We start from the raw sequence: 99,979 nt of genomic DNA, 5'->3' as shown, positions 1-99,979 counted from the left end.
TTTAGGCGGGGGAGGAAGGAGAGGATGACGCCAGGTCAGCATGTCCCTTTGATACCCTGGGCTACACACATAATACAATGGCTACTACAACGCGCAGCGACGAGGCGACTCTGAGCTAATCGTTTAAAAGTGGCCCTAGTTCGGATTGGAGTCTGCAACTCGACTCCATGAAGCTGGAATTGCTAGTAATCGCAGGTCAGCTAAACTGCGGTGAATACGTTCTCAAGTCTTGTACTCACAATAAAAGCGCGCAGCAGCTTAATTTTCTAAATGGTTTAAATCCATTCCTTCGATTCGTAATCGAAGCGTAGTAGAAAGATAGCCTTTTACCGCGAGGTAAATGGTGGAGGATCTGGAAACAAAGAGCAGCCCGACATAAAAAAGAGTCAGTTGACCTACTAGTGGGTGGTGAGGGTAGGGAAAACTCGTAGAAAAGCTCGTTTGGGATGTTTGGAAAAGAATTTTAAGTGACCTGTGGAGATCTGATGTTGTTGTCATTTCGAAAGATATGATATAATTAAACTTACGCAGCGTCAGAAGTCAGCTGAATCATAGTACCTCGACCTTATGTCAAGGGAAGGTATTCACTCTATGCAAAACATTAACCCAGATTACATTATAGGTTTAGTGGATGGCGAAGGCAGTTTTACTGTTTACGTTCGAAATCCTTCTAAAGTTTCTCATTCTCGGAGAGTTAAAATAGAACCAAAATTTTATTTGAAACTTGTTGAGAAAGATAAAAAGATTTTATATCAATTAAAAAATTTCTTTGGTTGTGGCAGTGTGTATTTTCAAAAAGATACGCGTCCCAATCATCAAAATTGTTATAGATATGAAGTTTACAATAGAAACGACCTAAAATCAGTCATAATTCCATTTTTCAAGAAACACATATTGAAATTTCCTTCAAAAAAGAAAGATTTCGATATATTTTGCAAAATGTTTTCGATGATTGATAATGGTATACATTTAAAAGAATCTGGATTAAAGAAGTTGTATTCCTTAAAACAACACATGCATTAGAGCTCGCCGAATACGGGAAATCCGTCCGTTCGGTGGGAACACAAATTCGTAGTTTAACGAAAGTATTCGCCCGTCAAGTCAAGGGAGCCGGGAGTACCCGAAGTATCCGCATAAGTGGGTCCTAAGGTAAGCTCGGTGACAGGGACTAAGTCGTAACAAGGCACGGCTAGCGGAAGCTGGTCGTGGAATAATTCAATTTGAAAAACGTCCCAGTTTTATGAAAGAAATTTTATAGAATTGAGTTTCTCGTCTCAAAACGAAAACTGACCTCGGAGAGGTTGGATATATTGAGTCGGTATTGTGTCGCTCAATTGACGACACAATAGTCTAAATATGTTGTGGACTTAAAAAGATATATTGACAGAGAGGAAAGACTCTTAAGTTATAAGAACGAAACAAAACAAACAACAGCAACAAAAAAATACCAAGGGGAACCCTTGGTATTTTTTTGTTTGTGATATAATTTATTTATGGTAGAGACTAAAAGTAAAAAAAGAGTTGGAGTGTTGCGAGGCGGTTCGGGAAAACACTATAAGTCTTCCTTGCAGAAAGGCGGGGAAATTATTTCGCATATTTATGAAAGATTGGGAAAGAAGTATAAAGTGATGGATATTTTAGTTGACAAGGATTATGTTTGGCATTTAGGCGGCTTGCCGATCAATACTAGTGATTTAATAAATAAAATTGATGTAGTGTGGAACACAACACACCCAAGCTTTTCAAACATTCTCGACAGCTTAGCCATTCCCAATGCGGGCAATAAAGATTATTTGTTAGAAAAACTAAAGCAATTCGGTGTGCAAATGCCTCGATCTGTAATTTCTCCTAAGTCTGCGCGAGAAGTTTTTGGAAAATTTGGAGCGCCGTGGATTGTAAAAAGTTCTAACGAAATTAGAATAGTAAAAACTTTTGATGAACTTTCAAAAATTATAAACGACAGTGATGACGTAATAGTGGAAGAATTTATTCTCGGGAAAATTGCGTCTCTGCATTCTGTTCCAGGATTCCGCGGACAGGAAATTTATATTTTTCCACTTGGAAACTCTTTTGGTTCCTTTTCCGATGCTGAAAAAGAAAGATTGAATGCTTTAGTGAAAGATTTGCATAAAAATATTGGCGGAGGCCACTATCTAAAAATGGATTTTGTTTTGAATTCCAAGAGCAAGATTTATCTTTTGCAAATTACCGGAATACCTGATTTAAAACCAGATTCGCATTTCTCTCAAGTTTGTGGATATGTCGGCGCCGAACCGCACACTGTCATAGAGCATATTTTAGAAAGAGCCTTAGAAAGAAAGGCATAAATCGGGCCGTAGTATACCGGTCGTACGCATCCTTCGGGAGGATGTAGACTGGGTTCGATTCCCAGCGGCCCGAACTTTGTGATACAATATATTTAAATTATTTTTATCTGTAGCGGGTGATCGCACTCACATAGGCACATATGTTGGAGGTTAGCCATCACCCGCTTCAAATGAAAATAATTTTTTTTTGTAAAAAAGAAAAATGAAAACAATTTTTATAATGCGCACATAATTTTTTGCTAAAAATTTGCTATGCTCGGCGCGTCCGCCTGCGCAATGCATTCTAAAAACTTTTTCATTTTTCTTTTTAAAAAAGTTATCCACAGTTTTGTGAAAAAAGTATTGTTTAATTTTTTATTATGCGAGATAATTAATGTAGTTCGAAGCAATAAATATTTTCGGTCGGTTTATTGCAAACTAAAATTAAAAAAATAATTTCGCGTAAGCGACAAATAATATGGCAGCAAAAAAGAAAGCAAAGAAGGCAGCAAAAAAGACTACAAAGAAGCGAGCATAGTCCCGACCAAAGTCGGGATCCCGACATAGGTCGGGATTTCTTAGAAAAATCCTCCGTTCGGAGGATTTTTCATTTTATGCTAGTATATATATATGAGTTTATATAGTAAAATATTTGGAGACGAAAGCTCTAAATTCATAAAAGATACGGAAAAAATAGTGTCCAAAATCAATGTTTTAGAGGCGGATATTTCGGTCTTAACAGATGACGCTTTTCCTAAAAAAACTCTGGAATTCAAGGATAAATTAAACAATTCTAGTAATAAAGCAGAAACTTTAAACGAAATATTACCAGAAGCTTTTGCTCTCGTGAGGGAAGCGTTGAGAAGAGTAGATAATAAACGTCTTTTTGATGTTCAGCTTGTCGGAGGTTTGGCATTACATGAAGGTAAAATTGCTGAAATGAAAACGGGAGAAGGAAAAACTTTTGTTGCGGTTCTTCCTGCATATTTAAATGCGCTTACATCCGAGGGGGTGCACATTGTCACAGTCAATGATTATCTTTCTAGGATAGGCGCGGTATTGATGGGTCAAGTTTATAATTTTTTAGGATTAAGCGTCGGAGTTATTAATTCACAAAATGTTTCTTTTCTTTATGACGCCACGCACAAAGAAGAGGATTTAGAGAGAGACTCAGTCGGAGAATTTAAAATTGTTTATGATTTTTTGAAACCTTGTTCCCGCAGAGAGGCCTATGAGGCAGATGTAACTTATGGCACAAATCATGAATATGGTTTTGACTATTTACGAGATAATTTAGCTACGAGTGTAAATGATCTCGTGCAAAGAGGACACAATTTTGCCATTGTGGACGAGGTGGATTCTATTTTAATTGATGAAGCTCGCACCCCTCTTATTATTTCTTCTGCTTCTGGAGATTCTGAAGATTTTTATATAAAATTTTTTAACATTGCAAAACAACTCAAGCGCGATCTGGATTATGAGGTAGATGAGAAGCTAAAAGCGATATCTCTCTCTGATGCTGGTATAACAAAAGCTGAACAACTTTTAGGTATTGAAAATATTTACACAGAAAAGGGTATAAAATATGTGCATCATTTGGAAACTGCCGTAAAAGCGCAAGCTATTTTTGAACGCGACAAAGATTACGTCGTGAAGGAAGGGGAAGTTATCATCGTGGATCCTTTTACCGGGCGTCTTCAGCCGGGCAGGCGTTGGAGTGAAGGTATTCATCAAGCGATAGAAGCGAAAGAGGGAGTAAAAATTGAAAAAGAGACTCGATCATCCGGTTCTATTACTTTTCAAAATTATTTTAGATTTTATAAAAAACTTTCCGGTATGACCGGAACAGCAGCCACTTCCGCAGAAGAATTTTTAAAAGTTTATGGGCTTGATGTTATTGTAATCCCGACCAATATGCCCGTCATTCGTATCGATCATAGTGATTTAATTTTTCAAACAGAAAAAGGAAAATTTCAAGCTATCGCCAGGAAAGTAAAAGAATTGAATTCAAAAGGAACTCCGGTTTTGATCGGCACCATCTCTATTGAAAAAAATGAACTTCTTTCCGTGTATCTCAAACAAGAAGGCGTGCAACATACGATATTAAATGCCAAAAATCATGAAAAAGAAGGTGAAATAATTGCGCAAGCGGGACGTCGGGGGGCAGTAACCATCGCTACAAATATGGCTGGACGCGGAATAGACATAAAACTCGGAGGCAATCCTTTGGTTCCCGGAGAATATGAATTTGTTAAAAGTGTTGGAGGACTTTTCGTTTTAGGCACAGAGAGGCATGAAGCAAGGAGAATCGATAACCAGCTACGAGGACGAGCTGGAAGGCAGGGCGATCCGGGAGAAACGCAGTTTTACGTTTCATTGGATGACGACTTGATGCGAGTGTTTGGTTCGGAAAAAATAAAAACAATGATGGGACGTTTTGGCATCTCCGAAGATCAGCCTATAGAAAATCGTTTTATCAGTAAAACCTTGGAAGGAGCTCAGGCAAAAATTGAAGGTTTTCATTTTGATGCCAGAAAAAACACCCTTGAATATGATGATGTGATGAATCATCAACGCAAAATAATTTACGAAAGAAGGCAAAAAATGTTGCGAGCGGATAGGACAGAAATTGAAGCTTTGCTTTATGATATTGCGATGACCAGGGAAAGCTTTGCTAAAGTTTTAGAGGAGAAAAGAAAAAAACTTGGTGAGGAGGCGTTTTTTGAAACTGTCAGAAGGATTGCTTTTTATGTAAATGACACGCTTTGGATGGAGCATTTGGAAGCGATGGATTATTTGCGTTCGTCGGTAAATTTGCGGGCTTACGGGCAGCGAGAGCCTATCGTGGAATATAAAAAAGACGGTCTTGCTATGTTTAAGGAAATGGAAATAGCTTTTAAGGATCAAGTTTCCTCGCTTATAAATAATATAAAAACCGATAATATTATAAATATAAAAGCTGAAGAAAGTACCCCGAAACAAACTTTAATCACGAGTCATGAAGAGCCGAGCGAAGATGCCAAAAGCGCCCAAACTGATCCAGTGAACAACATTGGTCGGAACGATCCGTGTCCTTGCGGAGCTATCAACCCGGCTACAGGTGAAGTATATAAATGGAAAAAGTGCGGAATGATCAATGCACCTCAGCACAGAAAATCGTTAGTTAATTAAAAAAATCTAAATGAATATTGGTGAATATATTAAAGAATATTCTAATGGAGAAAAGATTACTTTTTTAGAACTTCTTTTGGAAGTTCGAGAGTTAATTACGGAAATTATAAAATTTAATAAAAAAGGAATTCACGAAGAATTTGAAGACGTGTTACATTTTTTACAGCTTTGGTTATATTGGCGTTTTGGAATAAATGGAGAAATTTGGAAAATTACAAGAAATTCTGTAAAAAAATTTATGGATAGGAAATTAGTTTGGCGTGAGATTTATTTATTTGTTGGTTTACCCAAGGGCGTTTCTAATTTTTGTGGAAATTATAAAAGGGTTCAAAAAGTAGTAAGTCATTTGCAAAAATTTGGTGTTAATTTAGAAAAAGCCGAAGAAGCTCATAGAAAAATTGTATTAAAAACTTTGTTATAAAAATATGCGGTCGTCTACTTTTGTAGTATAATGAAATTATGGATAAAAAGATTGATTTTAAAAAAATTATTTTAATGACGGTTGCTACCGTAGGGGTTTTATCAATTGTGGTGTTGGCGCCCAATGCTTTACAAATTTTAAAACCATTTTTAAAACAAAAGAAAAAATATAATCTTAAATATTATTTAAATCAAAAAGCACAAAAACTTGTGAAAGATGGATTGCTTAAAATAGAAACAGAAAACGGGAAACAGTTTTTACGTTTGACTGAAAAAGGAAAACGAAAACTCCTTTATTATCAAATTAAAGAGAAAAAGAAAAATACTAAATGGGATGGCAAGTGGAGAGTAGTCATTTTTGATGTTTGGGAAAATGCCAGATCTAAAAGAAATCTTTTACGCTTAGAAATAAAAGATTTTGGTTTTATTCAACTTCAACGTAGCGTTTGGATTTATCCATATAACTGTGCAGAATTTATTGAGCTCTTAAAAACCGATTTGTCTTTTGGTAAAAATATAAGATATATGGTGGTAGAAAAGCTCGATTATGACGAAAATCTACGAAAACACTTTGGTCTAAAATAATGGTAATACTATAAAATAATGCGGTCGTCTATTTTTGTAATAAGTTGATTTTGGGGTATTATATATCTATGAAAAATTTAGAAATCGGAGGAATTTATGAACATTATAAGGGAACAAAAGTTAGGGTTCTCTTTGAGGCAGTGCACAGTGAGAATCAAGAACATTTAGTTATTTATATGCATTTAGAAGATGGAGGTATTTGGGCTCGGCCAAAGCATATGTTTTTAGAAAATATTGTATTGGACGGGAAGGAGATTGAAAGATTTAAAAAAATTGAACAAGAAATTTTAATAAAACCAAAATAAAAAATTTATTTATCCACAATTCTTATCAAAAAGTATTATGTTACAATAGAAATATGGCGAATCAATCATATAATATTCAGGTTTCTAAATATTTAATTACAAAAGATGGGTCAAATAATACATATTCACTTGAATTAGAGCAAGCTTCTGATCACAAGAGCTTGGTTTTTCATTTAAAGGCTGGAGATTATACGACAACGCTCACAAGCATTCTGCGTTTTTTTGAAGAGACTATAAAAAACGAAAATGTTACTCCTGAAATGCGAGCGTTACAGCTTGATTCTATCCGCAAAGTCATGAGCGATCTTTTATATATAAATAAATACTACAAAATTGTCCCACTGGAGAAGAAAAAAGAGAACGTATCCACTAATGCAAAACATAGTTAAAAATCTAAAATTAAAGAGGCGGGGAATTGCATTATTGGCAGGGATGCATTTTTATGGCAATCCTTCTAAAAAAATGAAGATTGCTGGGGTAACGGGGACAAATGGCAAAACGACCACAGCTACCCTTCTTTATAAAATAGCGATAGGTCTTGGCTATAAAGCAGGTCTTATTAGTACTGTAGAAAATATAATAAATGGAGACGTGGTTCTTTCCGAAGAAGGCAGACCAGTACCGGGAACGACCCCTGACCCGATAAATTTATATAAATTATTAAATAAAATGTCAGAGAAAGGGTGCGAATATGTATTTATGGAAGTGAGTTCGCATGCGCTTGATCAAAAAAGAGTAGCAGGAATAAATTTTGCCGGAGGAATTTTTACCAATCTGACTCACGATCATTTAGATTATCATAAAAATTTTGAGAATTATTTTGGAGCAAAAAAGAAATTCTTTAAGATGCTTCCACTTCACGCTTTTGCCCTTTCTAATACTGACGATGAATACGGAGAGAGGATGCTTGAAGAAATAAAAACTGGGAAAGTATCTTATGGATTCAAAGGCGGAGAAGATTTTCACGGAGAAATTTCTAAAATAGATTTTTCCGGTTCGGTTTTGAATTTTAATGGAATAGAAGTTAGTTCAAAACTTCTTGGTAAGTTTAATGCTTACAACTTACTCTCAGTGTGGAGTGCGAGTGAACTCTTGGGTTTTGATATGGATAAAGTAAAAAAGATTTTAGAAAATATTGAGCCTCCCCGTGGACGTTTTGAGCATTTTGTGTCTCCGAATGGAGTTTCAGTAATTGTGGATTATGCGCATACGCCCGATGCTTTAGAGAAAATTTTGATGGCTATAAAAGAGATAAAACCAAAAGAGGGCAAGGTAATTTCTATATTTGGATGTGGAGGCGACAGAGATTCGACAAAAAGAAGAATCATGGGTCATATCGGGGCAACGCTTTCTGATATTGCAATTTTTACTTCTGACAATCCTAGAAGCGAAGATCCAGACAAAATCATTGAACAAATGAAAGAATGCTTATCTCCCGAACTTTTAGAAAAAGTAAAAACTATAACTAATCGACATGAAGCAATAAAGGAAGCAGTTAGAATTGCGAAAGTGGGTGACATTATACTTTCCGCCGGCAAAGGACACGAGGACTATCAAGAAATAAAAGGAATAAAACATCATTTTGATGATATGGAAGAGCTTAAGAAAGCATTTCAATAAATCTTATGCTAATATGGTTTTATGGCTCCAAAAGCTAAAACTTTTAAGTTTATTGGTTATCAGATTTATTCAGAAAGGGCAGAAATAATCTTTAAATACAGCATAGAATTTTATAATTGTGAACCTATAAATTTCTCTGAAATCATAATTTTACCTAAGATTTCAAAGAATCTAAAAAAAAAAGAGATTCATAAGTTTCTTGAGCCTTTGAGTTTAATTTTAGGGATCAGTTATTATAAATTATATTGTCCACCAAAAATTTCAACCCTTTTTGAACTTTCGAAAGAAGAAGCTGAGTTTTGGAATACTGTTTATCAGAAAGGCCTTGGAGAATTTTTATATAGAAATAAACTAGATTCTCAAAAACTAGCAAAGTTTCCATATAAAAATAAAAAGACTAAAACTGTACGTATAGAAACAAATAATTCTATTTTACTTGGAATAGGTGGTGGCAAAGATTCTATTGTTGCCATGGAACTTTTAAAGAATTTTAAGACTTCTTTATTCTTAGTTGAAGCAGGGCGTCCCGATTTGATTTCTAATAGAATTATTGAAGAATCCAATAAGTCTTCGTTTATCATAAAAAGAATTCTCGACCCAAAAATTTTTAAGGAATATGAAGGATCTTATAATGGACATATTCCAGTTTCAGCAGTTTTTGCATTTTTAGGAATTTTATCGGCTTTCTTGTATGAATATGAATATGTTGTCGTAGGTAATGAATTCAGCAGTAATTTTGGCAATATAAAATACAAAGGTGAAGTGATTAATCATCAATGGAGTAAGTCCGCTGAATTTGAATCATTATTTCAGGAATATGTTAGGACATTCATTACTCCAGATATTGTTTATTTTTCTCTGCTTCGTCAGTTTCATGAAATTAGAATTGCAAAAATGTTTGCTCAACATAAAAAATATTTCCCTCTATTTTCTAGTTGTAATAGAAACTTTAGAATTTTTAAATCTCGCCCAATCTCTCTTTGGTGTGGGGAGTGCCCTAAATGTTTATTTGTTTTTTTAATGTTTACGCCTTTTGTTGAAAAAAAAAAATTGATTAAAATTTTTGGTAAGAATTTACTCGCTGATGAGAAACTTTTATCTTTATATAGAGATATTCTTGGTTTTGGAAAAATGAAACCTTTTGATTGTGTTGGAACATTTGATGAATCTCAAGTTGCTCTACATTTAGCTTCGAAAAAAGGTTTTGGGGAAGATATTGTTGTGAAAAATTTACTTCCTTTGGTAAAAGATGTTGAGAAAATTATTCCAAAAGTATTCAAAACTTATAGCGCTCCTACATTACCTACGCAATTTAAATTGCTTGGCTTAAAGAATGTGTGTATTCTCGGTTATGGCAAAGAAGGTAAAGTAACAGAAAAATATCTAAAGAAAAATTACCCTGAATTAAAAATCGGAATTCTAGATCAGAGCATTGATAAGAATTATCTTGAAAAACAAAGTGAATATGATTTTGCAATTAAAACTCCAGGTATTCCAAAAGATAAAGTAAAAATTACTTATACTACTGCTACAAATATTTTCTTTTCTAAAAATAAAAATTTTACTATTGGAATTACTGGGAGCAAAGGGAAAAGCACAACAACGAGTTTGATATATGAAATTTTTAAAAAATCTGGTAAAAAAGTTCGCCTATTGGGCAATATAGGCAACCCAATGCTTGGAGCATTACTTGACTCTCCAAAGCCTGATGAAATTTTTGTGATAGAGCTTTCAAGTTATATGCTGGAAGACATAGAATATTCACCGAATGTAGCCGTGCTCTTAAATTTATTTCCAGAACATATGAATTACCACAGAGGAGTGGAAAATTACTATCAAGCTAAAAATAATATTTTTAAATTCCAAAAGCCTGGAGACATTGCTCTCTGTCCGCCTTTTACTTCTAAAATTATATTCAAAAAGTCTGAAATATCTCTTCTCGGAAAACATAATTTAGAAAATATAAAAGTATCGGTAAAAGTCGCTAAGTTGTTTAATATTTCTGATAGTGTAATAAAAAAAACAGTTGCTAATTTTAAGGGTTTATCGCATCGTCTTGAATACGTAGGAGAATTTAAGGGGATAAAATTTTACGATGATGCTATCTCTACTACTCCGGAGTCCACCATTGCAGCTATTCAAGCTCTTCCAAATACTACTACGATTTTTCTCGGAGGAGAGGACCGCGGCTATCATTTTAATGAATTGGAAAAAGTTTTGAGAAAGAGTTATATAAAAAACATAGTATTATTTCCTGATACTGGTAAAAGAATTTTGAGGTCAAAAAAAGGTTTCAAAATTTTAGAAACACGAAGTATGGAGGAAGCAGTTAAGTTTGCTTTTAAAAATACACCCAAAGGAAAGGTTTGTCTTTTATCTACCGCGTCACCCTCTTATTCTCTTTGGAAAAATTTTGAAGAAAAAGGGGATTTGTTTAAAAATTTAGTGAAAAAATATGGAAAAATTTGATTTATCAAAAATTAAAAAAGTATTTTTTGTGGGAATCGGGGGGATCGGCATATCGGCTATTGCACGAATGATGCTTTTGGAAGGGAAAGATGTCTTTGGGTCAGACATCTCAATGAGTGGAATAACTGACGAGCTCCAAAGGCTCGGAGCTAAAATAACTTTGGGTCAAGCGATGGAATTGATTCCAAAAGATGTTGAATTGGTTATATTTTCGCTTTCAGTTGCTCAATATGACCCGAAGTTTTTTACTGAATTAAATAATTCTGGAGTTAAAAAATTAAGTTATCCAGAGGCATTAGGTATCGTGACTTCTAATAAGTACACCATTGCAGTTTCTGGTACTCATGGCAAGACCACCACTACAGCAATGATTGGCAAAATATTACTGGACGCAAAATTGGACCCTTCGGTAATTGTCGGGTCTTTACTAAAAGAAAGTAAATCAAATTTAATCATTGGAAGAAGTAAGTATTTTGTGGTGGAAGCTTGTGAATATAAAAGAGCTTTTTTAAACATTAAACCAAAAATTTTAGTGATTACGAATATTGAAGCAGATCATTTGGATTATTATAAAGATCTAGAAGACATTAAAAGCGCCTTTAAACAACTTGAAAAACAGAGTGAGAAAGTGATTTCAGATTATAGTAAATATTTAGACAAAGTTCCGAAGCTTTTAGTTCCAGGACAGCACAACAGAATGGATGCGGCAGCAGCCCTGGCGGTAGCCGACCTTTTGGGCATCAAAGAAGAAATAGCACAAAAGTCTCTTTCAGAATTTACAGGCACGTGGCGACGGTTAGAGAAAAAGGGTGTAACAAAAGAAGGAACAATCATTTATGACGATTACGCCCATCATCCTACGGAAGTAAAGGCAAGTCTAGAAGCTTTGCGAGAGCTGTATCCAAAAGGGCACCTGCCTACCGGACAGGCAGGGAAAAGAATCACAGTTCTCTTTCAACCGCATCTTTATAGCCGAACCAAAGCCCTTTTTGATGAATTTGTGACTTGTTTTGATGATGCTGACAACGTTTTGCTTTTACCAATCTATTTTGCCCGTGAAAATCCTGATCAAGAGGTTTCTAGTGAGAAATTAGCCATAGCAATGCGTACGCACCGCGGAGAAGTAACCGCTTTTAGCAGTTTTACTGAAGCAGAAGAGAGGGTAAGTAGGATGAAATTAGGTGAAAATGACGTATTTGTGACAATGGGAGCAGGAGAAGCGTATAAAGTTGCTGAGAAAGTATTTCCCGACCTTGTATCGGGACCCCGACTTTAAGGTCGGGGCAAAAAAGTTGTCCACAAGTCCTTAATTATCCTATTTTTAGTCCTTTTTGTCAATAGGTATATTCCATTATATCCTTATTTTACAAGGTATTTTTGATTTGACATATGACAAAAATGTTGCATAACTATTGACTTTTACTAAGACTAATGATATTATAAACGCGTAAGTCAAAGTTTGGCTGAAGTAGACAGTAGAGGTGTTGGCGGAGCAAATACCGCTATAATATGAAAAAAAACAATCTAATACGTTTTGCACAGTCTTTAGTGCTTTTGCCTGTTGTGATTATGCCAATCTCTATATCTGGCATTCATAATATTGAGACTTCTCAAAACGTGTTGGTCAAAAAAGTTAATATTGAATCCAAAGGAACTCTAGCTTTTAATCAGGTTATTGATCTTAAGGAAGACCCAAAAGTGGATGATAAGATCTTAGCACGACAGCAAAAGGCTGATGCTATTGATGCATATTTTGCCGAGCACGATATGCCACTTGAAGGAACTGGTATGAAAATGGTAGAAGAGGCGGAAAAGAACGACCTCGACTGGCGTTTGTTGCCGTCTATCGCGGTGCGAGAATCTACTGGAGGAAAATTCAAGTGTAAAAAAGTAGAAAATAATCCTTTTGGCTGGGGGTCATGCAAGATTGGTTTCAAATCAGTTGATGGAGCTATTGAAACCGTTGCTAAAAATTTAGGTGGAAATAACCCAAAGACTGCCAAACACTATGACGATAAAACTACTAAAGGAATCCTTCATGCTTATAATCCACCTTCTATAATTCCTAAATACGCTGATCAGGTTATATCTATAATGAAAGATATCGGAGATGAAGATCTAGCGATGGTCACCCAAAATTCAACTACATAAAAAACTGCCCCGACTTAAGTCGGGGCAGTTTTTTATCCTTTTTTATTCCAAATATATCAACGTCATTTTTTGATCTTTTGGTTCAAAGAGGGTAATTTGGAAATTGTAAGTTTTTCCAAGCTCTAATTTCTCGCGAAGTTTGGCCTCGGAAGCAAAGGTTGAGTTGTGTACAAGCCCTGCGACGCCTTCTTTTATAGATACGAGTGCGCCGTGTTTGTTGTATTTGATAACTACTCCTTTGATAATGTCTCCTTTTTTCAATTTTCCTTCAAACTCTTTCCATGGATTTTCTTTTAGAGCCTTAATTGAAAGAGAGATTTTGCCGTCCTTGATTTCAATTACTTTAGCTTTCACTTTATCTCCAACTTTGAAAATATTTCTTGGATCCTCAACTAATCCCCAATCAAGTTCGGAAATATGAACAAGCCCCTCTAACCCGTCTTCTAATTTCAGGAAGACGCCGAAATCGACAATACCCGCAACGGTGCAGTCTAAATTGTCTCCGACATTGTATTTGCTCAAAATCTCTTTTTTCTCTTCAGGATTATTGTCTTTTTCAGAAAAGATTAATTTTCCTTCTTTTGGAAGCGTGGAAATAATCATTACAGAAATATGTTCTCCGACAAGTTTCTTCAATTCTTTTAATATTTTGTCTTTATCTGAATCTAACACTCTAGGATAATGATCTGCTTTAAGCTGGGAAGCAGGCAGGAACCCTTGGATGCCTTGCCATTCCAAAATGAGGCCTCCTTTGTTCGCATCTTTTACTTCTAAATTTAAAATTGTTTTTGATTTGATAGCTTTCTCAGCTTCACTCCAAGCCAGAGCTTGTCTTGCTTCTTTTAAGGAAAGTTCGGTATAGCCGTTTTCATTTTCTGTTTCGACAATTTTTGCCTTGATAATGTCGCCAAGGTTGATCTTGTTTATGACATCCTTTGCATTAATAAATTCTCGGCCATAAATAATACCTATACCAAAGGGCGCCAAATCCACATATACTGAAGATTTTGCTATTAAAATTACCGGACCCTCTACAAGAGAATCAATTTCCGGTTTGTTGGCACTGCGATCTACGACCGAATTCAACACTAAATTTTCTTTTATTTCTTCGTTTTCCATATAATTAAAAAATCCGCCTTTAAGCGGATATAAGGTCTAGGTTTTTTGACAACTTGTCAAAAGGTTACCCTAAATCCATGCTTTTCCGCCAGTAGGCGGATCAGCCAACTGGCTGATAATATTTCCAATATAGCAAAAATTATGTTAGAATGCAAATAATGATAATCACATACAACGGACGCCAATTTTTTAAAATACAGCAAGGGGAGATGGTGCTCGCTTTTAATCCCATAAGTAAGAATTCAAAAATCAACGCACCGGCGCATTTTGGCGCAGATGTCGCTTTGGTAACTACCAATCATCCTGACTATAACGGTATAGAACAATTAAGCCATGGCGAGCGAACGCCTTTTGTTATCAACGGACCGGGAGATTATGAAATAAAAGAGATTTTTATCAAAGGTCTCTTGTCGCATTCATTGATTGCCGGAAAGAAATATATTAATACTATTTATTCTCTTTCTGTAGACAATATTAATATTACCTTTTTAGGAGCTTTGTCAGAAGGAGAACTTTCCAAAGAGTCCCGCGAGTCATTGAGCAGTCCAGATATTCTTTTCATCCCCGTGGGGGGAAAAGGGAAAGAGGGAGGCTTATTGGATGCAAAGATGGCAGCCAAACTTGCATCGTCCCTTGAGCCGAGATTAATAATTCCGATGGACTATGACGAGAATACCTTGAAAGTATTTTTAAAAGAGATAGGCGAAGAAAAAGCGCAAGTGGTGGACAAGTTGACCTTAAAGAGAAAAGATTTAGATAACAAAGAAGGGGAAGTGATAATCTTGCAACCAATATAAAGTTATGAAAAGAGTAATTCATCACATAAGGAAACAGCCTGAACACATTAAGAGACATATTTTGCACATTACGATAATTATCTGTGCAATTGTTTTATTTTTATTTTGGATTTATTCTTTAGGAACAAATTTGACGGACACAGACACTCAAACAAAAATGCTTCAAGATTTAAAACCGTTTTCAATTTTAAAAGACGATATTACCCAACCAATCCAATAATCAAATGGCAAAAAAGTCTACACCAGAATTAAACGAAGAAATAAGAGCAGATAGCATTTTGCCGGTTGATATCGTGGCAGAGATGAAAGAGTCGTATATCGCCTACGCGATGACAGTCATCACTTCGCGCGCTTTGCCGGATGTTCGAGACGGATTGAAACCAGTGCATCGCAGAATATTATTTGGCATGAATGAAATGGGTCTTACTTCTTCGGCGCGTTTTCGAAAGTCCGCGGCGATAGTCGGAGATGTGCTCGGAAAATATCATCCACATGGTGATACGGCTGTTTATGACACCATGGTTGGAATGGCTCAAGAGTTTTCCTATCGCTATCCTTTGATTTGGGGACAAGGGAACTTTGGTTCAATCGACGGAGATAATGCTGCAGCTATGCGTTATACGGAAGCAAAAATGATGAAGATCTCCAATGAGTTATTGAGAGATTTGGAAAAAGAAACAGTTGATTTTCGTCCAAACTATGACCAGACCCGTAAAGAACCGATAGTCTTGCCTTCTGCTGTTCCAGCCTTGCTTCTAAACGGCACGCTCGGTATCGCTGTCGGCATGGCGACAAATATTCCTTCGCACAACTTGGCGGAAATTCTTGATGCTACAAATTATTTAATTGAAAATAGTGAGGCAACTACCGAAGATCTGATGCAATTTGTCAAAGGACCGGATTTTCCTACTGGCGGTATCGCTTATGGATACAAAGACATGCTTCATGCATATGGATCAGGGCGAGGCGGAGTAGTGTGTAGAGGTGAAGCAGAGATTGTAGAACAAAAAGATGGGAATTTTTCTATTATTATCACCTCTCTACCTTTCAGAGTAAATAAAGCTAATTTAATAATCAGCATTGCCGAATTAGTTCAAGAGAAAAAACTTGAAGGTATAAAAGGACTTCGAGATGAATCTACCAAAGATATCCGAGTGGTGATCGATTTAAAATCGAGCGCTCATCCGGAAAAAGTTTTAAATTATATTTATAAAAATACCCAGCTTGAATCAAATTTTAATTTTAATATGGTTGCGTTGGTGGATGGCGTGCCGCAAACTTTATCTCTCAAATCCATTTTAGCCTTATTTATAGAGCATAGAAAAGAGATTGTTAAAAGGAGAACCGCATATGATTTGAAAAAAGCTCAAGAGCGCGAACACATTTTACTTGGATTGAAAAAAGCATTAGACAAGATAGATCGCGTGATTACTATTATCCGCGGATCCAAGAATTCTCAACTTGCAAAATTGAATTTAATGAAAGAATTTAAGTTTTCAGATTTGCAAGCGACTGCTATTTTGGAAATGAAATTGGCTAAATTGGCCGGACTGGAGAGAAAAGCCGTAGAAGATGAGCTTGCAGAAAAACAAAAGTTTATCGAGGCGATGAAAGATTTGCTTGCTAGTTCAAAGAAAATATTAAAAGTGATTGCCAGTGAATTGAAAGAAATCCGCGAAAAATACGCGGACGAAAGAAGGACGAGAATAGTGAAAGGCGGAGTGAAAGAAATTTCTGACGAAGATCTAGTGCCAGAAAAAGAAACGATGCTCGTACTCACAGCCGGCGGTTATGTAAAATGCACAGATCCGTCTGAATATCATGCCCAAAAAAGGGGAGGTGTGGGCGTAATTGATCTTGAAACCAAAGAAGAAGATTTTGTTACGAAGCTTGTTTCCGGCTCTACCCACAGCAATCTGCTTTTCTTTACGAACCTCGGCAAAGTTTATCAAATGAAAATGTATGATATTCCCGAGGGCAGGAGAGCGACAAAAGGAAAATCCATTATGAATTTTCTTTCTCTTTCTTCTGATGAAAAAGTGACTTCCATCTTGGCAATGCCGAAAGATTTAGCCAAGGCTTCTTCCTCGCTTATGTTGGTAACAAAAGATGGCACAGCCAAAAAAATGTCCTCGGAGAGCTTCAAAGACGTGCGCAGAAGCGGGATTATTGCTATTCGCCTTGATAAGGATGATCAGCTTGTCTCTGCTCTTTCTGTAGAAAAAGGGGATGAAGTGATGATCGCCACAGCGAATGGCCAATCGATCAGATTTAAAGAGTCCGACGTGCGCGAGATGGGCAGGACGGCCGGAGGAGTGAGTGGTATCAGACTAAGGAAGAGCGATGAGGTTATCGGTGTGGATGTCGTGAAGAAGGAAATGGAAAAAGGCCTGCCTGCCGGCAGGCAGGGAGCATTCCTCACGATGAGCGCAAATGGTTTTGGTAAAAAGACTTCTCTAAAAGAATACAAAGTTCAAAAGCGCGGGGGTTCAGGCGTGAAAACAGCCAAAGTAACTTCCAAAACCGGCAAACTCATCGTGGCAAAGGTTTTATCAGGAGAAGAACTGGAATTAATTGCCATGTCTAAGAAAGGACAAGTCATCAGGACAGCTTTAAAAGATATTTCTTCTCTGGGCCGTCAAACTCAAGGAGTGACAATAATGCGCCTTCGTGCCGGTGATGGTATTGCATCACTTGCTTGTATATAATTAACCTATGTTCACCGATCCGGTAAAAAATTTAAAAGCTTTTGGATTAAGGGAAGATAATATTGTAGCGGATTTAGGTGCGGGAACTGGATTTTATTCTATCGCACTGGGAGCCATCGTGCCGAAAGGAAAAGTGTACGCTGTCGAATTGCAAAAAGATTTTTTGGATACTATTAAAAGAAAAATACTCGAAGCTCATTTAGACAATGTCGAGATTATTTTAGGAGATGCGGAAAAGCCCGGTGGAACAAAGATCGGCGATGAAATAGCGGATGCTGTTATCGTTTCAAATATACTTTTTCAAATAGAAGATAAAGAAAAGTTTATTGAAGAAATAAAAAGAATATTAAAGCCAAAGGGGAGAGTTTTGTTGATCGACTGGTCAGAGTCTTCGATCATGAGCGGAACCTCTATTGTTCCCAAAGCTAAGGCGGAAGAAAAGTTTGAGAAAAAAGGCTTTACTTTGGATAGAGAAATTGATGCAGGAGACCACCATTATGGTATGATATTAACTAAACAATGAATCCCGTTAGAGACCGCGGTCACGAAGTAATATAATAAATAAATCAATAATTTTATGACGATCAACTATATTAACAATAATTCACAGGTAGCGAAGATCGCGACCTGTCTCTAACGGGATGAAAGGAAATTTTAAACTAATCATTTTAATCATATTTATTGCTGCAGGTATTTTGGGTATTTTGGTTTTTTCTGGCGCTATTCCAATAGGCAAAGGCGGCGCGGGCAGTCTGGGCGATGTAGTTTTATGGGGAACAGTGCCTGAGGCGACGATGTCATCCGTAATGAAGGATTTTAATAATGCTAATACTACTTTTTCTGTCACTTATGTGCAAAAATCTGCTGATACTTTTGATCAAGATTTACTCGAGGCAGCCGCTTCTGGAACAGGACCGGATATGTTTTTTTTGCCTGACAATTTGGTTTTTCATTACACAGATAAAATTTTCACCATTCCGTATCAGAGCTATTCTCTGTCTTTATTTAAAAATAATTTTGCCGGCGCAGGAGAAGTCTTTTTAACAAAGAACGGAATTTTAGCTTTTCCAATCTCTATTGATCCGCTTATGATGTATTACAACAGGAGCATGCTTGATGCGAATGGAGTCGTCTATCCTCCGGCTTACTGGGATGATGTGGCGAAAGTCGCGCCTCTCCTTACAAAAAAAGATGATTCAAATAAAATAATAAAAAGCGCTATAGCCTTTGGATATTCTTCAAACATCATTCATTTCAAAGACATCCTGGCTACTCTTTTTATGCAAGCTGGCAACCCCATCGTGAAAGAGACGGACGGAGTTTTGGGTTCGACCTTAGATTCTTCAATTGGAAATTTCAATTTGCCTTCAATGTTAAAATTCTATACGGATTTTGCAGATCCGAACAATCCTGCATATTCTTGGAATAAATCATTTCCTAATTCTGACGACGCTTTTTCTCGGGAGGATTTAGCTTTTTATTTCGGCTATGCCTCCGAGCTGCAGTCCCTAGTAAAAAGAAATCCTAATCAAAATTTCTTTGTCGCGGGGATGCCTCAGATCAGAGATGCCACTTTTAAAACCACTAGAGCAAGGGTGACCGGAATTGCTATTTCTTCTTTTTCAAAAAATATCAGCACAGCCTTCCTGGCAGCGAGCCAGATGGCGACTTCGGATTTTGCTTCAAAGTTTGCCGTGGCAACGGGCGTGCCTCCAGCGCGCCGGGACTTGCTCGCCGTCAAACCTCAAGATGCCTTTTCTCCTATTTTCTATAGCTCAGCATTGTATGGGAAAAGCTGGCTCGATCCTTCGCCGAAAGACACTGACAATATTTTCGGCGTGATGACCAATGCGGTGATTTCTAACAATTTATCAGTAGCAGATGCGGTCAAGGACGCGAATACTAAATTGCAATTATTATTATTAAAATAAATTTCCGCCACAGGCGGACAGGTATGCAAAGCAAAACAAAATTTACCATAGACCTTCTTGTTTTTTTGATTCTGATTATTCCCGTTGTCTCTTTAGCAGGAAGTACGCCTTTGGTACAATGCGATACGAATTGTGGTTTTAAAGAATTTATGGATCTTATAAATAGAGTAATTCATTTTATTCTTTTTGATATGGTTATACCTATTTCGGCTATTATGTTTGTTTATGCGGGGTTTCTCTTTGTCACTTCGGGTGGGTCATCGGGAGCGAGGACTAGAGCAAATTCTGTTTTTACTAATACAGTTCTCGGGCTGATTATCGCGGTGGCAGCTTTTTTGATTATTAAAACAGTACTATATATTCTAGGCTACAGTGGCAGTTGGATTGGTTTCAATCCTCTCTAATATGAGTTATAATGAAAACAAGATGAAAAAGAATTTTATTAAGAGAGGTTGGTATAAGATAATTTTAGCAGTTTATGTGTTAATTATTCCAATTATTTCTTTTGCTGGAGATACTGATGGTACCGCTTCTGGGGGTGGCGGTAAAATTGTTGATCCCTTAGGTGGTAAATTTCCCTTAATATCAGATTTAATTCAAGCCATATTGCAGGGTGTGATTAAAATCGGTATGCCTATCGTCGCGCTTGCTATCATTTACTGTGGCTTTCTTTTTGTAAAAGCTCAAGGCAAGCCAACTGAATTGACCAAAGCCAAAGATGCGCTTCTTTACACTTTGATTGGTGCAGCGATATTATTAGGAGCTTGGGCTATCGCTAAAATGATATCAGCGACAGTACTTGCTTTATAAGCAATTACGAATTATCAATTACGAATTACGAATTATGCAAAAAATAAAAAAGTTTAGTCTTATATTTTCTTTATTAGTTTTGTTTCCAATGATGACTTTTGCTCTTGATAGCAGATTTGTAGGTACATGCAGTGATGGTTCGGGAATGCTTCCAGATGGAACTTGTAGTGGTATTCCAATTTCTAGTACGTGTGATTCTTTGAATGGTATAGGGAAAATAATATGTCAATTTAAGGAAATTCTCAATTCTATTGTTCCGGTTTTAGTGGCTCTTGGGGTGGTCTATTTTGTCTGGGGAGTAGTGCAGTATGTAATCGCTGATGGGGAAGAAGCGAAGAAAAAAGGAAAAGATAGAATAATTTATGGAGTCATTGGTTTTGCGGTCATCATTGGTTTGTGGGGGTTGGTGAATATTATTACTACGACTTTTGGTCTTGGTGGTACTACTCCGCCATCTTTGTCTTCAGTAGGTGGTGGTACTGGCTCTACTTCCACTCTTACTAGTAATCCAAAATTTCAAGATGTATTAACCTATATTACTGGCATTATCAATAGCGCCGTAATTCCTTTGATTTTTGCCGTGGCTACCGTTATGTTTGTCTGGGGGGTAGTGCAGTTTTTTATACTTAATGCTGACGAAGAAGCAAAAAGAGCGCAAGGCAAGCAATTCATGATCTGGGGTATTATTGCTTTAGCAGTGATGTTGTCTGTTTGGGGGTTGGTGGGGATACTTGGCACTACCTTTGGTGTTGGCACTTCAGTTCTTCCACAGGTCACTCCTCCACATTAGAATTTGCTTTGATTTTTTAGAGAAGGTATAATTATTGGGGTTATGAATCCCGTTAGAAGCCGCGGTCACGGTTTATAGTCGGGAAATTATTATAAGTATAAATTTAGTGGGTCTGATTTTATAGATTTTAAAATTAATTAAGATCGCGACCTGCTTCTAACGGGATGAAAAAGAAATTAATCGTATTGACAGGTTTTGTTTCAAGTTTAGCGCCTGTTGCTGCATTTGCGGCGACTTTTGGTGGTAATTGTAATGCAGGAACAATTACAGACATAGGTTCAGTGTTGTGTAAAATAGGACAACTTCTTAACGCTGTTGTTCCAGTTTTGATCGCCTTAGCTGTAGTTTGGTTTGTATGGGGAGTTGTTTCTTATATGATCGGAAGTGACGAAGAAGCAAAGAAAAAAGGTAGAGATAGAGTGATTTACGGCATTATCGGTTTTGCGGTTATCGTAGCTTTGTGGGGTCTTGTAAATATTTTAACCAATACTTTTGGTCTTACTGGCAGCAATGATGTTAATGTTATTTTACCCACACTAAATCAATAAATTAAATAAAGTATGGATCCCGTTAGAGATCATATAGTTTATTATCTGAAATAATAGAGAAAATAATTTTATGTTAAAAGTTTTTATTAAAAGTAATATAACTACGGAAATGCTTTGCATTTCCTATCTCTAACGGGATGGATTTTTTGTCTACAAAAATAGCTTTTGCGGCTTCATCTTCCTTTGATGGTTTTATTTGGAACGTTGATACCATGATCATAAATCCACTCATAGGACTTTTGTTTGCTTTAGCTATTGTGTATTTTCTTTATGGCGTGTTTGAATTTCTTTCAAATCAAGCCAACGAAGAAAAAAAAACCACTGGCAAAAACCATATGATCTGGGGAGTTGTCGGGATAACAATCATGATGGGAGTTTGGACTATCCTCGGAATTGTGCTGAATACATTGGGGATATCTAAAGGTGAGATAGATCCAGAAGCAGGAACGGTGCATTTGAGTGAGTAATTCACCTCATCCTAGCCCTCTCCTTAATTAAGGAGAGGGGAAAATACAATAGAAATTAATAAAGGGCGAATTTCGTAAACGAAATTCGCCCTTTGTGCGTTGGCTGGGTAGAAGTTAATAGTGTAAAATAAGAGAATGAAAGATAAACAACAAATAAAAAATAAACTTATAATTTATCAAGCCAAAAATGGAGCGATAGAATTGCGTGGAGATTTTTCTCGAGAGACTATCTGGGCTACCCAAGCGCAGATAGCCGAGGTTTTTGGAGTTACGGTTCCAACTATAAACGAACACTTAGCAAATATTTTTAAAAATCAGGAATTGAATAAAAAATCAGTTATTCGGAAATTCCGAATAACTGCTAGCGATGGAAAAATTTATAGTACTCAACTTTACAATTTAGATGCGATTATTTCCGTTGGCTACAGAGTTAACAGCAAAACAGCTACATTATTTCGTCAGTGGGCGACTAAGACTTTACATGACCATCTTGTAAAAGGCTACACCATAAACAAAAAAGTAGTTCTTAAAAATTACGATCAGTTTTTGAAAAATGTTTCTGATATTCAAGCATTATTGCCAACACATGTAATTCTTGACCCAAAAACTATTTTAGATCTTGTAAAAGAATATTCTATTACTTGGGCGAAGCTTGATGCATATGATAAAGATTTACTTACAAAAGCTGGTGTGACGAAAAAGAGGATAAAACTTGCTGGCGTAGAACTTTTGAAAGCTATTTCTGAACTTAAAAATGAATTAATAAAAAAGTCTGAAGCCATGGATATTTTTGCCACGGAAAGAGAAAGGGGAAGTATCGAAGGCATTGTCGGCAACGTCATGCAGGCTTTTGGCGGGAAGGATGTTTACGAGACACTTGAGGAAAAAGCCGCGCATTTGCTTTACTTTATGGTGAAGAATCATCCGTTTATAGATGGCAACAAAAGATCTGGAGCTTTTGCGTTTATCTGGTTTTTAAGAAAAAATAGGGTAAGAGGAGCGCGCAATATCAATCCTACAGGGTTAACTGCAATTACTCTTTTAATAGCTGAAAGCGATCCAAGGCACAAAGACAAGATGGTCGCTCTTGTTGTAGAATTACTGAGGGTAAATAAAAAGTAAAAAAATTCCCCTCGGCAGGGGTGGCTCGCTCGCGAGACGGGGTGGATATTCCACTAGAAAGTAAGAAAGGGCATTCCGACTTAGGTCGTTAATGCCCTTTCGATTTTATTTGCGTGGCCAGCGCGATTTTGGCCATTTACCGCCCTCCTGGAACGGTAATTTTTTTGTATACCCACACTTTTACGTGCGGGTTTTCTTTATCTGACGAGACGAATTGTGCCTCGCCAGGCTCTACTCCCGAGGGAGACTTGGCTTCTCCCTCTGCTGGGTGCTCGACCCAGTCGTGCACCCCCTTGAACTTTATCCGGAGCGGATGTCCGTCCGTCCGGATTTTGAATCTCCCTGCAGGAATATTCCCACTACAGGGTGTGAGGCACTCATTGTCCAGAACGAGTGCCTCGACCTTCTGTCGTGAAGCTGTTTGTGTCGGTGGCTGAGTCTTGGCGATTTCCTTCGCCTTTTCCTCAGCCGCTTTTTTTGCTTCTTTTTTGGACCATTTTGTCGCGATCCAATTTGAACCCCACACCACCGCAAAGATTATGGCAGTAGCGAGGGCGATTAAAAAAATCGTTCTTTTAATCATTCCTTACCTCCTTGTCATTACCGCTTTAGTAATGGTGTCTACTGTGTTAGCGTCTAGACCAAAAGTGCTGGACGCCAGTTTTTTCTTTTCTGCCTTGTCCATATGGATCAAAGCAGCCTCATAGGCTAGCTCAACAGGAAGCCCAGGACCTTCAGGACCTTTTTCTCCCAACTTTTCAGTTCCAGAAAAGAATTTGATAAGATCAGCATGATGTCGTGCCTGCACTCTCTGTCCTTTGCGCTCAAGGTCCTCTTTTACTTTGAGCTCTTGAGCTTTAATGAAATCTTCATTTACGGGAATGACGTTTGGTACAATTATTCTTACGATGTTTATCCCCCAATTTCCTAGAGTATGTTCGATGTCATGTTCTTCAACACTGAATTTCATTTCCAGAACTTTTTCATATGGGGTGTTTCTTATTTTATAGCGAACATTTTCGTCCACTACGTCGTCCATTAACCCAGGTAGGTTTTCTGTATCTAAATTTTGATATAGATCTAAATCTATAACCTGTGATACTATGGATGGTTTTCCCAATTTTACTTCGACATTATCTTTAGTGAAGATGTGTTGTTCATCTAGGGTTGTAGTTTTCGCCCTGCAATCGATTTCTTTTTTTGTAAAAAAAGGCCACGGTACAACATGCAAACCTTCTTTCACAAAGTATTCTATCCTTCGGCCCAAATACAGGTATTGTGCTCTGTGACCAACTTTGATTTTTTTGAGACTTAACGACAAGACTATTCCCTCTAGAAGGAGGAGAATAGTTGTTGCCACCCAAGCACCTGGGAACTCAATTCTAATGCCCCAAATGCATCCGGCAATAGTGATGGATACAAACAGAACTGCCAGTATTATGTCGAGAGTACTGTTTTTCTGCTCTTTTATTTTTCTTTTCTCTTTTCTTCTTCCTTCTTTTGTCTCTTCTTCTACTACAACTTCTTCTTCATTTTCTTGATTGTCTTTCATGGCGTCTCCTTTTCTTTGTTGTGAGCGCCATTAGGGCGCAGTTTTTGTTTTTCTTTAGAAGAGGGGAGAAAAAGCCCTCTTTTCCATTTCCTTTTTTATTTTTCAACAGAGAGAAACCCTCTGTTTTTTATTTTTTATTTTGTTTTCGACGAACTTTTGTCAGCTCATATTGTATCATACTAAAGCCAAAAAGTCAATATTGACAGGTAATGTGCACACACATATGGCGGTTTCTCCTAAAATGGAGGAATGAGCATATCTATGGCTAAAACAATCAAAGAAGAGAGGTTGAGGTGGGTGCTGCCAATTGTAAAGAAGAAAGTTAAAATAGTTGATACAGTTGGGGTTTGTCCATACAGTAAACGAAGCCTAGAACGCTGGGTAGCAACCTATAAAGCGAAAGGAGAAGCAGGACTGGAACCTAAATCAACTGAACCGAAAACACAGGAAAACGAAACTCCAATTTGGATGAAAGAAAGAGTGGTTGAGGTTAGAAAGAAAACAAAAAAGTGCGCACTCAAAATACACTGGCAGTTAAAGAAGGAAGGTATTGAAATTCACGAACGAACAGTCGGTAAGATTCTAAAAAAGGAAAACTTGGTGCGAAAATATCGGGTAAAGAAAATCAAATACAAATATATTAAAGCCGAAAGACAACCAGGAGAACTACTAGAAATTGACGTGAAATATGTTCCTGGACGTATTGCAAACAAAAGATATTTTCAATATACAGCCATCGATACAGCTTCAAGATGGAGACATCTAGCTGTTTACGATGAACAAACTAATTTTCATTCGATTCTGTTTTTAAAAGAAGTGATGCAAATATTTAAATACAAAATCCAAGCGATTAAAACAGACAATGGGGTTGTTTTTACCAATTACTACCTAGGAACCAACAAAAGAAGTGATGTTAGGGTGAAAACCCTACACCCTTTGGATATTTTTTGCCGTGAGAACAATATCATCCATTACTTGATTGATCCCGGTAAGCCAGCTCAAAATGGCACTGTGGAACGCAGCCATCGGGAAGACCAAGAGAAATTCTACGAGCAAAACAAATTTAAAAGTTTCAAAGATTTGCAAAAGAAATTAAAAAGATGGAATATATATTACAACAATCTAGAACATTGCGGTTTAAATGGAAAAACGCCAAATGAATTTCTGGAAGATTATCAATTAATTAAACCGCCAAATGTCTGTGCCTAAGACAGACACAGGGTTATCTTAAGATAAACTTATACGTATGTCTACGAAAACAAGCATTATTGGTTTAAAAGATCTGCGCTTAAATGCAGAAAAATATATAAATGCCATTGCAGAGGGCAAGTCTTTTACTGTTGTTCGTCGTTCAAAACCCATTTTCAACATTATGCCTGTTGATGAGTGGGGGGATGAGGGAACTTGGAAAACTTTAATTGATTTCACTAAGTTTAAGAAAGGCGGAGTAAAAGCTGAAGAAATTTTAGCAAGCCTGAAGCGAATAAAGGCAATCGAGAAAATAATACATACTAAAATATAAAAAAAGGAAGCAAGGCTTCCTTTTTTTAGTATGGTGGCAGGATTCTTACGGGCTTTTTAACGGTGATTCGTTGTATTTTGCCCTAGCTCCGAAGATTTTTCTGACCAAGATAATGATGAGCAAGATAACTATAGCAAACAATATCCACTGAATTAAACCAGAAGGAAGGAAGCCGTTTGATCCGAAAATAGCGGTAGCTGCTAGGTTGCTGGAATTTGAGTCGGTAGTAGTTGTATTTTTTGTTTGACTTGTGTTTTGATTCGTATTTGAATAAGTATTGTCTGTATTATTATTTACTGTGTTTGTGGTAGTTCTGGTTATTGTTGTCGAATTATTATTGTTATTATTTATGGTGAATAATTCCGCATTCGAATATCCTCCACCTGGAAATCCATTAAAGACATTAATGTATATTCCATCAGTGTTGCGAGTATCATTTGAATTTAATCTAATCAAAATATGAGAGTAATCTATAAAAGTAGTCATGCGGTCAGAACCGTTGACTCTAGCAATTGAACTTGGAATGAATCCATTTCCTGTAATCGCAATAACAATTGACCCCTGATTAGGATTGCTAGAATTTGGGCTAATGGATGAAATAAAAGGCGTAGGGTTGTCAACATACCCGGGCGTTGCAAATGCTTTTGCGGGTGTGATCAACAAACTAAACATCAACACTGATAGTATTTCTAACCCAATAACTATTGATTTTGTGTCTATTTTATTCATACGGGTTTAGTATAGCACTTATGAATACAAATGTCAAGTGTGCCGGGAGGGAGACTCGGTCACAGGTATTTTTCTACTGAAAAATCCTGCGACCCCGCCTCAGCCCGTCGGCTTCCGGCTTTCGAGTCTGGCAAAAATATATCCCATATATTTGTGCCGGGAGGGAGACTCGAACTCCCAAGGGTTGCCCCACTAGTTCCTAAGACTAGCGCGTATACCAATTCCGCCATCCCGGCATGTGCGCCCTGTTGGGATCGAACCAACGACCTTATCCTTAAGAGGGATCTGCTCTACCAGCTGAGCTAAGGGCGCAAAACTTTTACGTTGGGTCTTACCTAACGTAATGTGCCTCTATTATACCAAGTTAGGACCTATTTTCAAAACAAAGTGAGGTAATCGCACGCGCGGAGCGCGTGGTGATGTGAAAGTTTTTCGTACGCTCGACGCAAAGCCCCGCCACTGCCTCGCTTCACTCGGCAACCCCAAAAAGAAAAAATGTTCCTTGCTCTTTTGATTTTCGCGGGGGGATTTTTTTCTAAAATGGAAAGGACATTTTTCTTTTTGGTGTTCTGCCTTCCAAGTATTCAGGCAGTGTGGCGGGGCTTCAATTCGGACTTCGGCAAAGCGGAAAATCTATTTTTCTGGGGGAAAGGATTTTTCCGCTTTGCCTCAGACTGTTTTTATTTTTGGCCCGCGCGCAGAAAGGGGTCTGGGGAATGAATGCGCGCGGGCTTTTGAGGCGGGGCTATTTTTTCCAATCCTCATGAATACATTCATGATATTGGATAATCCTCCGCTTACTCCGCTAGTTTTTGGGTGGGGGAAAACGAAATTCACAGCTTGACTTTGTATTTACACTTTACACCAAAATTTGCTATAATACAAATATGGTTGGAGACGTTATTATCAAAAAAATTATGAACAAAATTTCGGCACGAATCGAGAGAGAGAGAGAGAGAGAGTAACACGCGCTCTCCGTGTTTTTGTTTGTTTAACTTTTCCACTTAAATTATAACACCGTTTTTGCGGTGTTTTTTGTATTTAATTATTAACAATTAACTTATCAAAACTATGTGGGAATCATTTTACTTCTCAATATTGATCGCCGGATTCGGCGGAGGAATGGTAAGAGCTTTGTTTGGATTTTTCAAACAGTTTTCTTACAAAACGCCTAAATTTGAAACTTTGTATTTTTTCGTTATGGTTTTTATCTCCGGCATTATTGGTCTTTTGACCGCAGTTGCAACAAAAGAACTTGGATTAAACTTTTTTGGTCTTGGTGAATTTACTCCGGCATTAGCGTTTGTTGTCGGTTACGCTGGTGGCGATTTTTTGGAAAGTGTTTACAAAATTGTACTGAAGAAAACCTCAATTTTTGAAGTTTCGACGGTATTGCAAAAGAAATAATAAATTATGTTGAATAAATATTATAAAATCTTTTTTGTTTTCGTTATATTCGGAACTTGCTTTTTATTTGTTAAGTCGGCAAGTGCGACAACGTATTATATAAGTGCTACTGGGTCAGATTCAAACAATGGAACTTCAATATCGACGACCTGGGCTCATCATCCTTGGGACGGTTCTGCGACTGGATTGTCTGCCTCTACTGTATTGGTAAGTGGTGATGAAATATTATTCAATCGAGGAGATTCATTCTCAAATGTTTATATAACAGCCGATGAGGGTGGCGTAACAACTCCAATAGTTACAGGAGCATATGGTACAGGAAATAAACCAATTTTGAATGCTATAACTGATACGAATATCCACGCTGTTTTATCAAACGGTAAAAGTAATGTAACGTTCCAGGATTTAGATTTAAGAGGAGGTGATACCAATGGTGCTTTAGTTTTCATGGGTTCAATGAGTGGCGGAATCGTACAAAGATGCGATATTACTAACGATTTAGGCACGGGCATTTATATCACCACTGGTGGTGTGACTGGCACTCAGATATTAAACAATACAATTGTTACGAGTGCGGTTGGGGCAAAAGGAGTTTATGTGAACACTGGAGCATCAACAGTTGTTCGTGGTAATACAATGACCAACTCTAATGTCACAAAAACAAATGCTGGATTAGTGGGCATTTTTATTACTGGAGTTTCCAGCAATAGTACAATAGATCAAAACATAATTGGTAGCACTGCGAGCAATGGTTTCAATTATGGTATCACTGTCGATACAGCGACAACGCTTAATATAACCAGCAATTCAATAGTGACAAACGGAACAGTAAGTCAGGGAATCTCCGTGACCACCAACTCGCACACTATAACGGGAAATACTATTACAAACACAAATTCTGATAAAACAAGTGCCGCTCTTATTGGGATATATTTGAATGGTAGTAGTAATTCCAATGTCTCAACAAATATTATCGGTACAAGTACCACAAATAGTTTTCAATATGGTGTTTTTTTAAATAATGCGAACTCCAATTCTATTTTTGGTAACAATATATCATATACTTGGAATTTATTAGAATACCCCACCATGAGTGGTTCCGGAATATTTATTGCTGGATCAAGTGCTACCAATAATATCTACAGAAACAATTTATTGGAAGGTCAGATAAGCGATGGGGTAACTTCTGGTAATGGAGGTAATAATTATTACTATAACCTAGTTAGAAACGCCCATGTTAACGGTCTTAACTTTACCGGTCAATCTACGATAAATACATCCACATTTTATAACAATACGGTTATTCATAATCCATCTGCCCCTGGAGGATATGGACATGGCATGGATACACAAACAAGTGGAAAAAAAGTAATCTTTAAAAATAATCTTGTCTATACGGAGGCTTCTCTCGGAAATAATTTACAAAATGTTTCAATTTCAGGACCTTATACTTCTGTCGGTATTGATAATAACTTGTATTATGCTCCTAATGGTGCGCATTTATCTGCGTTGAATGGTACAAATTATACTGATTTTAGCTTGTGGAAAACGGCGTTAATTAGTGATAATGCTATTACAGGAAAAGATGCTAATAGCATTAATGCAAATCCTTTGTTTCTAGATTCTTCGAGCAATATTTATTCTCTTCAAAATTTGTCGCCTGGCATAGATACCGGTACCAACCTTTCCTTGACCACTGATATTTCTGGCAACCATATTTACGGCACTCCCGATATTGGTGCATACGAATATCAACCACCATATACTATTGGCACAGATTTAGTTGACCCGACTGGTTCAATCAGAATTTATTCTGACGGAAAATATAGATACACTACAGCCACATCAAGCACACAATCTGCTAATTTTTCAGTTTCTCCTGTTGGCGGCTGGCCTTCATCTGATTACAGTGAGTATATAAATGTTACTCTTGATTCTTGGCTAACATCAGGAACAAAGAACAAGCAATGGACAGCCACCTCGTCTATCGCAACAAATACCATTTATACAATTGGTAATTTAGCATCGAGTAAGTATTACCAATTTAAATTAGACGGGGTAGCCTCCACAACTGCAATTACCGGTGATACCTGCACCAACGGGTTATGCCTTTCAGATTCTTCGGGTAATTTAACATTTACCTATACTGGGGGATATTCCACACACATTTTTGCTTTGGAACAAAATACAGGCGCGCCAACTAATGTAGGCATTTCGTCTATATCTATTGATTCAACAACTCAATTAACTATTACATCTCAGACGGCTACTGATGCAGACCCGGGATTACACTCAGCTCCATATTGGTTCAACGAAACAACAGGACACTCTGGCGGATCATCTTCTTCTGACTGGCAATCATCAACTTCTTTAATTGACTCCGGACTTTCCGCTAATACTCAATATACTTATCAAGTCAAAGCACGGGATAACAATTTAAACGAATCCGCTTTTTCTGATTCATTGTCTAGATATACTTTAGCTCCGATTCCAACTAATCTTTCCGCCTCATCAAATTCAAACAGTGTAACTTTGAGCGTTGATAGTTTTCCAAATGATACAAGCGGAACATCAGGATATTATTTTTCTCGTTCCGGTGCCAATTCTGGCTGGATACAAACTAACTCCTGGACAGATACCGGATTATCTTGCGGTCATTCATACGATTACTCCGTAATATATAGAAACGGTGACGGAACAGAAACTAGTTCAATTTCAATTACAAAATCAACGAGCGGGTGTGGAGGCGGTGGTATGCCAGCAGGTTGGAGTAATTTACCAATAACGCCGACAGGCGGATTCAAAGTTTTAGTAAATTCTGGAGCAGGTACAACTACAAGCAGAATTGTTAATCTCAACTTCAACGCTGGTTCAGATGTTAAAAAAATGGCAATTTCCTTGACCGGTGATTTCAATGACGCCAGCCAAGAAAATTATTCAGCAACCAAACAAATTGATCTTTGCTCAAAATTTGATGTGATAAAAAATCCAACTTGTCCCGCCGGAACATACAAAATTTATGTTAAATTCTTCACATACTATGGCCAATCGTCAGGTATTGCCTCAAGTACAATTATTCTAAAATCCAGTAGTACCCCGACGGAAAATTTGCAACAGACAAATAATTTGTCGCTTACCAATCCATTTACTAAATACTTGCAATACAGACAAACAAACGCCGATATTAAACGCTTGCAAATTTTCCTCAATTCCGATCCAGATACAAAAGTGGCCGATTCAGGCGCTGGTTCTCCTGGCAAAGAAACCAATTTTTTCGGTCTGCTCACTAAAAAAGCAGTAATCAAATTCCAAGAAAAATATGTAAAGGATGTTCTTGTGCCATGGGGTTTTATCAAAGGAACTGGCTATGTCGGCAAAACCACTTTAGCTAAAATAAATGAGTTAATGGGAAATAAATGATTCTCATGAAAGTATTCATGAACCACTATGCCAACACAAAAATCACAAAATCATAACATCAGAAAACTTTCCAAAGTTGCCGGAGGCAACAGCTTTTCTATAACCTTGCCGATTGAATATGTTCGCAAGCTAAAGTGGAAAGAAAAACAAAAATTGGTTGTTGAACTCAAAGCAAGACATTTGATTATTAAAGATTGGAAAAAATAGCCCCGCCTCAAAAGCCCGCGCGCATTCATTCCCCAGACCCCTTTCTGCGCGCGGGCCAAAAATAAAAACAGTCTGAGGCAAAGCGGAAAAATCCTTTCCCCCAGAAAAATAGATTTTCCGCTTTGCCGAAGTCCGAATTGAAGCCCCGCCACACTGCCTGAATACTTGGAAGGCAGAACACCAAAAAGAAAAATGTCCTTTCCATTTTAGAAAAAAATCCCCCCGCGAAAATCAAAAGAGCAAGGAACATTTTTTCTTTTTGGGGTTGCCGAGTGAAGCGAGGCAGTGGCGGGGCTTTGCGTCGAGCGTACGAAAAACTTTCACATCACCACGCGCTCCGCGCGTGCGATTACCTCACTTTGTTTTGAAAATAGGTCCTAACTTGGTATAATAGAGGCACCAGAATAGAACTAGACGGTTTTTCAGAAGCCAAAATGCGGGACGCGCGAAGCGCGTCCCAAGGATTCCCGCCGAATTCCCCCAACGAATTCAGAATTTTTGGCGCGCTTGCGCGCACTAATTTTTCGCCAAGAAGCAGGTTCGAAATCAGAAGCAATTTTGACATAGTATTTGCTTTAAATACAAAAAGAATTTTTGTCTTTTTTCTAAAAGTAGTATAATGACTTTGCGCACAATTATTATTAAGTAAAGTTAGCAGAAATGGTTGTGCTAGAACAATTTTAACTTTATTGTTGGGATTGTGCGCCTAGTACAACCATTTCTGCTTTTAGAAAAATATTATGCAAAAATTCTTTTTGTATGCTCGCAAGTCAACCGATGTCGAAGACAAGCAGGTTTTATCAATTGACGCACAACTCACCGAATTGCGGGAGTTCGCCAAGAGAGAAAATCTGAACATCGCCCAAGAGTTTATCGAAAAACAATCTGCTAAAATTCCAGGTCGTCCAATTTTTAATGAAATGATGAAGCGTATTGAAAAGGGCGATGCAGATTGTATTCTCTCTTGGCATCCAGATCGTTTGGCCCGCAATTCGGTGGACGGTGGAAAGATTGTCTACTTTTTAGACATCGGATTGCTTGTGAGCCTTAAGTTCCCACAGTTTTGGTTTGAAAGTACGCCACAGGGCAAATTTACGCTCTCTATGGCCTTTGTACAAAGCAAATACTATGTCGATTCTCTTTCCGAAAATACGAAACGCGGACTTCGCCAAAAAGTCAGAATGGGTATATTCCCAAGCCAAGCGCCAGTGGGTTATCTCAACGATTCACGAACAAAAACAATCGTGGTGGAAAAGAAAAAATCTCGCATCGTGCGCTTGGCTTTTGAGAAATACACAAAAGGAAATATGCGACTGGAAGATGTGTCATCATTTTTGGCAAAGTCCGGCGTTACCACTCGAACCGGAAAGAGAATCTCCAAAACCAAAGCGTCTTTTATCCTCTCTAATCCGTTCTATATCGGTTTGTTTAAATATGGCGGAGAAATTCATGAAGGTATTCATGAGCCAATTATTTCAATGAAACTTTTTGATGAAGCACAGGAAATGTTGAAACTCCGTGGACAACCCGAACGAAAACCACAAAACGAACCTCAACCATTTTGCGGACTCATTTCCTGTGCTTCTTGTGGGATGATGATAACTGGCGAACACAAATTCAAACGGCAGAAAAATGGTAATGTCCATGAATACACATATTATCGTTGTACAAAAAAATCTAAAACTATAAAATGCTCCGAGTCTGCCGTTCGAGAAAAAGAATTGGATCGCCAGTTATCATCCGAAATACAAAAAGTTTCTTTGCCCAAAGACTGGGCGGAAGAATTGTTAAAAATGGCAGAAAAAGATTTTAACAATTCCGCCCCGTCTTTGACTGCTTGTGTGAAAGAGAACGAAACAAGACTATCGGTCATTTCACAAAAGTTAGAGCGACTTCTTACAGGATATTTAGACCAAGTAATTGATGAACAAGATTATCGAAATCAAAAAGCAAAGTTGTTATCTGAAAAGAAGTCTCTCCAAGAAGAAATAACCTCTCTTTCACACAAGCAGAATGATTGGCTCGAACCGATGAAAGAATGGATAAAAGACGCTCAATCCTTGGACAAAATTGCTTCTGATGATGACCTTTTTGCAAAAAAGGTCAAAGCCAAAGAAATCTTTGGCTCGAACCTGCTTCTTGGCGAAAAATTAGTGCGCGCAAGCGCGCCAAAAATTCTGAATTCGTTGGGGGAATTCGGCGGGAATCCTTGGGACGCGCTTCGCGCGTCCCGCATTTTGGTTTCTGAAAAACCGTCTAGTTCTATTCTGGTGCCCAAGGTGGGAATCGAACCCACACGACCTTGCGGTCACAAAATTTTAAGTCTTGCGCGGCTACCAATTACGCCACTTGGGCAATTATTTATCTTAAAATATTTTAACATATTTTAATGAGGCCTGGGGCGGAATTGAACCGCCGTATATTCCTTTTGCAGAGGAATGCCTTACCACTTGGCTACCAGGCCTTTTTTTAAAGACTATTCAAGAAGTTTAACCATTTCGAAGCAGTTCGTCAATTTTTTGCCTATTTTTTTCTCCAAGATCTATCGACACATCCAGAAAGGGAATAATTTTAATCGGCATATTTTTCTTCAAATATTCCCGCAAATCTTTAAGCTTTCGCTTTACAAAATCCAACGCAGATTTTTCTTTGGAATCGGGAAGCACGGTGATAAAGATAGTCGCTCGTTTTAAATCAGGAGAGGTGGTGGCGGAAGTGACGGTGATGAGCGAAGTTTTATTATCCTCGCGTCCTAAAAATTGCGCTGATAATTCTTTAATCTGATTCGCTACTTTTTCATTCCTTTGGTTCATAATTTTTATTTTTTCCTCTCCTTGATAAGGAGAGGGCTAGGGTGAGGTGTATTATTTTTGAGTTATTGAAAAAGATTCTAATATATCTCCGGCGACAACTTCTATTTTTGACTCAATCATCATTCCAAACTCAGAACCTTCGGAAATTTCACTCGTTTTTACTTTATTTTTTTCAAGATTAACAATCTTTGCCCGGCCAATCTCAAACCCTCGTCGCATTATTCTAATAGCACTGTTTAGTCCTATTTGCCCTTCCGTAACTTTTCCTCCTAAAATTTGGCGTTCCTTAGTGCGACTGAAGGCTCGAATAATCTTTGCTCGGCCAGTTGTTTCTATGGTTTCAATTTTTGGTCTTCTTTCTTCCATTTGGATCTCCAACCACTTTGTCATTTGGTAGATAATATTAAAGAAGGAAATCGTTATGTCTCTTTTTTGGGCTGTATCAATTGCGCTTTTGTCTGCTTTTACATTGAATCCTATGACGATCGTGTCGCCAGATGACGCATTTTTTATATCGGATTCAGAAATGGGCCCGATCCCTTTTCCGACAATCCTGAATTCTGCATTTTTATTTATTGTGGTGCTGGTATCAGAGTTTATTTTAGAAATTTCTTTTTCAATCGCCTCAATAGATCCAGAGCCGTCAGCTTTTAATATTATTGGAATTATTTTTTTATTAACCACGTTTTCTCCCCCTTGAGAAGGGGGAGTGCCCGAAGGGCGAGGGGGTCTCTTTTCTATATACGCCACGGCGTCTCCCTTTTTTTGGAAAGTTTTAAATTGCGCGCCCACTCTCGGCATTTTATCAAAACCTACAATACGAATAGGGGAGGAAAAAGTAGCTTTGCTTATTGCCTTTCCAAGAAAATTCTCTATTATGCGCGTGGAACACATAGCGTCTCTGATTACCACAGTCATTCCATTTTTGATAGTTCCATTTTTTATTATCAAGGTTGCCATTATTCCGCGTTTGGAATCTAAGTTCACTTCAATTACATATCCAGATGCATCCAGAGAGCTGTCTCCAGTAAAGTTTTCCATTTCTGCTAAAATTAAAATAAGTGAAAGTAGTTCGTCCACTCCAGTACCGACTTTGGCAGAAATATCTACGGAAGGAATTTTTCCTCCATAACTCTCCAAATAGATTTCATGTTCGGCTAATTCTTTTTTTGTTTTTTCTATATCAGCGCCCACTTTGTCTATCTTGTTTATAGCGACAATGCATGGAGTGTCGGACTCGACAATAGTTTTCCATGCTTCGATAGTCTGCGGTTTTACGCCGTCCTCCGCCGAAACGACCAAAATGGCAATGTCGGCAATCTTTGCGCCACGTTCGCGCATTTTTGAAAAAGCTTCATGTCCTGGAGTGTCTATGAAAGTTATCTTGCTGTTTTGGTGCGTGACTTCATAGGCGGAAATTCTCTGAGTTATTCCCCCAGCTTCTTTTTCAGTAACAGTTGTTTTCCTTATATAATCAAGCAGAGTAGATTTGCCATGATCGATATGACCCATGACTACCACGACAGGCGGACGATTAACTATATTTTCTTTTTGTTTATCTTTTTCCATTATTATATTTGGGCTTTTTTCAAAACTTCTTTTTCCTCAGCTGTGAGTTCGTACTCGGATTTTCCATTTTTGATGGGCTTGGCAAATACGCTCATTCGTTCGCGAGAATATAAACTTGAAATCACCAAACCGTCATTTTCTTCATTAAGCATTCCAATAGCAAAACTTTGATTACTGCCTTGATCAGGAAAAGGATTGAAACGTATTGTCTCCAGTCCGCGAATGCTTTTTTTAAGTTTAGTGTTTATTCCGGCGATATCTTTATGCATCGCGTCCTTCGTTTTATTTAATTCGGCTATATTATTTTCTAATGAAATGATGTTGTCTTCCAAATCTTTTGCTTTCTTGCCAAGGAAAAATCTTTTTAAGCGCTTTTCTGTAACGATAACCCAAACGATTCCGAGTAGAATAATAATGCCAATCAAAATAAAAAAAACAATTTGAAGCTTTGTGTTCATCCCGTACGAAATCCTACCATTTATTTTTCACGGTAGAAGTGTTAATGTGATAATCAAATCCCGTAATTTCGTACGGGATTCATGTAATTTCAATATATACTATTTTTATGCCTAAATCAAATGAAATATATCTAGATTATGCCGCCAGCGCGTCGGCAAACTCTAGTTCTGTACATAGGGCTGGGGTAGAAGCAAAAATTAAACTTCAAAATTCACGGAAAGAAGTTTCTGATATTTTGGGCGCTAGACCAGAAGAAATAATTTTTACAAGTGGTGGTACAGAAAGCAACAATCTTGCAATACAGGGAGTAGTGTGGGCTTGGTTTGAAAAAGCATACGGAGGCAATTTCTCCGTACGGAGGAATTGCCTCCGTATGCCGCATATTGTAACAACTAACATAGAGCATCCATCGGTTCTTGAGACTTGCAAGTTGTTAGCAGAAAGAAAGCTGGCAGAAATAACGATCGTACCAGTCGAAGCAAATGGAATAGTAGATCCAAAAAAAATAAAAAAAGAAATAAAAAAAAATACTGTACTTGTTTCGGTAATGTATGCGAATAATGAAATAGGGACAATACAGCCAATAAAAGAAATTGCAAAGGCAATTAAGCATTGGAAGAACCTCACCCGCTTTCAGCACCCTCTCCTTAATAAGGAGAGGGTTGGGGAGAGGTGTATTTTCCCGCTCTTCCATACGGATGCAGTACAAGCGGTAAATTATCTAGATCTAAACGTGGAGAGATTGGGTATAGATTTGCTTTCACTTTCCGGCTCAAAGATACAGGAATCTGGCAGAGTCGGAGTTCTTTATAAAAAGAAAACGATTAAGCTTGCGAAGGTGTTCGGCGGGGGAGATCAAGAAGGAGGAATTCGTCCAGGCACGGAAAATTTGCCGGAGATTTTAAAATTTTCCTGTGCATTAAAATCAGCGCAAAATATTAAAGAACAAGAAAGCAAACGCTTGGAAAAACTTCGTAATTATTTTATGGAGAGGTTGCGGACGTTGGACGTCCGAAAATCGGACGTCCAACGTCCGCAAGGTTATATAATTAATGGAGATTTGAAAAATAGATTGCCGAATAATGTAAATGTAACATTTCCAAAAATTCCGAGCGATCTATTAGTGATTGAACTTTCTGCAAAGGGGATAATGACGTCGGCCAAGAGCGCGTGCAAGAGCGGGGAAAGCGGAGGATCTTATGTAATCAAAGCAATTCGTCAAGCACAATACCAAGGGTTCCCCTTGGTAAAACTTGCCAAGGGGAACCCTTGGTATGATGATACTGGTGGAGTGCGTTTTTCTTTAGGCAGAGATACAACAAAAGAGGATATTGATTATACTATAAAAGTTTTAGTAAAAATTTTGACTAAACTAAAAAAATGGTATCATTAGGGTATGGATCCCGTTAGAAGCCGCGGTCGCAGTTTTTGACGGGAAAGTAAATGAAATTATTATTGACCGCGACCTGCTTCTAACGGGATGGATATCAAGGAATTAAATAAAACTCAACTTATTTTGCTCGCTATCTTGCTTAGTTTTGTTACTTCCATTGCGACAGGTATAACGACTGTGACCTTAATGCAACAGGCTCCGCCGTCGATCACTACTCCGATTAATCACGTGGTCCAGCAGACAATTGAGAAAATTCAACAAGTGGAGGGGAAAAAAACAGTTCAAACAGTGGTCATCAAAGAAGAAGACCTGGTAGTAGATGCTATTGCCAAAAATAAATCCGCTGTGTTTTCCATAACTAAGGAAACCCAAGACGCAGATCTGAAAACTGTCGAAGTGGGAGCAGGAAGAGGGTTTGTAGTTTCTGCTGATGGAATTATTGCAGCCGATGCGACTCTCGTTCCCGACAAAGAAGTTTATTATGTAAAAAATGATAGCGGAAAATTCAAGGCAGATTTCATTTTAGCTGACAAGTCCGGATTTTCTTTTCTGAAGATAGGCTCTACAGTTGACGTGAAAAATAAATTATCTTTTTCAGTACCAGTTTTTGGGGATTTGGATAAAATGAAAGCGGGACAGAGAGTTTTACTTTTTGGCAATAGCATATCTTCTTCTATTTTTGAAGGGAATAAGAATGTTGACATCAATGTTACTAAATCAAATGCCGGAGGCTTAGTGTTAAATTTAGACGGAGAAGCTCTCGGCATCGCTCTCTTTAATGATATGACAAATTTTGCCTCAATAAAAACTATTACTGATGCTTTGGCATCGGTAACCGCGTCTGTAAAAACAGGTTCTTCTTCATCTAACCTTCAGTAAGACTTCATACACTTGACACGTAGTGTATAATGCAAGTATAGAGTTAAGTAAAAAAAATTAAATTATATAAAAATATATGCCACCATTAAATAAATTTACAACTAAAGCCAAAGATGCCATTAAAAAAGCCCACGAGCTAGCTATTGAACGCGGGGTAAACCATGTGTCTTCCTTGCATTTGCTTGGCGCGCTCTTGCTCCAAGAAGAGTCCATGGTGAATTCTATTTTAGATAAATTGGAAATTGATACGATACTTTTGACCGACTCGGTTTTAGAATTGATTGAGTCGCCGGAATCGCGAAACACCATTTCACCTTCGTATCAGATTTATCTCAATCCTGATTTAGCGCAAGTCATAGAACAATCAGCGAAACTGGCAGAATTTATGAAAGATGATTTCGTTTCAACCGAACATCTTTTTATCGCAATTCTCGAAGTCATGAGTGAAGCTCGCGAGACTTTGGCGCGATTTAGAATTCACAAAGATCAAGTAATGAAGGTCTTAGAGGAGCTTCGCAGTCAAAACATTACGGATGTAACTGAGCCAAAAAAATTCAAATTATTGATGAAATATACCCGCAATTTGACCAAGCTGGCAAGGGAAGACAAGCTGGACCCGGTTATTGGCCGAGACAATGAAATCACTCGCATAATGCAGATTCTTTCGCGCCGAACAAAAAATAACCCTATCTTGATTGGAGAAGCGGGGACAGGAAAAACCGCTATAGCGGAAGGGTTGGCGCAATTAATCGCAAAAAATAATACGCCTGAATCCTTGAAGGACAAAGAAGTCGTTTCTCTTGACTTGGGAATGCTCGTGGCCGGTACAAAGTATCGCGGAGAGTTTGAGGAGAGATTGAAAGGTTTAATGAAAGAGATCGAGAGATCGGCTGGAAAAATAATTCTTTTTATTGATGAGATTCACACTATCGTCGGTGCAGGCGGAGCAGAAGGCACCATGGATGCTTCGAATATGTTGAAGCCGGCGCTAGCGCGCGGAGAATTGCGGGCTATCGGCGCAACAACTTTGCGTGAATATCAAAAACACATAGAAAAAGATCCCGCTTTAGCTCGCCGTTTCCAGCCTGTCTATATCGATGAACCCAGCGTAGAAGATGCGACTGCAATTCTTCGTGGGTTAAAAGAAAGATACGAACTTTTTCATGGAATACGAATTACTGATGATGCCATCGTGGCTGCCGTCAATCTTTCTTCTCGTTACATTACAAATAGATTTTTACCTGACAAAGCTGTGGATTTGATTGACGAGGCTTCTTCCTCATTAAAGATAATGCTAGAAAACAAACCGCCGATTTTAGAAGATGCCAATAAAAAGACAATGCGTTTGGAAATTGAAAAAGAAGCTTTGAAGAAAGAGATCAGCTCTTTTAATGGAGAAGAAAAGCAAAAAGGAAAAGGACAAGAAAAAAATAATGAAATAAAAAATAGAATTAAAGAAATTGATAAAGAAATAGGCAATCTGTCCGAGAAGACAAAAGAGCTCGAATTAAAATGGCAGAATGAAAAAACAATCGTGTCTGAAATCAGAGATATAAAGAAAGAGCTTGAGAGCATCCGCTTAGAAGCTGAAGGCGCAGAAATGAAAGCGGATCTTACTTTAGCGGCTGAATTGCGCTATGGGAAAATACCTATGCTTCAAAAAGAGCTGGATGTAAAACTTGCCCGATTAAAGAAATTGCAAAAATCCCGCAGAATTTTGAAAGAAGAAATTACGGCTGAAGATATAGCCGAGGTGGTAGCTCGTTGGACAGGGATACCACTTACAAAGATGCTTGAAGAAGAACGTGAAAAACTTGAAAAAATGGAGGCTGAATTAAAGAAAAGAGTCGTGGGACAGGATAATGCTATCTCGCGCGTAGCTGATGTTATTCGCCGTTCTCGCGCCGGTATCGGAGACCCGAATCGTCCGATAGGTTCTTTTATTTTTTTAGGTCCATCAGGTGTGGGTAAGACAGAGCTCACAAAAGCGCTCGGGCAATTTATGTTCAATGACGAAAGTGCCGTTATTCGTGTAGATATGTCTGAATACACCGAGAGACATTCTATGTCCAAGCTTATCGGATCTCCGCCAGGCTACGTGGGTTATGATGAGGCTGGTCAGTTGACCGAAGCTGTTCGGCATCGCCCGTATGCGGTGATCCTTTTCGATGAAATTGAAAAAGCTCATCCAGAAGTTTTCAATATGCTTTTACAAGTGATTGATGAAGGAAGATTGACTGACGGCAAAGGAAGGGTAGTAAACTTTAAAAATACTATTATAATTTTGACTTCTAATATTGGTTCGCAATTTGTTGAAAAAATGGAATCAATTGGATTCTCTAATAACTCTCAAAAACAAGATTATGGCAACATGAAAGAAAAAGTTACAGAGGCTTTAAAGGATAATTTCCGTCCAGAATTTTTGAATCGCTTGGATGAAATTATTGTTTTTGATGTTTTGTCGGAAACCGCTCTAAAACAAATAGTTAATTTGCGAATCAAAGTCGTAGTGGATCGACTAAAAGCTAAAGGAATAAATTTTGAAATTTCCGACGGAGCGCTTTCTTACTTGTCGAAAGAAGGCTATAACCCGCATTATGGGGCTAGACCGCTGAACCGTTTGATTCAAAATAAAATTTTGAACGCAGTCGCGTCTTATATTATTTCAAACAAAGTTTCCAAAGGGGATACAGTGTTTGTTTCTGAGAAAAATAACGAGATCGTCGTCGAAACTAAAAAAACAAAAATCAAAAGCCCGATCCGAGTACGAACCAGATCCTCAGTATAATTCTTTGTGCGCCGGGAAGGATTCGAACCTTCGTAGCCCGAAGGCGAGGGATTTACAGTCCCTTGTATTTGACCGCTCTACCACCGACGCGTTGCATATAAAATAACATAAAATTATATTTTTTGCATTCTTTGGTCTTCATGAAGATTTAATCTTCGAAATGTTAATATATATAATATGAAAATATTAGTTGTTGAGGATAATAAAAAATTAGCTGAAAATTTGAAACAGGGTTTAATCCAAGAAGGGTACGCTGTTGACGTCATAGGAGATGGTTTGATCGCGGAACGTCGAATATTATTCAATCGCGATGAGTATGATCTTGTAATTCTAGACAGGATGCTCCCTGGCAAGGATGGAGTTATTATTTCTAATAATTGGCGGGAGAATGGTGTCGTGGTTCCTGTGCTGATGCTTACAGCACTAGATACTATTGATGATAAGGTCGTCGGCCTCAATGCAGGAGCGGATGATTATTTGGCAAAGCCGTTTGCTTTCAAAGAACTTCTCGCTCGAGTTCACGCGCTTTTGCGGCGTCCCAAACAATCTTTCTCTGATATACTTACCTTGGGAGAGATCCGCATCAACACAGCCAGCAGAACGGTAACTTATAAAAACAAAATTATTTCTCTTACGCTCAAGGAATTTATGGTGCTTGAATATCTGATGCGCAATAAAAATAAAGTAGTCACCCGTGATGAGCTTTATTCGCATGCATGGGATTTTGCAGATTCATCGTTTAGCAACACAGTGGATGTGCATATAAAAAATCTAAGAAAAAAAATTAAGGACAATGGAAAAATTATACAAACAATTCGAGGAGTCGGTTACAAAATGGAAGGCTAGCTTGAAAGACGATGAATTTTTCATAGCGCGGCTCAGGCTTACTTTTTATTATTCGATTACGGCAATCGTAATTTTAGGCAGTGCCAGTATTACGCTTTATAACACGATCCTTTCGAATTTTTCTCAATCGATTTTAGACAATATCTTTTTAGATGTGAATACCGCTAATTTGATTATCAATAGAACTCAAAATATATTGTTAAATCGTTTTTTGACGATAGATGGCATTATAATAATTTTGGTTATCGTCTTAGGATTTTTGCTTACTTATAAAACATTGGAACCGATCAAATCCAATATGCAAAAACAAAAGAGATTTATCGCGGATGCTTCTCATGAACTTCGTACCCCCACGGCAGTGGTCATCTCGGGGCTTGAAGTCGCTTTGAATAATAAAAAATTAGATTTCACTTTGGCAAAAAAAACTCTCGAAGATACTTTGGACGAGATGAGGGAATTTTCAAAACTCAGCAATACTTTGCTCGATATATCAAAATATGATGTGCCTAAATGCGTGGAATGCGAACCCCTTGATATAAGCAAATTATTAAAATTTATTTTAGAAAAAAGTGAGAATCTAGCTTCTAGTAAAGAGATTGCTTTTGAGAAAAAAATAATGGAACCTCCGGTAACTATACTAGGAAATAAAGTCGAACTCAGCCGGTTATTTTATAATATTTTAGATAACGCCATCAAATATACTCCTCCCAAAGGAAATATTTCCGTATCGGACAAAATTATTTCAAATAAATATGTTGTAACTATAAGCGATAGCGGGGTAGGCATTCCCAAAAGTATTATTGAAAGAATCTTCGATCCATTCTTTAGGGGAGACAAGGCAAGGAATGCGGACGGCGCAGGATTGGGACTTACTTTATCAAAAAAAATTGTTGAGAATCACAAAGGAACGATTTCCATAAAAAGTCAGGAAAACAAAGGCACAAGCGTCACGATTTCCCTACCTATCAGCGAAGCGAGTTTTCCTATTTCTTCATTTTAACTTCATCATCTTCCTTGTATGATGGTATATATGAAATATAAAAAACATATAGCGACAGGGGCATTAGCCATATCATTATTAGTTTCGGGTTCAAGCGTTTTTGCTTCTACTCCGCGGGATTTGGGTATAAAAAATGTACATTCGGCTTATCAAAAACAAAATAAGAATAAGCATAAAACAGGATTAAGGAAACAAAACAATGTAGCAGTAGGGGTTGTTTCCAATTTAACTGCTTCAGGTTTTACAGTAAATGTAAAAAACTTAAAAATTAAAACAACATCCTCAGTAGATGTGGCGACAAACGCATCAACTGTATATAAAAAAGATGGGATCTCGGCTTCTGCCACCGATATTTTGGCAGGACAAAAAGTGATCATTGTCGGGAATTTAGATAAGACAACAAATATTCTGACTGCTAAAATAGTAAAAATCGTCACCAATAAGAAGAATTTGTAGTTTTTAGAAAAATATGTTAATATAAAAGGAAGCTCAATATTTTTTTGGGCTCTTTTTTATGGAAATTAGAAATATAGCAATAATAGCTCACGTGGATCATGGCAAGACGACCTTGACTGATGCATTGATGAAGCAAAATGGTGGTCTTCAAGATGAAGGAGTATCAATGGATTCAAACGATCTAGAAAAAGAGCGTGGTATTACTATTTATTCAAAAAATACTTCCATCTATTATAAAGACACAAAGATAAACATCGTAGATACTCCTGGCCACGCGGATTTCGGATCAGAAGTGGAGCGGGTTTTGCGTGCCATAGATTCCGTGTTGCTGTTGGTAGACGCAGCAGAAGGACCGATGCCGCAAACTAGATTCGTTTTAAAAAAATCTTTGGAATTAGGCCTCAAGCCCATAGTGGTTATAAATAAAATAGACAAGCCGGCAGCTGATCCGCATAAAGTGCATGAAGAAATTTTGGAGTTGTTTTTTGAATTGGGTGCAAATGAAGAGCAAGCCAATTTTGAAACGATATATGCAATTGGCAGGCAAGGGAAAGCTTTCAGGCATTTAGGCGATGAATCAGCAGATCTTTCTCCTTTATTAGATCTAATACTAGAAAAAGTTCCTCCAGCTTCTGTAAACAAAGATGGCAAAATGTCTGCGCAAGTTTTTAATTTGGGTTATGATAATTTTTTAGGAAGAATGGCAGTGGCTAGGATTTATTCCGGGAAGATGATATCAGGCAGCCAGGTTTTTATAAAAGGCAATATTGACGGCGAGGAGAAAATCCGCCGGGGGAAAATTACAAAACTTTTTGTTTTCGAGGGGATAAATAGAAAAGAAATAGATTCTGCAACTTCGGGTGATATCGTTCTTCTGGCTGGAATTCCGGATATTTATATCGGAGAAACCATATGCGAGGACGAGAGCGTAGAGATATTGCCGCACATCGCTATCGATGAGCCGACTCTTTCTCTTAATTTTTTAGTAAATGATTCTCCTTTTGCAGGTCTTGAAGGCAAGTTTGTCACTTCAAGACAAATCAAAGAAAGATTAGAAAAAGAATTAGAGATCAACGTCGGGCTCAAGGTTGATTTCCTGCCTGCCGGCAGGCAGGTTCTCCAGAACCAAAACGAAAATAAGTCAGGCCCCTCATTTTTTAAAGTATATGGCAGAGGAGAATTGCACATCGCAATACTGCTTGAAAATATGAGAAGAGAAGGTTTTGAAATGCAAGTTTCTCAACCAGAAGTTATTATAAAAGAAAAGAATGGCGTGAAGACAGAACCTTATGAAGAGCTAGTGATCGATGTTCCGATGGAATTTTCCGGAAGCGTTATAGAGAAAATTGGCAAAAGACGAGGCATCATGAAAGACATGGTAGAAAAAGAAGGTATTGCTAGAATTATTTTTGACATACCGACACGCGGACTTTTGGGATATCGCAGCGAGTTTATCATAGACACTAAAGGGGAAGGGATAATGAGTTCAAGAGTTACAGGATTTAGAGAATATGCAGGAGAGATAAAAAAGAGGGAATACGGTTCTATGATTTCGATGGTTTCTGGCAAAGCGGTAGCCTTTTCTCTTGCAAACTTACAAGAACGTGGTATACTGTATATAGGTCATGGTACGGATGTTTATGAAGGGATGGTGATTGGTAACGTTCTTAAAGGAGACGACATGTCTGTCAATCCTACAAAAGGAAAACAGCTTACCAATATGCGAGCTTCTGGTACTGATGAAGCGATAACCTTAAATCCTACTTTTATTTTAAGTATCGAACGAGGTCTGGAGGTGATGAATAGAGATGAATACTTGGAAATTACGCCCAAATCCGTCAGACTTCGCAAGAGATTTTTGACGGAAATTGATCGAGCTAGGGCAAAAAGATAAAAAAATACTTGTCCCGTACTAAATTTTTGATTACGGGATAATAAGATAAAGTTTATTAATTAAAATTTTAGTACCGGGATGGCAACAATAACTTTTAAACCTCAAAAAATAACCAAAAAAATAACTGCACACCTTAATGATCGCACTTTGGATGTGATATTGAACCGTTTTGGTTTGACCGCTGATGGCAAGAAAAAAACTCTCGAAGAGATTGGAAAAAAATATAAAATTACAAGGGAGCGCGTTCGCCAGGTTGAAGAGGCGGCTATAAATCTTATCAAAAAATCCGATGCTTATAAAAACGAGCAAGCTATTTTTGACGAGTTAAAACAAATAGTTCATAACCTGGGGTCAATCGTTGCGGAACATGAATTCTTGCCTTATATATCTAAAGATAAGAATACTCAAAATCATATAAACTTTTTCCTAGCGCTAGCTGATGTTTTTAAAAAACATCGTGAAGATGAACATTTTCACACCCGTTATAGCATAGATGATGCCATGGCTGACAAAGTGCATGAAGCTCTTCGAAAACTTTACGCCAGTTTGAATGATGAAGATCTTATTCCAGAAACAGAAATGATAAAGAGGTTTTTTGATCAAATGAAAGATTGTTCTGTAGAATGTAGAGATGAAGAGATGGCAAAAAGATGGCTTTCTATTTCTAAAACTATTGCGAAAAATAAATTGGGGGAATGGGGCAAGGCTTCTTCGCCCAATATCCGCACCCGTGGAGTGAAAGATTATGCTTTTCTGGTGATGAGACGCCATGGTTCGCCTATGCACTTCAAGGAGGTGGCGGATTCTATTTCTAAAACTTTCGGCAAAAAAATACATTACGCAACCTGTCACAATGAGCTTATTAAAGACTCTCGCTTTATTTTGGTTGGCAGGGGAATATATGCTCTTTCTGAATGGGGCTATAAGGCAGGTATTGCCCGGGAAGTCATTCAAGATATTCTGAAAAAATCAGGAGAGCCATTATCAAAGGACGAAGTGGTCAAAAGAGTGATGAAAGAAAGATATTTCAAAAAAAATACTATTTTAGTGAATCTTGCCAATTCAAAATATTTCAAGAAAAACAAAAACGGACTTTACACTGTAGCGTAAAAATTTCTTTTTTTTATTCCCAGACAGCGCCTAAGACGCTGTTTGGTTTTTTTGTATAAAAATTTTATTATGTTAAAATTCATCCGATAAGGAATCAGCTGATTTTATATTCAAAACCCTGATGTCTAAAAAATTCAGGAAATTTGCCGTAACTCCTGAATATATTCCTAAAATTTACGAAGCTATAGCAAATAGCATAAAAAATAATTTACCGATAAAATTAATTTTTCCATTTGGTGGTTATAAACTTTGGCGTCTGGAAGAAACTCCGGAGGCGGATTGGTCGGAATTATTTACCTTGATGTATTATACGAATTGGCTAAAGCCAATAGCAGAAGTATATAAACCTGGGGTAGAATTTGATTTCAGTTCGGATGAAATTATTGTGGAACGAATGAATAATATTCCAAAAGCTTATACGGATAGTTACGCCAAGAGTTTTATTGCAATTGTTGATTTTCTTAAGGACTATCTGCCAGTAAATATAAAATTTACTCTTACACCAGTAAGGTCATATTATCAACCTGAAGAATTTGAAAAAGACTTAAAAGAGAAAATCATATTAATGGAAAAAGAATTGGGCGGACTTCCTAAATTAGATGATCGTCATAAACATATGGTTGAGTTGAATGTACGTTTAAAGCCAGGTCAAGACAAAGATCCTCTATGGAGAGAAAAAATAGAATTATTACATCAGTCGTATTATACAGTCCCTAAAAGACGTGCGTACAATCGCGCAAAAGAAAAAATAATAGTTTTTTGTATGAAAATGGCAAATTGTATACCAGTCGGAACAACAAAAACCTCCGTGGCTAAATTTTGGCCAGGGATTGGAGTTTTAAAAAAGATAGGGGATAGCTACCAAGAATACGTGCTTTCTCCTTCTCAAATTGCATCTAGTAAAATAACAAAAGAAAACATATCAATAAAAGGTTTAGATTCTAAAAACTTTAAAACAATAAAAATAATGAGTTAATCAGACAGCGCCTTAGGCGCTGTCTGTGTTATACTTACAGAATGAGAAAACAACCAATCGTTACGGGCGAGTACCACCATATTTACAATCGTGGAGTAGATAAAAGGGATATTTTTCTTAATAGGAAAGACTTAGATCGCTTTATTGAAAGTATTTCTGAATTTAATCAAACAGAAATTATCGGTAGCATAAGAAATGCAAGAAAAAATGAAGATAAGACCGTGCCTAAGGCGTTGTCTAAGGTATCCAAAGAGCCATTGGTTTCTTTTGCTACTTATTGTTTAAATCCGAATCATTTTCATTTTGTTTTAAAACAGTTAGTGGATGGAGGTATAGCTAAATTTATGCAAAAATTGCAAGCGGGATATACTTCCTACTTTAATATTAAAAATTCTCGCACAGGGTCACTTTTTCAAGGAACCTTTAAATCGCAAATCATTAGTAATGAAAATTATTTTAACAAAATCATTGGCTATGTAAATAAAAATTATCAAATTCACAATATTCCAAAAAATAAAGTAACTCTTTCGATTGCTAGTGATTACGAATACGAGAATAATAATTTTAAAATTGTTTCAAAAGAGGAAGGAAAAAGGATATTAGAAATTTTTAATGGGAGTAGAAATTTTAAAAAACATTGTGACGAAATTGTTTCAATAGTTAGAAAGGAGAGAGGAAAAACTTCTCTACTTGAAGAAGAAGATTTACCAGACAGCGCCTAAGGCGCTGTCTGGGTTTGTTATTTTTGGGTACATACATTAAAATAGATGAATGGCGGAAGCAAAAACGGGGCCAACTATTGAGCAAAAGATTTTTGATTTTATAAAAAATTATTGGATTGGGATTGTGGTTGTGATCCTGGGTTTTTTGATTTGGAGATACAACCTCGAAATAGGGGTTTTGGCCTTGGCCGGAACGATATTTTTAGGCTGGCTCGCTTGGAAGCTTTGGGTACATTATGTTCAGCAGGATTTTATTTCTGGCATAGAGTTTGTGTTGCTTGAAATAGTCCCACCGCGCGAGGTATTGCGAAGCCCGAAAGCAATGGAACTTTTTTTTACTAATGCCCTTTATCATTGGAGTATAAAAGGAGGCAAGGAAGAATTTTGGCAAGGCGCTGTCTGGTTTTGGTTTTCATTGGAGATAGCGTCTATCGACGGACAAGTACATTTTTATATACGAACGCCTTCACGCATCAAAGATCTTATCGAGACTCAGATGTATGCGCAATATCCGCAAGCGCAGGTAAAAGTAGTTGAGGATTACACTTTGGCTGTGGATGAGATTAGTCCCGAGAGCGCTTGGAATGGCTGGGGATGCGAGTTTAAATTGACAAAACATTTTGCTTATCCTATTAAAACATATGTTGATTTCGGATTAGACAAAGACCCAAAAGAAGAATTTAAAGTTGACCCTATTTCTCCAGTGATAGAATTTTTCGGTTCGCTCAAGAAAGGGGAGCAAGGATGGATCCAGATCGTCATTACACCAAAACCAGGTTCTGATAACGTTCCACATAGCTGGGTAGAAGAGGCAAAAAAAGAAATGCTCAGATTTTTGAAACCATATACTGCTGTTAAAGATGATTTTAAGGGTGAGGGACCAAAAAGAATAGAGGTTCGTGTTGCTGATTTTTTGAAAAATGCCGTAGCGGCAATGTCTGCCAAAACTTCCAAGATAGGTTTTGAAACTGGTGTTCGCATAATGTATATAGGAAAAAAAGAAGTATTTAATTTGAGCAATAGAAGAAACATGCGTCTCCTCTTTCGTCAATATGCCAGACCTGATTGTAATGAATTTTATCGTATAAATTCAGCTCAGGCGGATTTTTATAGCGGTACTTTTCTTGCCTCTAATGAAACGGTGATGATGCTGGCAAATAGAATGCTTCATGAATATCGCGAGCGTGCCTTTTTTCATCTTCCGCTTCGGCATCATCTTTTCTCAAAGCATCATTGGAAATGGCCTTTTGATTCTGTAATAAATGCCTATGCTCATCACGAAACTTATGTTTTGAATGTTGAAGAGCTTGCGACAATCTGGCACTTCCCAGGTCAGATCTTGAAAGTTCCTACACTTGAACGTATCGAATCCAAAGAAGCTTCTCCGCCTACGAATTTGCCAATATAAATTATGGAAAATTCTTTTTTACTGAAAGAACTCGTACGTGTCGGGAAAATAGTTTTAGGCTTACTTTGCCTTATTGCTTTTTTGGTTCTTGGTCGAAGGGAAATTTTGCGAATTGAAAGAAATCAGCATTATGGAAATATTGTGCCGATTTCAATTACTATTCCGGAAGGTTTCAACTTGAATCAAATAGCGAATGTATCTGCTTTAAAATTAAAAAATTTCAATAAAGATAAATTTTTTCTAGAAGCAAGGGATCAAGAGGGGTATCTTTTTCCGGATACTTATTTCTTTCTTAATAATGCAAATGAGGCGGATGTGATAAAATCCATGAGTGAAAATTTCAATAAAAAAATCACTTCTCTTTTGCCTGAAATTTCTTCAACAGGAAAGTCTGAAAAAGATATCATCACAATGGCTTCAATCATTGAGGGGGAGTCAAAAGGAGACGTAGACAGGGGAGTAATTTCTGGAATTTTATGGAAAAGAATCAAAATCGGCATGCCGCTTCAAGTAGATTCCGCGCCAGAGACTTATAAAACAAAGGGATTGCCGGAGAATCCGATCAGCAATCCAGGGCTCGCGGCCATAATTGCCTCTATCCATCCGCAAAATTCACAATATCTTTATTATCTTCATGATAAAGATGGTAATATACATTATGCAAAGACTTTTACAGAACATAATCAAAATATAAAAAAATACTTGAAATAAAAAAATCATGAGAAAACACAATTTTGCTTTTATTGATATAGAAACCACTGGCTTAAGTTTACTGAAGCATGAGATTATTGAGATTGGTTGTGTGTTTACGTCATCAACTCTTGATGTGATTGAGGAATTTGAATTAAAAATTAAACCGGAATACATTAAAAACGCTGACCCAGCTGCTATTAAAGTGAATCATTTTAATCAAGAGGATTGGAAGGATGCGCTTGATCTAAAAGAAGCGATAAAAATTTTTTCTAAAAAAGTTAAAGACTGCATTATGGTTGGACACAATGTTGCCTTTGATGCAGGATTTTTAGAATATGTCTTTAATAAAATCGAGACCATAAATACCATGCATTATCATAAATTAGATACGATCTCTATCGCTTGGGCGAAGTTGCATAATAATAAAAATTTTGAGCATTTTTCTTTGCGTGAATTGTGCTTGCATTTTGGTATTAAAAACGAGCGTCCACACTCTGCTCTCTCTGATGCCCGTGCGACCTTTGAGCTTTACAAAAAGCTGATGGAATCGTAAACTCAAATATAATGTTTTTAAGGGGTTTCGAGCGCGACGGCGCGAGAATTTCAGGATTTTTTAAGCTTCAAAAAATCCGTACCGGCAAAAATATTATATTTGAGTTTACGAATAAAACATGAAAAAGAAAAAAATAGTTTTTGTGGGACTTTCGGGTGGCGTAGATAGCGCTGTTTCGGCAGCTTTGCTAAAAAAGCAAGGCTTTGAAGTTGTGGGAGTATTTATTAAAACATGGCATCCGGATTTTTTGGCTTGCAATGAAGAGCAAGAACGTATGGATGCAATGCGTGTGGCAGCAGCTTTGGATATTCCTTTTCTTACTTTTGATTTTGAAGATGTTTATAAAAAAGAAGTGGCTGATTATATGATTCGAGAATATAAGCTCGGACGGACACCGAATCCGGATGTGATGTGTAATAAAGAAGTAAAATTTGGAGCTTTCCTTAAAAAGGCTCTTTCAATGGGGGCAGATTTTGTGGCTACTGGTCATTACGCAAAAGCTGAAAAGATGCTTCTTTCTCACGGCTCGCACTCTATCTTGAACATGGCTGACCGAGCTTTGGTTGCGAATGCCGAAGAAAGAACATCTTTTCAGCTTGCGAAAGGTAATGATCCTGCAAAAGATCAAAGTTATTTTTTGTGGACACTCAGGCAAGAGCAGTTAAAGAAGATTTTATTTCCCATTGGAGATCTCAAAAAAACTGAAGTTAGAAAACTTGCTAAAAAATTCAAGCTTTCTATTGCAGAAAAAAAAGATAGTCAAGGCATTTGTTTTCTGGGAGCAGTGGATTTAAAAGAATTCTTAAAACATTATATAAAAGAAAAAAAGGGGAAAGTGTTGCTTGCCCCGCAGGAAGCGGGGAATGAAAATGGAAAAGAGATCGGCTTTCACGACGGTGAAGTTTTTTATACCTTAGGAGAGAGGCATGGTTTTACTATCACAAAAAAGACACCGACAGATGGAGCCTATTATGTGGTGGACAAAGATATAAAGAAAAATATTTTATATGTATCACAAGACAAAAACTATCTAAAAAAGAGTCCGGATATTTTTCTGCTGAAAAATTCCTCAAGACTCGCGCCGTCGCGCTCCGTAGCCTCTTTTTCAAATAGTTTTTCTCTTGTTTTGAGTAGTATCAATTGGATTTCTAAGATTCCAGAACAAAATAAAACCTATACTGCGCAAATTCGTTATCATGGGGAATTTTTATCTTGCAAAATAATTTGCGGAAGTAAGGCTTCTGCACAAGTGATTTTTGAGAAGCCTGTTTTAGTTGCGTCTGGTCAATCTTGTGTCATTTATGATGGTAATGTTTGCTTGGGTGGTGGAGTAGTTGTATAATTATCCGATGGAACAATTTTTTATACAAAACGGAGATGTTATTTTGAAATTAGTAGTAGCGGTAGGTTTAGGGCTTTTAGTGGGTGCAGAAAGATTCTTTGTTCACAAGGATGCTGGCATGAAAACACATGCTCTTGTCTCTTTGGGTTCAGCGGTTTTTGTATTGGTTTCAGAAGCGTTGGTGCAAAAATATATAAACCTTCCAGGCTTGAACCCAGTAATGATTCCATCACAAATTGTCGTTGGTATCGGTTTTTTGGGTGCTGGTTCTATAATGCTTTATGGTTCACAGCTTAGAGGCCTTACTACCGCTGGTGGGCTTTGGGTTACTGCAGGTATCGGTATGGCGGCTGGTTTCGGACTTTATAGTCTAGCCATACTTGTTACTGTCTTAGTACTTTTAATACTAGTTTTAATAAATATTCTTGAAAAACCTATTAGAAAAATTGTTGAAGAAATAGATCAACCGGTGAAATAAAGTTGTATGCAATCCCGTTAGAAGCCGCGGTCGCAGTTAAATATATTTAATGTTTAAAAGAAATACAAAATTTAATAGCATAATTAAGTATAATTGCGGTATGGTGACCGCAACCTGCTTCTAACGGGATGCAATCAGACGAAATTAGATTAAGGTTTCTAAAATTTTTTGAAAGTCGAGGACATAAAATAATTCCTTCTGCTTCTCTAGTACCCGAAAATGATCCTTCTGTTTTATTTAATACTGCAGGTATGCAACCTCTTGTGCCATATCTTCTAGGAGAGGAGCATCCGATGGGTAGCAGATTAGTAAACATTCAGAAGTGTGTGCGCACTCAAGACATAGACGAAGTGGGGGATAAAACTCATGACACTTTTTTTGAAATGATGGGCAATTGGTCTCTTGGAGATTATTTTAAAGAAGAAGCTATAAAATGGAGCTATGAATTTTTAACTTCCAAAGAGGAAGGTTTAGGGTTGGACCCAAAACGTCTTTATGTAACTGTATTTGAAGGTGATGAAAACGCACCCAAAGACACGGAAGCTTTTAATATTTGGAAAAAATATATCCCTGAAAATCGCATTTATTATATGAGCGCAAAATCGAATTGGTGGAGCGTGGGGGACAATGGCCCCTGTGGACCTGACACTGAAATGTTTTATGATATCACGCAAGAAGGATTGGGAGATTTAAGTAAAGAAGAATACATGAAAGCTGACGGGGAGCAGAAAGTTATTGAAATCTGGAACGATGTTTTCATGGAATACGAAAAGTTTGATGGGAAAGTAATTGGGAAACTCAAACAAAGCAATGTAGATACCGGAGCGGGCCTCGAGCGAGTAGTAATGGCAGTGCAAGGGAAAGATGATATTTTTGAGACGGATTTGTTCAAGCCGTTGATGGATTTAATAAAAGAAAAAAGCGCAAATTATGATTTGCGTTCTGCTCGAATTATTGCTGATCATTTTCGTACAGCAGTATTTATGATCATAGACGAGGTCACGCCTTTTAACACTGGCCGCGGGTATATTTTGCGCCGTCTTCTTCGGAGAGTTTTTTCTAAAGCCTCAATTATCAAACTTTCAGATAATTTCTGGATTGAACTTAATTCTCTAATATCTGAAATTTATGACAAAGTTTATCCTGAAATAAAAAATAAATTTGATCATATTATTTCAGTTATCAGGGAGGAAGAAAAATTATTTAAAAAGCCTTTTGACGGAATTGAAAGATACCGTATTGACCTGGAAGCTGCAAAATTAGGCAACATAAAAAAAGCAGGAGATATTCCGATATTAAAAGACAAAAATACGGCTTCCGGATTATTTATCTTTACTCTTTTTGAAAGACACGGAAATCCCATCGAGCTGTTGGTCAACACCGCCAAAGACTTAGGATTCAAAGTAGACGAAGATGAAATAAATAAAGCCTTGAAGGATCATCAGGAAAAATCCCGTTCTGCTTCTGCTGGGATGTTTAAAGGCGGGCTGGCAGACGGCGGGGAAGAAGCTAAAAAATTGCATACTGCTACACATTTACTGAATGCTGCTTTGAAGCAAGTACTCGGCAATCATGTAATGCAAAAAGGAAGCAATATTACCGGCGAGCGATTGCGTTTTGATTTTACTCATTCGCAAAAAATGACCGAAGAAGAAAAGAAGAAAGTGGAAGAAATTGTAAATGATAAAATTGCGGAAAAGTTGCCGGTTGGTTTTGTGGAAATGCCTAAAGCAGATGCAGAAAAAATCGCTACACATTCTTTTAATGAAAAATATGGAGAAATGGTAAAAGTTTACTCCATCGGAGACGAAAAAACAGGATATTTCAGCAGAGAATTCTGTGGAGGTCCGCACGTTTCCAATACGGGTGAATTGGGCAAATTTAAAATTCAAAAAGAAGAAGCAGTTGCGCAAGGTGTTAGACGTATCAAAGCCACTTTATTTTAAGTTTTACTGGATTTAACTAAATACAGGGGTCAACGGAAACCGTTGACCCCTGTTCTGCGATTGATTGTGCTTACGAACTACGAACCTTTCTCAAACTGTGTTGGTAGAATTTCAAACAACAGAAAAGCTGCCAACCATTGAATAAATAAATCCCAGGATTTCGTGTAGCGATTGAGAGAACTTATTCTTCCCATGAGTGCTTTCCCCGGATCTCTTGTTGTAATTAGGCTGGAAAAGCCTTCATCAGCTCTTCTGCTTCTTATCTTTGCAACGAGTGGCAATCCTACGCGACAAAACAGAGGATTCCATTCTTCTTTGAAAACATTCCAGTCGTTACTGATAATAATAGCAGCATCTGCGCTACTTGCGAGAAGCTCAGTGATATCGTCAACACGGCCTCCCGGCAGGTCTCCAATGGAAATATTGTTTTCTTCTCGACATTGGAACAAATTTCGTTGGGCTTCTTCTGCGAGCGCAATATTCCACGGACGTTTCAAACTTGCAACTTTTTCACGATCAGTAGCCCATTTCTCAGCAATAGCTTGGGTTGTTGGTGTTGCTAAGTCTAGGTTTGCAAGACCAACACTTAGTTCTAGATCTGAGAAACCTTGTCTAGACTTTAGTGACCTGATGTAATTTTGCATTTCGGCCACAAGGGACACTGCCAAAGTGCTTTTGCCACTTCTGCTGGGTCCCCCTACGACTATGGAAACGCGTTTGTTTTTAAGCTCGTAAATGCGACCCTCGGACAACACAACTTCAAAATAATCATTTACGTCGTCCTCGGTTCTTGTTGCTCCGCCTCTATCCTTAAATACTGGGAGATAGAGGAATCTTTTATCGGGAGGATAGGAAGCAACTAAAGGTTGCGCTATCTCAAGTGATTCGAGCAAAGGAACAAAAGTCTCCATAACCTCGGTACCTTTCCAGATATCTCTGCTTTTATTTCTAAGATCCGAGATTAAAAGAGAGGTCTGGGTAATTGCTCGCCTGCTGCCTTCAGTGTCTAGTTTCCTTAGTACTGACACTAGTCTTGCGTACAGACTTTTGGTTTGTTTGTTGCCTCCACACTGAGCAAAATGGAGGATCCTTTTGAGATGCCAACTGTCTTCCAAGAGTTCAAGCATTTTGGAATGTAAATCTTTACTATACAGGTAGATGATTCTTTCTTGGCATCCAAATAAGTTGTGAGTCTTATTTCCCATGTTCTGTGCAAAACGAACGTGAGTCCAGTCATCTACATGTCCCAAAAAATGCAAAATTCCGTAACTGAACAATGATATAACTGTAAGCGGGAAAGGTAATACTGCTACTGACGCTATTCTTTTCATGGTTGGCTCCTTTTTGTTTGATTGTCTTGTTTTTATGAGTTATTTAAAACTTTTTGTCAAGGGTGATCTAGTAAAGGTATATTACTAATCAAAATAAAAGTCAATTGTACTAAAATATACTTGTTTATGTTTGCTATTTGTTGTTATAATTACCTTACATGGGTATTTTTTCTAAACTTCAAGAAAAAAATAAATTGATGCTAGTTTTCAATGTCAGTTCTTCTTCTGTGGACGGAGCGATTTTTGAGGCGCAAAGCTCTGGAATTCCAAAAATAATTTTCTCCGTTAAAGAACCGATAAAAATAGAAGAAAAAGTTGATATCGATAATTTTTTATCATCCACAATAAAATCTTTAGAAATTGTCGTTGAAAAAATTTATAAAGCAGGCCTAGGCGCGCCTTCAGAGATATTTTGCGTGTTGTCTTCTCCTTGGTGTATTTCTCAGACGAGGATAATTAATTTGAAAAAAAACACTCCTTTTGTGTTTACTGAAAAATTGGCTGATGAATTAATACAAAAAGAAATAAAACTTTTTGAAGAAGAACATATGTTGAAATACGGCAATTCCGACAACAGAGTTCGAATGATTGAATTGAAAAATATCAAAATACTATTAAACGGCTACGAAGCGCCTCAATCTCTAAATAAAAAAACCAAAGAATTAGAGATGAATATTTTTGTTTCGATGAGCGGGGAACAAGTGCTAAAGAAAATCGAGGATACGATAAGCAAATATTTTCATTTCAAACAAATAAAATTTGCTTCGTTCTTATTATCTTTTTTTACAATAGTGCGCGATATGTATTTAGAACAAGAGAATTTCCTTTTATTAAAAATAGGCGGTGAGATGACGGACATTTCTATGATAAAGAAGAATACCCTGCGCGAGTCTGCGTCTTTTCCTCTCGGGTGCAATTTTTTAATACGTGGTGTCGCTTCGGAGCTGGGTTGCTCTATGAATGAAGCTGAGTCTTTTATCTCTCTTTTTAAAAACGGCCACGCAGAAGAATCTGTAGCTAAAAAACTTGCTTCAGTTTTAAATAAGCTTAGGACAGAGTGGTTAAAGGAATTTCAAAATTCCTTAGCTAATTTGTCGAATGATATTTCTATTCCCTCTACTATTTTTATAGTAGTCGATAAAGATTTTACAGATTTTTTTTCTGAAACAATTAAAACAGAACAGTTTAGCCAATATACTTTAACAGAATCAAAATTCAAAATTATTTTTTTAAATGCAGAAATTCTCAACGGGATTACAATATTGAAAAATAATATGCCTCTCGAAGCTTCTCTGATTATTGATTCTGTTTACATTAATCGTTTCTTAATTTCAAAATAATTATGTCCAAGCACCTTTTGGAAGACATGGTTCGAGTAAAAAATAATAAAAGGCGTCTTATTAAAAAAGAACCGACAAAGACGGAGCGCATAGATTATTTGGCAGATGTTGGTACGAAGCCTTCGGGAAATAAATATCGCTACATGCTTTGGCTCGTGGCATTGGCGTCCATAATATTTTGTTTTTTTGCATTTTCGTTTTTATTTGCAAAAGCGGAAGTTTCGGTGAGTTTAAAAACTAAAGATATTGTTTTAAATAAAAATTTATCTGCTAGCCTCGACGAGAATGCCGATACTTTACCTTTCGAGCTTACCCACATTTCAAGAGATGTGTCAAAAACGATTTTTTTAGAAGAAGGAGATTTTTATGAAAAAGCAAAAGGTACAGTTATTCTTTATAATAAATACAGCTCAGCTTCTCAGATACTCAGCGTAGATACCCGTCTAGACGGATCAAATGGAAAAATTTATAAAATAATATCTAAGGTAGTAATTCCAGGAATGAGTAAAAATGGCACTCCGGGGCAGGTTAGTGTCGATATTTACGCAGAGAAAGAGGGGGCGGATTACAATAGTTCTCCGCTTGATTTTAAAATTTTTGGTTTTAAGGGAACAGCTAAGTATGAAAAGTTCTATGGTAGATCTATGGGAGATATAACTGGTGGGATTGTCGGTAAGTCTCGTCAAGTTAGTGATTTACAAAAAATAGAAACAGAGGGGGAGTTAAAGACAATTTTAGAAAGTAAACTTTTTAATGAAATTTCGAGCCAAATTCCAGGATTTTTGTTATACAAAGACGCCACTTTTATAAAAACCGATGATCTTATAGCTGGTCCGGTGTCTCCCGATGGTTCAGTAGTTCTAACTCTTCCAGGTACTCTTTACGGTATTATTTTTAATGAACAGAAATTAACCCAAAAAATTTCAAAAGACAATATTGAAAATTATGACAATAGCGATGTGTACATACCGAACATCAAAGATCTGACTTTTTCTCTTGTCAATAAAGAGAATATTTTATTTGATAGCGTGAAAAATATAGATTTTAATTTATCTGGTCCCGCAAAAATTGTTTGGAAACTTGATGCGGATAAATTTACCACCGATTTATTAAACAAACCCAAAAAAGATTTTAACCAAATTTTATTAAAATATCCGAATATTGATTCAGCGCTCGTAAAATTGAGTCCTCCGTGGATATCTTCTCTTCCAAGTAAAATTAAAAATATTAAAGTGGTGATGGATTATACAAAGTAAAATTGATTGCCATCTTGACTCCAATGTTTAATTTTACTATAATTGTGGCATATACATGAGTGACTTCCGAAAAGACCTGCCTGCCGGCAGGCAGGAAAAATTACAAACAGCGCGAGGAATCGTCACTGAGGCTTTGCCCTCTACTTTATTTAGAGTAAGAGTAAATGATGAGGAGAAAGAAATTTTAGCATATTTGGGAGGAAAAATGCGGATGCACAGAATTAAAGTTTTGATTGGAGATTCCGTCGAGATGGTGCTGGATCCTTATGGCGGAAAAGGTAGAATAATTAAAAGATTGTAAAAGGAGCCTGCCTGCCGACAGACAGGTTGTGTTTTTTTAAAGAATAGTGTATTATATTAATTGTAGGTTTTAAAAAGTTATAGTATTGAAAAATAAGGGTATTCTCCTTGTTTTTCTTGTTTATTATTTGAATTTTCGAAATTTTTATGAAAATAAAATCAGCAGTAAAAAAAATTTGTGCCAATTGTAAAATGGTTAAAAGAGCCAGGCATTTGAAGATAATTTGCTCCAACCCTAAACATAAACAAAAACAATAATTTATATGAGAATATTAGGAATTACAGTGCCAAATGAAAAAAGATTAGAGATAGGTTTAACTTGCCTGTATGGTATTGGTATTTCTTCTGCTCGTAAAATTTTAGATCAAGCAAATATTGACCATGGGAAAAAAGCCAAAGATTTGACCTTAGATGAAGAGAATAACATTCGTTCTATTGTGGAGAAAATATCAATTGAAGGAAATTTAAAAAGAGAGATAGCTTCAAATATAAAAAGATTGAAAGATATAAAGAGTTACCGGGGAGTACGTCACATGAAAAGATTGCCAGTTCGCGGACAACGCACTAAAACAAATTCTAGAACGATTAGAGGGAACGTCAGAAAAACAATGGCTTCAGGAAAGAGAAAAGAAAGTAAGACGTAATCAATGAGGAATTAAAAATTACGAATTAATAATTTGAAATTCGTAATTCGTAATTGATAATTAAAAAACAAATGGCCAAAGATAAAATAGCAACAGAAATAAATAAAGAAGAAACTGCAGCAGAAGAAACAAAAAAAGTTTCATCCCTGCCTACCGGACAGGCAGGAAAAACAGCCAAAAAGAAAATTAGTTCTGGTGTGCTGCATGTTGAAGCCACATTTAATAATACCAAAGTTCTTTTTTCGGACAAATTAGGCAATACATTATTTTGGTCAAGTGCCGGCAGTTTAGGTTTTAGGGGTGCTAAGAAAGGAACCCCGTTTGCGGCTTCCAAGGTGGGAGATATTGTCGGCGGCAAGGCAGAAGCCTTGGGCGTAAAAGATGCTGACGCTGTTATTTTAGGAGTAGGGTCCGGGAGGGAACCTGCTGTGCGAGCTTTTATGGCTCATGGTATAGAAATTACTTCTATATTAGATGCAACACCAGTTCCTCATAATGGACCAAAAGCTAAGAAACCTAGAAGAGTATAAAAAATTTATGATAACAAAACCCAAATTTAAAATATGTAGAAGACTTGGTCCAGGCGTTTATGATAAATGTCAGACTTCTAAATTTTCAGCTGCATCTTCAAAATCCTTTTCTGGAGGAAAACGTCCGAAAGCTCCTACTGAGTACGGTGTTCAGCTTATCGAGAAGCAAAAGATACGATTTTCATATGGCATATCAGAACGCCAGTTTTCCAATTATGTTAAAAAAGTTTCCAGCGTTAAAGGCGCCGGAACCGCAGACAAACTTTACGAAAGACTGGAATCTCGTCTAGATAATGTGGTTTATCGAATGGGTCTTGCAGCCTCTCGACGTGCAGCCAGACAAATGGTTTCTCACGGACACTTTGTTGTAAATAATCACCGGGTGACTGTTCCTTCTTTCGAGGTAAAGATGGGAGATGTGATAAAAATTCGCGAAGGAAGCAAAGGCAAGAAAATTTTCAGCAATCTCGCAGAAAAATTAAAGGATTATACGGCGCCGACTTGGGTCAGTTTTGATTTAAATAATATGGAAGGGCGTATTTTAGCCAAACCGAAAAATATTGAAACGTTTCTTAATATTAATGCCGTTCTTGAATTTTACAGTCGTTAAATTAGTATGCCCTTCCTATTGAAAGGAGTGAGGCAAATAAATATTATTACAAATTAATTATAAAAAGTATTATGCCTGAATATAAAATAATTATGCCTTCAAAACCTCGCGTTGTTTTAGAGGAAGGCAATAAAGGAATATTTGAAATAGATGGTTTGTCTCCCGGATATGGCCATACGCTAGGGAACAGTCTTAGAAGGATAATTCTTTCTTCTCTTCCAGGCGCCAGCATCACTTCCATCAAGATAGATGGAGTAAGCCATGAATTTCAAACAATGGATGGAATCAAGGAAGACGTTATCGTAATGATTTTAAACTTAAAGAAAGTCCGTTTCAAAATGATTTCCGACGAGCCTCAGATAGTCACACTTTCCATAAAAGGCCCTAAGGATGTTTTAGCAGGAGACATAAAAACCGGAGGCCAAGTAGAAATTTTAAATCCTGAACTTCACATAGCCGAAGTTACTGGTAAAATAAATTTGAACGTAGAGATGAAAATAGAAAAAGGCTTGGGCTTTATCGCCAAAGAAGCCTTTCAAAAAGAAAAATTGGACGTTGGCACCATTGCCGTTGATGCGATCTTCTCTCCCATTCGCAGAGTTTCTTATGAAGTTGAAAATATGCGCGTCGGTGATAAAACAAACCACAATCGTCTAAGAATTTCAATTGAGACGGATGGCACTCTCTCTGCTCGAGAAGCTCTTTCTCGCTCTATCGAAATTATGATAAATCAACTGAAAGCCATTATTGATTTCAAGGAACCTCTAGATGAAGTCCCGACCGTAGTCGGGATCCCGACAAAGGTCGGGAAAGATAAGAAAGATGACGATGAAGACAAAAAAGGGGCTGATTTTGTCGATGTCCTAAAAACTCGTACGGACAGCCTAGATCTCTCTACTAGAACATTAAATGCGCTTACTTCCGCAAATATTCGAACCTTGGGAGGCCTAGCTCGAAAAAAGAGAGACGACCTGCTTGAGATTGAGGGAATAGGAGAAAAAGGCATTACCGAAATTAAAAAAGTTTTAAATAAATTTGGTTTGAATTTAAAAGAATAATATGCGACACCACAACAATACAAGAAAATTCGGCAGAAACAAAAACCAAAAGAAAGCGCTTTTGAATTCTTTAGCGCTCAATTTGATTGTGCGCGAAAAAATAAAAACGACCGAACCTAAAGCTCGCGAATTGCGACCATTTATGGAGAAGCTTGTGACTCGAGCAAAGGGAGGCAGTTTGGCTACGCGCAGATTAATAATTGCAAGGCTTTCGAATCGTAGTGTTGAAGTTAAAAAACTTTTTGGTGTTATTGCTCCGAGATATGCTGATAAAAAAGGCGGTTATACGAGAATTTTAAAATTAGGGGCTAGAAAGTCGGATGGCACCAAGATGGCAATAATAGAATTTGTCTAGAGTTATTTTGATATAATTTTGAAAAATGAAAACAGAAAAAAATAAAACAAAAAAAGCCAAGGATGCAAAAGAAATGAGAGAGGTAAAAACAATAGATGCTGGTGGTAGAACCCTAGGCAGAGTGGCGAGCGAAGTTGCTATGTCTTTGATGGGCAAGACCAAAGCGACTTTTGAACGCAATAAGTACTGCGGTCTTCCTGTAAAAATAATCAATGCGAGCAAGCTTCGCATCACCCCAAAAAAATTAGCTGAAATTTATCACACCAGATATTCGGGTATCCCCGGCGGGCTTCGTATTTTAAAAGGCACAGAAACCGCAGAGAAAAAAGGATTAAAAGAGCTGATCAAGCTTGCAACATTTCAAATGCTTCCAGGAAATAAATTAAGAAGAATGATGATGAAAAATTTAACAATTGAAGACTAATAATTTATGGATAAAGATACAGTAAAAAAAGAAAAATATATCGAAGCCGTAGGGAGGAGAAAGACTTCCACTGCCAGAGTACGCATTACCGAAGCATCCAAAGCCAGTTTTGTGGTTAATGACAAAGATGCTAGAGAATATTTTAAAACGGAAGATCAGCGTCGTTTAATCTTGGATCCAATAATGAAAGGAACATCAACCGGCGGAACCAAGCCAGACATAAAATGGAGCGTAGAAGCGCATGTTTGCGGCGGGGGAATTCATTCCCAAGCCGAGGCAGTCTGTCATGGACTTGCTCGAGCTCTTATTGAATCAGACTCTACTTTGCGCGAAAGTTTGAAAAAATTAGGTTTCCTAAAACGCGACCCTAGAGCAAAAGAACGCAGAAAATTCGGCCTCAAAAAAGCTCGCAAAGCTCCGCAGTGGTCTAAACGATAATTATCTAAAAATAAAAAATAATGTTTTTGTCGGTACGGATTTTTTGAAGCTTAAAAAATCCTGAAGTTTTCGCGCCGTCGCGCTCAAAACCCCTTAAAAACATTATTTTTTATTTTTTTATTTTTATGATAATATGAGTTCATGCCAGACGAAGAAAAGAAGGAACAAGAGAATATTGAGCCTATAAAACAAGACGATTCTGAAGTTTTAGAGTTTGAATTCAATGAAGACGGGGAAGAAGATTTAAAGAAGACTCTTAAGAAATTCAGGGCTGATTTGAAGGCGTGCAAAGTCGAAAAAGAGGAATATTTGACAGGCTGGCAGAAAGAGCGGGCAGAATTTGCCAATTATCGAAGGCAAGAAGAAGATCGGAAAGCGATTTTTTCAGAAGCGATGCGAGAAAGAATTTTGACTCGTTTCCTAACAGTCTCTGATAGTTTTGATATGGCTTTTGCAAACAAAGAAGCTTGGGAGAAAGTAGACGACAATTGGAGAAAGGGCGTCGAATATATTTACGCGCAAATGAATGCAATCTTTGAAGAGTATGGAGTGAAAGCAATAGGCGAAACCGGAGAGAATTTTGATCCGAATATTCATCAGTCTATCGAAGCAGTGGAGACAAACAAAAAAGAACAAGACCACACAGTCGCCAATGTGATTCAGAAAGGTTACAAACTAGGTGAACGCGTGATACGCCCTGCGAGAGTCAATGTATATGAATACAAAGAATCAGCAACATAAAATTTGTGAACACTGCCAGCAAGACTTCACAATTACAGAAGAGGAATTATCTTTATATAAAAAAGTTGATATTGAACTGCCAACGCTTTGTTTTTTCTGTCGAGTAAAATTACATTTATCTTTTTGGATGTTTGGAAAATTCCGCAAAGGCAAATCAGACCTTTCAGGAGAGAGCTTGATCACTGTTTTGCCGGAAAAAAGCAGATACCCGATCTATACTTTAAACGAATGGTACAGCGACAAATGGGACGCGATGGATTATGGAATGGATTATAATTCTAGTAAGCCTTTTTTTGAGCAATTACAAGAACTTCAAGAAAAAATTCCTCACCCACACCAAGGAGGTATAAAGAATACTGGTTGTGATTGGTGCGATGATGTTTGGAATTCAAAAAATTGTTATTTATCTCGTTCGATGGTGGATTGTGAAGATTTGTATTATTCATATAGAAATATAGGAGTAAAGAATTCTTTTGATATGATTGTTGGTTTTTTTTGCGAAAAAAGTTATGATTCCTCAGATTGCTTTAACTCTTATAAACTTTTTTATTCCAAACATTCTCGTGATTGCATAGACTCTAGATTTTTATACGATTGTCGAAATTGCCAAAACTGTTTTATGTGTTGGAATTTACGCAACAAATCTCATTGCATAGAAAATGTTCAGTATTCTAAAGAGGAATATGAAAAAAAAATAAAATCATTTAATTTAGGTTCCTATGGTTCTATCCAAAAATATAAAAGACGTTTTGAGGAAATAATTATAAAAGAGGTAGTTCACAGGCCAAATTTTAATCTAAAAACACATAATTCAGATGGAAATTATTTATTAGATGTAAAAAATTGTCACAATTGTAATACGATACAAACTTCTGAAGATTTATCAAATTGTATCAGAGGGCAAGAATTAAAATCAAGTATTGATTCTAATGGTTGTCAGTTTTTGGAATTGTCTGGTAATTGCAGCGCCTGTCAAGGAAATAGTTATTCTCTCAAATATTCGAGTTGGTCTCCTTCCAGGTATTCTGAATATTTAGACATTTGTTTTGAATGTGAATATTGTTTTGGTTGTGTTGGACTCAAGAAGAAAAAATATTGCATTTTAAATAAACAGTATGACAAGGAAGAGTATGAAAAACTAAAAGATGAAATAGTTTCTGATATGAAAAAGAGGGGAGAATATGGAAAGTTTTTACCTTACGCTATGAGCGCAGGACCTTTCAATTTTTCAACAAGCTTTTTATATTTTCCAGATACAAAAAAAGAAGATATTTTAAAACTTGGAGGTTATTGGGAAGATATCATAGAGAATCATATAGATGGAATGCCTACAAGCGAATTGCCTGATGACATAAAAGATGTACCAGATACCATTATTACTCAAGCGCTCATATGCCCGGAGACAGGCTGGCGTTTTAATATTGCCCAAAACGAACTCTCTTTTTATAGAGAGAACAATATTCCGCTTCCGCGTCGTCATTTTGACGTGCGTATAAAAAATAGTTTGAAATACTTGACCGTTTTGCAAGCATATCCGTATAAGTGTTTTTATTGCGAAAAAGAAGTTGAAGCGTATTATTTGCCAGAGTGGGGATATCAGAAAATCGCTTGCGAAGAATGTTACAAGCAGAATATTGCTTAAAAATGAAACAAGAAATTAAAATTTGTCAAAACTGTAAGAAAGACTTCATCATAGAGGCAGAAGATTTTAATTTTTATGAAAAAATAAAAGTACCGCCTCCTACTTTTTGTCCGGAATGCAGATTTATTAGGCGTCTTGCTTGGCGTAATGAGAGGGTATTGTATCGTCGTGACTGCAGTCTGTGTAAAAAAAATATTATTTCAATGTATGCTGAATTTGTGTCCTTTCCTGTCTACTGTAGGGAATGTTGGCATGGAGACGCGTGGGAAGCTACTACTTTTGGACGGGGTTATGATTTTTCTAGATCTTTTTTTGAACAATTTAAAGAATTGCTTGAAACTGTACCAAGGTTAGCTCTTTGGCAGAGAAATTCTATTAATTCTGATTATTCGAACTATGTTGGGGAATCAAGAAATGTTTACTTATCTGTTTCTGTCGTTAAAGGGTCAGAAAATGTTTTTTATTCAACAACAGTAGACAAGTCCAGCGATATTATTGATTGCGCAAATATGAAGGAAGGACAAAGTTTATATGAGAATATTGAAGGAGAAAAAAACTATAATTGCCAGCACGTTTTATTGTCTAGAAATTGTTTGGATTCTTATTTTTTGGTTGATTGTGTAAATTGTAGTAACTGCTTACTTTCTTATAATTTGCGCAATAAAGAATTTTATATTCGCAACAAACAATATTCAAAAGAAGAATATTTAAAAGAGATAAAGAAATTAAATTTACAAAGCAGGGCTTCGCGTGAAATCTTAATCAAGGAATTCGAAGAGATAAAGCAAAGAGCTATTTATCGTTTTGCTAACATCATTCGTTCAGTAAATTCTACAGGAAATAATCTTTCCAATGTGAAAAATTGTAAAAATTGTTTTAATTCAGAGGATGTGGAAAATGTAAAATATGGCTATAGAACTCTGGTTGCAAAAGATTGTATGGATTTTACTTATAGCGGATGGTCAGAGATGATGTATGAGTATGTGACAGGTTCCTTAGACGATTACAATGTAAAGTTTTCCCATTCTGCCAATAACTCTGTGCGAGATGCGGATTATGTTGATTTTTGTGCCAATTGCAATGATATATTTGGTTGTACCGGTCTAAAAAACAAAGAAAATGCAATTTTAAACAGGGTTTATTCAAAAGAAGAATTTAATAAACTTCGAGAGGAGATCATAAAACAAATGGAAAATGTGCCTTTTGTGGATAAGGTGGGAAGGATTTATAGATATGGTGAATTTTTTCCAGTAGAACTTTCTCCTTGGGGATACAACGAAACTATAGCTCAGGAATTTTTTCCTATCACAGAGGAGGAAGCAGCAAAAAAAGGTTATACTTGGCGCGAATCTATTGTTAAAAATTTTAAAATTAGTATACCAACAGAAAAAATTCCAGACAATATAGTCGAAGTAAATGATGAAATTTTGAAAGAAGTTTTAGGATGTGCTCATGCAGGGAGGTGTGACCATCATTGTAATGTAGCTTTTCGTTTGACGGATTATGAGCTAAAATTTTATAAGAAACACAATATACCGCTTCCTGTTCTTTGTTCTAATTGTCGTCATTACAAAAGATTTATACAATTACCCTTACCAAGACTTTATAAACGTGAATGTATGTGCGACAAAGAAAACCATTCAAATCACAAAGGCAAATGCGAGATAGAATTTGAAACGAACTATGCTCCGGACCGACCAGAGACTGTATACTGTGAACGGTGTTATCAACAGGAGATATATTAAATATTTAATTAGCATATCATATATGATAGACTAAGAAATTTCAAAAATGGAAAGTAACAGTGAAAACAAAATATGCCAAAATTGCCAAAAAGATTTCACGATAGAGTCGGGAGATTTTAACTTTTATGAAAAGATAAAGGTTCCACCGCCTACTTTTTGTCCAGAATGCAGGTTGCAAAGACGTATGGCTTGGCGTAATGATTGGCATTTATTCAAGAAAAAGGAAGCTCTAAATGGGGAAGAAATTTTCTCACTTTTCCCTGAAGAAAACACTTATAAAATATATGATCGGGATTATTGGATTTCTGATGCTTGGAATCCTTTGGAATATGGTCAAGAGTATAATTTTTCAAAACCATTTTTTGAACAGTTTAAAGATTTGCTTTATAAAGTACCACTACCTGTACATTCTATGTACAATATGGTGAATTGTTATTATTGTTCAAATAATCATAGCTGCAAAAATTGCTATCTCGTTCGAGGAGCGTCTTATACGGAAGATTCCGCTTATCTTATTTGGGACACGGGTTCTAAACAATCCTTTGACAGTCACATGACAACTAAATGTGAATTAAGTTATGGAAATGTTAATACAACAACTTGTTACAAAACATTTTTTTCAGTTGATTGTGAAAGTTGCCAAGAAATGATTTTCTGTAAAGATTGTATTGGATGCAATAGTTGTTTAGGGTCAATTAATCTTCGCAATAAATCATATTGTATTTTTAATAAACAATATTCAAGAGAAGAATATTTAAAAAAAGTTGCAGAATTTAACTTGGGCTCCAACAAAGCTTTTGAAATCTTACGCGACAAAGCTTATAAGCATTGGCTTAATTATCCTCAAAAATATATCCATGACCGTCAAAATATGAATGTTTCCGGTGATTATGTCTATGGGTCTAAAAACGCAAAATATTGTTTTCGTGTTAGGACGGTGGAAGATAGTAAATTCGTTCAAAATATTTTAAGTGGTCCAGTGAAAGATTGTTACGATTATTCTAATTATGGAGAAAATGCAGAGCTTATTTATGAAAGTCTTATTGTTGGTGATGGAAGTTCGAATATTAAATTCAGTGCTTACTGTTATCCGAATGTAAGGAATTTGACTTACTGTGTTTTCTGTAGTAGTTCGTCAGATCTTTTTGGGTGTGTTTCGTTAAAAAATAAACAATATTGCATCTTCAACAAGCAATACACCAAAGAAGAATATGAAAAAATAGTGCCTCTAATAATTAAACACATGAAAGAAACAAGTGAATACGGAGAATTTTTTCCGAGTAAATTTTCCTTTTTTCCGTACAACGCTACTCAAGCATATGAATTTTTTCCTTTAAGTGAAGAAAAAGCGAAAAGTAAAGGGTTTTTGTGGTATGAAACTTCAAAGCAAAATTATAAAATTACATTAATAAATGAAGATATTCCAGATAACATAAAAGAAATTGATGAGAACATCTTGAATCAATCTATTGAATGTGCTCATAAAGGAAATTGTCAACATGAATGTACGAAGGCTTTTCGCATAATTAAAACAGAATTTGATTTCTTAAAAAGAATGAACCTTCCATTGCCTCGTTTATGTATTAATTGCAGACATTATGAACGTTTAAAGTTGCGAAATCCACCTATTTTTTTTAAAAGACAGTGCATGTGCGATAAAGAAAATCATTCAAATCATAAAGGCAAATGCGAAGTTGAATTTGAGACCAGTTATGCGCCCGACCGTCCGGAAATAGTTTATTGCGAGAAATGCTACCAGCAGGAGATATACTAGGTTACAGACGTTGGACGTCAAGATTCCCAGACGTCCAACGTCTGCTGCTACTACTTTCCAAAACTTTCAAATAAAACTTTTTTACTTTCGTTGTCTATATTTTCAGTGACGATGATCATTATCTCGGTGGTGAGCCCGAGATCTTTTTTTATGTTCGCAAACAAATGTTCAAAAGGGAAGGGAGAAATCCAAGCAGAATTTTTTAGACAGACAAAGCCAGCTTTTTTTAAAAGGTAGCGTAAAGATTCGCGCTCACTTTTTCTACTTTCAGGAAGATCAAGCAAAATAATTCTCCAAAATCCATCCCAATTTTGTGGGACCAGCACACTCTCATTTTCCAAGAGCAACGTGTTTAATTTATTTTTTCCAAGAGGAGTAATTTTTACGTAATCTTGCCTTCCGGATTCATGAATTTCTGCATATTTGCCTTCCACTAAATTTTTTAAGGCGCGAGAAATAGCATAGGTTGTTTTAGTATCATTTCCTGCCTCGCCGGCCTGCCTGCCGGTAGGCATGGCAGGCAGGTCTTTTAAATCTTCCACGGAAATTGCCGGTCTTTCGGCTAGTTTTTTAAGTATTTTTCTTGAATAACTTGACATGGATATATGTTATCATATATACTCTGTTTATACAAGTTTTTAGTGGTCGCGAAATATTAGTAAATTATTAAAAATTATAAATTAACCTTATAAAATATATGTCAAAAATAATAGGTATAGATTTAGGAACAACAAATTCGGCAGTAGCTGTCATTGAAGGCGGTGCACCGAAGATTATAGAGAATGTAGAAGGCAATCGTACGACACCCTCTGTCGTAGCGACTGCAAAAAATGGAGATCGCATCGTCGGCCTTTTAGCAAAAAGACAAGCGGTTACAAATCCAGAAAACACCATTGCTGAAATAAAACGCTATATGGGACATCGATTTGATGATCCAGAAGTGCAAAAGGATCGCGAAACAGCTTCATTTAAAATTGAAGCGGGAGATGGAGGCGGAGTAAAAATAAAAATGGCAGATAAGTTTTATCGACCAGAAGAAATTTCCGCGATTATTCTACAAAAAATAAAAGCCGACGTTGAAGCAAAGTTAGGAGAAAAAATTACTGAGGCTATAATAACAGTTCCAGCATATTTTAATGATGCCCAAAGAAAAGCGACCAAAGATGCAGGAGCTATCGCTGGGCTCGATGTAAAGCGTATCATCAACGAACCAACGGCTGCAGCGCTTGCTTATGGATTTAATAAAAAGAAAAATGAAAAGATAGTTGTTTACGATTTCGGCGGAGGAACTTTTGATGTGTCTGTATTAGAAATAGGCGATGACGTTATTGAAGTTAAATCCACCGATGGAGACAGCCATATGGGCGGAGGGGATATTGATAGAAAAATAATAGGGTGGATAGCTGAAGAATATAAAAAAGAATCTGGTATTGATGTGATCAAAGATCCTCTGGCGCACCAAAGACTAAAAGAAGCTGCCGAAAAAGCTAAGCATGAACTTTCTACCACTACGGAAACTGAAATAAATATTCCTTTTATTACTTCTGATGCTTCTGGTCCAAAGCATTTATTGCTCAAGATGTCTCGTGCGATGTTGGAATCTCTTGCTAAGGAATACATAGATCGATCCATTGAAATTACTAAAAGAGCTCTTTCCGCTTCTCCATTTAAGATGAATGAAATTAATGAAATTATCATGGTGGGCGGTCAGACGAGAATGCCAGCCATAGTTTCTGCAGTACAAAATCTTTTCGGCAAAGTTCCAAATATGTCTATTAACCCTGATGAAGTCGTGGCGCTCGGTGCAGCCGTCCAAGCAGGCGTGTTGCAAGGGGATGTTCGTGATGTGTTGCTTCTGGATGTGATTCCTCTATCCTTAGGGATTGAGACTTTAGGAGGAGTGGCTACAAAATTAATTGAAAGAAATACCACTATTCCTTCGAGTAAGTCCCAAACATTTTCTACTGCTGCTGACAATCAAACTTCTGTAGAAATACATATTGTGCAAGGAGAACGCCCGATGGCATCTGACAACAAATCTCTAGGCCGATTTATTTTAGATGGAGTTCCACCAGCTCCTCGTGGCATGCCCCAGATTGAAGTTGCTTTTGATGTGGATGTAAATGGAATCCTAAACGTTTCTGCAAAAGATAAAGCATCTGGAAAAACTCAATCAATTAAAATCGAAGCCAGTTCCGGGCTCAAGGAAGAAGACATCAAGAAAATGCAAGCTGATGCAGAGCTTCATGCTGAAGAGGATAAGAAAAAGAAAGAAAATGCAGAAGTGAAAAACACTGCAGAGATGATAATTTACACTGCAGAAAAAGCGCTCAAAGACAATGAAGCAAAAATTCCTGCAGAATTAAAAGATGAAGTGAATGCAAAGATAACTGCGTTGCGAGGGGTGAAAGATGGCACCGATGGAGAGGCGATCAAAAAAGCCACTGAAGAACTTTCTGCTGAAATGTCTAAGATAGGAGAAGCAATGGCAAAGGCAGGGACCGAAACTCCTCCAGCTGGAACTCCCGAAGAACAACCAGCCGAAGTCAAAGACGCTGAGTTTAAAGAAAAAGGTCCTGAAGGCGAAGAGCCTAAGGCGTAACTACAAAAAGCCCCTTCAAGGGGCTTTTTGTTTTTGTGATTTTGTTGTAAAATAATAACTATATGGAACTGCCAGAAATACCAAAAAATAGAGATATTACTTATCTTGGGCTCACATCTTTTCGCGACAAAAATCAACTCTTTGGCATCAAACGCAAGGACAGGCGTCAGCATGTTTATATTCTCGGAAAGTCCGGTACCGGTAAATCTGCCTTGATGTTTAATATGATAGTTCAGAATATTCAGAACGGCGAAGGAGTCTGCGTAGTCGATCCGCACGGAGAACTCGTCGAAGGCGTCCTTTCTGCTATTCCGCCGGAGCGAATGAAAGATGTAGTTTATTTTAATCCGGCAGACACGGATTATCATATCGGTTTTAATGTTTTGGAATTAATTGATCCGCAATATAAGCATCTGGTAGCGTCCGGACTCATGGGTATTTTTACGAAAATCTGGGCGAACGCTTGGAGTGCCCGAATGGAATATATTTTAAATAATTGTATTTTGGCATTGCTCGATACTCCGGGAACGACCCTGCTTGGAATTCCCCGAATGCTTGTAGACAAAGATTACCGCCAGAAAATAATTTCTAATCTAAAAGATCCGGTTATAAAAGCCTTCTGGGTCCATGAGTATGAAGCTTGGCAGGATAAATTCAGAAATGAGGCCATCGCGCCGATTCAAAACAAAGTCGGGCAATTTCTTTCGACCTCGATTATCCGCAATGTCGTCGGCCAATCTGTAAGTACGATCAACATTTTCGACATTATGAATGACGGGAAGATTTTTCTCGTGAATGTTTCCAAGGGACGAATCGGTGAAGACAATTCCGGGCTATTAGGAGGAATGATCATTACCAAGATTCAACTAGCCGCGATGGAACGAGTGCGCATCCCTGAGGAATACCGCAAAGACTTTTACCTTTATGTCGACGAATTCCAAAACTTTGTGACGGATGCTTTTGCGGGTATTTTGTCTGAAGCTAGAAAATACAGGCTGAATTTGACGGTGGCGCACCAGTACACTGCGCAACTTATTTCTGATAAGAGTTCTGCGGTGCGTGATGCTGTTTTTGGTAACGTCGGCACAATGATAGTTTTTAGGGTCGGCTCGGACGATGCAGACTTTTTAGAAAAAGAATTTGATCCAGAATTCACTCCTTCTGATATTGTAAACTTGCCAAACTATAAAATTTATCTGAAGTTGATGATCGATGGCGTGACCTCCCGTCCATTTTCCGCTAGGACTTTGCCTCCGATAGTAAAGTCGGGTAATAAAAAAATAGAAGAAGAGGTAATAAAATCATCCCGGGATCTTTATTGTAGGCCTCGCGAGGCAGTGGAAAGAGAAATCAATAACTGGAGCGGAATGTCCTTGGGCAATTATCCTGACACTAACGGAAATGGAAATTTGGAAAAGTTTCCCGTAATTTGTTCTCTTTGTAAGTTAGAAAAGACGGTACCTTTCAAGCCTGAACCAGGCCGAGCAGTTTATTGTAAGGAATGTATAGCAAAAATAAAATCTGGAGAAGTTAAGGTGGAAAAAAGGGGGCAAGATCAAATTAAGTATGATGAATCTAAATTTTATAAACCATTGGCTGATTTAGGTATAGAATTTAAACAAAAGAATGGAGGAGTTGAAGAAGAACATAGATATCAAGAAAGAGGAGAAAAAGATATTGCTTTAGCAAGCAAGCCTAGTGTATTTAAGTCTATAAAAAAAGTTTTTACTAAAAAAGTTCCAGTTAAAGTCAAACCCGTTTATCCAGCTCGCATTAGTGGAGCTCCTGTGAAACGAGTAAATGGGGACAATTCAGCATTAAGAGAAGTTTTAAATAAAGTAGTAGTAGAAGAAACTAAATCCACACCAACGCCTGTTTCCACACCTACTCCCATTTCACTTGATTCTCTAAAAAATAAAATGCAAGCTTCGCCCATAGGCGGGCTACAGCCGAGGGAAGTAAAAAAGCCTGTCAGTCCAATAGGTGTTGACCGCGCAGCTACTCCGGAAAATATGAATAAATTAAAAGATTTGATTACGAAAAAAATCACCACCCCGGCTGAAGCCCTGCCTGACCGGCAGGCAGGCACCCCTCCTTCACAAGGAGGGGAAGAAACTCCCCAAAAGCCAAAAACACCAGCTTCGCCCGTAGGAGGGCTACAGCCGAGGGAAGTACCAGAAGATGTTTTAAGAAAAATTTTAGAATAGAAAACCTCTCCCCAGCCCCTCTCCATAGTAATGGAGAGGGGAAAGCAAGGGGTGAGGCGAGTTGAGAAATTTTATGAATGCAGAAACAAAAAATTGTCAAAATTGTAAACAAAATTTTCTGATAGAACAAGAAGATTTTAATTTTTACGAAAAAATAAAAGTGCCACCGCCTACTTTTTGTTCTGATTGTCGAATGCAAAGGCGTTTTGCTTGGCGAAACGAACGTGCGTTGCACAGGAATAAATGCGCAAAAACTGGCAAGAGTCTGATCAGTTGTTTTTCATCGGATTCCCCATTTACTATTTATGAGAGAGATATCTGGTGGAGCGATGAGTGGGATCCTTTGGACTATGGTTTAGAATATGATTTTAATAGGCTATTCTTTGAGCAATTTCGAGAGTTGTTGGAAAAAACTCCTCAACCAAACCTTTTTATCGGAAGATGCGTCAATACTTCCTATGGCAATTATATCGGCGAATTCAGAAATTCCTTTCTTGTATCGGCATCTTGGATAGGCGAGAATATTTCTTATTCCTCGCGCGCCAATTCCTGCAAAGATTGCATGGATATGTTTACAGTAAAGGATTGCGAATTCTGTTATGAAGATGTTTCTTCCTTGAAATGTTATGAAACCTTTTTTTCTCATAATGCAGACTCTTGCACTAGCTCATATTTTCTTTACGATTGCAAAAACTGCATAAATTGTTTTGGTTGCACTGGTCTCCGCAATAAGTCTAATTGTATGTGGAATGTTCAATTGACCAAAGAAGAGTACGATAAAAAGCTTAAAGAATTAGATCTCGGAAATTTTGAAAATTTTAAAAAAGTAAGCGAAGAATTTGAAAAGCTAAAATTAAAGACCATCAGAAGATTTGCTAACATTATAAATTCTGTCGATGTTTCTGGAGATGATATTTTTCATGCCAAAAATTGTCATCATTGCTTTGCCATTCAAGATGATATGAAAGATTGTAAATATGTGATTAACGCGGTTAATGGTGAAAAAGATAGTTATGACGCTTATGGTACGGGAGAAAAATCAGAATTGATTTATGAGGCTATGGATTCTGGGGTTTATGGGTCTAGACAATTATTCACCTTAACAGTTTGGGAGTGTTTAAATGCTGAATATTGTTTTAATTGTCATGGTTGTAATAATATTTTTGGTTGTGTAGGTCTTCGAAATAAAAGTTATTGTATTTTTAACAAACAGTATTCTAAAGAAAAATTTGAAGAATTACGGTTACAGATTATTGAGCAGATGGCGAAGGTGCCTTATTTTGATAAAAAGGGGAATTCATATTCTTATGGTGAATATTTTCCAATAGAGCTTTCTCCTTTTGGTTATAATGAAACCGTTGCGCAAGATTATTTTCCATTTTCTAAGGAAAATATTTTAAATGAAGGTTACAACTATATCGAGAAGGCCAAACCAGAATACAGTGCTACTTGTGAAGCGAAGGATTTACCAGATCATATCAATAATACTGAGGAGGATATCATTAATTTAGTTATTGAATGCGCTTCCTGCAAAAGACCTTATAAAATTATTCAAAACGAATATCTTTTTTTGAAAAAATTTAAGTTGCCATTGCCTAGAAAATGTTTTGAGTGCAGGCATCAGGAGAGATTTAAAAAAGTTAATCCATTAAAACTTTGGCACAGGCAGTGTATGTGCGACAAGACCAATCATTCTCACGGAACTAAAAAATGCGAAGTAGAATTTGAGACGAGTTATGCTCCAGATCGGCCTGAGATAGTGTATTGTGAAAAATGCTATCAGCAGGAGGTATATTAATTTCATACTATAAAACAATGCGGTCGTCTAGTTTTATAGAAAATTTTATTTTTGAATGTAATTAAGCCTAAATTATGCTAAAATATATCTAGTTATGCCCAAGCCGAATCGAGTGCAAATAATAAAATACGGACCACCACCACCAGAACTGCCTGTGTTCGGCAAAGTAGATCCGGCTGAAGTTTCTTTTATCGGACGGACAAATTACGTTGCTTCTTTAGAAGAGAAAAAATTTATTTTTGGAATAAAAAGAATAGATAGACGAAGACATCTTTATATCATCGGAAAGTCTGGTGTTGGTAAAACGAAACTTCTAGAACTCATGCTCAGGCAAGATGTGACTTATGGTCATGGCTTGTGCCTGATCGATCCGCACGGCGATGTGATTGACGCGATGCTGGACTATATACCAAAAGAACGTATAGAAGATGTCTGCATTATAGATCCGCCAGATATTGATTTTCCAGCTTCTTTCAATCCGCTCGCAAATGTCGATCCGATGTTTAAATTCCAATTGACCCAAGGATTGATCGAAGTATTTCAAAAGCAATTCGGAGCCAACTGGACTCCTCGTCTGGAGCACGTTTTTCGTTTTACTTGTTTGGCCTTGCTTGATTATCCGCATGCTACTATGCGTGGGATGATCTCAATGTTGACTGACAGGAATTACAGGCAAAAAGTGGTGGAATATATTACCGACGATATGGTCAAAAGATTCTTCGCTATAGAATTTGCCGACTGGTCGGAGAAATTCGATACGGACGCTATCATCCCGCTCGTAAACAAGCTCGGCCAATTTCTTTCCGATCCATTACTTCGAAATATTTTCGGTCAGAAACAGAATAAGATTGATATCAGTAAGCTGATGAATGAAGGAAAAATAATTTTCATCAACCTTTCCAAGGGCCGACTTGGAGAAGAAAATTCTTCCTTTTTGGGTTCAATGTTTTTGACAAAAATAAAACAAGCCGGCATGGAACGTGCGGCTATTCCGGAAAAAGACCGCACAGATTTTTATTTATACGTAGATGAGTTCCAAAATGTCGTCACCCAAACTTTTGAAAATATATTATCCGAGGCTAGAAAGTACGGATTAAACTTAACTATCGCCCACCAGTATGTGGGCCAAATTATTACGAAAGTTCATCAGGCAGTGCTCGGAAATTGCGGTAGTATCATTACTTTTCGTGTTGGTGGTGAAGATGCCGTCAAAATGAAACCAGAATTTGCGCCACTCTTTGATGTGAAAGATATGATCAATCTCGCAGTAGGAGAAATTTATATCAAGATGACCATCGATGGAGAATCTTATGATCCATTTTCCGCTGAGACCTTGCGGGTTTTAGCGCCCACACATCCGTCTTATAGAAAAGAAATTGTTGATGCCTCGCGTAGGAAGTACTCAATTTCAAAAGACGATGCGGCAAAACTTATCGCTGAAGAAGAAGCTACCATCATTCGAAGTGCGGAAGAAAAGGCTATTATTGAAGGAAAAGCTAAAAGAAAAGCAAAAGAAAGGGGAGAAGAAATATCTGAAGAATCAGAGATTAAGGAAAATAATCAAAAAATAGAAACTAAAACTTCACAAGAGGCTGAGCCTATGATATAATAGTCGAATAATGTTATGAATAAAGACTATTATGACATTTTAGGTGTGAATAAAACTGCCTCTAAAGATGAAATCAAGAAGGCTTTTTATAAGTTGGCGCAGAAATATCACCCTGATAAAAAGGGCGGTAATGAAGCAAAATTTAAGCAAGCCAACGAAGCTTATCAAGTGCTTTCCGACGACGCCAAGCGTTCAAAGTATGATCAATTCGGATCAGGTTTTGAAAATATGGGAGGTGCCTCTGCCGGAGGCTACGGCGACCCAAGGCAAGGTGGCTTCGGTGGTTTTGATTTCAGTAATTTTTCTGGGCAGGGCTTTGGCGGTTTTCAAAACGGTTCTGCCGAGTTTGACCTCAATGATATTTTCAGTGATTTCTTCGGAGGCGGAATGGGCGGAGGAAGACAAGAAGCGCGTCGAGGCAGAGATATCTCTACGGAGATTCAAATTTCTTTCGCTGATTCTATCTTTGGCGTAACCAGAAAAGTTTTAATTACCAAAACTTCCACCTGCGAGACTTGTAAAGGTTCCGGCGCGAAACCTGGAACTAAAATGGAAACCTGTAAAAATTGCAATGGACAGGGACGCATTCGCGAATCAAAAAGAACAATTTTTGGAAATATCGCCAGTACGAAAACTTGCGAAGTCTGTCTGGGTACAGGCGAAGTGCCGAAAGAAGTTTGTGAAAAATGTAAAGGCAAAGGAGTACTTCGTCGCGAGGAAGAAGTTTCCATTGTCATTCCAGCCGGCATTCGCGATGGCGAGATGATTCGCATGACAGGCTACGGAGAGGCAGTTTCTAAAGGCACTACGGGGGATCTTTATATAAAAATAAATGTGGCTCCGCATCCTATATTCAAGCGAGAGGGAAATGACCTAGTGATGAATTTGAATTTAAAACTCTCCGATGCGCTCCTCGGAACTAAATATCCTATTCAAACTTTGGATGGAGAAATCGAAGTGACGATTCCGGAAGGAGTTTCTGTAAATGAGATCCTGCGCGTTCGTGGCAAGGGTGTGCCTTTTGCAAAAAATAAAAGAGGGGATCTATTAATTAAACTCAACATAAAACTTCCAACCAAACTCTCTCGTCAAGCTCGTGCAACAATAGAAGAACTTAAAAAAGAGGGGATATAAAATGGCGCCACAAACAAAAATCTGTCAAAACTGTAAAAAAGACTTCACCATTGATTCTGACGATTTTAGTTTTTATAAAAAAATGAAGGTTCCAGCCCCGACCTGGTGTTGGTCTTGCCGTATGGTAAGACGGATGAATTTTAGGAATGAGAGAACTTTATATAAGAGAAAATGTGATGCCTTAGGCCACGAAGAACAAATATTTTCTGCTTATTCACCAGGCAGCGGAGTAGTGTATGATCAAAAATATTGGTGGGGAGATTCTTGGTCACCGATGGATTTTGGCAGAGATTATGATTTTTCCAAGACTTTTTTCGAACAGTTCAATGATTTATTTCTAAAAGTTCCCAGAAGCAATCTAACCAATAAAAACAATGTAAATTGTGAATATGTAAATTGGATGGATGACAGCAAGAACTGTTACTTAACTTTTGGTGGCGGATGGGGAGAAAATATTATTTATGGTAATCGTCCTTTTAGTTCTAGAGATTCTGTGGATATTTATTTTACTGATAAAGTCGAATTCTGTTATGAAAACATAAATTGTCAAAATTCATATAAATTATTTTTTGGAGAAAATTGTTCAAATTGCGTGGAATCATTTTTAATGTATGATTGCAAAAATTGTTCAAATTGCTTCGGTTGTGTTGGGTTGCGAAATAAACAGTATCATGTTTTTAACATTGCCTATACGAAAGACGATTATATTAAAGAAATAGATAGGCTAAAATTAGGTAATTACAGTAATTTGATTAAAAACAAAAAAGAATTTGAAGACTTAAAATTAAAACTTCCGAAGAAATTTGCTTCTTTTGTACGCATGCAAAACACTACCGGGGACTATATTATAGACGCCAAAAACTGCAAATATATTTTTGACTGTGTAGATGGAAAAAATGAAGATAGTAAATTTGCTTTTTGGCTAGGAGGTGGTGTGCGAGATATGTATGATGGGATTGCTTGTGGAGTAGGTGGTGAACTTATTTACGAAAGTGTTGCCGCAGGAGTTTCTTCTTCTAAAATAAATTTTTCAGTCGAGATAAGAGAATCGCAAAATGTGCAGTATTCTGTTATTTGTTATAATTGCTCGAATTTATTTGGCTGCGTCGGCCTCCGCAACAAATCCTACTGCATCCTCAACCACCAATACACCAAAGAACAATACGAAGAACTAGTCCCCAAAATCATCCAGCACATGAACGACATGCCCTACATTGATGCAAAGGGTAGAGTATATAAATACGGAGAGTTCTTTCCAACAGAATTAAGCCCTTTCTGTTACAACGAAACCATCGCTCAAGAATACTTTCCTTTAACCAAAGAAGAAGCTTTAAAACAAGGTTACCAATGGAAAGATGCAGAAGAAAGAAACTATACCCTAGACATTAAAACAACAGACATTCCGGACAACATCCAAGACGTAGATGAATCCATCCTAGGGAAAGTCATAGAATGCGAACATCAAGGCAAATGCAATGAACAATGCACCGAAGCCTTCAAAATCATTGCTCCAGAACTCCAATTCTACCAAAGAATGAATCTACCTTTACCTCATCTCTGTCCTAATTGCAGACATTACCAAAGACTGAAACAAAGGAATCCCTTAAAGCTTTGGCATAGAGCCTGCATGTGTGAAAAGACTACCCATACCCATATAGGTAAATGCCCTGTAGAGTTTGAGACCAGTTATGCTCCGGAACGTCCTGAAATTATTTATTGTGAGAAATGTTATCAGGGGGAGGTGTATTAGTGTGTTGTCAAATTTAACGGCCGTCACAAAGTGATAATAAAAATTTCATGCTTCCAGAAAATATAATTTTTATAGTTATTCTTTTAAGTTTTTTTGGTCACCTTTCTTATCTTAAAAGTATAATAAGAGGGCAGGCAAAGCCTAATTTAGTTTCTTGGTTCATTTGGGTTTTGGCTCCACTGATAGGAGTATTTTTTCAATATAAGGCTGGGGCAGGGCTTGTAAGTCTTCCTGTATTCATGGATGCTTTGTTATCTTTTGTAATTATTATTACGGCAATTTTAACTAAAAATGGTTATTGGAAAATAAACGCTTTTGATTTATATTGCGGATTTCTTGCTTTGATGGCCTTAATTTTTTATGTACTCACTCACAATCTTGGAATTTCAATTTTGTTTGCTATATTAAGCGATGCTTTAGCGGCAACTCCGACACTAATAAAAACCTGGAAATTTCCAGAGACAGAAACAAGTACTGTATATTTGATAGCTGCCTTAAATAGTGTGCTAGGGTTATTGATAGTAAAAAATTGGATTTTCTCTATTTACTCGTTTAATATTTATTTTGTATTGATAAATCTGTCAGTCGTATTTTGCATCTACCGCAAAAAAATTTTCAAATCTTAGCCTCGCCTGTAGGTCTATGGCCGAGGGAAACTTTTTGTCCCAGAGAAGTGTCTTTCACTTCATAACCGAGAGAATTTATTTTGTCTCGTAGTTCGTCAGACTTTTTGAAATCTTTATTTTTTCTAGCCTGCTCTCGCTCATTCACGAGTTTTTGAATTCCCTCTGGAATTTTTTCTTCCTTCAAATGTTCAAAGCCGAGTCCTAACACTTTATCGAAATCCAAGATAGTCGCTTTTTTGTCGCCATCTGACATATTTTTATCCTTCATAACATCCCAAAGCAAGGACAAAGCTCTAGGCGTGTCTAGGTCGTCTTCTAGGTATTCTTTGAATTTATTTTGATATTCATTATGGACGTGACCAGAGGCGTCTCCAAGCTCCAAATATAGGCCGTATAAGCGTTTTAGGGCTGTTTCTGTAGCTTCTAGAGCTTCCCAACTAAAATTGACCTTTGTGCGGTAACTAGCCATTAAAAGCCAAAACCTATAGGTTATTGGGTCTATGTTTTTATCTAACAAACTTTGCATTCTGAGAAAATTTCCGGACGATTTAGACATTTTTTCTCCGCCAGTATCTACGAATTCATTATGCATCCAGAATTTAACAAATGGTTTTTTACCAGTAGCACACTCAGACTGAGCTATTTCATTAGTGTGATGAGTAGGAATTAAATCGATCCCTCCGGTATGAATATCAAATTGTTCTCCTAAAAATTTTAATCCCATGGCTGAACATTCGATATGCCAACCTGGGAAACCTTTGCCAAAAGGAGATTCAAAACCAATTGAGTCATTTAATTTCCAAAGAGCAAAATCTTCCGGGTTTCTTTTTTCTGAATTTTCATTTACTCGAGCGCCTTCTTTATTCCAATTTCTTTTTCCACCCCAGAGCGCTCCATAGTCGGACATTTTTGAAATATCGAAATAGACGCCGTCACTAGTGCGATAAGCATATTCTTTTTCTTCCAATTTTTTAATCAAATCAATATCTTCCTTAACGTAATCGCTGGCAAAATACATACCATCTGGCATTTTTATGTTGAGTGTTTTCAAATCTTGTTTGAAAGTATTTGTATAAAATTCTGCTAAGGCGCGCATATTTTTTAAGGTCAATTCTTTTCCTTCACGCAAAAGTCCCTTGGTCATTTTGTCGTCGCCTGAATCAGCATCGCTTGAAAGATGACCTATGTCAGTAATATTCATCACTTGTTTTACTTTATATCCAGTATACGTGAGAGTTCGACGTAAAATATCCGCAAAAACGAAAGCACGCAAGTTTCCTATGTGGGTGTAATTATAAACTGTTGGACCGCAAGTATACATACGAACCTCCTTGTCGTCGATTGAAGTAAAAATTTCTTTTTCTCTGGTCAGAGTGTTGTAAAATGTTAATGGCATTGTCTTTTATTATTTGATTTAAGCTTTACTCGAATCCGATTTGAATTCGTCTTGATATATCTCAGTTAATGCATAAAGCAAACTTACCGTAAGCGGACCGATTAATATACCGACAGGTCCCAAAAGGGCAATACCACCCAAGACAGAAAAGAGAATTAAGAACGGAGGAATGTTTATTTTGCGTCCGACTATATACGGATTTAACACATTGTCGCCCATCCCTACCACCAATACTGCCCAGATCAAAAGTCCTATAGCTCCAGGAATATTACCTATAATAAATAGGAAAATTATTGCAGGAACAGAGACGACAGCCGTACCCAAAGGCGGAATGATCGAAGCTATGCCTGCTACGACAGCCCAGATGGCGGGGTTGGGCACATGGAAAATAGCGAGCCCTATGCCCATCAATGTGCCTTGAATGAAGGCCACCAAAAGATATCCTTTCAACACCCCGCTTATTGTTTGAGTGAATCGGTTGATTATTTTCTGGTCAGCAGTATTGGATAAAGGGCTCAACTTCAGCATCGCTTCTTTCCATTTTTCTCCATCTTTCAAGAAATAAAAAATAGTTAAAAGCAATAATATAAATGAAAATAAAACGGAAAGAGTAGTGCTGAAGATATTTGCAATATTGTTTGTCAGGAAAGAAATAAAAATTGAAACTTGCTGGTTTATGTTAAAAGATGCGCCTTTCGGCAATATGTGATTAATTTTAGTTCCAAGGGAATTTATAAACGGTATAACGTTTCCATTATTTACAACAGAATGGTAAAGATTTTGAGATTGATTAAAGACTATGGAACCAATGCTAAAAAGTGGAACACAAAGTACAATAATAAAAAAAAGCAAAGTTAGAATAGAGGCAAGCCAAGTGGTGGGAAGTTTTTTGTTGAGCCATTTATACACAGGGAAGAGGATCATTGAGAAAGAAGCTCCCAGTACAAGCACAATCCAAAATGGTTGGAAAATAAAAAAGGTAAAAACAAAAGTCGCAAATAATAGCCCAAAGAAAAAATATTTTTCTATTATTTTTGGTTGCATATACGGTTAAGTATAACAAAGTCTTGCTTTTTTGTGAAATTTCATATAATATATGACTTATGGAATTTGCAGTTATACAAACAGGCGGAAAACAATACAAGGTCTCTAAGGGGACCCTTGTTTCTATTGAGAAAATAAAGGAAAAAGGAATTGAGTACAAGAAAGGGGATAAATTGTCTTTTGACAAGGTTTTACTTGTAGATGACGGCAAGGACACCACTATCGGAACGCCTTACATCCAGGGCGCAGAAGTAAGAGCAGAGATTACAGAGATCGGCCGCGCTAGAAAAGTCATGGTTGTAAAATATAAACAAAAATCTCGTTATCTAAAGCGCAACGGCCACCGCCAGCCGTTTTTCAAAGTAAAAATCACTTCTATAAAATAAATAAAGCAAAGTAACTTTTTAAGGGGTTTCGAGCGCGACGGCGCGAGAATTTCAGGATTTTTCAAGCTTCGAAAAATCCGTACCGACAAAAAGTTTATTTTGCTTTATGAGTCATTGTCTGTTTTTCAATGCATTTTTGAGAGTATCGTTGTCAGAATATTCTAATTCAGTGCCAGTAGAAAGGCCTCTGCCGAGCGAAGAAATTTTTATATTTAATTTTTCTGTAATATCTTTTAATTGTTCACGAACATATTGGTCGGTGTGGTTGCCTTGAGGGCTTATCGAAAAAGCCAGAATTATCTCTTTTATATTTTTGTTAGATAAGACTTTATTTTTTAGCTCTTCAATGCGCACTCTGCTTTTAGTAGTCTTTTCCACTATAGGCACCAATCCTCCTAGGATGAAATATTTTCCACTATAGACTCCGCTTTTCTTGATTGATTCTAGATCAGAATCTTTTTCCACGATCATTAGGGTAGAAGAATCCGTACTTAGGCTGGAGCAATTATTGCACGAATTTTCTTTTTTAGAATTTAAAATAAAAAATCTAAAACATTCCTTGCATTGAGTTGTTTCTTTTTTTAAATCTTTTATCAACTCTGCTAAGTTTTCACTGTAAGCAGGGTTCTTAGACATTAAAAAGTAAACAAAGCGTTTTGCTTGCCTCTCTCCGATACCGGGGAATTCCTTAAAAACTTCAGTTAATTTATCTATGATGTCCATCCCGTTAGAGATAGGAAATGCTATGCATTTCCGTAGTTATATTACTTTTAATAAAAATTTTATACATAGAGTTATATTAACATGTTATTCTATTTACAAACTATTCGATCTCTAACGGGATCCATATTTTAGAATTCATCAAGATCTCCCTTGATTTTTGATGGAGTAAATTCACTCAAATTGCTTTTTTCAAGGTTCAAGAATGTAGTAGTCTTTTCATCAAAATAGAGTTCCACTTTCCCAGTCGGGCCATTGCGATGTTTTTCTACTAAAATCTCAGCAATGTTTGTTTTTTCTGATTCATCTTTTCCTCTATCTTCACGGTGAATAAACATTACGACGTCTGCGTCTTGCTCAATGGATCCAGAGTCGCGAAGATCAGAAAGACGAGGCTTGCCGCCGCGAGATTCCACTGCACGAGAAAGCTGGGAAAGCGCCAAGACTGGCACGTCTAATTCTTTGGCTAGACTTTTTAAAGATCTGGAAATTTCTGTAACCTGATTGACCATCGAATCGTAATTTTTAGAGGTAGTCATCAGCTGTAAATAATCCACCACGATAAGATCGAGCCCTTTTTCTGCCTTCAGTCGGCGAGAAAGCGCTTTCATTTTGACAATAGAATTTCCCGGCTGATCATCAATATAAATTTTTGCTTTGGCCAATTTATCCAAAGAGTCTCGCAATTGAGAAAATTCTCGGTCGGAAGAAAGTCTTCCTGTGCGTAAATTCCAAGCATTCACTCGGGACTCAGCGGAGAGCATTCTGTCCACCAATTGCTGGGAAGACATTTCTAAAGAAAATATTAAAATAGATTTTTCATGTAATACTCCAGACATACGCGCTATATCTAGGGCGAGGGTAGTCTTACCCATACTCGGCCTTGCTGCCAGAATAACCAAATCAGATTTTTGCAACCCAGAAAGCATTGTGTCTAATTCTTTGAATCCAGTTGCGAGTCCGCGAAGCATGCCTTTATTTTCATGTAATTTTTCCAAACGCTCATAGGCTTCTGGCAAGGCATCTTTTAAGTTTACATATTTTTGATTTTTGGGAGAGGAGACTACGCCGAATATTTTCTTTTCCGCCATATCTAAAATATCATTCATGTGGTCGTCGCCTTCTTCAAAAGCGAGTTCTGATACATAATCTGCCGCTTCTATCAGGCTTCGAAGAACGTATTTTTTTTGGACTATGTCTGCATAATGTTTGATATTCGTACTAGAAGGAACAACATTTACAATTTCAGCTAAATATTGGTTGCCACCGACTGCTTCAAGGAGCTTTCGTTCTTTTAATTTTGTGGAAAGCGAAAGCATGTCTATCGGTTCATTTTTTAACGACAAGTCGAGCATTGCCTGAAAAATCTTTTTGTGTTTTTCAACGTAAAAAGAATCCGAAGTTATCATGTCTTCAACCTCATGCATGGCATCTTTGCGGAGCATAATAGAACCGAGGACTGCTTGTTCGGAGGGGATGCTTTGAGGAGGAATGCGGAGATTATTATTTTTTAGTACTTTTGCCATTACGCCATTCTAGCATAGTAGAAAAATTGTCAAAGCTTAAAAGTGCGTAAAGTAGTGTAAAAAATGTTACTAACCTGCCTGCCGGCAGGCAGGCAGGTGGACAATTAAAAGCAGATTATGAAAGAATTTTAAGAGTCGTGGGTTCCCTGTCTTTTTGTCTCCGAGGGCGAAGGCTCAAAAATTCTTTGCATAATCTGCTTTTTCCTTGTAAAATATATAAACATGTCAAAAAAGATATTCTTATCAGGCGTTCAGCCCTCTGGAAAACCTCATATCGGCAATTATTTTGGGGCGATGAAGCAATTCGTCGACCTCCAAAATGAGCATGATGGCTATGTTTTTATAGCTGATTATCATGCGTTGCATTCCCTTAGGAATCGCAGTGAAATGAAGGAAAACATCACAAGTATTTTGCTTGATTATTTAGCAATTGGTCTCGATCCTCAAAAGATAACATTTTTCAAACAAAGCGATATTTCTGAACATACTGAGCTTACTTGGATTTTTGACACCATCATCACGATGCCGTATCTGATGCGAGCGCACGCCTTTAAAGACGCCGAGGCGAAGAATAAAGAAATAGATGTCGGCACTTTCAATTATCCAGTTTTGATGGCGGCGGATATTTTGATGTATGGTCCCGACCTTGTGCCAGTAGGCGCTGATCAAAAACAGCATGTGGAAATAGCTCGAGATATAGCAGAAAAATTTAATAATGTTTACGGAGAAGGAGGTCAAATCTTTAAATTGCCAGAGTCAATGATTCTGAAAGATGTCGCCATAGTGCCCGGTACAGATGGGAGAAAAATGAGCAAGAGTTATGGCAACACCATTCCACTTTTTGCCGAATATGAAGAAATAAAAAAATGCGTGATGAGTATTGTGACAGATTCCAGCGGGGGAATTCCTCAGAATGTTTACGCCATCCATAAACTTTTCCGTTCTGAAGAAGAATTGAAAAAGATTTATGCGGAAAAATCCGGCAAATATAAAGAACTCAAAGAAATGCTGATAGAGGATATCGAAAAATTCATCGCCCCGCTTCGAGAAAAAAGAAAAGAATTTGCCAAAGATATTCCGAAAGCCCTAGAAATTCTTAAAAATGGTGGTGAAAAAGCAAAAATTGTCGCTTCAAAAAAAATGGCCGAGGTGCGAGAAAAGATCGGGGTGAATGTGTACTAGTCCCGTACTAAATTTTTGATTACGGGAAATAAAGATAAGGATTAATATTTAAAATTTTAGTACCGGGATGAACAAAAGAGAAAAACTAAAAGAATATAAAAAAGAACTTGTAGAAATCTTAGTAAAAGCTGGAAAAGATAAAAATCTTTTTACAGAATTTTTAGTAGATATTACAACACCTTCTGAGCTTGAGGATATGGCCTTAAGGTGGCAAATAGTTAAAAAATTAAACAAAGGAGAGACTCATAGGTCTGTAGCAGGGGATTTAGGACTTGGAATAAGTACTGTCACTCGAGGATCTCGCGAGCTTCGCAATAAGAATGGGGGTTTTAATTTAATGCTAAAAAAGTTAAGCAAGTAGTGGCTAATAAATGAATGAAAAAGTTTGCCCTGTACTGAGCTTTGCTATAGTGCGGGGTTATCCACAAGAGCATATCTTGCTTTATTTTTTTATTCTACTACTATGTACTAGTACATGGATACAGAGATATATATGTAAATAATATAAGGAATCTAAGTATAAATGCATAAATAAACATAAACAATATGAAAAATTATTTTGAAATAAATATTTTAATGAATTCTTGGTGGAGCACAAAGACAAAACTTTTTGCGCTATTCTGTTGATTTCTTTTTATAAACCTAATCTATAAGCAATCAATTAAACAGCGCAAAACAAAGCGCTGATTTTTGTTCTTTAAAGGAGGTCGTTGTGTCAGAAGAAAGAATTCAACTTCCATTAAAATCTTGCCCAAGATGCAAGGGTAAGGTTGTCTTTATTGAGGACATGCCCAGCGTTTGGCGTGGGTATTGTCGAGGATGCAGAATCCTTTTAGCGATATGTGGATCTTTGGATAATGATCCAGAGATTAATGACTCTGGACTTTCTAGGTGAGCTTGGCACTTTTCCAAGCAAGGCAAGAGAAGGCCGAACTTCTCAAAATCAACCAGTAACACCGAAATAAAAAAGTGTTACTGGTTTTTCATTTTTAATAAATTTTATTAATTCAAAAAATATAAAAAGAAATGCCGCCCTGAGATAGTGAGGGCGGCATAAGTTGATAAAAACGATACCTTTATTCTATTTTGAAGCCAGCTTCTTCAGCTTCTTTCTTTATTTTTTCCATTCCTTCTTCATTTTTGCCCTTTTGGGCTTCCATATGTCGTATAAGCAGACTTACCTGCTCAAACGGTACTGTCGGTACTGACGTAGGCATTGGAGAAAAATACGGTTCTTTTTCATTTCTTTTTACTTCCTTCCTTTAATTAGTGTTGTTTTTACAGCCACCACAGGTAGCTGTTTTTTTTTAAACATTGAACTTAAACAACAGGGAAAGGGCCGAAAAGAACATAACACATCATGTGTCTCATTGATCCATACATAGCACGTACTAAGTCCTCTTCTTGGTCCTTTCCACATTCAATCTCGACTGCGAAGTCATATTGACCTTTGCCAGTATAAAGTGAATGAATTTGACGCAAGTTTAATCCTGCGTCCGAGAAAGGTAGAAGTGTCTTTACAAGTGACCCAGGTTCGTGTTTAACCCGAAATACTAATAAAGACCTATTTACCTCCTGCATCACTTGTGGGCGAGATTTAGGTCCTAAAAGAAAAAAAGTGGTAGTCGCAGGACTATCTTCACAAGCTTCTTCTAAAATCTGAAGTCCATACCTGTCTGCGGCGACTCTTGGGCCAAGTGCTGCAGCCTGAGAAAATTTTTGTTTAGTTGCAACATCTTCGGCGGCTAAGCCATTACTGTCCGACTCGATGATCTTTTCTTGGTCACTGACTAAACAGTTGACCATGTTTCTGCATGCACCTAATGCTTTTGGGTGTGCGACAACAGTCCTAATGTCTTTCTTTTGCACTCCTGGTCTAACCATAAGGGCAAAAGAAATAGGCATTTTGATTGCCCCAATAACTGTTATCGGGCAATCCTCTGAAGTTTCGCAATTTCTAAGAAGCTGAATGAAAGTGTTGACAGGTCCGTCAACTCTACCCTCAGCATCTGTTTCCATCGCTATAGCTCCATAGCCACCATGGTTGAAAACCAAAGGCAAAACGTCTTGGTTTTTTCCAGCCAGAACTATTTCTCCCACATTAAGACTAGGAGCTCCAAACAACCTGGCCAGCTCTATGTAAGCTAGCTCTGAGAATGTTGCTCCTTGGGGGCCAAGATAAGTAATTCTTTCCATGACTTTTTCCTTCCTTTCTAGTTTTTTCAGTCACCTAAGGGCAACCGTTTTTATTCTTCTGACGATGTGCTACTTTTTTCTCTTAAACAAAAAAGAAAAACGAGCCCCGTTCCAGGGCTCGTTTCTTGTATTGTTATGTTTGTTTTAGAATGATTTTAACAATATCAGAAATGAACTCTGGAACCTTGGCTCCAAAAGCTAAAAAAGAAGAAATAATTGTTAAAACTCATATTTGATTTCATTAATATGTATATTACACGAATAATTTTTAAAGTCAAATAATGTTGGGTATTGCCCTAATCGTATCAAAATGATATGATTAGGGAGTCAAAATGATACGATAAATTTTTTAAAAAATTATGGATTATTTGAATAATAGACAACTGGATATTCTAAAAAATATAAAACTAAATGAAGAGTTTTCTTCTTCTGACGTTTTGGGTTTAATGGATAAAAAACAGAAAGTTTCTCTAATAACAATAAAGCGGGATTTGGATTATCTGAGCAAAGCTGAATATCTTAAAAGAAAGGGCAAGGGACGTTCCACTGTATACCAAAAAACAATTAAAGGAATTTTATTTTCTCCAGTAGACCTCTCGGTGTATGATACGATAGAACCGGACAAAAGAATAGGAAACGGCTTTTTTAATTTTCGCTTATTCAAAGAATTTCCACTTGATATATTTTCGGATGACGAAAAAAATATCCTTGATTCTGCCACAGCTCAATATAAAAAAAATATAAAAAAATTAACACCGACAATCCATGTAAAAGAATTGGAGCGTTTCATAATTGAATTATCCTGGAAGTCTTCAAAAATTGAAGGCAATACCTATACTTTATTGGATACCGAACGCTTGATTCGCGAAGGCATACCAGCCAAGGGTCATTCACAGGATGAGGCGATAATGATCTTAAATCACAAAAGAGCTTTTTCTTTCATTTTAGAAAATATAGAGGGTTTCAAAAAAAAAGGAGTGAATGTTGTTTTTATAGAAAAAGTGCATGAAATAATTATTGAAAAATTAGGAATAGCTCGCGGTATAAGAAACGGTCTTGTCGGTATTGTCGGCACAAAATATAAGCCTCTCGATAATAAATATCAGATTAAGGAAGCGCTGGAATCTCTTTGTGAATTAGTTAATAAAATGAAAGATGTTTACAGCGGCGCTCTTACTCTTTTGGCGGGTCTCTCATATATTCAACCATTTGAAGACGGCAATAAACGCACTGCGCGCTTGCTTTGCAATGCCGTTCTTCTTTCAAAAGGTTGCGCTCCACTCTCATACAGGAGCATTGACGAAAATATTTACAAAAAATCAATCTTGGCTTTTTACGAAGAAAATTCTATAGTCCCAATGAAAGAAATATTCACAGAGCAATATCTTTTTTCAGCCAGGAATTATTTGGTTAATGCGCATTAAAAGAAAGTTATTTTATTATGTTTTGTAATTAATTAACCAAATGAAAAACCAAAAATATCCCAAACTAAACCCTTATCCCTTAAAGTTATACGGAAATGCCAGCGGTTCTCATCAAAATCTCTCTCTTAAAGTAGCCAAATTATTAAAAACTAAACTAGATCCTTTTTATTATAAAATATTCAGCAATGGAGAATTTTTAGTGCATCACACAGAATCAGTCCGAGACAGAGATGTCTACATTATTTCTCAGCCTCGCTTTGGCGATAAAGAAAAACTTTCTTATGATTTAGATGAATGCGAATCTTTGATCCTCGCTCTAAAGCAAGGCGAGCCTTTTCGAGTGACAGTGGTTATGCCGTGCTTGCCATATTCCAGGCAAGATAAATCTTCCAATCACCGAGAGCCGGTACTTTCTCAAAAAATTCCTATGCGGCTTCAGATGGCAGGGGCGCATAGAATAGTAGTTTTAAAATTACACAATCCATCGAGCTACAATGCTCATCCTCTCACTATTCCTGTAGTAGATGTGAATACAGACTCGCTTATCTTGAATCATATTCGTTCTAAAAAATTCAATTTAAAGAAATTTAAAATTGTAGCGCCCGATCTGGGAGCCGCGCCTTCCTGCAGGCTACTCGCGCAACAGCTTGGCATTCCAGGCAACATCGTAATTATAAATAAATTCCGTGATCCTAAAAAAGCTAACCACAATGAAATCATGGAGGTCATCGGCGATCCTAGGGGTTTCAATATAATCATGCCGGATGACATGGCGGACACTTGCGGTACAGCTATCAAAGCTCTCAAGACTTTAAAAGAAAATGGCGCCGAGGATGTGTATTTTACAGCTACTCATGCTGTGCTTTCGGGAGAGGCAATAGAAAAATTAAATAATGCGCCGTTCTCCGGTATTTGGTTTACGGATACATGCCTTTCAGATGAAGCTCGAACAAAAATTAAAAAATTGGAAATAATCTCTACCGCTAAATTAATTGCGCAGGTCATAGACAATTTACATAATGGTGATTCCGTCACACAGCTTTGGCATAATGGAAAATAAAATAGAAAGTAACATTTTGCCGGTACGGATTTTTTCTACTGAAAAAATCCTGAAGTTTTCGCGCCGACGCGCTCAAAACCCCTTAAAATGTTACTTTCTATTTTATTTTGATTTGTTATGCTAGAATAATTTTATGAAAGAACGAATTTATATTAAAGATTTAAAAGATCATATTGGCAAAGAGGTTGTCATCGCCGGATGGGTGGATGTGCGACGTGATCAAGGTAAAATGGTTTTTTTTGATATGCGGGATATGACTGGGCGAGTGCAGTGCGTCACTTTGCCGAATCATGTAGAAGCGATAGAGGTGGCAAAAACAATTCGCCCCGAATGGGTTTTGAAAATTACCGGAATGGTAAACAAGCGTCCGGAAAAAAATATAAAAGCGGGAGTATTAAATGGCGATGTGGAACTAGAGGTCACAGGTATAGAAATATTAGCAAAAGCTGAAGCACTTCCTTTTGATATGTCACTTGACGGATATAATTTAGAACTTACAACAGAGCTGGACAACAGGGCATTAGTATTAAGGCAGCCAAAAGTCCAAGCAATTTTTAAAATTCAAGAAACGATCATTGATTCTTTCAGAGAATTTATGAAAAAAAATATGTTTTTTGAATTTCAAGCACCGTCTATAACTCCTGCCGCTGCTGAGGGTGGGGCAGAGGTCTTTCAGTTTGATTATTTTGGAAAGAAAGCTTATTTATCTCAGTCTCCACAACTTTATAAACAAATTGTGATGTCAGCTTTTGAAAGATGTTTTACTGTGAATAAAGTTTTTAGAGCTGAACCTTCATCGACTACAAGACATTTGACAGAGATTGTTTGTCTAGATGCTGAAATGGGTTTTATAGAATCATGGACAGATGTACGCGATATGGCGGAAGAAACTTTTAAATATATTTTAAAACAAGTTGAAGTTAGAAATAGTGAACAATTAAAATTATTAAACGTTACGCTCCCAGTTATGCTAGACAAAACCCCATCTCTTTCTTTGAGAGAAGTCCAACAGAAAATTTTTGAAAAATTTGGTCGGGATGTGCGAGGTGAAAAAGACACCAATCCGCAAGATGAAAGAGAAATTTCTGAAATAATTAAAGAAGAAACAGGCTCTGATTTTGTTTTTATTTATGGCTATCCTACTCGCAAGAAGCCTTTTTATGTTTATCCGAACCCAGCTGAACCAGAATACAACGAGGGCATGGACCTAATTTGTCGCGGAGTTGAATGGCTCTCTGGTGGACGAAGAATAAATAATTACGAACAGTTAAAGGAGCATGTAAAACTTTGGGAAATGGATCCAAATAAAATTAGAATGTTTCTTGAAGCTTTTAAATACGGAGTTCCACCAGAAGGAGGATTCTCTTTTGGTGCAGAACGTATAACCATGCAACTTTTAGGACTAAAAAATATTCGCGAGGCGTCTATGTTTCCGCGAGACATGAATCGCATTGATGAAAGGTTAAGTGAAGAAGGATTTTAATTAAATGTACACAATCTCTGGTAAAGTAATAAAAGGGGATCAGTACGGCAGGAAGATCGGTTTTCCGACCATCAACTTAGACAGGAAAAATTTTATGAGGCTGGAGAAAAAACCGGTTTTTGGAGTGTACGCTGGAAAAGTTAGTTTAATGTCAAACACCCGATGTTTGACATATCAAGCGGGAATTGTGATCGGTCCATTAGATAAAAAAGGTTTGCCGAAAATAGAAGCGCATTTGCTCGGCTATAATGGAAATGCTTATGACAAGAAAGTCATTCTTGAAATGAATAAATTTATCAGAAAATTTAAAAAATTTAAAACAGAAAAAGAATTGATTATACAAATAGAGAAAGATCTTAATATATGTTCACAGGCATAATAAAAAAAACTTCAAAAGTGAAAAGAGTAAAATCTGCGCAAGGCGGTCTTTTTGTTGATATTTTAAATAATTTAGGAAAAATAAAATTAGGAGAAAGTATTTCTATCAATGGCGTTTGTTCCACTGTTAAAAAAAATAACAAAAATATTTCATTTGAATATATGCCAGAAACACTAAAACTTACAAATTTAGGACTCTTGAAGAAAGGCGACATTGTGAATCTTGAGCAATCAATGCGTTTGTCCGACAGGCTCGACGGGCACCTAGTGCTCGGGCATATTGATGGAAAAGGCAGAATTATCAGCATAAAAAAAGAAGGAAATTCTAAAGAATTTTATATAAAGGTTTCTGATAAAAAATTCAAAAAATTTTTGGTTTATAAGGGATCGATCGCGATAGAAGGCATAAGCCTGACTGTCGCCGAGGTTCTCAAAGATTTATTTGTTGTAAAAATATTACCGTATACCCTAAAACACACAAATTTAAAATTTAAAAAAGAAGAAGATGAAGTTAATTTGGAATTTGATATACTGGCTAAATATGCATCCCGTACGAAATCTTTTTAATAAAATTTCGTGTTGTGGATGGGTCAATTTACAAAGTTAATATAATTTCGTACGGGATGCATATAAAAAATAAAAAATATAAATATTTAAACGGAAAAAACCTAAAAGTCGGCATCGTGGTTGCTAGATGGAATTCCGAGATCACGGAGCCTCTTTTGCAAAACGCGCTTCAGATGCTGAAGAATTGCAATATTGCTGATAAAAATATTGAGAAAATGTCTGTCGCTGGGTCTGTAGAAATTCCTTTTGCTTTGCATAAAATGGCAAAATCGAAAAAATATGATTTCCTTGTTGCTTTAGGTTGTGTTATAAAAGGTGATACTCCGCATTTTGATTACGTCTGCAAAATGGCGCAAGAAGGGGTTCTGAAAGTTATGATTGAAGACAATATTCCCGTCGGTTTTGGGGTGCTGACGGTAAATAATATCAAGCAAGCAAGGCAAAGAATCCATGTCGGAGGAGAAGCTGCCCTAGCTGCGCTCGAACTTGCTTTACTTAAATGAAAAATAAAAATTTTGTAAAAAGAGAAATAGAAGTAAAATTGCCCACCAAATATGGGAATTTTAGTTTATACGCTTATAGTTTAGCCAGGGGAAGAGGAGAACATTTAGCCTTAGTAAAAGGAAAATGGAAGAAAGATGAAACTGTTTTAGTGAGGATTCATTCTTCTTGCATGACCGGAGACATTTTCGGCTCTCTTAGATGCGATTGCGGACATCAGCTCGAAAAAGCAATCAAGATGATTGAAAAGAAAGGCAAGGGCGCGCTTGTTTACTTGAACCAAGAAGGCCGGGGAATCGGTTTGATGAATAAATTAAGAGCTTACAAACTTCAAGAAAATGGCTTAGACACTGCCGAAGCCAACATAAAGCTTGGTTTTGAAATAGATGAACGGGATTACAGGGTGGGCGCGGAAATTCTGCGCGATTTAGGCATTTCAAAAATAAGGTTATTGACCAACAATCCTAAAAAATCAGAAAGTCTGATAAAAAATGGCTTGACAATTGTGGAAAATATTCCGATTGAGATAAAACCAAATAAATATAACAAATCCTACCTTCTCACCAAACGCGACAAAATGGGACACACTTTGAAATTAAAATAATTTTTAAGCAAAATAAAAAAAATAATTGAATAAAAATAATTATGGGGCGAATCGTTTCACGATTCGCCCCATTTCTTGCGTTGATTAGACGCGATATTAATCTAACTTGTTTTTATACTTTTGTCTTAGGCATAGTTTGCAAAATCGTTGCTTCCGTTTTTTTTCGATTTCAATTAACTCGGACATAAAACGTATGTCAGAACAGCCGTCATCGCGAAAAGGTTTAAGTGCCTTTTCCATTTCTTCACTTGTGCTGTAACAAGTGTGAAATTCTTCTTTCTTGTACATTTTTTTCTTTCCTATCATTTTTTAACCTCCTTATCTAATCTATTAATGCCCCTCCAAGACCAAAGAAACGCTTGCCCCAACTATCAACCAATCTGTCGAGTTCTTTGTCCTCTGACTTTCTTTTCTCTGCTGCCTTCCTTTCTTTTTCTTTTTTACTTTCTTTCTTTACTTTTTCCTTTTTTCTCATACTTTTTCCTTTCAAAGAACAAAAATTAGTTTTGCTAAATGCAAAACCCCTTCCTAAACTTAGGAAGGGGTTAGTTTCGAAAAATACTTTGAAATAATTATCAACTCAAAAACAACCCTTTCCTAAGTTTGGAAGAGTTGTGATGGTGCAAAGAAACATTAGATAAGCGGGATAAAATTAAGCGATATCCACCAAGCGAACCTTTGAGCCATTTTGCTATTCTGGCGATCGTTGTAGAAGAAAGACCCGTGCTTTCAATAATCGCATTGTATTGTACGTCTTTAGATAGAAGGGAAGCAGCCTCGAGGCGATTCGCAAATTCTTTTATTTCACTTTCAGTCATTAAGTCACGTAAAAAACGTTCGGCTTCATCGGTATTTTTTAAACTCAAGATTGCCTCAATGAATTGTTTGTTTTTCTTATCGTCCCAATTCATCTTGGGGCCAATTCCTTGAATCAGCTTAACCGTATTTATTGATGTATTTTTATTCATTCCTTTACTCATACCGCTACTTTATCAAAGTAAATTACTTTAGTCAAGTAAAGTAAACTAAATGGGTGTGGAAAACTTTTTTATTAAAATGTTAGATTTTATATGGTTTTTTGAAATTTTTGTAAAAAGGTATATAATCTAATTATGAAAATAACTTTTAAGGACAATGCAAAAGACATAAAAGGTGAGGTGCTCTTTGTTTCTATTGACCCAAAAAATAAGGACGAAATTGTTAGGGACATGCCTGCCGGCAAGGCAGGAAATGGTGTAAAAACCCTCTATTTAAAATGCGAAGAAAAGGAAAAAATGAATTTGCGGAAGCTCTTTTTGCTTGTGCGCAAGATGGTTGCTTTGGCGAAAAGTACAAAAGTAGAAAAAATAGCTTTTAATTTTAATGATTTCAAAACTTGTGCGAGGCAAGACCTCGCACAGATTTCAGATTTAGAGTTGGGAGAAATAATCGGTACTCAGCTTGATTTCGCCAATTATGAATTTAATGAATATAAAAAACCGCCCAAGGAAGGATTTAATACTATTAAAGAGATTATTATTTTTGGAACAAACAAAGAAACTCAAAAAGCAATTTTAAAAGGAAATATTATTGCCGAAGAGGTAAATAAAACTAGAACGTTATCAAATACTCCAGGAGGAGACATGACTCCGCAAATTCTGGCTCAAAAGGCAAAAGAAGCGGTGAAGAATCTGCCAGTAAAAGTGACAGTCCTAGGAGAGAAAGAAATGGAGAAACAAAACATGAGAGCGATTCTTTCTGTCGGACGAGGATCAGACGAAGAATCAAAATTTATTATTATGGAATATAAGGGTGGCAAAAAAGAAGAGAAACCCATTGTGCTTGTCGGTAAAGGGGTAACTTTTGATGCTGGGGGAATAAATCTAAAACCTTCTTCTTCGCTTCTCGGAATGAATATGGATATGTCAGGCGGTGCGGCAGTGATACATACGATAGCTCTTGCTGCAAAAATGAAATTAAAAAAGAATGTAGTCGGGCTTACTCCTTCTGTGGAAAATATGACATCAGGAAAAAGTTATCGACCTGGAGACGTGGTTCGCTCTATGTCAGGGCAAACGATTGAAATATTAAATACTGATGCAGAAGGTAGGGTAATTTTAGCAGATGCACTTTCTTATGCAGGAAAATATAATGGAGAGGTAATAATAGATGTTGCCACTTTGACTGGAGCTGCGGCGGTGGCGCTCGGAGAGAGGGCTTCAGCTATTTTTTCTAATAATGATGCATTGGTGAAAAACCTTGAGGAAATAGCAGAAAAAACTGGAGATTATATTTGGCGTTTGCCAATGTGGGAGGAATATGAAAATGAGATAAAAGGATCTATAGGGGATCTTACAAATGTTCACAATAAGGATTCTCGTTACGGCGGAGCGATTTATGGAGCAATTTTTTTGTATCAATTTGTAAAAAATACAAAAGAAGAGGAAAAAACTCCGAAGTGGGCGCATTTGGATATAGCTCCGAGAATGACATCAACTGCGGGAGAGAGTTTGGCTGCTGGGGCTCTCGGTACGCCCGTGAGACTTTTATACAAATTTATCGAAGGATATGGATCCCGTTAGAAGCCGCGATCGCAATTTAAAAATAAATATTAATATGAAAATAAATAATAAAAAAATTAATAACTTTAAATATCAGAAACGTGAGTTGATCGCGATCTGCTTCTAACGTGATGGAAACACAGACAGATAATTCTGCTTTTCAAATAAAAACTAATAGCTTTGAAGGGCCGTTTGGCTTGCTTTTGAGCTTGATCGAAAAGCGAAAGCTTCATATTAATGATGTATCCCTTTCCGCGGTGACTGAAGATTTCTTGAATTTCATGAATAAATTGGGAGGTTTGCATTATTCTGAAATTTCGAGTTTTGTCTCAGTAGCGGCTTCTTTGCTTTTAATCAAATCTAAATCCTTATTGCCAAACCTAGATCTGACAAACGAAGAAGAAGGAGATATTAAAAATTTAGAAGAAAGGCTGCGCCTTTACGAACTTTTCACCAAGCTAGGAGGAAATATAAAAAATAATTTTGGTCAAAAAATAATTTTTGCTCCGCTTGAAAGGAAGAATAATGTTTTAGTATTTTTACCGGATGATAGAATTACTAAGGACTCCATGATGATTTTCGCCCGGAATGCGGTAGGCGCTATGCCTCAAAAAGTATTTCTGCCGAAAGTAGAAGTGCAAAAGGTCATAAGCCTCGAGGAAATGATAGATAAATTGACAGAAAGAATTAAAAGTTCTCTTAAGATGAATTTTAAGGATTTTAGCGGAGGAGGAAAGCAGGCATCAAGAGAAGAAAAGATAGTTGTGATTGTTGGTTTTTTGGCTATGCTGGAGCTTATCAGAAACGGAATACTTGATGCAATCCAAGAAACTGAAGGAGGAGATATTATAATGACTAAGCAAGAAAAAATTATGCAAGAAATTTCTGAAACTGCATCTTAATATTTATTATGAACATAGAACAAAAAATTGAAGCGATATTATTTTGGAAAGAAGAACCAATGTCTCGCAAGAAACTTGCTGAAATTTTAAAAGTGGAACAGTTAGAAATAAATGAAGCTGTAGGAAAATTGAAAGAAAATTTGAAAGAAAGAGGAATAGCGCTGATCGAAAATGAAAATGAAATAATGCTCGGCACTGCGCCAGAATTGAGCGGGATTATTGAAGATTTGCAAAAAGAGGAACTCAATAAAGAACTTTCCAAAGCTAGCCTGGAAACTCTCTCTATTATTCTTTATAAAAATGGCGTGAGTAGGGCAGAGATCGATTATATTAGAGGCGTAAATTCTAGTTTTACTTTAAGAGCCTTGTCTGTTCGCGGATTGGTGGATAAAACGACGGATGCAAAAGACAGTAGAAAATATATTTACAAACCTAGCTTTGAATTATTATCTTTTATGGGAGTAAAATCCGTAGAAGAATTACCAGATTATAATGAAGTTAGTAATTCCATCAGTGTTGCGGCAAAATCTTTAGACCTGCCCGCAATGCCTGAAGCATAGCTGATGCAGGCGGGAGAAAAAATATGAATCAAGAAATTAAAACTTGCCAAAACTGTAAAAAAGACTTTACGATTGAGCCAGATGATTTTGGATTTTATGAAAAAATGAACGTGCC

Annotated in this window: 98 protein-coding genes, 6 tRNA genes, 1 rRNA gene and 2 pseudogenes (1 of these 107 running past the window's edge); 82 read left to right on the top strand and 25 right to left on the bottom strand. The window is 37.1% G+C overall.

Annotated elements, in window-relative coordinates; translation table 11 throughout:
- From PHT16_03615 to PHT16_03600, 4 genes are all read left to right on the top strand, one after another.
- Positions 1–286, top strand: a 16S ribosomal RNA gene (locus PHT16_03615); the annotation flags it as partial.
- 305 nt (positions 287–591) lie between these two features.
- Positions 592–1,023 carry an LAGLIDADG family homing endonuclease gene (locus PHT16_03610; protein ID MDD5721501.1) on the top strand — a complete coding sequence of 144 codons (432 nt, stop codon included), beginning with the start codon at positions 592–594 and terminating at the stop codon, positions 1,021–1,023.
- Between the two features lie 470 nt (positions 1,024–1,493).
- Positions 1,494–2,327, top strand: coding sequence for a hypothetical protein (locus PHT16_03605; GenBank protein MDD5721500.1), 834 nt, complete (start codon positions 1,494–1,496; stop codon positions 2,325–2,327).
- Between the two features lie 2 nt (positions 2,328–2,329).
- Positions 2,330–2,400 (top strand) — tRNA-Pro (locus PHT16_03600).
- Between the two features lie 77 nt (positions 2,401–2,477).
- On the opposite strand, the gene PHT16_03595 is transcribed toward PHT16_03600, so the two are convergent.
- The gene (locus PHT16_03595; GenBank protein MDD5721499.1) at positions 2,478–2,651 is read right to left on the bottom strand and encodes a hypothetical protein; all 174 of its coding nucleotides are present in this window, start codon (positions 2,649–2,651) and stop codon (positions 2,478–2,480) included.
- Positions 2,652–2,936: 285 nt separating this feature from the next.
- Between PHT16_03595 and secA the strand changes: the two genes are divergently transcribed.
- From secA to PHT16_03550, 9 genes are all read left to right on the top strand, one after another.
- A complete protein-coding gene (secA, locus tag PHT16_03590; protein MDD5721498.1) occupies positions 2,937–5,477 on the top strand; it encodes a preprotein translocase subunit SecA in 2,541 nt (846 codons plus the stop codon).
- Positions 5,478–5,487: 10 nt separating this feature from the next.
- Positions 5,488–5,898, top strand: a complete 411-nt coding sequence (locus tag PHT16_03585; protein ID MDD5721497.1) for a hypothetical protein — start codon at positions 5,488–5,490, stop codon at positions 5,896–5,898.
- 38 nt (positions 5,899–5,936) lie between these two features.
- Positions 5,937–6,482, top strand: coding sequence for a hypothetical protein (locus PHT16_03580; GenBank protein MDD5721496.1), 546 nt, complete (start codon positions 5,937–5,939; stop codon positions 6,480–6,482).
- A 68-nt stretch (positions 6,483–6,550) separates the two neighbouring features.
- Complete coding sequence (locus PHT16_03575; protein MDD5721495.1) at positions 6,551–6,787, top strand: DUF1653 domain-containing protein; 237 nt, start codon at positions 6,551–6,553, stop codon at positions 6,785–6,787.
- 53 nt (positions 6,788–6,840) lie between these two features.
- Positions 6,841–7,176, top strand: coding sequence for a hypothetical protein (locus PHT16_03570; protein ID MDD5721494.1), 336 nt, complete (start codon positions 6,841–6,843; stop codon positions 7,174–7,176).
- Positions 7,160–8,407 carry a UDP-N-acetylmuramoyl-L-alanyl-D-glutamate--2,6-diaminopimelate ligase gene (locus tag PHT16_03565; protein MDD5721493.1) on the top strand — a complete coding sequence of 416 codons (1,248 nt, stop codon included), beginning with the start codon at positions 7,160–7,162 and terminating at the stop codon, positions 8,405–8,407. Before PHT16_03570 ends, PHT16_03565 begins: the two co-directional genes overlap by 17 nt.
- Before the next feature lie 21 nt (positions 8,408–8,428).
- On the top strand, positions 8,429–10,876 hold the full coding sequence (locus PHT16_03560) for a Mur ligase family protein (GenBank protein ID MDD5721492.1): 2,448 nt from the start codon (positions 8,429–8,431) through the stop codon (positions 10,874–10,876).
- On the top strand, positions 10,863–12,152 hold the full coding sequence (locus tag PHT16_03555) for a cyanophycin synthetase (GenBank protein ID MDD5721491.1): 1,290 nt from the start codon (positions 10,863–10,865) through the stop codon (positions 12,150–12,152). The genes PHT16_03560 and PHT16_03555 overlap by 14 nt, the downstream gene beginning before the upstream one ends.
- A 233-nt stretch (positions 12,153–12,385) precedes the next feature.
- Entirely contained in the window at positions 12,386–13,027 is a 642-nt protein-coding gene (locus PHT16_03550; GenBank protein ID MDD5721490.1) for a hypothetical protein, read from the top strand.
- Positions 13,028–13,069: 42 nt separating this feature from the next.
- Here the strand turns inward: PHT16_03550 and PHT16_03545 are convergent, their stop codons facing one another.
- Positions 13,070–14,146, bottom strand: a complete 1,077-nt coding sequence (locus PHT16_03545) for a S1 RNA-binding domain-containing protein (protein MDD5721489.1) — start codon at positions 14,144–14,146, stop codon at positions 13,070–13,072.
- Between the two features lie 149 nt (positions 14,147–14,295).
- Here PHT16_03545 and PHT16_03540 point away from each other — a divergent pair, with 149 nt between their 5' ends.
- The 11 genes from PHT16_03540 to PHT16_03490 all read left to right on the top strand — a co-directional run bounded on the left by PHT16_03540 (position 14,296) and on the right by PHT16_03490 (position 23,319).
- Complete coding sequence (locus PHT16_03540) at positions 14,296–14,943, top strand: MBL fold metallo-hydrolase (GenBank protein MDD5721488.1); 648 nt, start codon at positions 14,296–14,298, stop codon at positions 14,941–14,943.
- A gap of 4 nt (positions 14,944–14,947) precedes the next feature.
- Positions 14,948–15,163: a hypothetical protein gene (locus tag PHT16_03535; protein ID MDD5721487.1), complete on the top strand. Its 216-nt coding sequence runs from the start codon at positions 14,948–14,950 to the stop codon at positions 15,161–15,163.
- 4 nt (positions 15,164–15,167) lie between these two features.
- A complete protein-coding gene (gene gyrA / locus PHT16_03530; GenBank protein ID MDD5721486.1) occupies positions 15,168–17,651 on the top strand; it encodes a DNA gyrase subunit A in 2,484 nt (827 codons plus the stop codon).
- A gap of 7 nt (positions 17,652–17,658) precedes the next feature.
- Entirely contained in the window at positions 17,659–18,174 is a 516-nt protein-coding gene (locus PHT16_03525) for a class I SAM-dependent methyltransferase (GenBank protein MDD5721485.1), read from the top strand.
- A gap of 118 nt (positions 18,175–18,292) precedes the next feature.
- Positions 18,293–19,582 (top strand): extracellular solute-binding protein, encoded by a 1,290-nt coding sequence (locus PHT16_03520; protein MDD5721484.1) that lies wholly within the window; start codon positions 18,293–18,295, stop codon positions 19,580–19,582.
- A gap of 23 nt (positions 19,583–19,605) precedes the next feature.
- Positions 19,606–19,986, top strand: a complete 381-nt coding sequence (locus PHT16_03515) for a hypothetical protein (GenBank protein MDD5721483.1) — start codon at positions 19,606–19,608, stop codon at positions 19,984–19,986.
- A gap of 1 nt (position 19,987) precedes the next feature.
- The gene (locus PHT16_03510) at positions 19,988–20,392 is read left to right on the top strand and encodes a TrbC/VirB2 family protein (GenBank protein ID MDD5721482.1); all 405 of its coding nucleotides are present in this window, start codon (positions 19,988–19,990) and stop codon (positions 20,390–20,392) included.
- A 34-nt stretch (positions 20,393–20,426) separates the two neighbouring features.
- Complete coding sequence (locus PHT16_03505) at positions 20,427–21,182, top strand: pilin (GenBank protein ID MDD5721481.1); 756 nt, start codon at positions 20,427–20,429, stop codon at positions 21,180–21,182.
- 164 nt (positions 21,183–21,346) lie between these two features.
- Positions 21,347–21,730: a pilin gene (locus PHT16_03500; protein ID MDD5721480.1), complete on the top strand. Its 384-nt coding sequence runs from the start codon at positions 21,347–21,349 to the stop codon at positions 21,728–21,730.
- A 137-nt stretch (positions 21,731–21,867) separates the two neighbouring features.
- A complete protein-coding gene (locus tag PHT16_03495; GenBank protein ID MDD5721479.1) occupies positions 21,868–22,197 on the top strand; it encodes a hypothetical protein in 330 nt (109 codons plus the stop codon).
- Between the two features lie 135 nt (positions 22,198–22,332).
- A complete protein-coding gene (locus PHT16_03490; GenBank protein MDD5721478.1) occupies positions 22,333–23,319 on the top strand; it encodes a virulence protein RhuM/Fic/DOC family protein in 987 nt (328 codons plus the stop codon).
- 136 nt (positions 23,320–23,455) lie between these two features.
- On the opposite strand, the gene PHT16_03485 is transcribed toward PHT16_03490, so the two are convergent.
- Positions 23,456–23,902, bottom strand: a complete 447-nt coding sequence (locus PHT16_03485; protein ID MDD5721477.1) for a hypothetical protein — start codon at positions 23,900–23,902, stop codon at positions 23,456–23,458.
- Between the two features lie 3 nt (positions 23,903–23,905).
- On the bottom strand, positions 23,906–24,871 hold the full coding sequence (locus PHT16_03480; protein ID MDD5721476.1) for a hypothetical protein: 966 nt from the start codon (positions 24,869–24,871) through the stop codon (positions 23,906–23,908).
- Positions 24,872–25,132: 261 nt separating this feature from the next.
- On the opposite strand from PHT16_03480, the gene PHT16_03475 reads away from it, so the two are divergent.
- Together PHT16_03475 and PHT16_03470 are read left to right on the top strand one after the other, a co-directional pair.
- A complete protein-coding gene (locus PHT16_03475; GenBank protein MDD5721475.1) occupies positions 25,133–26,080 on the top strand; it encodes an integrase core domain-containing protein in 948 nt (315 codons plus the stop codon).
- 37 nt (positions 26,081–26,117) lie between these two features.
- A complete protein-coding gene (locus tag PHT16_03470; GenBank protein ID MDD5721474.1) occupies positions 26,118–26,393 on the top strand; it encodes a type II toxin-antitoxin system prevent-host-death family antitoxin in 276 nt (91 codons plus the stop codon).
- Positions 26,394–26,438: 45 nt separating this feature from the next.
- On the opposite strand, the gene PHT16_03465 is transcribed toward PHT16_03470, so the two are convergent.
- The 3 genes from PHT16_03465 to PHT16_03455 all read right to left on the bottom strand — a co-directional run bounded on the left by PHT16_03465 (position 26,439) and on the right by PHT16_03455 (position 27,434).
- Positions 26,439–27,122 (bottom strand): hypothetical protein, encoded by a 684-nt coding sequence (locus tag PHT16_03465; protein ID MDD5721473.1) that lies wholly within the window; start codon positions 27,120–27,122, stop codon positions 26,439–26,441.
- A 154-nt stretch (positions 27,123–27,276) separates the two neighbouring features.
- A tRNA-Leu gene (locus PHT16_03460) sits at positions 27,277–27,358 on the bottom strand.
- Between the two features lie 3 nt (positions 27,359–27,361).
- Positions 27,362–27,434 (bottom strand) — tRNA-Lys (locus PHT16_03455).
- A gap of 759 nt (positions 27,435–28,193) precedes the next feature.
- Here PHT16_03455 and PHT16_03450 point away from each other — a divergent pair.
- The 3 genes from PHT16_03450 to PHT16_03440 are packed head-to-tail and all read left to right on the top strand — an operon-like array spanning position 28,194 to position 32,156.
- A complete protein-coding gene (locus PHT16_03450; GenBank protein MDD5721472.1) occupies positions 28,194–28,529 on the top strand; it encodes a hypothetical protein in 336 nt (111 codons plus the stop codon).
- 6 nt (positions 28,530–28,535) lie between these two features.
- Positions 28,536–31,949, top strand: coding sequence for a right-handed parallel beta-helix repeat-containing protein (locus PHT16_03445; GenBank protein MDD5721471.1), 3,414 nt, complete (start codon positions 28,536–28,538; stop codon positions 31,947–31,949).
- Positions 31,950–31,976: 27 nt separating this feature from the next.
- Entirely contained in the window at positions 31,977–32,156 is a 180-nt protein-coding gene (locus tag PHT16_03440; GenBank protein MDD5721470.1) for an AbrB/MazE/SpoVT family DNA-binding domain-containing protein, read from the top strand.
- A 349-nt stretch (positions 32,157–32,505) separates the two neighbouring features.
- Here the strand turns inward: PHT16_03440 and PHT16_03435 are convergent, their stop codons facing one another.
- The 7 genes from PHT16_03435 to PHT16_03405 all read right to left on the bottom strand — a co-directional run bounded on the left by PHT16_03435 (position 32,506) and on the right by PHT16_03405 (position 36,996).
- Entirely contained in the window at positions 32,506–32,721 is a 216-nt protein-coding gene (locus PHT16_03435; GenBank protein ID MDD5721469.1) for a hypothetical protein, read from the bottom strand.
- A gap of 235 nt (positions 32,722–32,956) precedes the next feature.
- Entirely contained in the window at positions 32,957–33,127 is a 171-nt protein-coding gene (locus PHT16_03430) for a hypothetical protein (protein ID MDD5721468.1), read from the bottom strand.
- Between the two features lie 1,297 nt (positions 33,128–34,424).
- Positions 34,425–34,511, bottom strand: a tRNA-Leu gene (locus PHT16_03425).
- 37 nt (positions 34,512–34,548) lie between these two features.
- Positions 34,549–34,620 (bottom strand) — tRNA-Cys (locus PHT16_03420).
- Between the two features lie 25 nt (positions 34,621–34,645).
- Positions 34,646–34,969 (bottom strand): ribosome-binding factor A, encoded by a 324-nt coding sequence (locus PHT16_03415; protein MDD5721467.1) that lies wholly within the window; start codon positions 34,967–34,969, stop codon positions 34,646–34,648.
- Between the two features lie 51 nt (positions 34,970–35,020).
- A complete protein-coding gene (infB, locus tag PHT16_03410) occupies positions 35,021–36,538 on the bottom strand; it encodes a translation initiation factor IF-2 (GenBank protein MDD5721466.1) in 1,518 nt (505 codons plus the stop codon).
- 2 nt (positions 36,539–36,540) lie between these two features.
- Positions 36,541–36,996, bottom strand: a complete 456-nt coding sequence (locus PHT16_03405; protein ID MDD5721465.1) for a DUF4446 family protein — start codon at positions 36,994–36,996, stop codon at positions 36,541–36,543.
- Between the two features lie 107 nt (positions 36,997–37,103).
- Here PHT16_03405 and PHT16_03400 point away from each other — a divergent pair, with 107 nt between their 5' ends.
- The 3 genes from PHT16_03400 (at position 37,104) to PHT16_03390 (ending at position 42,057) form a co-directional block, all read left to right on the top strand.
- Complete coding sequence (locus PHT16_03400) at positions 37,104–38,390, top strand: cysteine desulfurase family protein (GenBank protein ID MDD5721464.1); 1,287 nt, start codon at positions 37,104–37,106, stop codon at positions 38,388–38,390.
- Between the two features lie 87 nt (positions 38,391–38,477).
- Positions 38,478–39,269 (top strand): hypothetical protein, encoded by a 792-nt coding sequence (locus tag PHT16_03395; protein MDD5721463.1) that lies wholly within the window; start codon positions 38,478–38,480, stop codon positions 39,267–39,269.
- Positions 39,270–39,345: 76 nt separating this feature from the next.
- Positions 39,346–42,057, top strand: coding sequence for an AAA family ATPase (locus PHT16_03390; protein MDD5721462.1), 2,712 nt, complete (start codon positions 39,346–39,348; stop codon positions 42,055–42,057).
- Between the two features lie 7 nt (positions 42,058–42,064).
- Here PHT16_03390 and PHT16_03385 read toward each other — a convergent pair.
- A tRNA-Tyr gene (locus tag PHT16_03385) sits at positions 42,065–42,147 on the bottom strand.
- Between the two features lie 87 nt (positions 42,148–42,234).
- Here PHT16_03385 and PHT16_03380 point away from each other — a divergent pair.
- The 13 genes from PHT16_03380 (at position 42,235) to PHT16_03320 (ending at position 55,481) form a co-directional block, all read left to right on the top strand.
- Positions 42,235–42,903 (top strand): response regulator transcription factor, encoded by a 669-nt coding sequence (locus PHT16_03380; GenBank protein ID MDD5721461.1) that lies wholly within the window; start codon positions 42,235–42,237, stop codon positions 42,901–42,903.
- Positions 42,851–43,903 (top strand): HAMP domain-containing sensor histidine kinase, encoded by a 1,053-nt coding sequence (locus tag PHT16_03375; GenBank protein ID MDD5721460.1) that lies wholly within the window; start codon positions 42,851–42,853, stop codon positions 43,901–43,903. Before PHT16_03380 ends, PHT16_03375 begins: the two co-directional genes overlap by 53 nt.
- 30 nt (positions 43,904–43,933) lie before the next feature.
- Entirely contained in the window at positions 43,934–44,359 is a 426-nt protein-coding gene (locus tag PHT16_03370; GenBank protein MDD5721459.1) for a hypothetical protein, read from the top strand.
- 58 nt (positions 44,360–44,417) lie between these two features.
- A complete protein-coding gene (gene typA / locus PHT16_03365) occupies positions 44,418–46,253 on the top strand; it encodes a translational GTPase TypA (GenBank protein ID MDD5721458.1) in 1,836 nt (611 codons plus the stop codon).
- 78 nt (positions 46,254–46,331) lie between these two features.
- The gene (locus PHT16_03360) at positions 46,332–47,363 is read left to right on the top strand and encodes an HTH domain-containing protein (GenBank protein ID MDD5721457.1); all 1,032 of its coding nucleotides are present in this window, start codon (positions 46,332–46,334) and stop codon (positions 47,361–47,363) included.
- Between the two features lie 121 nt (positions 47,364–47,484).
- On the top strand, positions 47,485–48,339 hold the full coding sequence (locus PHT16_03355) for a hypothetical protein (GenBank protein MDD5721456.1): 855 nt from the start codon (positions 47,485–47,487) through the stop codon (positions 48,337–48,339).
- Positions 48,340–48,380: 41 nt separating this feature from the next.
- Positions 48,381–49,061, top strand: a complete 681-nt coding sequence (locus PHT16_03350) for a transposase (protein MDD5721455.1) — start codon at positions 48,381–48,383, stop codon at positions 49,059–49,061.
- A gap of 49 nt (positions 49,062–49,110) precedes the next feature.
- Complete coding sequence (locus PHT16_03345) at positions 49,111–50,469, top strand: hypothetical protein (GenBank protein ID MDD5721454.1); 1,359 nt, start codon at positions 49,111–49,113, stop codon at positions 50,467–50,469.
- 3 nt (positions 50,470–50,472) lie between these two features.
- Positions 50,473–51,180: an endolytic transglycosylase MltG gene (locus PHT16_03340; protein ID MDD5721453.1), complete on the top strand. Its 708-nt coding sequence runs from the start codon at positions 50,473–50,475 to the stop codon at positions 51,178–51,180.
- Between the two features lie 7 nt (positions 51,181–51,187).
- Positions 51,188–51,715, top strand: a complete 528-nt coding sequence (locus PHT16_03335; GenBank protein MDD5721452.1) for a 3'-5' exonuclease — start codon at positions 51,188–51,190, stop codon at positions 51,713–51,715.
- 118 nt (positions 51,716–51,833) lie between these two features.
- Positions 51,834–53,057 (top strand): tRNA 2-thiouridine(34) synthase MnmA, encoded by a 1,224-nt coding sequence (gene mnmA, locus PHT16_03330; GenBank protein ID MDD5721451.1) that lies wholly within the window; start codon positions 51,834–51,836, stop codon positions 53,055–53,057.
- A 7-nt stretch (positions 53,058–53,064) separates the two neighbouring features.
- Positions 53,065–53,535 carry an MgtC/SapB family protein gene (locus PHT16_03325; GenBank protein MDD5721450.1) on the top strand — a complete coding sequence of 157 codons (471 nt, stop codon included), beginning with the start codon at positions 53,065–53,067 and terminating at the stop codon, positions 53,533–53,535.
- A 128-nt stretch (positions 53,536–53,663) separates the two neighbouring features.
- Positions 53,664–55,481 carry an alanine--tRNA ligase gene (locus PHT16_03320; protein ID MDD5721449.1) on the top strand — a complete coding sequence of 606 codons (1,818 nt, stop codon included), beginning with the start codon at positions 53,664–53,666 and terminating at the stop codon, positions 55,479–55,481.
- A gap of 77 nt (positions 55,482–55,558) precedes the next feature.
- On the opposite strand, the gene PHT16_03315 is transcribed toward PHT16_03320, so the two are convergent.
- Positions 55,559–56,812, bottom strand: a complete 1,254-nt coding sequence (locus tag PHT16_03315; GenBank protein MDD5721448.1) for a hypothetical protein — start codon at positions 56,810–56,812, stop codon at positions 55,559–55,561.
- Between the two features lie 158 nt (positions 56,813–56,970).
- Between PHT16_03315 and PHT16_03310 the strand changes: the two genes are divergently transcribed.
- The 15 genes from PHT16_03310 to PHT16_03240 all read left to right on the top strand — a co-directional run bounded on the left by PHT16_03310 (position 56,971) and on the right by PHT16_03240 (position 69,669).
- On the top strand, positions 56,971–58,152 hold the full coding sequence (locus PHT16_03310; protein MDD5721447.1) for a cell division FtsA domain-containing protein: 1,182 nt from the start codon (positions 56,971–56,973) through the stop codon (positions 58,150–58,152).
- Between the two features lie 2 nt (positions 58,153–58,154).
- Entirely contained in the window at positions 58,155–59,408 is a 1,254-nt protein-coding gene (locus PHT16_03305; GenBank protein MDD5721446.1) for a hypothetical protein, read from the top strand.
- Between the two features lie 55 nt (positions 59,409–59,463).
- On the top strand, positions 59,464–59,709 hold the full coding sequence (infA, locus tag PHT16_03300) for a translation initiation factor IF-1 (GenBank protein ID MDD5721445.1): 246 nt from the start codon (positions 59,464–59,466) through the stop codon (positions 59,707–59,709).
- Positions 59,710–59,855: 146 nt separating this feature from the next.
- Positions 59,856–59,966, top strand: coding sequence for a 50S ribosomal protein L36 (gene rpmJ, locus PHT16_03295; protein MDD5721444.1), 111 nt, complete (start codon positions 59,856–59,858; stop codon positions 59,964–59,966).
- Positions 59,967–59,971: 5 nt separating this feature from the next.
- The gene (gene rpsM / locus PHT16_03290) at positions 59,972–60,352 is read left to right on the top strand and encodes a 30S ribosomal protein S13 (protein ID MDD5721443.1); all 381 of its coding nucleotides are present in this window, start codon (positions 59,972–59,974) and stop codon (positions 60,350–60,352) included.
- Between the two features lie 71 nt (positions 60,353–60,423).
- The gene (gene rpsK, locus PHT16_03285) at positions 60,424–60,882 is read left to right on the top strand and encodes a 30S ribosomal protein S11 (GenBank protein ID MDD5721442.1); all 459 of its coding nucleotides are present in this window, start codon (positions 60,424–60,426) and stop codon (positions 60,880–60,882) included.
- A 7-nt stretch (positions 60,883–60,889) separates the two neighbouring features.
- Positions 60,890–61,492 carry a 30S ribosomal protein S4 gene (rpsD, locus tag PHT16_03280; GenBank protein ID MDD5721441.1) on the top strand — a complete coding sequence of 201 codons (603 nt, stop codon included), beginning with the start codon at positions 60,890–60,892 and terminating at the stop codon, positions 61,490–61,492.
- A gap of 71 nt (positions 61,493–61,563) precedes the next feature.
- Entirely contained in the window at positions 61,564–62,550 is a 987-nt protein-coding gene (locus PHT16_03275) for a DNA-directed RNA polymerase subunit alpha (protein MDD5721440.1), read from the top strand.
- 1 nt (position 62,551) lies between these two features.
- Positions 62,552–62,905, top strand: coding sequence for a 50S ribosomal protein L17 (gene rplQ / locus PHT16_03270; protein MDD5721439.1), 354 nt, complete (start codon positions 62,552–62,554; stop codon positions 62,903–62,905).
- Positions 62,906–62,930: 25 nt separating this feature from the next.
- Complete coding sequence (locus PHT16_03265; protein ID MDD5721438.1) at positions 62,931–63,329, top strand: uL13 family ribosomal protein; 399 nt, start codon at positions 62,931–62,933, stop codon at positions 63,327–63,329.
- Positions 63,330–63,335: 6 nt separating this feature from the next.
- A complete protein-coding gene (gene rpsI, locus PHT16_03260) occupies positions 63,336–63,767 on the top strand; it encodes a 30S ribosomal protein S9 (GenBank protein MDD5721437.1) in 432 nt (143 codons plus the stop codon).
- Positions 63,768–63,908: 141 nt separating this feature from the next.
- On the top strand, positions 63,909–64,508 hold the full coding sequence (locus PHT16_03255; GenBank protein ID MDD5721436.1) for a nucleotide exchange factor GrpE: 600 nt from the start codon (positions 63,909–63,911) through the stop codon (positions 64,506–64,508).
- Complete coding sequence (locus PHT16_03250; protein ID MDD5721435.1) at positions 64,483–66,150, top strand: hypothetical protein; 1,668 nt, start codon at positions 64,483–64,485, stop codon at positions 66,148–66,150. The genes PHT16_03255 and PHT16_03250 overlap by 26 nt, the downstream gene beginning before the upstream one ends.
- 2 nt (positions 66,151–66,152) lie before the next feature.
- Positions 66,153–67,895 carry a hypothetical protein gene (locus PHT16_03245; protein MDD5721434.1) on the top strand — a complete coding sequence of 581 codons (1,743 nt, stop codon included), beginning with the start codon at positions 66,153–66,155 and terminating at the stop codon, positions 67,893–67,895.
- Positions 67,896–67,941: 46 nt separating this feature from the next.
- On the top strand, positions 67,942–69,669 hold the full coding sequence (locus tag PHT16_03240; GenBank protein MDD5721433.1) for a hypothetical protein: 1,728 nt from the start codon (positions 67,942–67,944) through the stop codon (positions 69,667–69,669).
- A 50-nt stretch (positions 69,670–69,719) separates the two neighbouring features.
- Here PHT16_03240 and PHT16_03235 read toward each other — a convergent pair whose 3' ends face one another.
- A complete protein-coding gene (locus PHT16_03235) occupies positions 69,720–70,268 on the bottom strand; it encodes a hypothetical protein (GenBank protein ID MDD5721432.1) in 549 nt (182 codons plus the stop codon).
- Positions 70,269–70,366: 98 nt separating this feature from the next.
- On the opposite strand from PHT16_03235, the pseudogene dnaK reads away from it, so the two are divergent.
- The 7 genes and pseudogenes from dnaK to PHT16_03200 all read left to right on the top strand — a co-directional run bounded on the left by dnaK (position 70,367) and on the right by PHT16_03200 (position 81,395).
- Positions 70,367–72,229, top strand: a pseudogene (gene dnaK / locus PHT16_03230) (molecular chaperone DnaK).
- Positions 72,230–72,333: 104 nt separating this feature from the next.
- Positions 72,334–74,478: a type IV secretion system DNA-binding domain-containing protein gene (locus PHT16_03225; protein MDD5721431.1), complete on the top strand. Its 2,145-nt coding sequence runs from the start codon at positions 72,334–72,336 to the stop codon at positions 74,476–74,478.
- A 73-nt stretch (positions 74,479–74,551) separates the two neighbouring features.
- The gene (locus PHT16_03220) at positions 74,552–76,276 is read left to right on the top strand and encodes a hypothetical protein (protein ID MDD5721430.1); all 1,725 of its coding nucleotides are present in this window, start codon (positions 74,552–74,554) and stop codon (positions 76,274–76,276) included.
- Positions 76,277–76,370: 94 nt separating this feature from the next.
- The gene (locus tag PHT16_03215; GenBank protein ID MDD5721429.1) at positions 76,371–77,885 is read left to right on the top strand and encodes a type IV secretion system DNA-binding domain-containing protein; all 1,515 of its coding nucleotides are present in this window, start codon (positions 76,371–76,373) and stop codon (positions 77,883–77,885) included.
- Between the two features lie 15 nt (positions 77,886–77,900).
- Positions 77,901–79,019, top strand: coding sequence for a molecular chaperone DnaJ (gene dnaJ / locus PHT16_03210; protein ID MDD5721428.1), 1,119 nt, complete (start codon positions 77,901–77,903; stop codon positions 79,017–79,019).
- Between the two features lies 1 nt (position 79,020).
- On the top strand, positions 79,021–80,769 hold the full coding sequence (locus tag PHT16_03205) for a hypothetical protein (GenBank protein MDD5721427.1): 1,749 nt from the start codon (positions 79,021–79,023) through the stop codon (positions 80,767–80,769).
- Between the two features lie 47 nt (positions 80,770–80,816).
- Positions 80,817–81,395: a hypothetical protein gene (locus tag PHT16_03200; protein MDD5721426.1), complete on the top strand. Its 579-nt coding sequence runs from the start codon at positions 80,817–80,819 to the stop codon at positions 81,393–81,395.
- Here the strand turns inward: PHT16_03200 and cysS are convergent.
- Positions 81,385–82,791, bottom strand: a complete 1,407-nt coding sequence (cysS, locus tag PHT16_03195; protein MDD5721425.1) for a cysteine--tRNA ligase — start codon at positions 82,789–82,791, stop codon at positions 81,385–81,387. The genes PHT16_03200 and cysS overlap by 11 nt on opposite strands.
- 18 nt (positions 82,792–82,809) lie before the next feature.
- A complete protein-coding gene (locus PHT16_03190) occupies positions 82,810–83,835 on the bottom strand; it encodes an AI-2E family transporter (protein ID MDD5721424.1) in 1,026 nt (341 codons plus the stop codon).
- 59 nt (positions 83,836–83,894) lie between these two features.
- On the opposite strand from PHT16_03190, the gene rplU reads away from it, so the two are divergent.
- The gene (rplU, locus tag PHT16_03185; GenBank protein MDD5721423.1) at positions 83,895–84,221 is read left to right on the top strand and encodes a 50S ribosomal protein L21; all 327 of its coding nucleotides are present in this window, start codon (positions 83,895–83,897) and stop codon (positions 84,219–84,221) included.
- Between the two features lie 111 nt (positions 84,222–84,332).
- Here rplU and PHT16_03180 read toward each other — a convergent pair whose 3' ends face one another.
- Both PHT16_03180 and dnaB read right to left on the bottom strand, forming a co-directional pair.
- Positions 84,333–84,944 (bottom strand): toprim domain-containing protein, encoded by a 612-nt coding sequence (locus PHT16_03180; protein ID MDD5721422.1) that lies wholly within the window; start codon positions 84,942–84,944, stop codon positions 84,333–84,335.
- 128 nt (positions 84,945–85,072) lie between these two features.
- Positions 85,073–86,467, bottom strand: coding sequence for a replicative DNA helicase (dnaB, locus tag PHT16_03175; GenBank protein ID MDD5721421.1), 1,395 nt, complete (start codon positions 86,465–86,467; stop codon positions 85,073–85,075).
- A gap of 222 nt (positions 86,468–86,689) precedes the next feature.
- Between dnaB and trpS the strand changes: the two genes are divergently transcribed.
- The 3 genes from trpS (at position 86,690) to PHT16_03160 (ending at position 88,614) form a co-directional block, all read left to right on the top strand.
- The gene (trpS, locus tag PHT16_03170; GenBank protein MDD5721420.1) at positions 86,690–87,649 is read left to right on the top strand and encodes a tryptophan--tRNA ligase; all 960 of its coding nucleotides are present in this window, start codon (positions 86,690–86,692) and stop codon (positions 87,647–87,649) included.
- A gap of 67 nt (positions 87,650–87,716) precedes the next feature.
- A complete protein-coding gene (locus PHT16_03165; protein ID MDD5721419.1) occupies positions 87,717–88,010 on the top strand; it encodes a Trp family transcriptional regulator in 294 nt (97 codons plus the stop codon).
- Positions 88,011–88,491: 481 nt separating this feature from the next.
- The gene (locus tag PHT16_03160) at positions 88,492–88,614 is read left to right on the top strand and encodes a hypothetical protein (protein ID MDD5721418.1); all 123 of its coding nucleotides are present in this window, start codon (positions 88,492–88,494) and stop codon (positions 88,612–88,614) included.
- Positions 88,615–88,725: 111 nt separating this feature from the next.
- On the opposite strand, the gene PHT16_03155 is transcribed toward PHT16_03160, so the two are convergent.
- On the bottom strand, positions 88,726–88,866 hold the full coding sequence (locus tag PHT16_03155) for a hypothetical protein (GenBank protein ID MDD5721417.1): 141 nt from the start codon (positions 88,864–88,866) through the stop codon (positions 88,726–88,728).
- Positions 88,867–88,969: 103 nt separating this feature from the next.
- Positions 88,970–89,845 carry a prephenate dehydratase domain-containing protein gene (locus PHT16_03150; protein ID MDD5721416.1) on the bottom strand — a complete coding sequence of 292 codons (876 nt, stop codon included), beginning with the start codon at positions 89,843–89,845 and terminating at the stop codon, positions 88,970–88,972.
- 359 nt (positions 89,846–90,204) lie between these two features.
- Between PHT16_03150 and PHT16_03145 the strand changes: the two genes are divergently transcribed.
- The 7 genes and pseudogenes from PHT16_03145 to ribA all read left to right on the top strand — a co-directional run bounded on the left by PHT16_03145 (position 90,205) and on the right by ribA (position 95,862).
- Positions 90,205–91,269, top strand: coding sequence for a Fic family protein (locus PHT16_03145; protein ID MDD5721415.1), 1,065 nt, complete (start codon positions 90,205–90,207; stop codon positions 91,267–91,269).
- A gap of 40 nt (positions 91,270–91,309) precedes the next feature.
- Complete coding sequence (gene prs / locus PHT16_03140; GenBank protein MDD5721414.1) at positions 91,310–92,329, top strand: ribose-phosphate diphosphokinase; 1,020 nt, start codon at positions 91,310–91,312, stop codon at positions 92,327–92,329.
- A 133-nt stretch (positions 92,330–92,462) separates the two neighbouring features.
- Positions 92,463–93,812 (top strand): aspartate--tRNA(Asn) ligase, encoded by a 1,350-nt coding sequence (aspS, locus tag PHT16_03135; protein ID MDD5721413.1) that lies wholly within the window; start codon positions 92,463–92,465, stop codon positions 93,810–93,812.
- 4 nt (positions 93,813–93,816) lie between these two features.
- Entirely contained in the window at positions 93,817–94,191 is a 375-nt protein-coding gene (locus tag PHT16_03130) for a riboflavin kinase (protein ID MDD5721412.1), read from the top strand.
- The gene (locus tag PHT16_03125) at positions 94,176–94,757 is read left to right on the top strand and encodes a riboflavin synthase (protein MDD5721411.1); all 582 of its coding nucleotides are present in this window, start codon (positions 94,176–94,178) and stop codon (positions 94,755–94,757) included. Before PHT16_03130 ends, PHT16_03125 begins: the two co-directional genes overlap by 16 nt.
- Before the next feature lie 56 nt (positions 94,758–94,813).
- Entirely contained in the window at positions 94,814–95,260 is a 447-nt protein-coding gene (ribH, locus tag PHT16_03120; protein MDD5721410.1) for a 6,7-dimethyl-8-ribityllumazine synthase, read from the top strand.
- A pseudogene (ribA, locus tag PHT16_03115) lies at positions 95,257–95,862 on the top strand (GTP cyclohydrolase II). The gene ribH and the pseudogene ribA overlap by 4 nt, the downstream one beginning before the upstream one ends.
- Positions 95,863–96,184: 322 nt before the next feature.
- Here the strand turns inward: ribA and PHT16_03110 are convergent.
- Both PHT16_03110 and PHT16_03105 read right to left on the bottom strand, forming a co-directional pair.
- Complete coding sequence (locus PHT16_03110; GenBank protein MDD5721409.1) at positions 96,185–96,337, bottom strand: hypothetical protein; 153 nt, start codon at positions 96,335–96,337, stop codon at positions 96,185–96,187.
- A gap of 100 nt (positions 96,338–96,437) precedes the next feature.
- A complete protein-coding gene (locus PHT16_03105) occupies positions 96,438–96,842 on the bottom strand; it encodes a YerC/YecD family TrpR-related protein (protein MDD5721408.1) in 405 nt (134 codons plus the stop codon).
- Between the two features lie 132 nt (positions 96,843–96,974).
- On the opposite strand from PHT16_03105, the gene PHT16_03100 reads away from it, so the two are divergent.
- The 4 genes from PHT16_03100 to PHT16_03085 form a co-directional block, all read left to right on the top strand.
- Complete coding sequence (locus tag PHT16_03100) at positions 96,975–98,423, top strand: leucyl aminopeptidase family protein (GenBank protein ID MDD5721407.1); 1,449 nt, start codon at positions 96,975–96,977, stop codon at positions 98,421–98,423.
- A 110-nt stretch (positions 98,424–98,533) separates the two neighbouring features.
- Complete coding sequence (locus PHT16_03095; protein ID MDD5721406.1) at positions 98,534–99,304, top strand: segregation/condensation protein A; 771 nt, start codon at positions 98,534–98,536, stop codon at positions 99,302–99,304.
- 8 nt (positions 99,305–99,312) lie between these two features.
- Entirely contained in the window at positions 99,313–99,864 is a 552-nt protein-coding gene (locus PHT16_03090) for an SMC-Scp complex subunit ScpB (protein MDD5721405.1), read from the top strand.
- Between the two features lie 23 nt (positions 99,865–99,887).
- Positions 99,888–99,979 carry the 5' portion of a hypothetical protein gene (locus PHT16_03085; GenBank protein ID MDD5721404.1) on the top strand. The gene runs 1,660 nt beyond the window's last position, so the window shows 92 of its 1,752 coding nt (coding positions 1–92); the start codon lies at positions 99,888–99,890; its stop codon lies beyond the right edge, outside the window.

It is taken from the genome of Candidatus Paceibacterota bacterium, from assembly GCA_028718635.1.
Lineage (GTDB): Bacteria > Patescibacteriota > Minisyncoccia > Phycocordibacterales > UBA9973 > UBA9973.
The sequence above is the reverse complement of the archived record's forward strand: the minus strand, read 5'-3'. Positions and strand labels throughout refer to the sequence as shown.

What these genes read in the sequence shown, in the direction of transcription:
- PHT16_03485 (MDD5721477.1), bottom strand. Translation starts at nt 23,902, where the DNA reads ATGATTAAAAGAACGATTTTTTTAATCGCCCTCGCTACTGCCATAATC.
- rpsI (MDD5721437.1), top strand. Translation starts at nt 63,336, where the DNA reads ATGGATAAAGATACAGTAAAAAAAGAAAAATATATCGAAGCCGTAGGG.
- PHT16_03450 (MDD5721472.1), top strand. Translation starts at nt 28,194, where the DNA reads ATGTGGGAATCATTTTACTTCTCAATATTGATCGCCGGATTCGGCGGA.
- PHT16_03380 (MDD5721461.1), top strand. Translation starts at nt 42,235, where the DNA reads ATGAAAATATTAGTTGTTGAGGATAATAAAAAATTAGCTGAAAATTTG.
- PHT16_03405 (MDD5721465.1), bottom strand. Translation starts at nt 36,996, where the DNA reads ATGAACACAAAGCTTCAAATTGTTTTTTTTATTTTGATTGGCATTATT.
- PHT16_03095 (MDD5721406.1), top strand. Translation starts at nt 98,534, where the DNA reads ATGGAAACACAGACAGATAATTCTGCTTTTCAAATAAAAACTAATAGC.
- PHT16_03515 (MDD5721483.1), top strand. Translation starts at nt 19,606, where the DNA reads ATGCAAAGCAAAACAAAATTTACCATAGACCTTCTTGTTTTTTTGATT.
- secA (MDD5721498.1), top strand. Translation starts at nt 2,937, where the DNA reads ATGAGTTTATATAGTAAAATATTTGGAGACGAAAGCTCTAAATTCATA.
- PHT16_03440 (MDD5721470.1), top strand. Translation starts at nt 31,977, where the DNA reads ATGCCAACACAAAAATCACAAAATCATAACATCAGAAAACTTTCCAAA.
- infB (MDD5721466.1), bottom strand. Translation starts at nt 36,538, where the DNA reads ATGGAAAAAGATAAACAAAAAGAAAATATAGTTAATCGTCCGCCTGTC.
- PHT16_03200 (MDD5721426.1), top strand. Translation starts at nt 80,817, where the DNA reads ATGCTTCCAGAAAATATAATTTTTATAGTTATTCTTTTAAGTTTTTTT.
- PHT16_03470 (MDD5721474.1), top strand. Translation starts at nt 26,118, where the DNA reads ATGTCTACGAAAACAAGCATTATTGGTTTAAAAGATCTGCGCTTAAAT.
- PHT16_03520 (MDD5721484.1), top strand. Translation starts at nt 18,293, where the DNA reads ATGAAAGGAAATTTTAAACTAATCATTTTAATCATATTTATTGCTGCA.
- PHT16_03240 (MDD5721433.1), top strand. Translation starts at nt 67,942, where the DNA reads ATGGAAAGTAACAGTGAAAACAAAATATGCCAAAATTGCCAAAAAGAT.
- gyrA (MDD5721486.1), top strand. Translation starts at nt 15,168, where the DNA reads ATGGCAAAAAAGTCTACACCAGAATTAAACGAAGAAATAAGAGCAGAT.
- PHT16_03610 (MDD5721501.1), top strand. Translation starts at nt 592, where the DNA reads ATGCAAAACATTAACCCAGATTACATTATAGGTTTAGTGGATGGCGAA.
- PHT16_03100 (MDD5721407.1), top strand. Translation starts at nt 96,975, where the DNA reads ATGAAAATAACTTTTAAGGACAATGCAAAAGACATAAAAGGTGAGGTG.
- PHT16_03540 (MDD5721488.1), top strand. Translation starts at nt 14,296, where the DNA reads ATGCAAATAATGATAATCACATACAACGGACGCCAATTTTTTAAAATA.
- PHT16_03495 (MDD5721479.1), top strand. Translation starts at nt 21,868, where the DNA reads ATGGATTTTTTGTCTACAAAAATAGCTTTTGCGGCTTCATCTTCCTTT.
- PHT16_03490 (MDD5721478.1), top strand. Translation starts at nt 22,333, where the DNA reads ATGAAAGATAAACAACAAATAAAAAATAAACTTATAATTTATCAAGCC.
- rpsM (MDD5721443.1), top strand. Translation starts at nt 59,972, where the DNA reads ATGAGAATATTAGGAATTACAGTGCCAAATGAAAAAAGATTAGAGATA.
- PHT16_03465 (MDD5721473.1), bottom strand. Translation starts at nt 27,122, where the DNA reads ATGAATAAAATAGACACAAAATCAATAGTTATTGGGTTAGAAATACTA.
- PHT16_03145 (MDD5721415.1), top strand. Translation starts at nt 90,205, where the DNA reads ATGGATTATTTGAATAATAGACAACTGGATATTCTAAAAAATATAAAA.
- PHT16_03165 (MDD5721419.1), top strand. Translation starts at nt 87,717, where the DNA reads ATGAACAAAAGAGAAAAACTAAAAGAATATAAAAAAGAACTTGTAGAA.
- PHT16_03350 (MDD5721455.1), top strand. Translation starts at nt 48,381, where the DNA reads ATGAGAAAACAACCAATCGTTACGGGCGAGTACCACCATATTTACAAT.
- PHT16_03110 (MDD5721409.1), bottom strand. Translation starts at nt 96,337, where the DNA reads ATGAGAAAAAAGGAAAAAGTAAAGAAAGAAAGTAAAAAAGAAAAAGAA.
- PHT16_03510 (MDD5721482.1), top strand. Translation starts at nt 19,988, where the DNA reads ATGAGTTATAATGAAAACAAGATGAAAAAGAATTTTATTAAGAGAGGT.
- aspS (MDD5721413.1), top strand. Translation starts at nt 92,463, where the DNA reads ATGAAAGAACGAATTTATATTAAAGATTTAAAAGATCATATTGGCAAA.
- PHT16_03255 (MDD5721436.1), top strand. Translation starts at nt 63,909, where the DNA reads ATGCCAGACGAAGAAAAGAAGGAACAAGAGAATATTGAGCCTATAAAA.
- PHT16_03125 (MDD5721411.1), top strand. Translation starts at nt 94,176, where the DNA reads ATGTTCACAGGCATAATAAAAAAAACTTCAAAAGTGAAAAGAGTAAAA.
- PHT16_03220 (MDD5721430.1), top strand. Translation starts at nt 74,552, where the DNA reads ATGAATGCAGAAACAAAAAATTGTCAAAATTGTAAACAAAATTTTCTG.
- rpsD (MDD5721441.1), top strand. Translation starts at nt 60,890, where the DNA reads ATGATAACAAAACCCAAATTTAAAATATGTAGAAGACTTGGTCCAGGC.
- PHT16_03355 (MDD5721456.1), top strand. Translation starts at nt 47,485, where the DNA reads ATGTCTAAAAAATTCAGGAAATTTGCCGTAACTCCTGAATATATTCCT.
- PHT16_03505 (MDD5721481.1), top strand. Translation starts at nt 20,427, where the DNA reads ATGCAAAAAATAAAAAAGTTTAGTCTTATATTTTCTTTATTAGTTTTG.
- PHT16_03390 (MDD5721462.1), top strand. Translation starts at nt 39,346, where the DNA reads ATGCCACCATTAAATAAATTTACAACTAAAGCCAAAGATGCCATTAAA.
- rplQ (MDD5721439.1), top strand. Translation starts at nt 62,552, where the DNA reads ATGCGACACCACAACAATACAAGAAAATTCGGCAGAAACAAAAACCAA.
- PHT16_03310 (MDD5721447.1), top strand. Translation starts at nt 56,971, where the DNA reads ATGGGTATTTTTTCTAAACTTCAAGAAAAAAATAAATTGATGCTAGTT.
- PHT16_03435 (MDD5721469.1), bottom strand. Translation starts at nt 32,721, where the DNA reads ATGTCAAAATTGCTTCTGATTTCGAACCTGCTTCTTGGCGAAAAATTA.
- PHT16_03225 (MDD5721431.1), top strand. Translation starts at nt 72,334, where the DNA reads ATGGAACTGCCAGAAATACCAAAAAATAGAGATATTACTTATCTTGGG.
- PHT16_03560 (MDD5721492.1), top strand. Translation starts at nt 8,429, where the DNA reads ATGGCTCCAAAAGCTAAAACTTTTAAGTTTATTGGTTATCAGATTTAT.
- PHT16_03430 (MDD5721468.1), bottom strand. Translation starts at nt 33,127, where the DNA reads ATGCCAAGAGAGAATACAATCTGCATCGCCCTTTTCAATACGCTTCAT.
- PHT16_03580 (MDD5721496.1), top strand. Translation starts at nt 5,937, where the DNA reads ATGGATAAAAAGATTGATTTTAAAAAAATTATTTTAATGACGGTTGCT.
- PHT16_03340 (MDD5721453.1), top strand. Translation starts at nt 50,473, where the DNA reads ATGGAAAATTCTTTTTTACTGAAAGAACTCGTACGTGTCGGGAAAATA.
- PHT16_03360 (MDD5721457.1), top strand. Translation starts at nt 46,332, where the DNA reads ATGGCAACAATAACTTTTAAACCTCAAAAAATAACCAAAAAAATAACT.
- PHT16_03475 (MDD5721475.1), top strand. Translation starts at nt 25,133, where the DNA reads ATGGCTAAAACAATCAAAGAAGAGAGGTTGAGGTGGGTGCTGCCAATT.
- PHT16_03570 (MDD5721494.1), top strand. Translation starts at nt 6,841, where the DNA reads ATGGCGAATCAATCATATAATATTCAGGTTTCTAAATATTTAATTACA.
- rpmJ (MDD5721444.1), top strand. Translation starts at nt 59,856, where the DNA reads ATGAAAATAAAATCAGCAGTAAAAAAAATTTGTGCCAATTGTAAAATG.
- PHT16_03480 (MDD5721476.1), bottom strand. Translation starts at nt 24,871, where the DNA reads ATGAAAGACAATCAAGAAAATGAAGAAGAAGTTGTAGTAGAAGAAGAG.
- PHT16_03215 (MDD5721429.1), top strand. Translation starts at nt 76,371, where the DNA reads ATGCCCAAGCCGAATCGAGTGCAAATAATAAAATACGGACCACCACCA.
- typA (MDD5721458.1), top strand. Translation starts at nt 44,418, where the DNA reads ATGGAAATTAGAAATATAGCAATAATAGCTCACGTGGATCATGGCAAG.
- PHT16_03155 (MDD5721417.1), bottom strand. Translation starts at nt 88,866, where the DNA reads ATGCCTACGTCAGTACCGACAGTACCGTTTGAGCAGGTAAGTCTGCTT.
- rpsK (MDD5721442.1), top strand. Translation starts at nt 60,424, where the DNA reads ATGGCCAAAGATAAAATAGCAACAGAAATAAATAAAGAAGAAACTGCA.
- PHT16_03205 (MDD5721427.1), top strand. Translation starts at nt 79,021, where the DNA reads ATGGCGCCACAAACAAAAATCTGTCAAAACTGTAAAAAAGACTTCACC.
- PHT16_03275 (MDD5721440.1), top strand. Translation starts at nt 61,564, where the DNA reads ATGCCTGAATATAAAATAATTATGCCTTCAAAACCTCGCGTTGTTTTA.
- PHT16_03550 (MDD5721490.1), top strand. Translation starts at nt 12,386, where the DNA reads ATGAAAAAAAACAATCTAATACGTTTTGCACAGTCTTTAGTGCTTTTG.
- dnaJ (MDD5721428.1), top strand. Translation starts at nt 77,901, where the DNA reads ATGAATAAAGACTATTATGACATTTTAGGTGTGAATAAAACTGCCTCT.
- PHT16_03090 (MDD5721405.1), top strand. Translation starts at nt 99,313, where the DNA reads ATGAACATAGAACAAAAAATTGAAGCGATATTATTTTGGAAAGAAGAA.
- PHT16_03235 (MDD5721432.1), bottom strand. Translation starts at nt 70,268, where the DNA reads ATGTCAAGTTATTCAAGAAAAATACTTAAAAAACTAGCCGAAAGACCG.
- PHT16_03370 (MDD5721459.1), top strand. Translation starts at nt 43,934, where the DNA reads ATGAAATATAAAAAACATATAGCGACAGGGGCATTAGCCATATCATTA.
- PHT16_03325 (MDD5721450.1), top strand. Translation starts at nt 53,065, where the DNA reads ATGGAACAATTTTTTATACAAAACGGAGATGTTATTTTGAAATTAGTA.
- PHT16_03395 (MDD5721463.1), top strand. Translation starts at nt 38,478, where the DNA reads ATGGATATCAAGGAATTAAATAAAACTCAACTTATTTTGCTCGCTATC.
- ribH (MDD5721410.1), top strand. Translation starts at nt 94,814, where the DNA reads ATGCATATAAAAAATAAAAAATATAAATATTTAAACGGAAAAAACCTA.
- PHT16_03375 (MDD5721460.1), top strand. Translation starts at nt 42,851, where the DNA reads ATGGAAAAATTATACAAACAATTCGAGGAGTCGGTTACAAAATGGAAG.
- PHT16_03250 (MDD5721435.1), top strand. Translation starts at nt 64,483, where the DNA reads ATGAATACAAAGAATCAGCAACATAAAATTTGTGAACACTGCCAGCAA.
- PHT16_03535 (MDD5721487.1), top strand. Translation starts at nt 14,948, where the DNA reads ATGAAAAGAGTAATTCATCACATAAGGAAACAGCCTGAACACATTAAG.
- PHT16_03345 (MDD5721454.1), top strand. Translation starts at nt 49,111, where the DNA reads ATGGCGGAAGCAAAAACGGGGCCAACTATTGAGCAAAAGATTTTTGAT.
- mnmA (MDD5721451.1), top strand. Translation starts at nt 51,834, where the DNA reads ATGAAAAAGAAAAAAATAGTTTTTGTGGGACTTTCGGGTGGCGTAGAT.
- PHT16_03105 (MDD5721408.1), bottom strand. Translation starts at nt 96,842, where the DNA reads ATGAGTAAAGGAATGAATAAAAATACATCAATAAATACGGTTAAGCTG.
- PHT16_03130 (MDD5721412.1), top strand. Translation starts at nt 93,817, where the DNA reads ATGTACACAATCTCTGGTAAAGTAATAAAAGGGGATCAGTACGGCAGG.
- trpS (MDD5721420.1), top strand. Translation starts at nt 86,690, where the DNA reads ATGTCAAAAAAGATATTCTTATCAGGCGTTCAGCCCTCTGGAAAACCT.
- PHT16_03545 (MDD5721489.1), bottom strand. Translation starts at nt 14,146, where the DNA reads ATGGAAAACGAAGAAATAAAAGAAAATTTAGTGTTGAATTCGGTCGTA.
- PHT16_03315 (MDD5721448.1), bottom strand. Translation starts at nt 56,812, where the DNA reads ATGAAAAGAATAGCGTCAGTAGCAGTATTACCTTTCCCGCTTACAGTT.
- PHT16_03320 (MDD5721449.1), top strand. Translation starts at nt 53,664, where the DNA reads ATGCAATCAGACGAAATTAGATTAAGGTTTCTAAAATTTTTTGAAAGT.
- PHT16_03555 (MDD5721491.1), top strand. Translation starts at nt 10,863, where the DNA reads ATGGAAAAATTTGATTTATCAAAAATTAAAAAAGTATTTTTTGTGGGA.
- infA (MDD5721445.1), top strand. Translation starts at nt 59,464, where the DNA reads ATGAGTGACTTCCGAAAAGACCTGCCTGCCGGCAGGCAGGAAAAATTA.
- prs (MDD5721414.1), top strand. Translation starts at nt 91,310, where the DNA reads ATGAAAAACCAAAAATATCCCAAACTAAACCCTTATCCCTTAAAGTTA.
- PHT16_03500 (MDD5721480.1), top strand. Translation starts at nt 21,347, where the DNA reads ATGAAAAAGAAATTAATCGTATTGACAGGTTTTGTTTCAAGTTTAGCG.
- PHT16_03245 (MDD5721434.1), top strand. Translation starts at nt 66,153, where the DNA reads ATGAAACAAGAAATTAAAATTTGTCAAAACTGTAAGAAAGACTTCATC.
- rplU (MDD5721423.1), top strand. Translation starts at nt 83,895, where the DNA reads ATGGAATTTGCAGTTATACAAACAGGCGGAAAACAATACAAGGTCTCT.
- PHT16_03445 (MDD5721471.1), top strand. Translation starts at nt 28,536, where the DNA reads ATGTTGAATAAATATTATAAAATCTTTTTTGTTTTCGTTATATTCGGA.
- PHT16_03400 (MDD5721464.1), top strand. Translation starts at nt 37,104, where the DNA reads ATGCCTAAATCAAATGAAATATATCTAGATTATGCCGCCAGCGCGTCG.
- cysS (MDD5721425.1), bottom strand. Translation starts at nt 82,791, where the DNA reads ATGCCATTAACATTTTACAACACTCTGACCAGAGAAAAAGAAATTTTT.
- PHT16_03605 (MDD5721500.1), top strand. Translation starts at nt 1,494, where the DNA reads ATGGTAGAGACTAAAAGTAAAAAAAGAGTTGGAGTGTTGCGAGGCGGT.
- PHT16_03525 (MDD5721485.1), top strand. Translation starts at nt 17,659, where the DNA reads ATGTTCACCGATCCGGTAAAAAATTTAAAAGCTTTTGGATTAAGGGAA.
- PHT16_03335 (MDD5721452.1), top strand. Translation starts at nt 51,188, where the DNA reads ATGAGAAAACACAATTTTGCTTTTATTGATATAGAAACCACTGGCTTA.
- PHT16_03565 (MDD5721493.1), top strand. Translation starts at nt 7,160, where the DNA reads ATGCAAAACATAGTTAAAAATCTAAAATTAAAGAGGCGGGGAATTGCA.
- PHT16_03305 (MDD5721446.1), top strand. Translation starts at nt 58,155, where the DNA reads ATGTCCAAGCACCTTTTGGAAGACATGGTTCGAGTAAAAAATAATAAA.
- PHT16_03585 (MDD5721497.1), top strand. Translation starts at nt 5,488, where the DNA reads ATGAATATTGGTGAATATATTAAAGAATATTCTAATGGAGAAAAGATT.
- dnaB (MDD5721421.1), bottom strand. Translation starts at nt 86,467, where the DNA reads ATGGCAAAAGTACTAAAAAATAATAATCTCCGCATTCCTCCTCAAAGC.
- PHT16_03180 (MDD5721422.1), bottom strand. Translation starts at nt 84,944, where the DNA reads ATGGACATCATAGATAAATTAACTGAAGTTTTTAAGGAATTCCCCGGT.
- PHT16_03265 (MDD5721438.1), top strand. Translation starts at nt 62,931, where the DNA reads ATGAAAACAGAAAAAAATAAAACAAAAAAAGCCAAGGATGCAAAAGAA.
- PHT16_03190 (MDD5721424.1), bottom strand. Translation starts at nt 83,835, where the DNA reads ATGCAACCAAAAATAATAGAAAAATATTTTTTCTTTGGGCTATTATTT.
- PHT16_03150 (MDD5721416.1), bottom strand. Translation starts at nt 89,845, where the DNA reads ATGGAAAGAATTACTTATCTTGGCCCCCAAGGAGCAACATTCTCAGAG.
- PHT16_03575 (MDD5721495.1), top strand. Translation starts at nt 6,551, where the DNA reads ATGAAAAATTTAGAAATCGGAGGAATTTATGAACATTATAAGGGAACA.
- PHT16_03415 (MDD5721467.1), bottom strand. Translation starts at nt 34,969, where the DNA reads ATGAACCAAAGGAATGAAAAAGTAGCGAATCAGATTAAAGAATTATCA.